Genomic DNA, 115,343 nt, shown 5'->3' on the forward strand with positions numbered 1-115,343 from the left:
CGCCGGCCGCCTGAGCGACATCACGCGTGGTCACGCCCGCAACACCCTTTTTCTCGGCAAGGCCGATCGCGGCCTCGATAAGGTGGGCCCGTCGTTCTTCGACGCTCAATCGGGAGGACACCCAAGGGAGTTAAGCGCCCACGGCTCGTGCAGTCAATTCAAGGGTGGAAAAAATCTGGACTGGACGAGTGACCAGTTGTGTGGTTCGCTGCATCGGGACAGAAGGAGACGGGTATGCCGGTGTCACGCCGAACTGTTCTGACTCGGACGGCGATCGGGTCCGCCACGCTCGCGGCCGCGACGGTACCCGGGATGAGCGACGCACTCGGCGTTCCGGCGGCCGCCGCACCGGATTCCGGCGGTTACGAGATCGGTGTCGGACTCTCCGACATCACCGGCCCGGCCGCCGAATGCGGGATGATGGGCTACTCCCAGCTCGAGCAGCAGACCGCGGGCATCCACCTGCGCCCGCGGGCGCGGGCGTTCATCATCGGCGGCGCGGGGCGGCGGATCGTCTTCGTGGTCGCCGAGAACGGAATGATCTTCCAGTCCGTGCACCGCGGCGTGCTGACCGAACTGGCCCGGCGTTTCGGCGACCTGTACACCGAGCAGAACGTCCTGCTGACATCGACCCATTCGCACGCGACCTGCGGCGGCTCCAGCAACGACTACGCCTACAACCTGTCCATCCTCGGTTTCCAGCAGCAGGTGTACGACGCCGAGGTCAACGGGATCGTCGAGGCGATCGCCGCCGCGCACGCCGATCTCGGCCCCGGCTCGCTGTCCCTCGGCCGCGCCGAGCTGCACAACGCGAGCGTGAATCGGTCACGCGTGGCTTGGGAACTCAATCCGCCTGCGGACAAAGAGCATTTCCCGGATGCCATAGACCCCGCCGTGACCACTCTCGTCTTGCGCAAGGGCGGGCGAACGGCGGGGACCATCACCTGGTTCGCCACGCACAACACGTCCATGACCAACACGAACCGATTGATCAGCTCGGACAACAAGGGCTACGCCGCGTTCTCCGCCGAGCACATCGAGCACGGCGTGCGTTACCTGGACGGCAAGCCCGCGTTCGTCGCTGCCTTCGCGCAGACCAACGCCGGTGACATGTCCCCGAACCTGAACCTGCGCCAAGGCTCCGGTCCCACCGAGGACGAGTTCGAGAACACCCGCATCCTAGGCGAGCGGCAGTACACGGCGTCGAAAGAGGCGGTGGCCCAGGCCCGGTCGATCTCCGGCCCGGTCGACGGGACGCTCTGCTACATCGACCTGGCGGACATCGCCGTGGACGGCCGCTTCACGCCGGACGGCATGCCGCGCCGCACCGCACCGGCCGCGGCGGGGGTGTCGCTGATCGCGGGCAGCGTCGAGGACGGTCCGGGACTGCCCGGCGGCCCGATCCCGGAGGGCGTGCGCAACCCGTTTATCGAGTCGCTCGGCGATCCGGCCCAGCCCGCGCCGGTTTGGCTGGCGGACGCGCAGGCGCCGAAAGCGATCGCCGTGCCGTTGGGCCTGCTGCCTCCGGTGCCATGGGTGCCGAATGTGGTGCCGATTCAGCTCGTTCGCATCGGCGAGCTCTATCTGGCCGCCGCGGGCGGCGAGTTCACCATCACGTCCGGCCTGCGCATTCGCAAGGCTGTCGCCGCGGCGCTGAGCGTCCCGCTGGAGCAGGTGCTCATGCAGGGATACGCGAACGCCTACCACGAATACGTCACCACGCCAGAGGAATACGACTCCCAGCAGTACGAGGGCGCTTCGACGCTGTTCGGCCGCTACACGCTGTGCGCCTATCAGCAGGAGTTCACCCGTCTGGCTACGGCATTCGCCGCCCGTGGACCGGTGCCGCGCGGCCCGGCCCCGCGCGATGTGTCCCAGCTGCAACCGAACTTCCAGCCGGGCGCGGGTCCGGACGCGGCCGCGCCGGGTCGCGACTTCGGTGACGTGCTCGTGCAACCGCATCCGTCCTACGGTCCAGGAGACCAAGTGCTGGCCGAATTCGTCTCGGCCCACCCGAAACACGACAATCGGCGTAACGGGACGTTCCTGGAAGTGCAGCGCAGGAATGCTTCCGGCGAATGGGTGCGGGTGGCCAACGAGGGCGAGTGGGCGGTGAAATACCACTGGAGCAAGCGCGGGCTCGCCGAGTCGGTGGCCCGGTTCACCTGGGACATCCCTCTCGACGCCGAGCCGGGACGCTATCGCTTCCAGCACTACGCCACCCGTCTGGATCCCGGCGGCGCGCTCTACCCGCTCACCGGCACGACCGACGAATTCGAGCTGGTCCGAAGGTAACCAGGCCGGCTACAAGCCCGTCTGCGCGCCCTTGTCCCCGCGCCGCGCGCCGCGGCGCTGAACCAGATAGATGACCAGTCCGATCAGCCCCACCACCAGGCCCATCAGGCAGACCGGACGGGCCGACGCCCACCGGTCGCCGCCCGCCCACACCACCACGGTGGCGATCAGCCACAGCGCGCTGCCGACCGCGAGCACGGGGCGCGGGTCGGTCAGGCGCGGCGGAAGCTGCGGGACTTTCTGTGTCACGGGTCAAGCCTAATCGGCCCGGCTCGGAGGAGTCCGCCGCCCGCGCGAAGACGAGGTGGCCGCACCATGGCGGGAAGCCGCGACCGGCCGCCCTCGGTCCCGTATCGTTTGCCACTGTGACAACGCCATCGGATGTCAGAGCCCTTGCTGGTGAGCTCTCGCTGGCGGTCGTTCGACTGACGCGACACCTGCGCGGCCGTCGTGCCGACTCGCAGATTTCGCTGACTCAACTCTCCGCGCTCGCCACGCTGGCGCGCGAGGGCGCGATGACCCCGGGGGCACTCGCCGCCAAGGAACGCGTCCAGCCCCCGTCGATGACCCGCGTCATCGCCTCGCTCACCGACCTCGATCTGGTCGAGCGCAATCCGCATCCGACCGATGGCCGTCAGATCATCGTCTCGCTGTCCCCGGCGGGGCGCGCGCTCATCGCCGACGAAGCCAGCGCCCGCGAGGCATGGATGACCGAGCGGCTGTCGACGCTCACCGAGGACCAACTCGTCGTGCTCACCCGTGCCGTGGCGATCATGAAGCAGATCGTCGCGGAATCCGAGTAAGCGCCACGGCCGCAACGGCGTTCGTCGGGCACGCCGCCGACGGAGTGGGTCAGCGCTTGGCTTTGATGATCCCGGCGCCCCACCACAGCAGGCCGCCCGCGATGGTCAGGCACAGGACGAAGGCCGGATAGACCAGAACTCCGTAGTCGTCGGCCCATCGGGGCAGGCGCGTGAGCTGGGTGGCCGCGCCGATCAGCAGCAGCACTCCCAGAGTCACCGCGATCGGCGCGAGTGGCGCGGTGTCCGAGTCGGCCCGGCGGGCGGTTCGGTCGGTCATGTTGGAGCCCTCCGTGCGGTCGGCTCGGCGCCCGCTCGGGACGCTGTGGGCACTGGAAATAAATCAGTTACCTTCTAGCTAACCTTCGCATGGAGGTGTGATTTCGTTAACACACTGTGATGCGGATCACAGTGTCGTCGCGAGATGGCGCAGCTCTTCTTCCACGGCGTCGAGCGATGGAAACCCTGGTGGACCTGGCGCTATTGCGCGCCGAACGGCCGATCGCTGTCCACGATCTCCCGCCCCAGGGGGAACAGCGAGATCGGGATGAACTTCAGGTTCGCCCAGCCGAACGGAATGCCGATGATCGACAGGAACAGCGGAATGCTGGTGAGCAGATGCCCGAGCGCGAGCCACCACCCCGCGACGATGAACCAGATGATGTTGCCGATCAGCGAGCCCGCGCCCGCGCCCGGCTTCTCCACGGTGGTCCGGCCGAACGGCCACAGCACGTAGGCGGCGATCCGGAACGACGCGATGCCGAAGGGAATCGTGATGATCAGGATGAAGCAGATGATCCCCGCCGCGATGTAGCCGAGCGCCAGCCAGAATCCAGCGAAGACGAGCCACAGGATGTTGAGGATCAGCTGAATCGGCTTCATGAGACCAGCATGCCAGCCCGCGGCCCGCCGCGCGTCGTCAGAAGAACCAACCGAGCATCGCGTCCCGCTCCGCGCGGAAGGCGCCGTCGAAGGTACGCAGCTGCGCGGCGTCTTTCGCCCGCAACCGGTTCGCCGCGGCGAACACTCGCGCGGGATACGCGCCGAGATACATGCTGCCGAGCACGTCGATGCCGAGCCCGATATCGGCCGCGCGATCGGTCGGCTCGCATTCGGCCTCTCCGTTCCGCACGCGCAGTGCGTACGTGCCGCCCGCGTCCCGGAAGGGATCGGTCACCTCTAGCGTCACGTCCAAGTCGCTCGCGTAAGCGCGGGCTGTCAGTGCCGCCGGGACGTCCATCAGGCGCAGCCACAGCCCGTCGTAGCGGGCGGTGGTGCGCACCAGGCGGGGATCGGTCAGCAGATAGGGCAGCGGGTCGTGGTCGGTCAGCACGGCATCCACCCGTCGCACCAGATCGAGTCCGAGCAAGGCCCGCCACAGGGCCGCGTGTGCCTCGGCCGTGACCGTCCGCATCTCGGCGACTTCCACCGTCCGTGCCCTGCCGTCCGCGTGGTACCGATACAGCGCGTAGCCGTCGGCGTGCAGCAGTCCGAACAAGGTGGTCCCGCCCTCCCGGTAGCGTTGCGGATCATCGAACACGATGTCCCAGGCCGCCGCAGGACGTACTTGCGCGCCGGGCACCAGCCTGCGCCATCGGTCGTAGATCGCCTCCGCCGCCGCGCGCAGCTCGCTCGGCGGGCGCAGCGTCACACCGCCGGGATCGGGTGCCGAGGGGAGGAATTCGGCGAAGCGCCGCTCGATGCCCACCGCGTTCTCCCGTGTCGCGGGACCGTAACCGAATCGGCCGTAGATGCCGCCCTCGCTCGCGGTGAACATGGTCAGAGGCAAGCCGTCGGCCTCGACGCGCCGATGCTGTTCGGTGTACATGGCGCGGAGGATGCCGCGCCGCCGGTGCGTCGGTGCGACGCCGACGCCCGCGATGCCGCACACCCGCACGGTCCGCTCGCCGGGCACGGTCACCGTCATGGTGGTGGACTGCGTGTGCCCGACGACCTCTCCACCCTCGACCGCGACGATCGAGTTCTCCGGCGGGAACAGCAGCGGATTCGGGTCCACCTCGGCCGGGTCGTAGCGGGTGCCGAACGAGGTCTCCACCAGCGTCGTGATCGCGGCCGCGTCGTCCGCGGTGGCCGACCGAATGGTGATTCCCGGCAGGGTCATGCCTCGACCATCCCACGCCCGCGTACCTGCCCGCACCGCATTTTCGCCGTCCGCGACCGCGCGGCGAACACCGATTCGGACCCGGCCGCGGCGGCCCGGCAGGATGGAGCGGTGGCCGAAGTGATCGACATCGATGACCCCGCCGACCCACGGGTCGACGACTTCCGCGATCTCAAGTCGGCCGATCGCAGGCCCGATCTACCCGGGCGCAAAGGGCTGGTGATCGCCGAGGGCGTCGTGGTGGTCCAGCGCATGCTCGATTCGCGTTTCGCGCCGACCGCCCTGCTCGGAGTGGAGCGCAGGCGCGCCGAACTCGCCGACGACTTGGTGACCGTCGACGTGCCGTACTACCGCGCCACGGCCGAGGTGATGGCCGAGGTGGTCGGATTCCACCTCAACCGCGGCGTGCTTGCCGTCGCCCGCCGCCCCACCGATCTCGGCCTGGACGAGGTGATCGAGAAGGCGCGCACGGTCGCGGTGCTCGAAGGCGTCAACGACCACGAGAATCTCGGCGCCATGTTCCGCAACGCCGCCGGGCTCGGCGCCGACGCGATCCTGTTCGGCGACCGCTGCGCCGACCCGCTGTACCGCCGCGCCGTCCGGGTGTCGATGGGACATGTGCTGCGCGTGCCGTTCGCATCCGTGCCGGATTGGCCGGATGGTCTGGATATACTGCGGCGCAAGGGATTCCAGATCATCGCCCTCACGCCCGACCCGGCGGCGGCGAATCTGGCCGCGGCGATGACGGGGGAGCGGGTGGCGTTGTTGCTCGGAGCCGAGGGACCGGGACTGACCGAGGAGGCCATGCGGGCCACCGACGTCCGCGCGCGCATCCCCATGACGCCGGGCACCGATTCGCTGAATGTGGCTACCGCGGCCGCGATGGCGTTCTACGAGCGGGTGAGGACGGCGTGACCGGACCGTACCGGCCGTATCCGTCCTACCAGGACCCGACACCGTGGGGCGCGGGCCTCACCGTGGCGTTCCTGGTGGCGCTGCTGTCGGCGGTCGCGGTGTACGCCTTCGGGGCCGCGCTGGCCGAAGTGCATCCGTTACTCGCGGTGGCGGTGAATCTGGTCGCGGCCGGCGGCGCCGCGCCCACCGCATGGCGTTGGCGTTTCGCTCCGGTGACACGGTGGGTGATCGGAGGCGGCGCGGCGGGCGTGCTGCTCGGGTGGGTCATATTGCTGCTGGGCGGACTATTCGGTTGACACTCCCGGGCCTCGGGGCGACGCGGCTAACCGACGGGGTCATGTCCGCGCAGCCAGCCGAACAGGCCGCGCTTGCGCGAGGTCGTGTGCGCCCCGCCGTCGGCTGAGCCGCGCAGCCCCGAGGTGGGCAGCTTGCCCTTCGGGTGCAGTGCGAACTTGCAGATAGGTATGTCCCCGGGGCCGAGCGCGCCGGATGCGGCGGCCCCGCGGTAGTGGAAGCCCAGCCATTCGTTGTTGGCCGCGTCGGCGAAGTCGGGCGGATCGAACGGCAGCGACTGAGGGTCGGGCAGTTCGCCCGCGCGCCAGCGCACCGGATGCTCGCCGGCCCAGTAGGACCGTTCCCATACCAGCGGAAGTCCCTCGTCCTCCAGGATGTACACCCGGGTCGAGCTGAACGACCTGCGGAACTCGCCGCGCTCCCAGTGCGCGAACGCGCCCCAGCCGTGCTCGACGTCGAACGACACCAGGTAGGTGTGCTCCGAGGCCAGCGGACGTACCAGCAACTCCGGGATCTCGGTCGGGTGGATGCGCGCGGCCTGGGCCGAGCACAGCACCGTCACGCCCGGAAAGCAGCCGATGCAGACCTCGTCGATCGCCGGGCCCGCGCAACCAGCCAGCGTGCCTGCCAGGATCGGCCGCACGTCGCGGTCCTGGTGCAGTTGCTTCGCCAGTGCCAGTGCGGCTTGGGGGTCCGGGTTGTGGTTCGCGCGCAGTACCGCCAGGGGGTCCGGTGCGTCGACGTACCAGAGCGACCAAGCCTTGGACAGCATTCCGGCACCTCCCGATAGTCGCACGAATCGAACTCAGCGAACTTCGAGCAACGCGCGAAGGCATAGGCCGCGGCATCGCTGCGGTCACCGTCGGCGCTCGTCGTCGACCACACCGAAATCTACTCGCACCGCACCGGCCTCGGTGCGGCTTCGCACCACGAACGCCGGTTCGTGACCACTGATTTCGCGCGCTTACGCGTCCGCGATGGACACCTGGAACCGCGCTGACGTGACTGATCGGGTACGACGAAGACCCGCGGTGGCGGGGCGGCGCTCAGTGACCCGAGCTGCGTACCCCGAGCAGTACGTCCTCCCAGGACGGCATCGGGGCCTTGCCGCGCTTGCTGCGCGTCGGCTTCGCCGGAGCCTTGGCCGCGGGCTTCGCGGGCTCCTCGGGCGCGGCGGGCGTCGGCGCGGGAGTGTCCACGGTGGCGGCCGGTGGCACGGCGGCACCGGCGGTAGGCGTCGCGTTGGCGGCGGCCGCGGGAGGCGCGGGAGGCGTAGCCGCGGCGGGCGCCGTGGCGTTGCCCGGCGGGATCGCGGCGGCGCTGCCACCGGCCGCGACGGCCCGCTGTTCGTAGTACTCGTCCAGCGTCGGCTGGCTCTGTCGGCTCGCGGTGCGCGCGGGCGGTGCGGCCGGGGCGGGACGCGATTCGGCCACCGGCTCCGGCTGCGGCGGCGCGGGCTCGGGCTCCGGAGGCACGATCGTGGCCAGTCCGCGCAGCGCGCGTCCGAAATCCGGATCGATCAGATCGGAGGCCGGGTCGTCGAGCGGAGAGACCGAACCCCCGTGCGCGTCGGGCTGGTAGCGCCAGTGCGCGGCGATCTCGGATCGTCCGTTCTGCCACTGCAACTGGGCGACCCAGTAACCCTTCTCGTCCTTCCAGGCGTCCCATTCGGCGCCCTCGATGTTGTGCCCGCGCGCGGTGAACGCGGCGGTGACCACATCGATGAGGATGTCGACGGCGGGACCGTCGGGACGGACCGGGTGGGCCTTCTGGGCGAGCTCGGCGGCGCGGGCTCGCTCCAACAGCACCGGATAGGCGAATCGCTCGACGCGACTGGCCGGCATTCCGGATTCTTCGGTGACCTGTTCCACTGAGGCCCCTGCTCGAATACGGGCCTGGATATCGCGGGGACGCATAGTTGCTTCCATTTCGATCTCGATCTGGCCGAATCGGGCAAGGTCTCCGCGCGCGGCGGCTCGCAGTTTGTCGTCGGCGGGCAGCCGGAACTTCTGACCGGACTCGGTGTCGATACACACGATGTGCGTGGAGTCGGGCGTCACCCCGATCACTCGAAGTTCACGCACCGTTACCTCCTTATCGCGTCGACTCGCGACACCGCCCACTTTCCGAAACAGTAGTGCACTTCTGAGATTCATGGGGCAGGACACGCGGCACGGAAATCTCCTCGGAGACGTCCGTGCCCCGCTAATCTGCTCTGTTCGTTCCGCTATGGCTAATTCTGCGGCGTGTCGATCCCGGGCGTGTTGCGCACTCCGGACCGAAATAGGCGGCGCTCAGCCGAGATTCTGCACGACCCAGTCGATGGCGCGGGTCAGCTGGCTGACGTCGTCCGGATCGATCGCCGGGAACATGCCGATACGCAGCTGGTTGCGGCCCAGCTTGCGGTAGGGCTCGGTGTCCACGATGCCGTTGGCGCGCAGGATCTTCGCGACCGCGGCCGCGTCGACCGAGTCTGCGAAGTCGATGGTGCCGACGACCTGCGAGCGGTGCGCCGGGTCCGTGACGTACGGGGTGGCGTATTCGCTCGACTCCGCCCAGGAGTACAGGCGCGAGGAGGAGTCGAGCGTGCGCTTGACCGCCCAGTCCAGGCCGCCGTTGTTGTTGAGCCACTCGATCTGGTCGGCGAACAGCAGCAGGGTGCCCAACGCGGGGGTGTTGTAGGTCTGATCCTTGGTGCTGTTGTCGATCGCGATCGGCAGCGACAGGAAATCGGGCGTCCAGCGGCCCGACGCCTTGATCTCCTCGACCCGCGCCAGCGCGGCGGGGCTCATCAGCGCGACCCACAGGCCACCGTCGGAGGCGAAGCACTTCTGCGGTGCGAAGTAGTAGACGTCGGCGTCGGTGATGGTCACCGGGAGGCCGCCCGCGCCGGAGGTGGCGTCGATGGCGATGAGCGCGTGGTCCGAGCCCGCGGGACGTCGCACCGGGATGGAGACGCCGGTGGAGGTCTCGTTGTGCGCCCAGCCGATCAGGTCCGCCGACGGGTCCGACACCGGCTCCGGCGCGCTGCCCGGCTCCGCCGAGACCACGATCGGGTCACCGATGAACGGGTTGCCCTTGGTGACAGCGGCGAACTTCGAGCTGAACTCACCGTTGGTCAGGTGCAGCGAACGCTCCCGGACCAGGCCGAACGCCGCCGCGTCCCAGAAAGCGGTGGTGCCGCCGTTGCCGAGTACCACCTCGTAGCCGTCCGGCAGGCCGAACAGCTCGCGCAAGCCGGAGCGCACGCGCGCCACCACGTCCTTGACCGGCTTCTGCCGATGCGAGGTTCCGAACACCGAGGCGCCGACGTTCACCAGCGACTGCAGCTGCTCCGGGCGCACCTTGGAGGGGCCGCAGCCGAACCGTCCGTCGGCGGGCTTGAGGTCGTCGGGAATGGTCGGAAACGCAGAGGTCATGGCCAACAGGGTAGTCGGTGGTGTCGCTGTGGCGACGCCCACACTCCGGCTAACGTAAGCGCCCATGAGCATGCCGTCAGCTAACTCGGGGTGGCGCCTGCGCCGGCGGGCGCGGAATCTCCGCCTGCGCGGCGCGACGGTCTCGGACGCGATGCGGCGGGAGTTGTTGATCCGCGGGGAAGCGGGAACCGCGACGATCCTCGGCGTGCGTCCGCGCCGCACCGAACCGGGACACGTGTTCTGGGTCCGCGTGCAGCTGGCCGGCGAGTTCCCCTACGAGAGCCGGGTGCGGCAGCGAGTGCCGGACGCGGACCTGGAATGGATGCGGCCTGGTGACGTGGTGTGCTGCCGGGTGGACCCGCGCGACCGCGATCGCCTGGTCCTGTACGTGCCCGACCTCGAAGAAGCGGGCCGGGCGAGCATCGCGAAGATCCTCGCCGACGGCCGCCGCGCCGACGCCACCGTGCTCGCCGCCGCGCCGGTCGCGGCCGACTACTCCGGTCGTGACGACCCGGTGCTGCGGCTGGACCTCGAACTGCGCGCCTGGGACGAACCCAAGCCGTGGCGGGTACGGCTGGTCCAGCCGGTGCCGCTGCACGCCCTCCGGCTGGTCGACCTGGGCAGGCATCTGGAGGTCGCCTTCTTCGAAGTGGACCGCGGCGACACGGTCGCCGTCGACTGGGTCGCCTCGCTCGAGGAGTAAACCTCTGGCGAATACGGTCGAGCGGCTACAGGTGCACGAAGGTGAAACCCATGGCGCGAATCTTCGGCAGCGCCGCGATCATCCCCGCTCCGGTTCCGGAGCGCGGCCGATGCATATGGGCCAGTGAAATAGCGCCGGGCGCGGCGGCATTCATCGCCGATTGCACTTGGGTGGCCGACGCGGTCGCGCCGAAATCGGCGTTGATACTGAAACCGACCGGGGTTTCGCCCAATTCGTTGACGATGGACACCGCGACGTCGTCGTAATGCGCGGTGCCCGCGCGGAAGAATCGCGGCGGCTTGCCGGTGATCGTGGTGAGCAACTCGTGGTTGGCCCACACTTCGTCGGCCGCCTCCCGCGCCGAAGCGGTTCCCGCGATGCCATAGGCTTCGCGGCCGTTCACCGACAGCGGTTTGTGCGCCACACCGTGGTTGGCCAGTTCGAAGAGCGGATTCGCCGCCAACTGCGCGGTACGCGCGCGGTTGGCATCGATCCAGCGTTTGTTGAGGAACAACGTCGCCGGAATTCGCTCGCTGATCAGGAAGTTCACCAGCGACTCGTCGATGTCGTTGTTGCCGGTCCCGCCGCAGGCGTCGAAAGTGAGCGCCATCTGTTTGCCCGCGGCGGTGAAAGCACTTGTGATTCCCGCCATCTCGACGCCCCACCGCTTCGGCGAGATCCCGGCGTGCCTGGCGGCGACGGCGACCGGTGTGCCCGCGTCCAGGGACGCGGAGACCGGAGCGGCCCGCATCCCGGTGGTGGCGCTGGGCGCGACCGACGCGCGCGCCTGCGTGAGAGCCGTGTTCTGTGTGGTGCCGCACCCGGTGGCGGCGAGTCCTGCGGCCAGAGCGGCGCCGACGCCGAGCATCCGCCGCCTCGATATTCCTTCGTCCAGCATCCCTCTAGTCCTCTAGCTTCCCCTCCCGGATGCTACGCGAGCCGGACGCGACGGCGGGACAACAGCTTCCGCCGTCACGTCCGGCTCGCGGTCGTGACGCTGTGGTCGCGCTACGTGTGCGCGATCGTGGCCCAGCCCTCGACGTCCTCGGGCCTGCGAGGGGAGGGGCCGGTGTAGATGGCCGCCGGGCGGACCAGCTTGCCCAGCTGCTTCTGCTCCAGGATGTGCGCGCACCAGCCCGCGGTGCGGCCGCAGGTGAACATGGCGGGCATCATGTGCGCGGGCACCTCGGCGAAGTCCAGGATCACCGCGGCCCAGAACTCCACGTTGGTCTCGATGGCGCGGTCCGGACGGCGTTCGCGCAGCTCCGCCAGTGCGGCCTGCTCCAGTGCGGCGGCGACTTCGTAGCGCGGCGCGGCCAGGCGCTTCGCGGTGGCGCGCAGCACGCGGGCGCGCGGGTCCTCGGCCCGGTAGACCCGGTGACCGAAGCCCATCAGCTTCTCCTTGCGGTCCAGGATGCCCTTGACCAACGCACGCGCGTCGCCGGTGCGCTCGACCTCTTCGATCATCGGCAGCACGCGCGCGGGCGCGCCGCCGTGCAGCGGGCCGGACATGGCGCCGATCGCGCCGGACAGCGCCGCCGCGACGTCGGCCCCGGTAGAAGCGATCACCCGGGCGGTGAAGGTGGAGGCGTTCATGCCGTGCTCGGCGGCGGAGACCCAATAGGCGTCGATGGCCTCGGTGTGGCGCGGGTCCGGGTCACCCTTCCAGCGGGTCATGAAGCGCTCGGTGACCGTGGTGCACTCGTCGATCTTCTTCTGCGGGACCGCGGGCTGGTAGATGCCGCGCGCCGACTGCGCGACGTACGACAGGGCCATCACCGAGGCGCGGGCCAGGTTCTCGCGAGCGGTCTCGTCGTCGATGTCCAGCAGCGGCTGGTAGCCCCAGATCGGCGCGAGCATGGCCAGCCCGGCCTGCACGTCCACGCGCACGTCACCGGTGTGTACCGGGAGCGGGAACGGCTCGGCGGGCGGTAGGCCGCGCCCGAACGATCCGTCGACAAGTAGCGCCCACACGTCACCGAAGGTCACCCGGCTCCCGACCAGGTTCTCGATGTCGACTCCGCGGTAGCGCAGCGCGCCGCCGTCCTTGTCCGGTTCGGCGATGTCGGTGGTGAAAGCCACCACGCCCTCGAGGCCACTGACGAAATCGCTGGGAACGGTGGCCTGCCCACCGGAAACCGCGGGGCTGGTAGTCATGTCGCGACTCTCCTTGCACTTGGGTCGCATGTTCTCGCCGATGGGAAGTTGTCGGATTTGACGAGCACATGCCGATCATCAAAACCTTAGCTCCCCGCTACCGAGGAGTAACGTCTGCCCCATGCGTGACCTGGACAATTCATCGGATCTCGCGGCCATGCGGGTCGACTACGGCGGCCTCCCGCACGGCGGCAACGACGACGTCGACTTGGACGAGACCTGGCTGGCAGGCGGCTGGGAGCCGCTGCTGCGACATTGGATCGAACAGGCCACTGCGGTCGGCATCGCCGAACCCAACGCGATGGTGCTGGCCACGGTGTCGCTGGCCGACGGCACGCCGCGGCCGGTCGCGCGGACGGTGCTGTGCAAAGGGCTCTCCCCGGAGGGTGTGATCTTCTACACGAACTACGACTCGGCCAAGGGCGCTCAGTTGACCGCCCTCCCGTATGCCGCGGTCACCTTCGTCTGGCCCGCGCTGGGCAGGCAGGTGCACTTGCGCGGCGCGGTCGAGCGGGTTTCCGCCGAGACGACGGTGGCCTACTGGCGTTCCAGGCCGCGGGACTCGCAGCTGGGCGCATGGGCCTCGCGCCAGTCCCAGCCGATCGGCTCCCGGGCCGAACTGGATCGCACGCTGGCCGAGACGACCGCGCGATTCGCCGATACCGACGAGATCCCGGTGCCGCCGCACTGGGGCGGTTTCCTGGTCCGTCCCGACGAGGTCGAGTTCTGGCAGGGACGGCGCGGCCGGTTGCACAACCGCATCCGGGTGCGGATCCAGGACGCGGGGACCACGGTCGAGCGCTTGCAGCCCTGACGTATTCCCAGCGCCGGCGTGAGAATTCTCGCGTCGATCCGGAGGGGAGGACTGATTACGCTGCGGCGGTGAAACTGCTCGCCGACACCACTCCGCTGCGCAATCCGGACTTCCGACGCCTCTGGAGCTCGGGCATCGTCACCATGATCGGCGCGCAGTTGTCCGTGGTCGCGGTTCCGCAGCAGATCTTCCAGATCACCGGCAGTTCCGGTTACGTCGGCTTGGCCGGTCTGTTCGGCTTGGTGCCACTGATCGTGTTCGGCCTGTGGGGCGGCGCGCTCGCCGACGTGCTGGATCGGCGCAGGCTCCTGCTGATCACCAACTCGGGCACCGGCCTCACCGCCCTGGCCTTCTGGTTGCAAGCGGTGGCAGGGGCGGACAACGTGTGGCTCGTGCTCGGCCTGTTCGCCGTGCAGCAGGCGTTCTTCGCGGTGAACCAGCCCACCCGCAGCGCCACCATCCCCCGCCTGTTGCCGGAAGGCCAACTGGCCGCCGCGAATTCGCTGAACATGACGGTGATGCAATTCGGCGCCATCGCGGGTCCGGTGCTGGCCGGGGTGCTCATTCCCGTCGTCGGGCTCGCCACGCTCTACCTGATCGATGCGGTCGCGCTGCTGGCCACGTTGTGGGCGGTCTGGCGGCTGCCCGAGTTGCCGCCGACCGGAACGGTGCGCCGCGCCGGATTCCGCACCGTGCTGGACGGTTTCGGTTACCTCGCCACGCAACGGGTGCTGCTGGCGTCGTTCGCGGTGGACGTGATCGCCATGGTGTTCGGCATGCCGCGCGCGCTGTTCCCGCAGATCGCGCACGAGACCTTCGGCGACCCGGCGACCGGTGGCGTCGCGCTCGGCCTGTTGTTCGCCTCGATGTCGGCGGGCGCGGTGCTCGGCGGCGTGTTCTCCGGGTGGATTCCGCGCATCCGCAGGCAGGGCTTCGCGGTCCTGGTCTGCATCGCGCTGTGGGGGCTGGCGATGGTCGGCTTCGGCCTCGCCGTCGGGCTCACCGGCTACGGTGTCGGTCTCGGCGCCGGGCTGTGGATTGCGTTGGTGTGCTCGGCCTTCGGTGGCGCGGTGGACATGGTCTCGGCCGCGCTGCGGGTCACGATGCTGCAGACGGTGGCCACCGACGAGCTGCGCGGGCGGCTGCAAGGGGTGTTCACCGTGGTGGTCGCGGGCGGCCCGCGCATCGGTGATGTTGCCCACGGTTTCGCGGCAGCGAGCCTGGGTACCGCTGTAGCCGCGGCGGGCGGCGGTGCGCTCGTGGTGGTGGGTGTGCTGATCGCGGCGGTCGCGTTTCCGGCCTTCACGCGTTACCGTGTCGGTCGCGCTCCTGCCGAAATCGCCGTGTGACGTGCAGTGCTAACGCTTGGCGACCGCGTTTCGCGGAAGCCACCGGACCTCACCGCGCCGGGACGTGTTTGTGAGCCGCCGCAGGACTACCCTCCGGTATTGTCCGCGTCGGCCAACGGCTAGCGTTGAGGCAAGCGCATCGTGCGCCACCGCGCCGGTGCCTGTGGTTCTAGCCTGAGAGGGATCCTTCCGTGCCCGCTGAGAACATCATCAACGTCGACGACGACGCCAAGCCGGTCCTTTCCTACCCCGGCGGCGAGTTCCCGATGACGGTCACCAGGGCCGCCGAGGGCAACGACGGGATCGAGCTGGGAAAGCTGCTGGCCAGCACCGGGTATGTGACGTACGACCCGGGCTTCATGAACACCGCCCCGACCAAGTCGGCGATCACCTACATCGACGGTGAGGCGGGCATCCTGCGCTACCGCGGCTACCCGATCGACCAGCTCGCGGCGGCCTCGACCTTCATCGAGGTCAGCTACCTGCTGATCTACGGCGAGCTGCCCACGCAGGCCCAGCTCGAGGACTTCACCGACCGCATCCGCAGGCACACCCTGCTGCACGAGGACCTGAAGCGGTTCTTCGACGGCTTCCCGCGCAACGCGCACCCCATGCCGGTGCTGTCCTCGGCGGTGAACGCCCTGTCGGCCTACTACCAGGACTCGCTGGACCCGCGCGACCCCGAACAGGTCGAGCTGTCCACCATCCGGCTGCTGGCCAAGCTGCCCACCATCGCGGCCTACTCGTACAAGAAGTCGGTCGGCCAGCCCTTCCTCTACCCGGACAACTCGCTGAGCCTGGTGGAGAACTTCCTGCGGATGACCTTCGGCTTCCCGGCCGAGCCCTACGAGGTGGACCCCGAGGTCGCCGCGGCGCTGGACATGCTGCTCATCCTGCACGCCGACCACGAGCAGAACTGCTCCACTTCGACCGTGCGCCTGGTCGGCTCGTCCGACGCCAACCTGTTCACCTCGGTGTCCGGCGGCATCAACGCGCTGTGGGGCCCGCTGCACGGCGGCGCGAACCAGGCCGTGCTGGAGATGCTCGACGGCATCAAGGCCAGCGGCAGCGACGTCAAGGAGTTCATCCGCAGGGTCAAGAACAAGGAAGACGGGGTGAAGCTCATGGGCTTCGGTCACCGCGTCTACCGCAACTACGACCCGCGCGCGTCGATCGCCAAGAAGCACGCCGACGCCATCCTGAGCAAGCTCGGCGGCCACGACGAGCTGTTCGACATCGCCCAGGCCCTGGAAGAGGCCGCGCTCACCGACGACTACTTCATCGAGCGCCGCCTGTACCCGAACGTCGACTTCTACACCGGCGTCATCTACAAGGCGATGGGCTTCCCGACCCGCATGTTCACCGTGCTGTTCGCGATGGGCCGGCTCCCCGGCTGGATCGCGCACTGGCGCGAAATGCACAGCGAGCCGCTGAAGATCGGCCGTCCCCGGCAGATCTACACCGGCTACGGCGCTCGCGATTACCGCGAGATCAACAATCGCTGACGAAATCCATCCACCATCTATCGAAGGGGATAGCCGAATGACCAAACCGGAGATCGAGTTCCAGGCAGGGCCCGCGCCCACCGAGCTGGTGATCAAGGACATCATCGAGGGCGAGGGCAAAGAAGCCGTGCCCGGCGGCACCGTGGAAGTGCACTACGTGGGCGTCGAATTCGAATCCGGCGAAGAGTTCGACTCGTCGTGGAACCGCGGCGAGTCCATCACCTTCCCGCTGCGCGGCCTGATCCAGGGCTGGCAGGACGGCATTCCCGGGATGAAGGTCGGCGGTCGTCGTCAGCTGACCATCCCGCCGGAGCTGGCCTACGGCGGGGCGGGCGGCGGTCACCCCCTGTCCGGCAAGACGCTGGTCTTCGTGATCGACCTGCTGAACGCTAACTAGTCTTGCGGCGCCGCGTGTTGCGGCCCTCTTGTGGCTCGCGTATGGCCCGTCTTCTGTAGAAGAAGACGGGCCATCGTCGTATCTACTTCCTGACGATCTCGACCGGGTCGGTCAGGGCCGCTGCCAGCGCTGCTTGCTGGGTGCTGCTACGTTGCGGCAGCGCGGCCACCGCCTTGTCGGTTTGCGTGCTCAGGTTGTGCACGATGTTCTGTAGCTGGCTCACGCCGCCGGTGAGCTGGCCGATGGCGCCGACCAGTTGAGCGCCGCCCTGTTCGGCGAGCTGCGGCAGGCCCTCGGCGAGTTTCGCGCCTTCGGACAGTTGCGCGCTCGCGCTGGTCAGGCGGTCGACGACGGTGCGGAGCAGGGTGCCGAGATCGGTGTCGGGGTCGACCGCGCCGCCGACGAGCGAGCCGAGGCCGGTCAGCTGGGATCCCGCCTGCGCGGACACGCCGCGCAGCGCTTCCAGCTTCCCGATGACGTCGGCGAGTGCCGGGTCGCTCGCGAACGGCAGTGCGCGCAGCAGCGGCAGGATCTGGTCGAGTCCGCCGCTCACCGTGTTCGCCGTTCGTTCCACCTGCGCGATCGTGATGCCGGTCGAATCGAGGGCCGCGGCGAGCCGGCCCGCTTGCGCGGCAGCGCCGTCGACGGTGGAGTTCAGCAACGCGATGGCCGAAGTGAGTTGCGCCGATCCGGATTTCGCGAACTCCAGGAAGCCGAGCAACTGATCGGCGCCGGAGCTGAACTGGTCGGCTCCCGCGGCGGCCGCCTCGACGCCCGCGTTGAGCAACTGGGCGCTGAACTGCACCTGCGACATCTGCGACCTGGCCTGCGCGACAGCGGTGAGCGCGGCGTCGACGCCTGCCGCGCCGATCCGGTGCGTCACCGCGGTCACCGCGCCGTGCACCAAGTCGGCGTCGGCGTGTTCGTTCGTGTCCACGGCGACCTTGGCCCGCTTCGGTTCGGGCCCGGCCAAAGTGCCCATAGACGCCGTGAGGTCGGCGGGCAGCGTGATCACCGCGGCGTAGTCGTCGGTGTTCGCCGCACCCGGCGCCGCGGCGGTCCATTCGTAGCCGCCCGCGTCCTGCAATGCCTTGACCACGCGCGCCCCTGTCGGCCCGGCATCGGCATTGACCAGCGCGATCCCCGTCGGCCCCCGATCCGTCCCGGTCCAAGCGGTGAGCCCGGCGCCGAGCGCTCCAGCTGCGACGAGGGCGACGACGAGAAGGCCCCAGCGGGCGCGTTTTCCGATCACGCCGCAGACCCTAAACGCGAGTTATGGCGCCCCCCTTGGCGTTTCTCTGAGAGTTGTCTAAGTTGCCGGCCGCTCTGGTAAGTCCAGGACCAAGCGGATGCCGCCGAGGGTACCCGCGTCGAAATAGGCCCGGCCCCCGTGGAGTTGGGCCTGCTGAGCGACCAGAGCGAGGCCGAGCCCGGAGCCACCCTTGCTCGCCTGGCTGCCGCGGAAGAAGCGGTCGAAGACGGCCTCGCGCTCCTGCGGCGGGATGCCGCGCCCGTTGTCATCGATCGAGATCACGATGTGGCCGTCGGGCACACGGTGCGCCGAGACCAGGGCCTCGGTCGCTCCGCCGTGTTTGACCGAGTTGGCCAGCGCGTTGTCCACCGCCAACCGCAGCCCGGCGGGCAGGCCGCGGGTGACCAGCTCGGCGTCGGAATCGATGCGCACGACCAGGCCGGGGAAGTGCCGCATGGCGTCGTGCGCGGCTTGGTCGCACAGGTCGCCGACGTCGGTGGCGACGTGGTCGCGCTCATTGGTCAGGTCGCCGGTGGCCAGCCGCTCCAGCGCCGCGAGCGTGCTCTCCACCCGGCCCTGGCTGCGTTGCAGGTCGCCCAGGATCTCCGACCGCTGCGACTCGTCCAGGTCGAGTGTGCGCAGTACCTCGAGATCGGTGCGCATCGCGGTCAGCGGGGTGCGCAGTTCGTGGGCGGACACGGCGGCGAAGTCGCGGGCGGTCTCCAGTGCGGCGGCGGTCTGCGCCTGCGCCTGGTCCACCCGCTGCAACATGGTGTTCACCGCGTCGGCCAATTGCTCCGCCTCGTGCACGCCCGCGCCCTCCACCGGCGCCTGCGGATTGCTCGGATCGGGAAACGCGCTGCGTGCGCCCACCTGCCGGGTGAGCCGGACGATCGGGCGCACCGCAGCGCCCGCGAGCAACCAGCCGAGCCCGGCGGCGGCGGCGATGGCCAGCAGCGCGCCGCCGAGCACCCATCGTTGCTGCTCGGCGGTGGCCTCGGCCGCGTCCGCGGCGGGTATGCCGATTGCGACCACGCGGCCCGCGGGCTGCTTCTCGGTGGTGGTCAGGATCCGGTAGGGGGTACCGCCCACCGGCACGGTGCGGGAGCCGGTGGGCAACTCGGGCAGTTCCGTGGGCGTGCTCGCGACCACCTCGCCGTTGTCCCGGACGGTCACCGCCATGTTGTTGTTCAAGCCGGTCAGGCTGATGAACCGGACGGCGATCTGCGGCTCGATCAGCACGATTCGCGCCGCGACGTCGAGTTGCTGGTCGGATTGCCGCACGTTGTTGCGCTCGATGGCGCGGATGCTGATCAGGCTGATCAGCGTCACGATGATGATCGCGCCTGCGGCTGCCGCGCCCGCGACGCGGGTGCGCAGCGAAAACGATCGGCGCCGACGGGTTTTCGGCGGTGCGGCGGCGGGCACCGTCATTTCGGCGCTCGCAGCACGAACCCGACGCCGCGGATCGTGTGCAGCAGCCGGGGAGTGCCGTCCACCTCGAGCTTGCGGCGCAGATAGCCGACGAAGACGTCCACCACGTTGGTGTCGGCGGCGAAGTCGTAGCCCCACACCAGTTCCAGCAGACGTTCCCGGCTCAGCACCACTCCGACGTTCCTGGCCAGCGTCGACAGCAGTTCGAATTCCCGTTTGGTGAGTTCGATCTCGCGGCCGTGCAGCAGCGCGCGGTAGCCGGCGACGTCCACCTCGAGCGGGCCGATGGCGACCGCTCCCGGGGTCGCGGGGGCTGGTACGTCCGACCGCCTGCGCAGCAGCGCCCTGATCCGGACCACCAGTTCCTTCAGCACGAATGGTTTGACCAGGTAGTCGTCGGCGCCGGACTCCAGCCCAGCGATGCGGTCGTCCACCGACGCGCGGGCGCTGAGCACACAGATCGGCACCTCGTTGCCCATCGCGCGCAAGGCGGTCACCACGCCCGCGCCGTCGAGCACCGGCATGTTCATGTCCAGCACGATGGCGTCGGGCGCGTTCTCGTTCACACTGCGCAACGCCTGTGCGCCGTCCCTGGCCACCAGGACTTGGAAGCCGGACAAACGCAGCCCGCGCTCGACCGAGGCGAGCACGTCCTCGTCGTCGTCGACGACGAGAACCGTCGGGTTCGAGGTCGAGGTCACGTCGTCCATTCTGCTCCCCGCCTCCGTGAATCTTCGGTCGTGCGAGTCGGCGCGCGGACTCGCGTTCGGAACCAGGGGATGACCCGCCGGAATACGGAAATGCCCGGCGAGTCACCCGTGTTTCCGCGGGATCAGTAGTTGTGGCAGGTCTCCGCCACGACGCGGATGGTGTCGCGCAACTGCGCGGTCCGCGGGTCGTTCTCCGCCTGGCGCGCCGCGTCCGGGTTCTCGTCGATGGCCCGCCGCAATTCGGCCCTGCGCTGCTCGACCGGCTGGTCGAACTTGCGTTGCAACTCGGCCTTCTGGTTCGGGTTCGCGTCGAGCATCGCGGCCAGCTGCGGCGCCTTGTCGTGCAGGGCCGCGTCGACCTGGGCGAACGAGCAGTCCGAGGTCAGCAGGGGCTCGGCGTATTCCATCGGGCCCGCGGCGGCGATAGCGGGGCTCAGTAGCAACGTGACCGTGGCGATTCCACCTGCTGCCGCGGCGGCGACGGCGGGGCGGCCTACGGAACGTTTCATGTCTCTGCCTCCAGATCATCGAGGGGTTTCGGGCGGTCTCGAGGCTATTTCGAACTGCTGGCACCGACATGAACATCCTCTGAGGAAACTCTGAGGACGTTAACGGCGGTGCGGAAACTCAGGACGGCGCAACCGGATCCACGTCCGGCGCCACTACGTCGTCGGTGTTCTCCGTGTTGTGCGCCGGGTCCCGCCATTCGGGACGCGCCGCGCGGATCTGCTGCTCCAGCGCCACCAGCACCGCCGGATCCTCGATGGTGGAAGGCACCTCGAAAGTCTCGCCGGAGGTGATCTGCCGGATGGTCTTGCGCAAGATCTTGCCTGACCTGGTCTTGGGCAGCGCGGTCACGACGATGGCGTCGTGCAGCGCGGCGATCGCGCCGACGTGGGTGCGCACTCGCTCGATCAGTTCGTCGCGCAGCCGGTCGGGATCGATGTCGACGCCGGACTTGAGCACCACGTACGCCAGCGGCCGGTGCCCCTTGAGTTCGTCGGGCAGCCCGATGACGGCGCATTCTGCGACGGCCTCGTGCCCCGCGATGGCCGCCTCGATACTGCCCGCCGAAAGCCGGTGCCCGGCCATGTTGATCACGTCGTCGCTGCGGCCGAGGACGTACAGGTAGCCGTCCTCGTCGAAGTAGCCGGAGTCGCCGGTGAGGTAGTGGCCGGGATACGCGGAGAGATAGGAGCGCTCGTACCGGGCCTCGTCCCGCCAGAGGCCGGTCAGCGTGCCGGGCGGCAGCGGCAGACCGATGACGATGTTGCCTTCGGTGTTCGGCGCCACCGCGTTGCCGGAGGAATCGAGCACGCGTAGTCGATAGCCGGGCACCGGTACCGAGGCCGAGCCCGGTTTGATCGGCAGCTGCTGCAGGCCGAGCGGGTTCGCGCAGACCGGCCAGCCGGTCTCGGTCTGCCACCAGTGATCCACGACGGGGCAGTCCGAGCGGCCCGCGAGCAGGGTTTCGTCGGCCCAGGCGTAGGTGGCCGGGTCCAGGCGTTCGCCCGCGCAGAACAGCGCGCGCAAGGAGGACAGGTCGTGGCGGTGGGCCAGCTCGGCCTCGGGGTCGGCCTTGCGGATGGCGCGTAGCGCGGTCGGGGCGGTGAACAGCACGTCGACCTTGTGCTTGTCCACCACCCGCCAGTACGCGCCCGCGTCCGGGGTGCCGACCGGCTTGCCTTCGTACAGCAGCGTGGTGGCTCCGACCAACAGCGGCGCGTAGACGATGTAGGAGTGTCCGACCACCCAGCCCACGTCGGAGGCGGCCCACATCACCTGGCCCGCGTCGACGTCGTAGATGTTGCGCATCGACCAGGCCAGGGCGACCGCGTGCCCGCCGTTGTCGCGGACCACGCCCTTCGGTTTCCCGGTGGTGCCGGAGGTGTAGAGGATGTAGAGCGGATCGGTCGCGGCGACCGACACCGGGTCGGCCCGCGGCGCGTCGCGGACGGCGTCGTCCCAGTCGAGCCACTGCGCGGCCACGGTCTCCGCCGAACTCGGCAGGTACTCGGTGGCGGGCTGCGGCGCGGGAAAGTGGATCGTGTCGAACTGCGGCCGCTGCTTGACGATCACCGTGCGCGGCGCGGTCGTCTCGGCGAGATCCAGCGCGTGCAGCACGATGGGCGGATATTCGATCTGCTTGCCCGGTTCCAGGCCGCCGGACGCTGTGATGATCAACACCGGCTCGGCGTCATCGATGCGCGCGGCCAGCTCCGGGGCCGCGAAGCCGCCGAACACCACCGAGTGCACCGCGCCGATGCGGGCGCAGGCCAGCATCGCGATCACCGCTTCGGGGATCATCGGCAGGTAGATCACCACGCGGTCGCCCGCGGCGACGCCCAGCCGCGCCATCGCCCCCGCGAACCGCGACACCTCGTCGAGCAGCTCGGCGTAGGTGTAGACAACGGTGGCGTCGGTCATAGCCGAGTCGTATATCAGTGCGGGCTGATCGGCGCGGCTCGGCGAGTCCGGGGTGGTGGGGTGGACGTGGCGGTCGAGCGCGTTGAAGGAGGTGTTGAGCCGGGCGCCGGAGAACCACCTGGCTACCGGGCGGGCGCCGCTGTCGACGATCTGCGTCGGCGGCACGTCCCAGTCGATCGCTTCGGCCGCGCCGGCCCAGAACTCGGCTGGATCCACCAAGCTGGTCTGGTAGGCCGGTCGGTACTCGTGCCGCACGTTCAACCCCGTGACTCCCTAGCCTCGCCTCGATGCCCGCCTCGATAGATCTGGTTGATTGTGGCAGACTTCACGCGACGCCCGGGTGGGTGCCGCTACCTTTGGTTTTGCCTGGAACCGGCAGGTCAATGATCGCGACATCACGCCCCGTCACCCAAGAAGTTATTGATCCGTTAGAATCTGATGTCACTTATTTGGGCCGTCGTAGACGCAATTTCTCGGCCAGCCGCAGCTCTCGGCCAGCTCCACCTGTCGAGCCAAGCACGCGATTGTGGAGGTTCGGTTGATGGCGCGTGGTAGAGGCCAGTTTGGAAAGTGAGTGGGAGATGCGTGACGCCGCTAGCTCCGGCAGTAGCCGCTGGGCGCTGGGCAACTGGGACCTGCGCTGGAAGGTGACGGCGGTCCTCGCCGTGCCTCTCGCGGTCGCGGTCGGCCTCGGCGTATCCAGGATCTCGTCGGAGTTCGCGGACTCGAACCGGCTCGCCGACGTCTCGGACAACGTCGCCGCCATCCCCTCGGTCACCGCGCTCAGCGCGCAGACCGCCACCACCGCGGGCTCGCAGATGATCTCGCTGGGATCCAACCAGTCCGTGGTGACCGACCAGAACCTGGCGGACCTGGACAAGGCGATCGCAAACGCCGAGAAGGCGGTCGGCAAACTCGACGGCGTACCGGGCGCGCGCGCGGCCATCGACAGCATGCTCACCCAGGCCAAGGGGGTGCGCGCCCAGGGCAAGTCGGTCTCCACCGGCCCGCCGTCGGACACCCTCGCGCTGATCGACCGCGTCCGCAGCGACAGCGTCCGGATCGTCGAGACGACGGTCGGCCAGGTCAGCGACACCGCGGTGGACGCGGCCAAACTGCGCCTGGTCGACTCGCTCAACACCCGTGCCACGCTGGTCAGCGAGCTGGCGGCCTTCCCTGAGGTGCTTCGCTCCCAGCAGTCCGGCGTCCAGAACTTCCTCATCGCCTCCAACACCGAGCGCGCGCTGCTCAACGTGCTCGCGCACCGCTTCGCCGACGGCGACACCTCGATCGCCGACCTGCGCGCGGGCATCGACACCAGGATCGCGCTGCTGACCAGCCCGCAATCGCAGGCGGGCCAGCTTCCGGTCGGTGACCTGAAGAAGTCGCTGACCGACAGCCTCGCGGTGTACGAGCACGTCGTCGGCAAGGCGACCAAGGACATCGACTCCGCTATGGACTCGCTGGTGACCACCGCCCAGCGGGACGCGTGGACCTATACCGCGGTCGTCATCGCGACCATCCTCGCCGCGCTGCTGCTCGCGGTCTTCGTGGCCCGCTCGATGATCGTCCCGCTGCACCGGCTGCGGTTGGCCGCGCTGCGCGTGGCCGAGAGCGACCTGCCGCACGAGGTCGCCCAGCTCCGCACCGGCGCCTCGCCGGAAGAGGTGCCGCTGGAGCCGATGCCGGTGCGTAGCACCGAGGAGATCGGTCAGCTCGCCCGCGCGGTCGACGACATCCACGGCCAGGCGCTGCGCCTGGCGAGTGACCAGGCGAAGATGCGTTCGCAGGTCAACGACATGTTCGAGACCTTGGCGCGGCGGTCGAAGTCGCTCGTCGACCATCAGCTCACGCTCATCGAGGCGATGGAGTACGACGAGAAGGACCCGCGCCTGCTGGAGAACTTGTTCCGGCTGGACCATCTCGCCGCCCGTATGCGCCGTAACGGCGACAACCTGCTGATTCTCGCGGGCACCAGGCAGCGCCGCGCCAAGTCCGCCCCGGTCGAGATCGCCGACGTGCTGCGCGCCGCGATCTCCGAGGTGGAGGACTACGAGCGCGTGAAGCTCGGCGCTACGCCGCGCGGTTCGCTGAAGGAACCCGCCGCCTCCGACCTCGCGCATCTGTTCGCCGAGTTGCTCGACAACGCGCTGCGCGCCTCGCCGCCGGAGACCGACGTCAAGTTCACGTTCGCGCAGGCGCACGATCAGGGACTGCTCATCGAGGTTGCCGACCGCGGCATCGGTATGCCGCCCGCCGAGATGGCCGATATCAACCGCCGTCTGGAGCAGACCGCCGAGCCGGGGCCGGACACGGCCCGGCACATGGGTCTGTTCGTGGTCGGCAGGCTCGCCGAGCGGCACGGTCTCACCGTGCGGCTGCGGCCGACCTTCGACACCGCGCGCGATCCGGGCGTGACGGTGACCGTGCACGTGCCCGTCGGACTCATCGTCGCGGGCAAACCGAGCGCGGGGCAGCCCGTCACCCCGCAGCCTTCGCCGCAGGCCGCCGCTCCACAGCGTCCGTCGGCGCCGTCGTCCATGCAGATGCGGGCCGTCCAGCGGACTCCTGGGGGCAATGTCATGGTCACCGTCGATCCCGGGGTGAGCGGCCCGATTCCGGCCGTGAGCGCCAAGCCCACCGCTTCGTCCAGCGGACCGATCCCCACCGGACCGGGTGGACTGCCGCAGCGGCAGCCGGGTTCGGCGATGACGTCGTCCGGTATGCGCTCGGAGAACCAGCAGTCGGCCACGAGTCTGCGGCCCGCGCCGGGGCAGCCCGCGCCGAGTGGTCCGCAGCGTGGCAAGCTCGCCGCGGCCAGCCTGCCCAAGCGCAACCTCAGCCCCGGCGGTCCGCCGCCGCGCCAGCCTGGTGGGCCCGCCGAGTCGTCCGGTACCGGCCTGCCGTCGCGTGAGCCGAACTCGGGCGAGCTACCGGTGCGTCAGCCGGGCGCCAACGGCGTGCCGCAGCCGAGCACCGGTCTGCCGCAGCGCCAGCCGGGCACCAACGGCGTGCCGCCGCGAGACGCTTCGAAGGGCATGCCGCAGCGGGAATCCGGCTTGGGCGGTCTACCCCAGCGTGAGTCCGCCTCCGGCGGTCTGCCGCAGCGGGAATCGGCCGCGGGTGGTTTGTCACAGCGCGACTCCGGTTTGGGTGGCTTGTCGCAGCGCGACTCCGCATCTGGCGGCCTGCCGCAGCGTGAGTCGGCGGCGGGTGGTCTGCCGACGCGTGAGCCGGGTGTGACGCGTCTGCCGTCGCGTGAGCCAGGCGCCACCGGCCTACCGCAGCGGCAGCCGGGTTCGAACGGTGTGCCGCAGCGTGAGTCGGCGGCGGGAGGTCTGCCGACGCGTGAGCCGGGTGTCACGGGTCTGCCGTCGCGTGAACCGTCCATCGGCCTGCCGTCGCGTGAACCGTCCATCGGCCTGCCGTCGCGTGAGCCGGGTGCTACGGGTCTGCCGTCGCGTGAGCCGGGTGCTACGGGTCTGCCGTCGCGTGAACCATCCATCGGTCTGCCGTCGCGTGAGCCAGGTGCTACCGGCCTGCCGCAGCGTGAATCGGGTGCGACGGGTCTGCCGTCGCGTGAGCCGGGCGCTACCGGCCTGCCGCAGCGTGAATCGGGTGCCACCGGCCTGCCGCAGCGTGAATCGGGTGCGACGGGTCTGCCATCGCGGCAGCCCACGCCCAGCCTGCCGCAGCGCGATGCGGCGCCCACCGGTCTGCCGCAGCGTGAACCCGGCAACGGTCTGCCGCAGCGGGATGCCGGTGCTCACCGTCTGCCGCAGCGTGAGTCCGCCAACGGCTTGCCGCAGCGGGAGCCGGGCTCCGGCGCGCTGCCTGCCGTCGGCAACGGTCTGCCGCAACGAGATGCGACGGCGAGCGGTCTGCCGCAGCGGGACGCGGGCGCGGCCACCGGTCTGCCGCAGCGTCCGCCCGCGCCGTCGAGCCTTCCGCAGCGCGAGAGCGGGTTGACCGGTCTGCCGCAGCGGCAGCCGGGCGCTCAGGCGCCGCAGCGCCAGCCCGTGCCGCCGGGTATCGCGCTGCCGCAGCGCGATCGCGGTGGCCAGCACGCCGCGAGCCCAGAGCAGCCTGCCGCCTCGCCGGGGCGCGATCCCGGCAAGCACAGCTTCCGGTCCAACCCGGCCAAGACGGCCTCGTTCTTCCAGACCAGGTTGCAGCCCGCGGACGAGTCGGGAGCGTCGATGGGCGGAACGCCGATCTTCGCCGAGATGATGTCGGCGTGGCTGTCGGATCCCAACACGGATAGGTCCCAGGTGGCTGCCTCCTTCGAATCGCCGGGTGACGAGGGTTGGCAAGCGGCTCGCCGGGCCAGCGAGGCGCAGCCGGAGACGAAAACGGCGGCGGGGTTGCCGCAACGCAATCCGGGCGGAAGGCTTGTCCCCGGCGGCGTCAGCGGTGCGGCGGATCGGGCGCCGCGCCGCGACCCAGAAACGATCAGGTCCAGCTTGAGTCGTCACCAGCAGGGCGTCCGGGATGGCCGCGCAATGAGAGCAATGAACCTAACCGGAGATAAAGGAGACCGATGAACCCCGATCTAGGTGGTACGAATCGTCAGCTGGATTGGCTGGTTTCGAACTTTGCCAACGAGGTTCCTGGCGTAGCCCATGCTGTCCTGGTCTCGGCTGACGGCCTACTCATGGCCGCGAGTGCCCAACTGCCCGTCGACCGCGCCGAACAGCTCTCGGCCGTCACGGCCGGTCTGGCCAGCCTGTCAGTCGGCGTCTCGAACCTGTTCGAGGGCGGTACCGTGCTGCAGTCCGTCGTCGAGATGGAGCACGGTTACCTGCTACTCATGGCTGTCGGCGACGGTTCCTATCTCGCTGTGCTGACCAACACTTCGTGTGACATCGGTCAGGTCGGCTACGAGATGGCTCTGTTGGTCGAGCGGGTTGGCCAGACTGTTCAGGCCACACCACGCGTCACGATGGGTTCCTGATGGTGGGATGGACATAGAAGATCACCGCGTGGGAAGCGTCGAGCCCAGCCTCGTACGGCCGTACTCGCTGACCGCAGGCCGCACCAGGCCCGCGGTCGAGTTGGCGTTGGAGGCTCTCGTCGCATCGCATCCGGTCGCCCTGGAGCGGCAGTTCGAACTGACCAACATCGAGACGTCAATCGTGGAGTTGTGCAGAGAATCGCCGTCCGTTGCCGAGGTAGCAGCCCGATTGGGTATCCCTATCGGGGTGGCCCGTGTGCTCGTGGCCGATTTGATCGAGGCCGGGCACGTGCGCGTTTCGGCGACTTTGAAAGACGATTCCAGCGACGATGAGCGTCGCGAGCTGATCGAAAGGGTTCTCAGTGGACTCCGGCGTATTTGATTCGACGGCGCAGGTCGACACTCGTACCAGTAAGCCAACATCGGCGAAGATCGTGGTCGCGGGTGGCTTCGGTGTCGGGAAGACCACGTTGGTCGGTGCTGTCTCGGAGATCGTTCCGCTGCGCACCGAGGCATTGGTGACCAATGCCAGCGCCGGGATCGACAATCTGACCGGCATCCCGATGAAATCGACCACCACCGTGGCGATGGACTTCGGCCGGATCAGTCTCGCCGACGATCTCGTGTTGTACCTGTTCGGCACGCCCGGCCAGTACCGATTCTGGTTCATGTGGGACGACCTGATCCGGGGCGCCATCGGCGCCGTCGTACTGGTCGACACCCGCAGGCTGGAGGACAGCTTCGCGGCCGTCGACTACTTCGAAGCGCGCGGCCTACCGTTCCTGGTGGCGCTCAACGAATTCGACGACGCGCCGCGTTACCCGATCGAGGACATCCGGCAGGCGCTCGCCGTGCCTGCCGATGTGCCGATCATGTCCATCGACGCCCGTCGCCGGGAGCCGGCCAAGCAGGCCCTGGTCGCGCTCACCGAGTACGCGCTGCGCAAGGTGATGCAGGGCTACTGAGTGCTCGCGCGGCTCGCCGGAGCATTGGGTAGTGCCGGATAGGCTCGCCCGGTGCGTACTTCGGCGCGAGAGTTACTCGAGCAACTGCTCGACAAGGACTCGTTCGTCAGCTGGGACCGGCCGCCGGTGACGGTGGCCGTTTCTCCGCGGTACCGCGATGCCTTGCGGAAGGCGGCCGTCGCGGCGGGCACCGACGAATCGGTGCTCACCGGCGAAGGGCTGCTGCGTGGTCGGCGCGTGGCCGTGATCGCCTGCGAGTTCGGATTTCTGGCCGGCTCGATCGGTGTCGCGGCGGCGGAGCGGATCGTCTCGGCGGTCGAGCGCGCCACCGAACTCGGGCTGCCGTTGGTCGCTTCGCCGACCTCCGGCGGGACCAGGATGCAGGAGGGCACCGTCGCCTTCGTGCAGATGGTGAAGATCGCCGGTGCGGTGGCGGCGCACAAGTCGGCGGGGTACCCCTACGTCGTCTACCTTCGCAACCCGACGATGGGCGGCGTTTTCGCGTCGTGGGGTTCGTTGGGGCACATCACTTTCGCCGAACCCGGGGCGCTCATCGGGTTTCTCGGCCCTCGGGTCTATCAGGCCCTGTACGGCAGACCTTTCCCGGAAGGCGTGCAGACCGCGGAGAACCTGTATCGGCGCGGCGTAATCGACGGCGTTCTGACGATTCCGGTCTTCCGCCGTATCGCCCATCGCGCGTTGAGTGTGTTCAGCGGCATCGAATTGCCGGATTCGGCTGCTGGACGGAGTTCCGAGCGGATCGCGGCATCGGAGCCGCACTGGCCGGTATCTGCTCCGCATTCGAACGACGTTGCGACAGAGTCGATTCAGTCCGATGCCGAATGTGATCGCGCCGCGGACGATCGGGTGTGGCGGTCGGTCCTCATCTCCCGCCGCCCGGAGCGTCCCGGCATTCGGGATCTCCTTCGTCATGTGACGCAACGAGTTCCGCTCAGCGGCACCGGTCAGGGCGAGTCCGATCGCACCGCCGTGCTCGCTCTCGGCCGTTTCCGCGGGCAGCCGTGTGTGGTGTTCGGGCACGATCGGCGAGGACAGCAGGGTGAGAACACCATGGGTCCGGCGGCGCTGCGCGAGGCGCGGCGCAGTATGGCGCTTGCTCAGGAGTTGCGGCTGCCTTTGGTTCTGGTCATCGACACCGTAGGCGCGGCGCTGTCGAAGGAGGCCGAGGAACGCGGCCTGGCGCCCGAGATCGCTCGCTGCATAGCCGATCTGGTGACGTTGGATACCCCGACCGTGTCGGTGCTGCTCGGCCAGGGCACCGGCGGCGGCGCGCTGGCGCTGCTGCCCGCCGACCGGGTGCTCGCCGCCACACATGCGTGGCTGGCCCCGCTGCCGCCGGAGGGAGCGAGCGCCATCGTCTTCCGTGACACCGATCATGCTGCGGAATTGGCTGCGGCGCAACGGATCAGCGCCCCTGACCTGCTGGCCGACGGCGTGGTCGACCGGATCGTGCCGGAATTGCCCGACGCAGCGGACGAGCCGGTGGACTTCGCCCGCCGGATGGTCGCCGCGGTCGCGCACGAACTGGCGGCCTTGCGCGCCCGTCCGGAATCGGAGTTGCCGACGGCTCGGCAGACGCGGTACCGGCGGCTCGGGTTGCCCGGCTCGACGAGCTGACCGCGGTGAACGCGGAAAGTCCGCGGTCCGCAAGCCCCCGGTCCCAGCAAATTACAAGCCAACACACCCGAGTGCGTGATTGACGGTTCGCCGCCACACTTCTACCGTCGGAATGTGACCTTCAAAAGCGAGACCAGCACCGTTCCCTCGATCGTGCTGAACGACGGGAACGTGATCCCGCAGCTCGGCTTCGGCGTGTTCCAAGTGCCCTCCGAGGACGTCTTCTCGGCCGTCACCACTGCGCTCGAGGTCGGCTATCGCAGTATCGATACGGCCGCGATCTACGGAAACGAAGAGGGCACCGGCCGTGCGATCAGGGAATCCGGCCTGCCCAGGGATGAGATCTACGTCACGACCAAGCTGTGGAATGCCGAGCAGGGCTACGACTCCACGCTGCGCGCGTTCGACGCGAGCCTGCAGCGGCTCGGCTTGGACTACCTCGACCTGTACCTCATCCACTGGCCGGTGGCCGAGGCCGACCGCTTCGTGGATACCTTCCGTGCCTTCCAGGCCCTGAAGTCGCATGGCCGGGTGCGGTCGATCGGCGTCTCGAACTTCACGGTCGCGAACATTCAACGGCTCATCGCCGAGACCGGTGAGATCCCGGTGGTGAACCAGGTCGAGCTGCACCCGAGGCTGGCACAACGCGAGCTGCGCGAGTACCACGCGGGCAACGCGATCGCCACCGAGGCGTGGAGCCCGCTCGGGCAGGGCACCTTGCTCGACGAGAGGACCATCGCGGCGGTGGCCGCCGAGGTCGGCCGCACCCCGGCGCAGGTGATCATCCGCTGGCACCTGCAATTGGGCAACATCGTCATTCCCAAGTCGGTCACACCATCGCGGATCGCCGAGAACTTCGACGTATTCGGTTTCGAGCTGACGCCGGAGCAGATGGACGCGATCAACGGCCTGGATGCCGGTGCGCGCATCGGTCCGGACCCGGACCGGTTCACCTACGGCCTGATCGACTGACCGCGGGAATCCCCGGGGCCGGTCAGCGCAGTCCGAGGTATTCGGTGAGTTCGAGGGTCGCCGCGCGCCCCGCTCGATTGGCCCCGATCGTGCTGGCCGACGGTCCGTACCCGATCAGGTGGATGCGTGGATCGGCGGCCACACGGGTGGCCAGCCGTCCCGACATGGTGATGCCGCCGCCGGGACCGCGCAGTCGCAGCGGCGCGAGGTGGTCCAGCGCGCTGCGGAAGCCGGTGGCCCAGAGGATCACATCCGCTCGCTGAAAGGTTCCGTCGGCCCACCGCACCCCGTCGGGCTCTATGCGTTCGAACATCGGCAGGCGGGCGAGCGCGCCGCGGGCCCGCGCCGCCCGTAGCCGGTCATCGAGCGGTAGCCCGGTGACCGAGACCACCGATCCCGGCGGCAGCCCACGCCGCACCCGGTCTTCGACCATCGCGACCGCGGCGCGGCCGGCCGCCTCGGTGAAGGTGTTCTCGCGGAAGCGCGGCGGTGTCCTCGTGACCCAGGTCGTCGTGGTGGCTCGGGAGATCTCGTCGAGCAGCTGGACCGCCGAGATACCGCCGCCCACCACCACGACGTGCTCGCCCGCGAACTCCTCGGCAGTGCGGTAGTCGTGGGTGTGCAGCTGGCGACCGGCGAAGGTCTGCGCCCCGGGGTAGTGCGGAACGAACGGACGCTCCCAGGTGCCGGTGCAGTTGATCAGGCCGCGTACCCGGATCGTGCCCGCCGTGTCGGTCTCCGCGTTGAGCACCGCACCCCGCTCGGCGGGGGCGCCTTCCTCGGTCCGGTCGCAGACCACGGTGACCGATACCTGCCGGTGCACGCGCAGGTCGAATCGCTTCTCGTACAGCTCGTAGTAGTGCGGCACGGCGGTCGCGGCGGACACGGACGACGAACCGGGCGGCAAGGTCTCGGCGAACGACATACCGGGCAGATCGTGCACACGGTTGACCGTGTCCAGGGTGAGGGAGGGCCAGCGGAACTGCCACGCGCCGCCGGGGCCGGGCGACCGATCGACGAGCAGAAAGTGCCGCTCGGGACGCAGTCCGAGGCGCTGGAGGTGGTATCCGGCCGAGAGCCCCGCCTGACCAGCGCCGATCACCAGGATGTCGAAGTCGGTCGGCACAGCCGGTGATCGTATCGCCCGGCGTGGAACGGGTGGTCCGCTGTGGCAGAGTGAAGAGAACAGACGGACCGTTCAGTCGGGGAGGTCGCATGCTCGGGGTCAGCCGCGATGGTGACGTGGTCACCATCGAACTTCAGCGGGAGGAGCGCCGCAACGCGCTCGATCACGAACTCGTGACACTGCTGCGCGAGGCAGTGCTCGCCGCGGTCGCCGACCAGGCCCGGGCCATCGTATTGACCGGGCGGGGCCCGGTGTTCAGCGCGGGCGCCGACTTGTCCGGGGTGTATTCGGGCGATTTCCTGTCCGGATTGCTGGAAATGTTGCACGCCATCGAATCGGCCCCGGTCCCGGTGATTTCGGCGATCAACGGCGCCGCGATCGGCGCCGGTGTGCAGTTGGCGCTCGCTTCCGACCTGCGGGTGATCGCGCCGGAGGCGTACATCGCGGTCCCCGCGGCGAAACTGGGCATCACCGTCGATCGGTGGACCGTGCGCAGGCTCGCCGCTTTGATCGGCGGCGGTCCGGCGCGGACGGTGTTGCTGGGGGCCGAGCAGATATCGGCCGACGACGCCTACGCGTTCGGGTTCGCCAACCGGATCGGCACCGTGGCCGACGCGCAGGCTTGGGCCAAGCACATCGCGGCGCTGGCCCCGCTGTCCCTGCGGCACATGAAGCTGGTGCTCAATGACGACGGAACGCGCGATCCGGAAACCGCGCAGCAGCGCGCGGCACTGGAGGCCGCGTGGACGAGCGAGGACGCCAAGGAGGGTCGTTTGGCCAGGCAGGAAAAGCGCCCCGCGAAGTTTGTGGGGCGATGATGGACATCAGACGGATCGCGGGCGCCGCGGCAGGCGCGCTCGGCCTCACCTGGGTGGTGCGGGCGGTGTGGGACATCCCATCGGCGATGGGCGCTTCGATCTCGGCGATCCAGCCGTACGCGGTGGGTGCGGCCACCTATCGCGATCGACAGTTCCACAACACCGAGCCCAGTAGCCAAGTGGTCGCCGGTTCGGCTCCCTCACTGCTGGTCTCGGCGCTGACCCAGCGCAACGTGGGCCGGCCGCGGGGCAGCATCCCATTGCGGACGCCGCAGCAACCGGACACGGCGGCCGCTCTCGCCGTCACCTGGTACGGCCACGCCACGACGTTGATCGAGGTCGACGGGTACCGGATCCTCACCGATCCGGTGTGGAGCGAGCGCGTTTCGCCGTCGCCGCTGGTCGGCCCGGCGCGCATGCATCCCGTGCCGCAGCCGCTGGCCGACCTGCCGCCGATCGACGCGGTACTCATCTCCCACGACCACTACGACCACCTGGACAAGGAGACCGTCCGGGAGTTGGTGGCCCGCCAGAGCGCACCGTTTCTGGTCCCGATCGGTATCGGCGCGCACTTGCGGCACTGGGGTGTCCCGGAGGATCGCATCGTCGAATTGGACTGGGGCGGTTCGGTGACGCTAGCCGAGCTCGGCCGGGACCGCGACGGCGTGGATCTGGCGATCACCTGCACGGAGGCACGGCATTTCTCCGGGCGCGGCCTGCTGCGCAACACGACGTTGTGGGCCTCGTGGTCGATCGCAGGTCCGACCCGGCGGGCCTACTTCGGCGGCGACACCGGCTTCACCAAGGCGTTCGCCGAGGCGGGTGCGGCGCTCGGCCCGTTCGATCTGACGCTGCTGCCGATCGGCGCCTACGACGAGCGCTGGCCGGACGTGCACATGAATCCCGAGGAGGCGGTCCGGGCACACGCCGACCTGTGCGGCGGGAATCCCGGCCACGGATTGCTGGTGCCCATTCACTGGGCCACCTTCAATCTCGCCTTCCACGGCTGGTCCGAGCCGGTCGCGCGCATGGTGGCGGCGGCGCGGGCGGCGGGCACCGACGTCGCGGTGCCGATGCCGGGACAGCGCGTGGACCCGTCGAGCGCCCCACCCGGGGATACGTGGTGGGAGAATATCGGCTGAACGACTCCGGAGAATCGGCGACAGGAAGGATCACGGCGATGAGTTTCGCGGATACGGTCAAGGGCCTGGTCGACAAGGGGAAGGACGCGGCGGCCAAGAACGCAGGCAAGATAAATCAAGCGGTCGACAAGGCCGGTGACTTCATCGATCAGAAGACGCACGGCAAGTACTCGGACCAGATCGCCAAGGGCAAAGAGGCCGCAAAGAAGGTGGTTCCGCCGGATCAGTCCGGACCGCACGCCTGAGCCCACGGCGGAGGCCGCACCGCGGCCTCCGCCGCTACACTTCGGATATGGCGGCCCGCCGCGAGTTCGGTGGTATCGAGGTTGACCTGAGCAACCTCGACAAGGTGCTGTACCCGGCCACCGGAACGACCAAAGGCGAAGTGATCGCCTATTATTCGGCGATCGCGCCCGCCATGCTGCCGCACATCGCCGGGCGGGCGGTCACCCGGAAACGCTGGCCCAACGGGGTGGACGAACCCTCCTTCTTCGAGAAGAATCTCCCGTCGCACGCGCCCCCCTGGATCGAGCGGCGCACCCTGCGCCATTCCGATCGCAAGGTCGTCTATCCGCTGATCGATTCCGAAGCGGGGCTGGCCTGGATCGCGCAACAGGCCGCGCTGGAAGTCCATGTGCCGCAGTGGCGTTTCGATGACGACAGCATGGGCCCGGCGACCAGGTTGGTGTTCGACCTGGACCCGGGCAAGGGCGTCGGGCTCGCCGAATGCGCCGAGGTGGCGCTCGCGGTGCGCGAGATGGTCGAGGGCATCGGGCTGCACGCGTTCCCGGTGACCAGCGGCAGTAAGGGAATTCACCTGTACGTGCCGTTGGATCGCGCGCTGAGTTCGGGCGGCGCGTCCACGGTGGCGAAACAGGTGGCCACGAATCTGCAACGGCTGCAACCAGACCTGGTCACGGCGACGATGGCGAAGGCGGCGCGCGGCGGCAAGGTATTCCTGGACTGGAGCCAGAACAACCCGGCCAAGACCACCATCGCGCCCTATTCGATGCGGGGACGGGCCGAGCCGAACGTCGCGGCGCCGCGCACGTGGAAGGAGATCGAGAACCGGAAGAAATTGCGGCACTTGCGGTTCGACGAGGTGCTGGCCAGGTATCGGTCCGACGGCGATCTGCTCGCCGAGCTGGATCCGGGGATCGCGCGGGACGCTGCGTCCTCGCCCGACGCGTTGACCAAGTATCGGTCGATGCGCGATCCGTCCCGCACACCCGAACCGGTACCCGCCGAGTCGCCCGCGCCGGGGACGAACAACCGCTACGTCGTGCAGGAACATCATGCGCGACGCCTGCACTGGGACGTGCGGCTGGAGCGCGACGGGGTCCTGGTGTCCTGGGCGGTGCCGAAAGGGCCGCCGATCTCCACCGACCAGAACCGTCTGGCCGTGCGCACCGAGGACCATCCGATGGAGTATCTCGACTTCCACGGCGCCATCCCGAAAGGCGAGTACGGCGCCGGGGAGATGACGATCTGGGACTCCGGCACCTACGAGACCGAGAAGTGGCGCGACGAAGAGGTCATCGTGCGATTCCACGGCAAGCGGCTCAACGGCCGGTACGCGCTGATTCAGACCAACGGCAACCAGTGGCTGATGCATCTGATGCGCGCGCGGAACGGCGCCGAACCGCGGGAGGAGCCGGACGAGCCGCCGGGCCGGATCATCCGTCCGTCGAACGGGCCCGCGACGCTTCCGCGCGGTCTGGCGCCGATGCTCGCGACGCACGGCGAGGTCGCCGAGCTCGGCGCCGACGAGTGGTGCTTCGAGACGAAGTGGGACGGCTTCCGGCTGATCGCCGAGATCGACAACGACGCGCTGACTTTGCGCAGCCGGGCGGGGAACGTGGTGACCGACCGCTATCCCGGTATCGCGGCGTTGCGGCGGGAACTGTCCGCACACCAGGTGGTGCTGGACGGCGAGGCCGTCGTCTTCGACGATCACGGCGTCGCGAATCTCGGTCTGCTGCAAGCCGACGCGGCGCGTGCGGTGTTCGTCGCGTTCGACGTGTTGTACCTGGACGGTACGTCGCTGCTGCGCAAACGATATGCCGATCGCCGCAGGGTCTTGGAGGCGCTCGCGGCGAACGCGCCGTCGCTGGTGGTGCCGCCGCGACTGGACGGCTCGGGCGCCGATGCCTTGCGCTACAGCCAGGAGCACGGGCTGGAGGGCGTGGTCGCGAAACGCAAGGACTCGGTGTACCTACCTGGCAAACGCGGGCACGCCTGGGTGAAGCAGCGCAATTGGCGCACTCAGCGGGTGTTGATCGGCGGGTGGCGGCGCAGCGCGGCACGGGAGTTCAAGTCGCTGCTGATCGGCATTCCCCACGACGGTCTGCTGTACTACGTCGGCCGGGTCGGGACCGGGTTCAGCGAGCCGGACATGCGGGAGCTGGCCGCGCGGCTGCGCACGCTGGAACGCAAGACCTCGCCGTTCGACAACGAACTCACCGCCGAAGAACGCAAGGAAGCGGTGTGGGTGACGCCGAAACTCGGTGGCACCGTGCGGTTCATGAACTGGACCGAGATGGGTCGTTTGTGGCACCCCGCATGGCTCGGGCCGGCGCCCGGCGCTGGGTAGGGTTGGGGCGCGGTTGTTCCCAGCTCGAAACGAGGAGTGCACGGTGGACTTCAAGAACCTGGCGGGTAAGGCGATGGACCTGGCCCAGAAGAACGCGGACAAGCTGGACGCGGTCATCGACAAGGCGGGCGACCTCGTCGACGAGAAGACGGGCAACAAGTACTCCGGCCAGGTGGACGCCGCCCAGGACGCGGCCAAGAAAGCCTTGCGGGAGCAGTGATCGTCGAACGGGACCCGGCACGGGCCGGGTCCCGTTCGCGGCTCAGCCTGCGCCCGTGAGCAGCGGGGTGATGGTCGCGATATCGGTGACGAGCGCGTGGCCCTGGAACTCGAAATCGTCGTAAGCCCGCGCCATGGCTTCCTTGTCCCGGCCGCCGACCGCGTCGCTGATCACCACGGGCACGAATCCGAGATCGGTGGAATGCGTGACCGTGGGCGCGATGCCGATCTCCAGCGCGACGCCCGCGATCGCGTAGGCGCCGATGCGCAGGTCGCGCAGCATCGAGGCCAGCGGAGTGCCTTCGAAGGCCGACATCGACGTCTTGTCGAACACCACCTCGTCGGCGCGCGGCCGCAGTTCGGGCACGAGCTCGAAGGCGGGGGTGTCGCGCTGCAGGATGAAGCGCACCTTGTCCACCGAATCCACCTGCTGCCAGCTCATGGCCATCCGCAGCGCGAAGGTTCCGCTGAGCCGCTCGGGCAGGAAGAAATGGCGTAGGAACACCACCGGGTAGCCGCCGGAACGCGCCGCGTCGACCACCCCCACCACCCGCTCGATGATCTCCGGGCCGTCCGGCAACTGGCTGAGCACACCGACCTGCATGTCGTAGACGATCACGGCCATCCGGTCCGGGGCGCACACATCGGCGAGTCCTTCGGGGATGTCCAGTCTGTTGCCATGCCGCATGCTCGGCTACTCCTCTTCGTTGCGCTCGCGCTGCGGGCGGGGTCGCGCCGGACAGCTATTCGCTTGCGCTGGGGATGTTTTGGCCAACACTGTAACCAGCCGCACGGACAGCGGCGGCGGTGGGTGTGACCTGCGATAGACCGTTGCCGGGTCGGTCGGCCCGGCAGTACCGTGGAAAGCCTGGAGGTCAGGTGAGCCGCCGCTGACCGCGCCGGGACATCTGCCGCCTCGCCGGAACTGGGGAGGCTCTGATGAAGGACGCCGATGCAGTGCCTGTCATCGCGCAGGCGCGCGACCGATCTGTGCGCACGACGATCCCGCGGGTTCTGCTGGCCGCCTTGCTCGTGCTGGCCGCCTGTCTGGCCGCCGCGCCTGCGGCACACGCCGAGCTACCGCCGCCGGATCGAGACCCGTTCTACGCCGCCCCCGCGGATCTCGCGCGCTACCACGACGGCGCCGTGCTGGATTCCCGGCCGATCGCGTTGTTCGGGTTGCCCCTGCCGATTTCGGCATGGCAGGTGAAATACCGCAGCACCGACTCGAGCGAAGATCCCGTCGCCGACCTGGCGACCGTCCTGGTCCCGATGCTGCCGTGGTTCGGGCCCGGCTCCCGGCCGCTGCTGTCGTACCAGGTGGCCGAGGACAGTCTCGGCACGCGCTGCGCGCCGTCGTTCGCGCTGCGCGGCGGCTGGGATTCCGGCGCGGTGAATACGCTGATCGACACGCCGTTCATGGCGGAGGCGCTACGCCGCGGGTGGGCGGTGGTGGTCAGCGACTACGAGGGGCCGCGGTCCCGCTTCCTGGATGGCGTGAACTCCGGACGCGGCGTGCTGGACGGCATCCGGGCGGCCCGTGATCTCCCGCAAGCCGGGCTCGGGCCCGCGACGCCCATCGGCACTTGGGGCTACTCCGGCGGAGCGTTCGCCACGCTGTGGGCCGCGCAGCTGCAGCCGTGGTACGCACCGGACGTCCGGTTCGCCGGCATCACTTCCGGCGGGATTCCCGCGGATTGGCCCGCCATAGCCGCCGACGCGGACGGCACCATCCAGACCGGGCTCGCTTTGCTCATCCTGTTCGCGCTCGCCCGCAACGATCCTGCCGGGGGCGTGCTGGACTTGCTCAACGAGCAGGGGCGCGCGGCGCTGGTGGAGAACGGCGCGGCCTGCGGGTCCGATCTGGTGCCGATATACGCGGGCGCGCAGGTCGCCGACTTCGCCGCTGTGCCCGATGTGTTCTCGCACCCGGCATTTCGCGCCGCCACCGAAGTTCAGGAACTCGGCGGCAGCGCGCCGGTGGCGCCGATGTACCTGTACCACAGCCGCACCGACGACGTGATCCCTGTAGCGGGTTTCACCGACTTGGTCGGCCGGTACTGCGCCCTGGGCGCGACCGTCACCTCGGTGCACTCGATGCTGCCCACCCACAACCCGACGGCGATCGGTGAGGCGCCGGGCGCGATGAACTTCCTCGCCGACCGGTTCGCCGGTCTGCCTGCGGCTCCTGGATGCCATGAGCGGTAGGTGGACGACCGCCTCGAAGGTCGACCGCGGTACTCCCGGCGATGGAGGCGGATTTGTGATCGAGAGTCGCGGCATCGCGTCCGGGCGGCACCGACTGGTGCGCGCAGACGAAAGCGCACCGAATCCCGGCCGATTCGGTGCGCGTCGTGCTCGCTGGCGTCGGTCAGTTCTGCGAACGCCCGGTGGTGTCCATCCACTTGGTGGTGCCGGGCTGGGCGGCCAGCGTGCTGATCAGATCGATGCCCGCGATGATCAAGGCCGGACCACCGACGACGATCGTGCCGATGATGCCGCCGATGCCCGCACCGGCGACCACGGTGCCGATTCCGATGGGACCGCCGATGAGGCCGGTCAATCCGACGAGCGCGCCGATGACCGTGCCGATGAACCCGCCGACCGCGGTGGCGATGCCGAATTGCGAAAGGAAGGCATCCATCGCGCGCTGGTTCTCGAACGGCGACGCGACCGGCGTTGCCGCCGGGTGAGCCTGCGCCGCGTCCTTGACGACGGTCAGTTCCAGTACGCGGCCCGCGTCCCGCACGAGGTGGGGCATGGGGTATTCGAGCCCGTCCTGGCGGAAGGCGAGCGGCAGCGTGACCGCGACATTGCCTGCGGCGTCTTTGATGTCCACGGCGTCGCCGCGCACGTCGAACGTGCCTGCGGTGAGTGTCGTGACGATCTTGTCGCCGACCAGTTGGGCTTGGTACCCGATATCCGGGACCGGTGCCGCAGCCGGTTCCGCGTGCGCGACGCCTGCCCCGACCGTGAGTGCGGCGACGAGTGGAGCGGCGGCGGCGGTGACTCTCCGGAGAATCATTCTCGGTTTCCAATCTTCATCAGGTTACAAGCATTAGAGAACGCGACACACGCCGAAATTCCTTCCCCCGCCGACGTGTCCATCCGTGATGTGATCCAAAAGACAGTTACTTCCGAGTGATAACTGTACTGTGGCCCTTGGGGTTTGGGACACGATTTCAGAGGGTATTCTTCCGACTTTTGCCACCTGATGAGTTATAGCTATCAGCTATTCATTAGTGCGGGTGCGGGGTGCTCTGATCGCACCGGTCGGTTCCGCGCGGGTGGATGAAGGTGTAATGCCCCGAATCGGGGCATCGATTCCGAGCCTTTCACATCGCGTCGCCGATAGGTGTAAGCCGCAGTATCGCAAGGGCTTTCGCTGGTGTCGCACTGGGGCGTGGCCGCACGTCCTGGTCGCGGGGGTGCGACTGCGAACCGGGTAACCCAGCCGGTGGTACTGATCGGTGCTCTGTGCGCCGTATCGGAACCGGCTGCTATGCGTTCGAGACGTATGCGTTGTGCGCGAGGCGCATCCGGGGTCCCCTGCGGGGTCTTTTCGAGAGGTACCAGTCGGTCTGCAAATGGTCAGCGAATTGTCCCGCCGGAATTCCACCGACGGCCATCAGGGGCCGCAACCGACCAGGATCCCGTTCGACCCCGCATTTACGCCCACCTTTCACCGCGCTCACAGCACCACGTGCAGCGCGATGGAACCGAGGCAGACGCCGACTACCAGCACGAGCGCGACAGCGTCGCGCAGGCCGGGTGCGCTGGGACGGGCGGTGAGCTGCCCGGTGCCGCCGCGTGCGGTGATCGCCTCACCCAATTCACCGGCGCGGCGGGTGGATACCGCCATGGCGGCGGTGAGGATGTCGATGAGCGGGTTGTCGGCCGCGCGGGCGATCATGCCGTCCTTGGGACGCAGCCTGCGAGCGGCACGTAGCACCCGGATCTCCTCCATGAGCAGCGGCAGACCGCGGAAGGTGAGCGCGACGACGACAGCCCATTCGTCCACCGGAATCCGGAGCCGGCGCAACGGCGCGCCCAGCTTGGCCAGGGCGGGCGCGATGTCGCCCATCGGCGTGGTCCACGCGATGAGGAAGGAGGCCGCCACCAGGATCAGGCCGAAGGCCAGAACCTGGGCATAGCGCAGCACCGCCGTGCCGCCGACCGGCACGTTGATCAGGGCTCCCGCGCCGAGCAGCGCCCAGAACCACCACGGCAGCCGTGGCAGAGTGCCCAGCGGCAGCCGGGCGACCGCGCCCACGAAGACGAGGAACGCCGCCATCACACCGAGCACCGGCCAGGACGGCAGGAACATCAGCAGCAGGCTGATCAGGAACACTCCGATCATCTTGGTGCCCGCCCACAACCGGTGGACCGGACTGTCGACCGGGACCTGACGCAGCAGAACGGTGCTCATCATCGACCTCCGTGCTCGAGCCGCCACGCGGTCTCTCCTGGCGCGCGCACCGGGTTCCGTCCGGAATCGGCTCGCGTGGCGGAGTCACTCGGCACCGGCGCGGTCTGCCGCGCCGATTCCGCGCCCAGAATGCGTCCCGACTGCAATCGCACCGTCCGGTCGCACACCGCCGCCATGTCGGCCACGTCGTGCGAGATGACGATCAGCGTCAATCCGGAATCCCGTAACCGCGCGAGCAGTTCCACGATGTCGGCCCGGCCCTCCGGGTCGAGACCGGCCAGCGGCTCGTCGAGCACGACCACTTGGGGATGGCTGGCCACGATCGCCGCGAGCACCACTCGCTTGGCCTGGCCGCCGCTGAGTTCCTCGACCGAGCGCGCGGCCAGCGAACGGTCCAGCCCGACCGCGTCCAGCGCGCGGCCGACCGCGCCGGAGCCGGTCGCGCGACCGCCCCAGTCCGCGATCTCCGCGCCGACGGTCTGCTTCTGCAGTTGCAGCCGGGAGTGCTGGAACGCCAGCCCGACCCGGCCGATCTGCTTGCCGATCGGCTTTCCGCGCAGCTCGCACCGACCCGAACTCGGTTCGATCAGGCCCGCCATGATCCAGGCCAGGGTCGATTTGCCCGAGCCGTTCCCGCCGACGATCAGCAGGGCCTCGCCCTGGCACACGGACAGGTCGACGCCGTGCAGGGCGGGCGCCTCCCATGGCGTCGCGCGGTTGTAGGTGTGCCGGACGTCGCGCAGTTCGAGGATCGGCGCGCCCATCGGCCTGCGTCGCGTGTCCTGCGCCGGACGCGGCCACGCGGGCAGATGCGCCACGGTGCGTCCCCCGGCCAGGTGCACCACCCGGTCGGCGACCGCGGCGTCGGCCTCGTGGTGGGTCACCAGCACCACGGCCATCGAGTGTCGTTTCGGCAGCGAGGCAAGCAGCTCCACCAGTTCCCGCCGCCCGTCCGGATCGATCATCGAGGTCGCCTCGTCGGCGATCAGCAGCGCGGGCCGCCGGGCCAGCGCGGCGGCGACCGCCAACCGCTGTTGCTGTCCGCCCGAGAGCGTGGCGGTCTCCTTCGCCCCCATTCCGGCGAGCCCGACCTCGCCTAGCAGCGCGTCGACATCCACCGCGGCGGCGAGATCGGCGGGCAATCCCCACACGACGTCATCGGCGACGAGCACGCCCAAGGTCTGGCTCTCCGGCCGCTGCAACACCAGCGCCGTCCCGCCGAGTTTGCCGAGTCCGGCCGACCCGGGCCGCTGCGCCGACCCCGAGGTGGGCGGCAGCCCGGCCAGCAAGCGGGTCAGCGTGGACTTGCCCGAACCGTTGTGTCCGACCACGGCGACGAATTCACCGACCCGCACGGTCAGATCGATGCCGCTCAGCGCATCGCGCGCCGCTCCGGGATAGCGGAAACCCGCGTCGCGCAGCGTGACCGGCAGCGGATCGACGGGCCGGTCGTCTTGCGGTGCGTCGAGCCGGTCCCGGCCGGGCAGCCAGGCCAGCCGGTCCAGCACCGAGCCGAGCACGTACCAGGAGAAGACGCCGGTGGCCGCCATGCCGAGCGCGACGCTGCCGCCGACCCACGCCCACCACCAGCGCAGCACCGAGTCGGTCAGGTCCGCGGCGAGCTGCCCGAGCGGGGCAAGCTGCTCTTGGCGCGCCGCGAGATCCTGGAAGCCGCGCGACGCGTTGCGGATGTTGTCGAACAGCAGTTCGCGGGTGGTCGACAGCAGGGCAAGCGATCCGACGGCGAACGCGGCCCAGGCCAGCCCGGCGAGCAAGGAGAGCCCGAACGCCGCGACGACACCACCGCCACGCCGCTTCACGGCGCCGATGATCCCGCCCACGGTGGCCGAGGCGACCAGCGCCGTCGCGGACGCCATGCCCGCGGCGACGAAGGTGACCAGCGTCGCCGCGATCGTCGCGGTGACCAGGGCACGCAGCCGGAAACGATGCGCGATCAGCCCGATCGGGACCGCGCCGACCAGCTGGAGCGCGGCGGCGAACGGGATGACCGATCCGATGGTCACCAGCCCGACGGCGGCTCCGCCCAGCACGGCGCCGGTGGCCAACTCGATCGGACGCAGCGGGCCGCGCACATCCGATCCGCCCGGACGGGCCAGTTCATTCACAGCACAAGTCTGCCAGCCCGGCGGGCGGCGGCGGGTCGAGGCGAATCCGGGCGGGCCCGCTCGCCGAGGCGCGCTCCGTCACGCGACGGGGGTGAGGGTGTAGGCGCTGGGGTCGAAGCGGCGGGTGCGGCGACGATAGCTCGTCTGCGATCCCGGCCAGTTGTTGGTGATGCGGCCCGCGGAGTTGCGGTACCAGCTCGAGCAGAAGTTCCACGGAGTGCGGGCCAGACGCTGCTGGAGCGCGGTGTTGTAATCCTCTTCCAGGTCGGCGCGGACTTCGGCGCAATGGCCGGGGTGGTCGGCGAGCCATTGCACGGCCTGGCGGATGTAGCGGGCCTGCGATTCGATCATGTAGATGATCGAGCCGACGCCGAGATTGGTGTTCGGCCCGTAGACGAGGAAAAGATTCGGAAAGTCCGGCACCGTCATGCCGTAATACGCGTGCGCGCCGTCGGCCCATGCGTCGGCCAGCCTGCGCCCGCCACGACCCCAGATCTCCATCGGCCAGAGGAACTCCGTGCCCTTGAAGCCGGTGCCGTAGATGATCACGTCGGCTTCGTGCGTCGTGCCGTCGGCGGTGCGTACGCCTTGCGGGGTGATCTCGGTGATGGCGGTGGTCTCCACCCGCACGTTGGGCTGGGTGAGCGCGGGGTAGTAGTCGTTGGAGAACAGCGCGCGCTTGCACCCGATCGGGTAGTCCGGGGTGAGTTTGGCTCGCAGCTGCGGGTCCTCGACCTGTTCGGCCAGGTGCCGGGAGGCGATGCGGGCCACGAACCGGGCGATGGCGGGAACCTCGACCAGCCCGAGCGAGATGAACTCCGCGATCGACCACCACCCGAACCGCTCCACCAGCAGCGCGCCCGGCACCCGCGCGAACAGGTTGTGCTGGACCGGCGAGTAGTCGGTGTCGAACTTCGGGACCACCCAGGCCGGTGTGCGCTGGAACAGTGTCAACCGGTCGACTTCGGGCTGGATCTCCGGGATGTACTGAACGGCGCTCGCCCCGGTGCCGACGCAGGCGACGCGTTTGCCGTGGAGGTCGACCTCGTGGTCCCACTCGGCCGAATGGAACGACGGGCCGGCGAAGGTGTCGATGCCGGGTATGGCGGGCAGGGACGGACGCGACAGCTGGCCCACCGCCGAGATCAGCACGTCGACGATCCAGCTCTTGCCGTCGGTGGTGCGCACGGTCCACCGGCCGGTGGCGTCGTCGAATTCGGCGTCGCTGACGCTGGTGCCGAAGCGGATCGCCGAGAGCACGTTGTGACGTTCGGCGACCGCGCGCAGGTAGGCGTGGATGGCGGTCCGTCCCGAGTACCGCTGCGGCCAGTCCGGCTTGGGTTCGAACGAATACGAGTACAGCGGTGAGGGGACGTCGCAGGCCGCGCCGGGGTAGGTGTTCTCCCGCCACACCCCGCCGATGTCGGCGGCCCGCTCCAGGATGGTGATGTCGTCGAAGCCGTTGCGGCGTAGCTCGATCGCCATGCCGATGCCGCCGAAGCCCGCGCCGATGATGAGTATCGATGGCCGATTGCGCGCTGTCATGTGAGACTCCTCACTACGACCGTAGATGACTCCACTGTAGGAGCCGCCGTGCCGTCGTATAGAGAATTTCGGCCATAATGTCCGCGTGGAGCGGATACAGGATCCGGATATCCGCGATTGGAACTTTCCGCGCGGCGTGGCGAGCGTGGCGCTGATGGTCGGATACGCGGCCGAACACGGCGTGTCCTCGGCGCGCATGCTGCACGGCACCGCGCTCGGCGAGCAGCAATTGCGCGATCCGGACGTCCAGATCGACGCGCACACCGAACTGGCGGTCATCCGCAATCTCGTCCGCGAACTCGCCGACCGGCCCGCGCTGGGTGTGGAGGTCGGTCGCCGCTACCGGATCACCACCTTCGGCATCTTCGGCTTCGCCTGCGTCAGCAGCCCGACGCTCGGGGAGGCGATCAGCTTCGCGCTGCGTTATCTGGACCTCAGCTTCACCTTCTGCATCCCGGTGGCCGAGTGGGGCGCCAGCGAGTTCGTCGCGGTGGTGCGCGACGAGGCGGTGCCGACGGACGTGCGGCAGTTCCTCGTCGAACGCGACGTCACCGCGATGCACCAGGTGATGAGCGATCTGCTCGGCACACGCCTGCCGCTGACCAGGGCGGAATTCCGGTTTCCCGATCCCGGCTACGCGGAGCGGATCGCCGAGGTGACTCTCGTGCCGCCGCGTTTCGGCATGCCGCACAACCTGTTCGCGATCGAACCGATGCTGCTGGAACAACCGTTGCCGCAGGCCAACGAGCAGACCTGGGCGATGTGCCTGGCGCAGTGCCGGGAACTGGTGCACCGCCGCAGGGCGCGCACCGGCATCGCGGCCGAGGTGCGCGAACGTCTTGTGCCGCGCGGCGGCGCGGACGGATTCGCCGCTCCGCCCGGCATCGACGCCGTGGCGAACGATCTCAACATGAGCACCCGTACGCTGCGGCGGCACCTGGACGCCGCGGGTACCAGCTATCGCGCGCTGCTGGACGAAGTGCGTCGTGCGCTGGCGGAGGAAATGCTCACCGCCACACCGCTATCGGTGAGCGACGTCGCCATCCGTCTCGGCTACGCCGAAGCGTCGACCTTCATCTTCGCCTTCAAACGCTGGACCGGTAACACCCCGGCGGCCTATCGCCGCGAACGCGCCGTCCGGCGTTAGCCCTCTTCGCCGCGGCCGCTCCTGCTGCCGATGTATGCCAACTCGCGAATCTTGCCGACAGCCTTGGGAAACAACTCCACCTCGGCCGGGTGATTGAGCATCGGATCGAAGTAATCCGTGCGGTACTCGGCGGAGTCGGCGGGACGCAGAGTGAGTTCCGCGACTCGCCAAGTCGGCCCGCCGAGGCGGCCCGCGGTGAGGGTGAAGCTGACCAGATCCTCGTCGAGGTGGGCTTGCATCGCCTCCAGCGACGCGGACGCGGGCTGCACGCTGTCCGGCTCGGCGAAGAACCAGGTGGGCGAGGAGTTGCTGATCCGATAGGGCATCAGGCAGCCGTACCGGGCGCTGGCCCAACCGCGCGCGGGGGTGATCACCAACCGGCCCAGCGGTCCCCGGCCGGTGGTGGCCAGCGCGAAATCCCAAGGCTGCTCGTCGCGATCGAGCACGCGGAACGCCAGGCCGAGCACATCGGGCAGGCCGTTCGGCAACCCGATGCCCTTGGACACCCGGGCGATGACCGCGCGATCGCCGCTGCCGAACAGCGGCTCGAACTCGGGCTCAGCGTGCAGACGGCCGGCCAGGTGCAAGCCCGAGGGGTGGAATACCCGCGCGTGCCGGATCCGGGCTCCGGCCGCGAACGCGTTCTTCACCACTGCGGCTGGTAGATCGACCATGGCGGATCCTCCCGGTAGGCGTCGTGTGCCTCCCGATTGCCCCGGCACGTGCCGGGTAAACCGCTGTCAGACCGGTTGCACGCCGATCCGGCCGCCCATCGGAACCGCCCGGAAATGGCTGGTGAGGCGGTGGTCGTCACCGATGACGTGCAGTGCCACCGCTGGGTCAGGCGCGTAGTCCATGACGTGGTCGGGCAGGTCGAGTTCCCACTCGCCGCTGAGCACCGATGCGGTGCTGGGGGCCACCAGCAGCGGGCGTCCCCCGAAGGTGGTCGTCGCGGCGGAGTGCGCGTGCCCGGTGAGTACGCCGACGATCCGGTCGTCACCGGCCACGAGGTCGGCGAACCTTTGCGGATCGGCCAGGGAGATCACGTCGACGATCGGACTGAACAGGTGCGCGGGCGGGTGGTGCAAGGCGAGCAGGATCGGCTTGCCCGCGGGCGCCGCGTCGAGGACGCCGCCGAGCCAGTCATAGGTCTCGTCCGCGAGCTGCCCGCCCGGCTGCCCCGGAACGCTCGAATCCAGCAGCGCGACGGTGAGATCGCCGATGCGATGCGCGTGGTTGATCGGGGCATCGGAGGCGGGCTCGCCGAGCAGGCTGGTGCGGAAGCCCGCGCGGTCGTCGTGATTGCCCGGGATCGCGTACACCGGGATCTCGCCGTCGAAAGCGGCCTTGGCCTCCGCGAACTGCTCCGGTTTGCCGGAATCGGTGACGTCGCCGGTCACCAGGATGGCGTCCGGCTTGCGGCGCAGCCCCGCGACGAAGTCCATCACCCGCCGCACACGCTGGGCGTTACGGGTGCCGAGATCGAAATGGGTGTCGCTGACCTGAGCAACCAGGATCATCGGCATTCGCTTTCGCTAGGGGTTCGCTGCATTGCGTCAGATTGCGCGCGCGTCGCGTCCGCGGCACCTCATAAGGCTAGTTGACCTGCGCATTACGCGTCGTCATGACGCTCGCCACCGTACGATCGGCGCCCATCGCATTGTGTGCTGGATCACATTGCGTGGACTCGTCGGAGTCAAGTGGCGGGGCGGTCGGACACCGTGTCGGAGAGGGTGCGCAAAGCGCGCAGGAACGCGCTGCGATCCGGCGCGGGCAGCCGCTCGAGCAGTCGGTCCTCCCCGGCCTGGATGTCGCGCTGGGTGCGGTCGCGAAGGGCGCGGCCCGCGTCGGTGAGCGACAGCAGGTTCACCCGGCGGTCCGCGGGGTCCGGTTCGCGGGTGATCAGGCCGCGGCGCTGGAGTTCGTCGAGGACGCCGATGATGCGGGTCTTGTCCGCGCCGATCGCCTTGGCCAGCGCCGCCTGGGTGTAGACGGGTTCGGCGCCGAGGCCGAGCAATACGGAGTAGCCCCACATGGACAGTTCGTGCCGCTCCAGGATGGGCAGTTCGAGAGCCATGAGCGCCCGCCCGAGCGGCACGATCATCGCGGCGAGATCGGGGCGGGCGTTGGACATGGATCGACGATACTGCTTGGCAAATCGTAAGCTCGCGCATACGATAAGCGCATGCTTACTGAATCTGCCGAAGGATTGCGCGACCGGCATGCCCGTTCTGTCCGACTGAGCGTGGACGTCGTCGACCGCGTCCGTCCCGATGCGCTGGACGCCGAGACACCCTGCGCGGGTTGGCGTCTTCGTGACCTGCTGGAACACATGATCACGCAGAACCACGGCTTCGCCGCCGCCGCGCGGGGGAGCGAGGATCTCGATATCTGGACCGTGCGCGCGTCGGCCGATCCGGTCGCCGACTATCGCGCCTCCGCCGACGACGTCCTCGCCGCGTTCGCCGCCGAGGACGTGCTCGAGCGCTCGCTGCTGCTGCCGGAGATCTTGCCCGACCAAGGGATTCCCGCCGTTCGCGTGATCGGCTTCCACCTCGTTGACAGCGTCGTGCACGCCTGGGATGTCGCGCGCTCGATCGGCGAGGCCATCACACCCGATCCCGACGTGGCCGAGGCGGCGCTGGCCATCGCCCTCGCCGTCCCCGATGGTCCGGAGCGCTCCGTCCCCGGCGCGGCTTTCGCACCGGCACTGTCCGTTCCGGAACACACGCCGACCCTCGACCGCATCCTTTTGCTCCTCGGCCGTGCGCCGAGCTGGCCGAACTGATCTGCTCGAGCGGCCCGATAGACCGTTTCGACCTGGTGCATCGGCTCTGTGCACACGGGGAGACCGCCTGGGGATGACTGTGGACGAACAGCGAGCCGGTGTCTGCCGCCGAGCGAGCGCGACGGAGCGGCGACGGTTTGCGTGGTTCGCGATGGCGCTAGTGGTGAGCAGCGACCTCGATGGCACTCGCGCGCCGTTTGCCGCTCTGTGCGAGCGTCCCATAGGCGCTGGCTGTGGGGCCGATTCCCCTACGGCCCTAGCCGAGATTCGGCGCGGTTATCGTGCCCGGGGCACAGTGTCGACGTTCTTCGCAGCGGTCGACGCCCAGGCAACGGGCTGTGCGAAGACCGCATCGGGCGGCCCGGCTAGTCGAGAGTCCGCAACAGGTCGGTTGCGCGTTCCAAGGCCGCCGGGTCGGCGGATTCGTGCAGCGGGGCCCAGAAGCCCGCGTCGGGCTCGGCGGCCAAGGCCAGTTCCGGCGGGGTGCGCCAGGAAGCGGTGAGGCCGAGACGCCAGGAATGCAGGTAGGTCCGCGAGGGGGCGCCGGAGCGGTCGAACAGGGGATCGCCGACTATCGGATGGCCGGTCCAGGCCAAATGGACGCGAATCTGGTGGCGACGGCCGGTCACCGGGCGCAGCGCGAGAACGGTATGCGCGGGACCCCGCAGCACCGTCGCGAACCGGGTGAGCGAGGGGTAGTTCTTGGCGGGCAGCAAGTCGGCGTCGTCCACGAACCAGCGGCCCGCCTCCTGGCGGATGCTTTCGCGCGGCGCCGCGATCCGCACCCGGTTCTTGCGCCCCACGCTGAGCGGCAGATCGAATACGCCGGTATCGGGCAGGCCGGTGGCCGCGACGACGGCCAGGTACGCCTTGTCGGCGGTCTGCTTGTTGAACTGCCTGGTCAGCTCGCCGTGGGCGGACAGCTCCTTCGCGAAGAGGATCAAGCCGGAGGTCACCTTGTCGATCCGGTGCACCGGATACAGCGTTTCTCCCTCGGCCGCCGCCAGCTCGACGAGATCGGTGTCGTGGCGCTCGCCCATCACGGAGATCCCGGCGGGTTTGTGCAGGGCGAGAATCGCCGCGTCCTCCTCGACGAGGCAACGCGCGCGCAGCTGTGACCAGTCCTTGTCCACCGGACGAGCCTAGGGCGGCCGTCGGGGTCGGGCGCAGATCGGGGCTATCCGCCGTTCTTGCCGTTGTGGCGCAGCAGGTGCGGACGCAGGCGATTGAAGCCGCGCACTCGGACGCTGCGCAACTGCTTGATCGCGAATGCCGGGTCGCCGTTCAACTCCGTGGCGGCGTGGTCATCGATCAGGACCGTGCCCGGCCGCGCGACGCCGGTGAGCCGGGAGGCGATGTTCACCACCGAGCCGTACAGATCCCCGAACCGTTGCAATACCGGGCCGTAAGCGAGGGCGACGCGCAACTCCGGCGTGCCCCCGACCATCATGGTGGACTCCTGGATGGCCAGCGCTATGCGCGCGGCTTCGGCGGCGCTTTCCGTGGCGAACATGACTTCGTCGCCCACGTTCTTGATCACCCATCCGCCGTTCTCGGTGATGGCGGCGGTGGTGGTGGACTCGAACGCCTCGAGCAGCATGGACAGCTCGTCGGGATGCAGATGCCTGGTCAGCCTGGTGTAGCCGACCATGTCGGCGAAACCGACGGCCAGTTCGCGCACCGACTCGCCCGCGCTCGTCCCCGGGTCGAGCGACCGCGACAGCGACGCGGCCAGGTGCCGCCGCCAGGCATAGGTGTTCAGCTGCTCCAACGTGGCTATGGCGCCCTCGGTGGCGGTGCGCACCGTCTCCTCGGGGTCGGCGCCGGGATCGGCTCGGGCGATGCGCTCCTCGATCTCCGCGAGCACCAGGTCGACCTGCCATTCCGCCAGGCGCGCCATCCCTTGGCCGAGCGTGCGCGCGGTCGCCGACTGCTGTCGGGTGTCGGCCGAGGACAACACGGTCAGCTGCTCGAAGTTGCGCACCGCCGCGATGTCGGCGTCGGTGTAGTCCACCGCCTCGTCACCGATGCTCGACGGAAAACCGAGCGCCATCCACAATCGCCGGGTGAGCGCCGTCGTCGTCCCCGACTGTTCGGCGACCTCGGTGCGGTTGTACCGGCGCGCACCGTCGAGCAGATAGGACTCGACGACCGATTGCACCGACTGGGACCTCTCGCTGGGCACCATGATCGGTACCTTACGGCCCGGATCCGACGAGGCGGCTTCCATTGGGCGAGTTCACATACCTCTCCTACGCCACGTCGATTCCGGTGCCGCACCGATAACATGCACGCCCTCCGCGATCCAGCCGGACTGCCGCCGCCGTAACGCGCGGGTTCGGTCCGTCCGGCCGCGTTCGCATCCCGGCGAAGGCCGTCCGCGCAGCGCGTGGCTGCTCACCCGGCAGTGGACGGGGTGCGGCCGCGGAAGGTGCGGCGCAGATCGTCGACCCACTGGGCCGGAATCTCCCACGGGATGAAGTGACCACCGTGGTCGTGGGCGGTGAGGTTGACGTGGTTGTACCAATCGCCGCGGTCGCTGTCGAGGAACGCTTGCACGCGCCGGTCGGTGTCGACGCCCGGCGGGTTCTCGTAGCCGACGAAGGTGATGCCGGTCGGAGCCTCGATGGGCGGCTGCCGGTCGTGCGACGGCGTCCAGGGATAGCGATTGTTGTTGGCGTAGGTGCGGATGGACGTGCCGATGGAATTGGTGACCCAGAAGATCATCGCGTGGGTGAGCAGGTCGTCCTTGCCGAAGACCGACTCGATGTCGCCGCCGTTGTCGCTCCAGCTAACCCAGCGCTGCAGAATCCAGGCCAGCAACCCGGCGGGTGAGTCGGACAGCCCGTAGGCGAGAGTGCTCGGCTCGAGCACATGTGCGGTCAGGTGGACGGCGAAACGCCGTTCCAGTTCGAGGATCCGGTCGTGCACGGCGGCGGGCAGGCCCTCCGGGATGGGATTGCCGCCGGTGATGTCCCAGGCGCGGTCGCCGCTGAACAGGGTCAGCTTCTGACCGGAGCCGATGTGGATGCCGTACAGCTCGTCGGCGTACTTGTGCCCGAGCTGCCCGGTGACCAGCGCGCCGACGTCACAGCCCGCCGCGGCGTACTTCGCGTGCCCGAGGGTCTCGGTCATCAGGACGTGCCAGAGGTCGGCGACCTTCCAGAAGTTCATGTCCGGGTTCTTCGGCAGCGGTGCGGAGAATCCGAATCCGGGGAACGACGGGACGATCACATCGAAGGCGTCGGCGGGGTCGCCGCCGAACGCCGCCGGGTCGGCCAGCGGGTCGATCACCTTGGCCCAATGCCAGAAGGTCCATGGCCAACCATGGGTGAGGATCAACGGCGTCGGGTCGGGTCCGACGCCCGGCTTCCGCAGGAAATGCACCGGCACCCCGTCGATCTCGACGAAGTAGTGGTCATAGGCGTTGAGTGCGGCCTCGGCCGCACGCCAGTCGTAATCGGTGCGCCAGTACTCGACCAGCTCCTGCAAATAGTCGCGGGACACGCCGTAGGACCAGTCGTCGTTTTCCGCGTCGACCGGCCAGCGGGTCAGTTCCAATCGCCGCCGCAGGTCGGCGAGCACGTCGTCGGATACATGAATAGGCGTGGGATCCAGCGGGAACGGCCGCGTCTCGGCTCCACGCGAAGAGGGCTCCTGACTCACCGGGCCAGTATGCTCCGTGCGCTGTTCCGCGAGGCTGTGCAGAACATCACGGTGGGATTTGACCACCGAGGTAATCGCGCCTCGCGGCAGGCTCCGCTAGCGTCGGGAAGACGGACGGAGATCTGAGCGGAGGGCGTTGTGGTCGGGACCGGGCGGGCTGCGCGGCCCGAGATCACCGAAGGCGTGCTCGAGCACGGCATGCCGTACTTCGCGATCGGTTCCGGTCGGCCGCTGGTCTTTCTCCGGTGGTTCAGTCCCGACCACGCGAATCCCCGCGGTCGGATGCTCGACTCCGAGGTGAGAGTTCTGCGGCCGCTGGCGCGGAGCTTCCGGGTCTACGCGGTGGGCCGCGCGCCCGGCATGGCTCAGGGCATCACGATGGCGGAGATCGCGGCCGAGCACGCCGACGCGCTGCGCGCCGAGTTCGGCGAGCCGGTCGACGTGCTCGGCATCTCCTCGGGCGGGTCGGTGGCGCTGCAACTCGCCGCCGACCATCCCGAGGTCGTGCGCCGCCTCGTCGTCGCGTCGTCCGGATGCCGTTTGGATCCGGTCGCCAAGGAAGGCCAGATGCGTTACGCCGAAGCGGTTCTGCACGGGCGCCGCGCGATGCACCACCTGGCGTCGAGCAGCGTCTCCTCGCCCGCCGCCGCTCGTCTCGCGGCGGCCGCCATGTGGTTGCTGGACCCGTTGAGCCGCCCGCGCGACCCTGCCGACACGTACGCCTTTCTCCGCGCGGAGGACGAATTCGACATCACCGAGCGCCTCGGTGAGATCCAGGCCCCGACGCTCGTCATCGGAGGCGAACGAGACGCCGCCTACAGCCTCGCCACTTTCCGCCGCACCGCCGACGGCATCCCCGATTCCCACCTCGCCATCTATCCGGGCGCGGGGCACGTGAGCGCGCTCAGGCGCACCCGCTTCGCCATCGACGTCGTCAACTTTCTCGACCAGCCCTGACTCGCCACCGCCGTGCGCCTGGATAGTCGTCGGCTGTTCCTCTCGGCTCGGTCGGGTGACGGCCCGCGGGACGCTGAAAGGGTTCGGCGCGTTCACGGTTCGGGGGTAGGAGTCCAGTAGCCGGCACGGTGGTGTACCGCGGCCGTGCGGATCGCCGCGCGGAGGCGATCGGTCAATTGGGCGGGAGCGGACAGATCGCCCCAGGTCCAGCGCACGACCACCCAACCGAGTGCGCGGAGCCGATCCGCGCGGACGTTCTCCGCCGTGACCACCCGAGCGGTGGGCGGCTCGGCTCGGCGGTGCTCGCTTCCGTCGAATTCGCCGATCACACCGAGATCGGGGAACAGGAAATCGACACGGCCGACACAGATCTCGTCATCGGAGAAGACCCGAGCCTGCACTTCGGGAGCCGGAAGGCCCGCCCGGTGCAGCAGGATCCGGCTCAGCGACACGCCGACGTTCGCGCTGCGCCCGTCCAGGAAGTCCAGGACGAGGGCGGCACGGCGGCATCCGGGCCTGCGCCGGGCCCGGCGCAGGTGTTCCCGCAGTTCCGCCGTGGTGGTCAAGCCCTGGCGTAGCGCGGAATCCCCGAGGGCGACGGACTGTTCGAATCCTTCCGAACGCGCGATGTCCAAGACCGTCCGCGCCGGGGTGGTCACCCGTATGTCGTCGACCAAGGTGATCTCGTCGGGCTCCATCCGAGCCGAATGGACCACCACCCGCCGGCTCAGCCTGCCGCCGTTGATCCGGTTCCTGGTCAGATGGACCCGGTCGAGCGGAATGCCCCAGGTCGTCATCCCGTGCAGCACCGCCGCCGAACAGTGGCTCGTGACGGCGGAGTCGGACGTGGACTCCGCGGTGGCCAGCGTCATCAGCAGATGCCTGCCGGTGGCGCCGAGACCGGAGCCCGGCGCGCTCAGATAGTGCCCGGCGCGCAGCCGCTGCCATTTCCCGGTTCTGCACAGCCGGTGCAATGTCTTGTCGGACAGACCGGATGCCAGCGCCTGCTGACGCGAGATCAGTTGCGGTGCTTCCATACCGACGATCGTGATCGACCGGCGATCCGGGAAACCCCCGCGCGGCGGCGCATGTGGACAACGCACGGGCTGTGGACAACTCCGGGGAGTCAGCCCATCTGGGTCATTCCGGCCGCGACCACCTGGGCTACGTTCAGCACTTCGTCGGCGGTGGGCAGCGGCACGCCGTCGAGCGCGTGCAGCCGGTCGGTGCTGGCGATCGCGAACATCGCCGAGACCCAGGCCGCGGCGCACGCGCGCAGGGTTCCGGGACGGACCGGGCCGGGGGCGCTCGCCTGGAGCACCTTCGCGGTCACCTCCAGCATTTGGTCGCGCAGGCGGCGTAGTTGCCGCCGCACGTCGGGATGGGTGTCGGCCTCCCGCCACAGGATCACCCGCAGTACCGACGAGTGGTGGTCGCGCAGGTTCAGCGCGGCGTCGAGGTTGACCAGGCTCGCCGCCGGATCTCCCGGCGTGACCACGGTGCCGATGTCGTCGATCGGCCGCGCGGGCACCCGCTCGGACATCAAGGCGGACAGGATCGAATCCTTGGTCGGGAAGTAGTAGAAGACGAGTCCTTTGGGGACGCCGGCCGCGGCGGCGATGGCCGCCGTCGCGGTGGCGTCGTATCCCTGTGCCGCGAAGAGGTCCTCTGCGGCGTCGAGGATCAACTGCCGAGCGTCGCCGTCGGCTTTCGCGCTGCGGCGGCGTCCGGCGCGCCGGGTTCCCGGTCGCTGCATCAGTGATGCGGAGCCATGTCGTGCAGACGCCCCGACACCGTCGGCAGCGCCGCGACCGCGACCACCGCCGTCACCACCCCGACTACCCATGCGGTCCAGGATGCGCTGCGGTACGCGGTGAAGTCCATGGCCCACGGCGAGATGAACAACAGCAGGCCGCACAGGCCCATCGCGTAGTCCGCCGCCGCCATGTCGGGGCGGGCCATCTGCGCCAGACCGGTGAGCGCGATGAGCACGCCGAGCACGATCAGCGCCCACATGGCGTTGTTGTTGTGGTCGACCCACAGGGGTGACAGTGCGGCGAAGGCTCCGAGCACGACGGCCAGGAGATCCTGCGCGCGGCTCTCGGTGAACATGTGTACCTCCTCAGGCTGTGCGTATGTCCTGACCTCGGTCTAGTCCTGATTGACCGCCCGATCAACATCGGAACGGACACGGTTGTGCGACGGTTGACCGGCCGCTCCGCGTGACGGCCCTCACAGAGGAATGAACCAAGCAGAGGTTAGGGTGAGCTTCGTCGCACCGCCGGTTCCGCGGAATCGGCGGCCGGATTCCACTGAAGGGATGGCCGCATGACCGCGCCGATCGTGATCGTCGGAGCCGGCCTCGCCGGCCTGCGCACCGCGGAGGAATTGCGCCGCGCGGGCTACGCGGGCGACCTCGTGCTCGTCGGTGACGAGTCGCGGTTGCCCTACGACCGGCCGCCGCTGTCCAAGCAGTTCGTACGCGGCGAAACCGATGACACCACACTGCGTCCGAGCGAGTTCTACGCCGAGAAGCAGATCGATCTGCGCCTGAGCACCGAAGCCGTCGGGGTCGACACCGGTGCGCGCCGCGTTCGCCTCGCCGACGGCGCCACGCTGGACTATGACCAGCTGATCATCGCCACGGGTCTGCGCCCGCGCCGTCTGCCCGGCCTGCCCGAGTTGCGCGGCGTGCACGTGCTGCGCGGCCACTCCGACGCCGTCGCCCTGCGCGCCGATCTGAGCGGTGCGAGCACCGCGCTGGTCGTCGGCGCCGGCTTCATCGGCTGCGAACTCGCCGCGAGTTTCCGGGCGGCGGGAGTGGATGTCGTGCTGGTCGAACCGCAGGCGACGCCGCTGGCCTCGGTGCTCGGCGAAGCGGTGGGCGAACTGGTCGCGCGGATGCATCGCGCGGAAGGGGTGGATCTGCGCTGCGGCATCGGCGTGGACACCCTGTTCGGCGACGAGTCGGGGCGGGTGCGCGGTGCGCGACTGTCCGACGGTACCGAGATCGCCGCCGACCTCGTCGTGATCGGCGTGGGTTCGCGGCCGGTGACCGAATGGCTGAGCGATTCCGGGATCGCGCTGGCCGAACCGTCGGCCGGTGGCGGCGTGCTCGCCGACGAGGTGGGACGGACCTCCGCCGACGGCGTCTGGGCGGTCGGCGACGTGGCGGCATGGCTGCACGAGACCGGACTCCGCAAGCGTGTCGAACACTGGACCAACGCCGGTGAACAGGCCAAATTGGTCGCCTGCGCGCTGCTGGGCGCCGAACCGCCCACGGCGGCGCGCGTCCCGTACTTCTGGAGCGACCAGTACGACGTCAAGATCCAGGCCCTCGGCACTCCCGGCGCGACCGACGAGGTGCACATCGCCTCCGACGACGGCCGCAAATTCCTCGCCTACTACGCCCACGGCGGCAACCTCACCGGCGTCGTCGGCGCGGGCATGACGGCCCAGGTGATGAAGGCCCGCGCCAAGATCGCGTCCGGTGCGCCGGTGACCGAGTTGCTCGCACCCAGCTGAGGGCGCGCCCGGCGGGAGCCGCGGAACGGCTGCGGCATCGAGCAGGTGCGGGTACCGGTCGCCGAATCCTCCGCCACTATGGCCGCCGTGACCCGCGAGCGCGCGCCGGTTGCGGAGCGTGCGCCGGGGCGCGCACGGCGTGTGGGGGTGTCATGGGGCTGTAATACGGTGGTGCGGTGATCGTCGCGCTCATCGACTCGGGTCTGGGGTTGCTGCCCACTGCCGCTTGGTTGCGCAAGTTGCGGCCCGACGTGGATCTGCTGCTGCAGCTGGATCCGGACGGGGCGCCGTGGGGGCCGAAGCCGGAGGACTGGGTGGTCGAGCGGGTGGTGAACGCCGCGCGGACCTCGCTTCGTTCGGGCGCGGAGGTGATCGTGCTGCCGTGCAACACCGCCAGCGTGACGGCGCTGGAGCACGTGCGCGCGGAGGTCGGGCCCGACGTGCCGGTGATCGGCACCGTGCCCGCGATCAAGCCCGCGGCGGCCGTGTGCCGGTCGGTGGCGGTCTGGGCCACCGCGGCGACCACGGCGAGCCGGTACCAGGCCGATCTGATCGCGAAATTCGGCGGCGACGCCGATGTGGTCGGGGTGGCGTGTCACGGGTTGGCGGACGCGATCGACCGTGGCGACCTGACCGCCGCCCACGAAGCGATCGGCAGCGCGGCGGAGCGGACGCCGCCCGGCGTGGAAGGCGTGGTGCTCGGCTGCACGCACTACCCGCTGGTGACCGACGCGATCGTGGCCGCGTTGCCAAACGGCGTCCGGCTCTTCGACAGCGCGCAAGCCGTTGCCGCGCAGACCATTCGGCGCATCGAGGCGCTGGGCCGCCCCACCACCGGTACCGGGGTGATCCGGGTGCTCAACAGCGGTCGGCCCGGTGCGCTGCCCACCAGCGCGGCCGCCTTCGAGTCCGGCCGCGTACTGGGCGCGCAAGGGTGAACCGCTGCCCGGCGCGGGCGCGTCCGCCACTTCTCGGAACAGGAGCATGGTTCGATGACCGACTCGGTGACCGAGGCCGACGTGCGGGCGGCGTTGCGGGAACTGGCGAATCCGGCTGATGCGACGCAGCTACAGCGGTTCTTCAAGACCGGTCCCGGCGAATACGGCGAGGGTGACGTGTTCCTCGGCGTCCGGGTCCCGGCGAGCCGCCGGGTCGCCGAGCGCTTCGCGACACTTCCGCTCGACGAGATCGACCGGCTGCTCGACAGCGACGTGCACGAAGACCGGTTCGCCGCGCTGGTGATCTTGAACGCGCGATTCGCCAAGGCGTCCCAGCCGCGCTCCTTCGACGACGCCGCCCGTGCCGCCATGGTGCGGTTGTATCTGGCGGCCGTGCGCCGCGGACGGGTGAACAACTGGGATCTGGTGGACGTGTCGGCGGAGAACATCGTCGGCCCGTGGCTGCTGGACAAACCGCGTGACCTGCTGTTCGAGCTGGCGGCCACCGAGTCGCTGTGGGAGCGGCGGGTGGCGTTGCTGTCCACGTTCGCGTTCATCAAGGCGGGTGACGCCTCGACCACCTTCGCGCTGTGTGAACTGCTGCTCGACGACCGGCGCGACCTGATCCAGAAGGCGCTGGGCTGGATGCTGCGCGAAGTCGGCAAGCGCGTCGACCGCGGCCTGCTGACCGGATTCCTCGACCGGCACGCCCCGGCCATGGGACGCACCGCGTTGAGCTACGCGACCGAGCATCTGCCGCCCGATGCTCGCGCGGAATACCGCGCGCGATAGGCGAAGCAAACGATCGGCGAATTATTTCAGGCGAGCGCGCTCAGAACTGGATCTTCAGGTGGTCGGTCACCGGGTGCGCCTGGCAGCCGAGGATGTAGCCGTTCTCGATATCCTCCGGGTCGAGAATTTCGGCGTTGTCCATTTCGACCTTGCCCTCCAGCACCGTGCACGCGCACGAGCCGCACTCGCCTTCCTGGCAGGAGTAGGGCACGTCCAAGCCCTTGGCCAGCATGATGTCCACCAGCGTCTGCTTGCGCGGCCACTTCAGTTCGTGCACTTCGCCGTCGAGTTCGACTTCCACGGTCGCCGCGTCGGCCGCCTCCTCGTCGGAGACCTCGACCGGCGCCTGATCGGCGAACGGATCGCCGGCCAGCGAGTTGAACACCTCGGCGTGCGTGCGCGTGCGCGGCACGCCCAGTTGCCCGAGCGCGTCGTGCACCCGGTCCATGAACGGCTTCGGCCCGCACATGTACGCGTCGTAGCCGCGATACGGGGCGACGAGGGTGGCCAGCGCGTCGGCCGTCGGCAGGCCCTGCAGGTATTCCAGCCAGTGGATCACGGTGAGCCGCTGCGGGTGCTTGTCCGCCAGATCGCGCAGCTCACCGGCGAAGATCACGGACTCGTGGTCGCGGTTGGCGTAGACCAGCACGATGCGGCCGTTTCCGCGGGCCAGAGCCGACTTGAGGATCGACATGACCGGCGTGATGCCGCTGCCCGCGCCGAACAGCAGCAGGTCGTCGTCGAGATCCTTCGGGGTGAAGACGCCGGAGGGCGGCAGCACCTCGATCTGGTCGCCCTCTTTCACGTTGTCGCACACCCAGTTCGACCCGTAGCCGCCCTCGGTCCGCTTGACGGTCACCTTCGGACGGTCGTCGGTGTAGGGCGAGCTGGCCAGGGAGTAGCACCGCGCCACCGAGCCGGTCCGGTCGCTGGGGATGCGCAGGGTGAGGAACTGTCCCGGCTGGTAACGGAACTTCTCGGCCAGCTCGTCGGGAACGTCGAAGACCAGCGAGCGGGTGTCGGCCGTCTCGGCGATGACCGCGGACACCCGCAGCACGACCGAGCGCGAGCCGTGGGGAACCTCGACAGTGGTCATGTCGTCCTCTCGAACCTGGCACGGGCAACCCGCGACGCAAAAACTAGAACGTGTTTCAGTTTCATCGTACGTCGGTCGTCGCCTGACGGACAAGCTGGGCTTCCAGACCGGCGATCAGCACCTCCATGCCGAAGTCGTAGGAGTAGCGTCCGCGCAGGTCACCGATGTACCGGGTGGCCCGATCGACAACCGGTGGCAGCGTGACATCGGCAGGCGCCGAGCGGTCGCGCGGGTTCACCCGGCTGCGGCCGAACAGGTAGGTGTGGATGGTGGCATAGGCGGCGAGGATGTTGCGATCGCCGAACCCCGCGTCGTCGAGGATGTCCATGATCGCGGCGATCAGGTCCAGCTGTTTGCCCAGCATCTGCTCGATCAGGATGTCGCCGAGGCCGGGATGCTTGCGCAGCTTCTCGTCGATCTGGTCGACGAGATCGCGCAGCCGATGCTGCCACGTGCCGGATTCGGCCGATGGCGTGCGCACTCCGGTGAGGGCCGCGCTGGCGACCAGATCCAGCAGCTCGCGCTTGTCGGCGACGTAGTAGTAGGGCGCCATCGGGGAGACGCCGAGTTCGCGGGAGAGTCGCCGCATCGACAGTTTCTCCACGCCGTCCTCGCGTACCACCCGCAGCGCGGCCTCGACGATCTCGGACTCCGACAGCGTGCTGCCGCCCCCGTTCGTCTGCATTCGTCCGACTCCCATGCCACCTCTACCACTGCGGGCGTGCTGCCCGTCACATTCTGTTCAGCTGCTTGCCACCCGCAGTCTAGAGCGCCGGGCATCGGTCCCGTCGCCGCCTGTTCCACTCCGCTCGCGGCGGAATCGGCTCCTCGCTCGGAGCGCGCGGCCGCGGGGACCTCCCGGATCGACAAATGAAACCTGTTCTTTTGTCAGTTTATGACGTTATTGTGTGAGCACGGACTGCACCGGGCAGTTCGCACACGGATCGTCCTCGCGGAGGTAGCCATGCCGGAATACGGGTCCACCGGACACGCAGACACCGACAACACCGGACGGATGGAGGCCGCCGCTGCGCGGTCGGCCGAAGAAGCGCCGCTGGTCGAGGAGAGCCTCATCGAAGAGGTGTCCATCGACGGCATGTGCGGCGTCTACTGACGGGCGGTCGATGACGATGCTCGATCTCGATACCCGCTGGCAGCTGCATCCGCGAGTGGCGCTGCGTCCGGAGCCGTTCGGCGCGCTGCTCTACCACTTCGGCACGCGCAAGCTCTCCTTCCTGAAGAACCCGCGGATCGTCGAGATCGTCCGGTCGCTGCCGGAGCACACGTCGGCGCGCACCGCCCTGCGCGCGGCGGGCGTGCCGGAGAAGAACGCCGCGGCTTACCTGAAAGCGCTGACACAGCTCGCCGAATCCGACATGATCATCGGTGCGCCGGCCGGCGCACCGACGGCGCCCTCCGTCGCGAGCGCGGCCACGGCGCCGCCGTCGACGGCGGGGGTGGTCCCGCCGTCGGACGCGGCGGTTCGCCTGGTGGACCGCTTCGAGTCCGGTCTCGCCGCGCCGATCTGCCTGACCTGGGAACTCACCTACGCCTGCAACCTGTCCTGCGTGCACTGCCTGTCGTCTTCGGGGCGCAGGGATCCGCGCGAGCTGAGCACCGAGCAGTGCAAGGCGCTGATCGACGAGTTCGAGCGTATGCAGGTGTTCTACGTGAACATCGGCGGTGGCGAGCCCACCGTGCGCCCGGACTTCTGGGAACTGGTCGACTACGCGACCGCGCACCATGTGGGCGTGAAGTTCTCCACCAACGGAGTGCGGATCACGCCCGAGGTCGCGGCCCGGCTGGCCGCAAGTGACTACGTCGACGTGCAGGTGTCGCTGGACGGCGCCGACGCCGAGGTCAACGACGCCGTGCGCGGGCCTGGCTCCTACGCCATGGCCATTCGCGCGCTGGAGAATCTCGCCGCGGCGGGTTTCCGGGACGCGAAGCTGTCGGTGGTGGCGACCAGGCACAACATCGCACAGCTCGACGAGTTCCGCGCCATCGCCGAAAAGTACGGCGCCACCTTGCGTTTGACCAGGTTGCGGCCGTCGGGCCGGGGTGCGGACGTGTGGGACGACTTGCATCCCACGCCCGATCAGCAGCGCGTCCTCTACGACTGGCTGCTGCGCAACGGGGAGGGCGTGCTCACCGGCGACTCGTTCTTCCACCTGTCGGCGTTCGGTGCGGCGCTGCCGGGGCTGAACATGTGCGGTGCGGGCCGGGTGGTCTGTCTGGTCGACCCGGTGGGTGACGTCTATGCCTGCCCGTTCGCCATTCACGATCGGTTCCACGCCGGAAACGTCGTGGCCGACGGCGGTTTCGAGGCGGTATGGCGATCCTCGGAACTGTTCGGGGAGCTGCGCGAGCCCAGTGGCGGCGGCGCGTGCGCGTCGTGCAGCCATTACGACGCCTGCCGCGGCGGCTGCATGGCGGCGAAGTTCTTCACCGGGCTGCCCGCCGACGGGCCTGATCCGGAGTGCGTCCAGGGGTACGGCGAAGCGGCGCTGGCCGACACGGCGCGGATGATCCCGCGTTCGTCGGTCGACCATTCCCGCCGGGTCGCCCCGCGCGCGGGCGGGCGCAAGAGCGGACCGGTTCCGCTGACGCTGAGCGCGACGCGCCCGGCCGGATTCACGCCGGAACGCCGCCCGGCGCGGGCCTGCGACGAGAGCCCGCTGGCATGAAGCCATGAAGTTTGCCAAAAGTATGCTGAGAGCGCGGGTGTGGCTATCGTCCGGTCGTCGACCGGGCGATAGCCGCCCCGTTGCCGGATGCTGGGAAACGGGTGCGAGCGAACACTCGGCATCGGGTACGGCGCGCGGCCGTTCCGGTGGCGGGCCGGTTTCGCCCGGAAATCTGCCGTTTTTTCCGGACTGTTGATGTCTACCCGCGAAACTCCGCCTAGCATGCCAGGAATGCGCCATGATCGCCTGCCCGATGGATTCGGGGTGCGGATCGATCCCCGGGTACGCGCATACTCCGGCGGGCGGGTTCTGATCGGCGGTTCGCCGGCCAGGTTGCTGCGACTTGCCCCGGAGGCCGCCGAGATGATCGGCGACGGGTACCTCGAGGTGACCGGCCCGAAGTCCGCCGTCGTTGCCAGACGGCTGCTCGACTCCGGAGTGGCCAACCCCCGCCCCCGGCTGCTGCCTTCGCCGGACGACGTCACCGTCATCGTGCCGCTGCACAACAACGCCGAGGGACTGGCGCGGCTGCTCGCCGCGTTGCGCGGGCACAACGTCATCGTGGTCGACGACGGGTCCGACCAGCCGGTGCGGATACCGCGCAACCGTGGCACCAGGTGCCGGGTGACCGTGCTGCGGCACGACCGCAAGCAGGGACCCGCGGCCGCGCGCAACGCCGGCTTGCGGGCGGCGACAACCGACTTCGTCGCATTCCTGGATTCCGACGTGGTGCCGCGCAGCGGGTGGCTGGAAGTGATGCTCGGCCATTTCAGCGACCCCGGGGTGGCGCTGGTCGCCCCCCGGATCGTCGCGCTGGACCCGGAGTCCAACGCGCTGGCGCGCTACGAGCACACCCGCTCCTCGCTCGACCTGGGCAGGCGCGAGGCTGCGGTGCATTCGCGCGGGCTGGTGTCCTACGTGCCGAGCGCGGCGCTGCTGGCGCGGCGCAGGGCGCTGCTGGAACAAGGCGGCTTCGACGAGTCGATGCACGTCGCCGAGGACGTCGACCTGTGCTGGCGGCTGGAGCGGGCGGGCTGGCGGCTGCGCTACGAGCCCGCGGCCCACGTGGCGCACGACCACCGGGTGTGCTTCCGCGCGTGGTTCGGCCGAAAGCTGTTCTACGGCACCGGCGCGGCGCCGCTGGGCGAGCGGCACGCGGGAACGGTGTCACCGCTGTCGGTGCCGTCCTGGACGCTGCTGGCCGCGTTCCTGTTCGCGACGCTCACCAAGTGGGGACTGTTCGGCGGCATCGTCACCCTGATCACCGCGCTGGCCCGGTTGCGCCGCGTCTTCGCCGGGCTGGACAACTCGACCCGGATCGCCGCGATCTATCTGGCGCGCGGCTTCTTCGCCGGACTGTGGCGTCTGGCCTCGGCGATGTGCAGGCATTACTGGCCGATCACGGTGCTGGCGATGTTCTTCTCCCGTCGGGTGCGGCGCATCGCGATCACCATGGCCGTCGCGGACGGATTGGCCGACTGGTTCACCCACCGCGACTCGGGCGGCCTCGATCCCGTCCGCTACACGGTCTACAAGCGCCTCGACGACATCGCCTACGGCACCGGCCTGTGGCTCGGCGCGTTCCGCGCGCGCAGCGTGGAAGCGCTGAAACCCACCACACCATCCCGTTGATCGACCCGAATCACCCGCGATGACCTGGATCTTGCCCGCACCCTCGCCGCGCCGCCGTCCGGCGACGCGGACCGCGCCGAGATACTGAACGGGAGTCCGAATGGCCGACACGCTCATCGTCGGGGGCGGTACCGCCGGGTGTGTCCTGGCGGAGCGGTTGAGCGCCGATCCGGCGCACACGGTGCGGCTGCTCGAAGCCGGTCGGATGTGGAGCAGTCGCGAGGCGATGCCCGCCGAGTTGCTGGACGCCGCGTCGCTGCCGATCGGTCCGGAGGCCCCGTGGCTGTGGCGTTACGAGGTGGTCCTCGCCGACGACCCGCCGGTGCCGGCAACCATCGTGCGCGGCAAGGTGATCGGCGGCTCGGGGGCGGTCAACGGCGGTTACTTCGTCCGTGCCACGGTGGCGGATTTCGACGCCTGGAGCCGGGTGCTCGGCGACTCGAACAGCTGGTCGTTCGATTCCGTGCTTCCGCTCTACTGCCGGATCGAGCGTGACCTCGACTTCGGCGAACAGCCCTGGCACGGCGACCGCGGCCCGATTCCCGTGGTGCGCAGCTCGGATCCCTCGCCGGTCAGCGCGGCGTTCACGGAGGCCTGCCTCGCGTCCGGGTTCGCCGAGGTGCCCGATCTCAATGCCCCCGGCAGCGGGGCGGGGGTGGGCGCGGTGCCGTGCAATTGCGACCGAGGCAGGCGCATCGGCCCGTCGATCGGCTATCTGCTGCCCGCGCTGGCCCGCCCGAACCTGACCGTCGCCGGGGAAACGTCGGTCACGCGAATCCGCTTCGACGGAACCCGTGCGGTCGGCGTGGAGTACGTACGCGATGGCGAGAGCGGCATCGAGTGGGCCGACCGGATCGTGCTCTGCGCGGGCGCGATCGAGTCGGCCACGCTGCTGTTGCGCTCCGGCGTCGGCGACCCGGAACGGCTGCGCCCCCTCGGCATCCCGGTCGTGCACGCCGCCCCGGTGGGCTCCTGGCTCAGCGACCATCCGGAAGTGGGCATCTCCTATCTGCTGCACCTGGCCGAACCGCCGAGCGTCCCGCTGGAGACGGTGCTCGAGGTGGACGATGTCGAAATCCGGCCGTACGCCGTGTCGTTCACACCCGGGGTGCGCAGGCTCGGCGTCACACTGATGCGGCCGCGATCCTCCGGCGTGCTCCGCTTGCGGTCGGCCGACCCCGGCGCCGCGCCGCTGATCGACTACCGCTACCTGACCGCCGACCAGGATCGCGCCCGATTACGCGACGCAGTGGCGACCGCGGGCGGGCTGCTGCGACGAATGAACGCGCGGCCGGTCGATCCGATTCCGCGGCCCGCGGATCTCGATGCCTGGTTACGCGCGAATCTCGCCACTTCGCAACATTTGTCCGGAACCTGTCGAATGGGCCGGGAAAACGATGCGGCCGCCGTGGTGGACGAGCGCTGCCGGGTGCACGGAGTTACCGGGTTGTCCGTGGTGGATCTGTCCGTGGTGCCGGTGCCGCTCGGTCGTGGACCGCAGGCCACGACCATGGTGATCGCGGAAAAGGCGGCCGCACACCTGTGCTCGTGAAGTGAAAGACGGTTCGGTCACAATTTGCCGGGATGTGCACCGGGTGTGACCTGGCGGACAAAGCCGAACATCGGTCGGTCCCGCCCTGAGTGCGCCGGTACAGTTTGGGGCGGAAAGAAAGGCAAATGGTCAGCAACATCGCAGGTGGGCGACCCCCACGGCCGGGCGTGGAGCCGGGCGCCCAACTCGGTGCGCTCGAAGTCTACGCCGCGCAGGCGCACGGATATCTCGGCGCGGGTGGCGATCAACTTGCCCGCCTCGCCGGTCTGCTGCGTCCCGCCGTGCTGGAGTCCTGGCTGCGCAGCTTGCGCGGCGGGGTCGATCCGATGGACGCGGTCGACGGCCGCGGTCTGCGCGGCGCCGATCTGCAGCGCTATCTCCAGGCACATCCGATCGCCGCGCTGATGCCGCTGATCGACAAATTGCTCGTACAGGACACGGCCAGAACAGGTTTGATCGTCGTGGTGGCCGATCAGTTCGGCCGGGTGCTCTCGGTGCACGGTGGTGACGAACAGGTCGCGGCCGCCGCGGAGATCGGCCTGCGCGCCGGTGACGACCTGAGCGAGCGCCGCATCGGGACGAACGCGGTCGGCCTGGTGGTGCGCACCGGGCGCGCCGCGTGGATCCACGGCCCGGAGCACTTCCTGCACCGGATGCACCAGATCACCGGAGCCGCGGCCCCGGTGCACGATCCGGACGGCAGGCTGGTGGGAGTGCTGATGATCGCGGGCGGCGTCCGGGTGGCCAAGCCGGAGATTCTCGCCCTGATCAAAGCCACCGCCACGGCCGCGGAGATGGACCTGCTGCTCACCGCGATACGGTCCGGCGAGCGTCGGAACGACGGTCGCGGCAGGCGTGACCCGGCGCAGCCGCACCCGGCGGGCAGGCTCGCGCTCGACGTGCTCGGCCTCGGTCAGCCGCAACTGAGCGTCGCGGATGATCGAGTGCCCCTGTCGCAGCGGCATGCCGAGATCCTGCTGCTGCTGGCCGAACATCCGGAGGGACTCGGCGCCGATCATCTCGCGCTGTTGCTCGATGACACCGATCTGGACAACGGCACCATCCGCGCGGCCGTGTCCCGCTTGCGTTCGGTGGTCGGTCCGACCGTGTTCGGTTCGCGGCCTTACCGTTTGCGCGTTCCGGTCGCAACCGATGTGGAGGCGTTGCGCGCGGCGCTCGACTCCGGTGATGTCGATTCCGCATTACGGCTCTATGCCGGGCCGGTGCTGCCGCGCTCGACCGCGCCGGGCATCATCGACATTCGCGACGAACTGCGGGTTCGATTGCGCACCGCGGTGCTGGCTTCGGGCGACCCGGCGGTGCTGCGCCGGTGGACCGCGTGTCCGGAGGGGCGCGACGACGCCGCGGCGTGGGCGGCCTACCGGGCCACGGTCGATCGTGACTCGCCGCTGTACGCGCAGATCGAGGCCAAGATCCGGGTACTGGATCGCCGCCTCGGCGCCGATGCAACGCGAATGCAACGTTTCGGCTCATAGTCTGCACAGCCATCGGCGTCGCCGCGGTCGAATGTGATCGCGCATTACGCTTTGCCCTGGACTTCCGGCCCTGGTAGCCGCGTTGGACAAGCGTCCAGAAGTTTTTAGTGCAAATTGTTCCCTTTTATTAACGAAGCGCCTAATGTTCGCAATGCACGGATCACGACCGTGTGACGTAGCTGACATAGCCGTGGCGCCCGCTCCACGGCGATGACGTTGGAGGATTGGCGGCTTTCCGCGCGAGCGTGCCCGAGCACCGCTCGCGCTCTCATCGAATCGCACGTGGTGGTCGACGCCATGCGCCCGGGCTGGGCAGCCGGGCGCAGCGGCTTGTTCGTGCTGCTCGAAAGCGTTCGGACAGCCGTTGTTCCGCCGAGTAGGAGGCTCTGGTGCACGATACGGAGTTGGGTGGGGCCAGCGCGTTGCCGCCGCGTTCCGTCGAGCCGGAGTCGTCCCGGATCGCACCCGAACCGTTCGCTCTGGCGCCCGCGCAGCTCGGCGTCTGGTACGCGCAGCTGCTCGACCCGGACGCGCCGATCAACGTCGCGCAGTACGTGGACGTGCACGGCGAGTTGGATGCCGTTCTGCTGCAAGAGGTCTCGATGGAGGCGGCGCGCGAGTACGAGTCGGTGCTGGTGCGGCTGGGGGAATCCGGCGGCGTCCCGCATCAGTACGTCGACTTCGGTCTCTCGGTCGACATTCCGCTGATCGACCTGCGCGACCAGGCCGACCCGGTGGCCGCGGCGCACGCCTGGATGCGCGCGGACGCGAGCGCGCCGGTCGACCTGCGCACCGACCGGCTGTTCGCGGGCGCCGTATTGCGCGTCGCCGAGCGGCGGTACTTCTGGTACCTGCGGGCTCATCACATCGTGCTGGACGGCTACGGCGCGCTCACCAACACCACGCGGGTGGCCGAGCGGTACACCGCGCGGATGCTCGGCACCGAACCCGAGGCCGTGCGGCCGGGGACGCTCGCCTCGTTGACGCAGGCCGAACTCGCCTACCGGAGCAGCCCCCGGTTCGAGTCCGATCGCGCGCACTGGGCTCGGCGGGTGGCCGGGCTGGACGGCGTGACCAGCCTCACCGGTCGCTCCGCACCCCGTGGCGCGACCAACCTGATCGCCGGGCGAGCGCTCACGCCGGAACTCGTCGAACGGATGAACGCGCTTGCCGCGAGCCAGGATTCGACGCTCGCCGTGGTGCTGCTCGCGGCGTTCGCCGCCTACCTGGCACGACTGACCGACCGGGACGAGGCGGTGCTGAGCCTGCCGGTGACCGCGCGCACCACCGCGGCGCTGCGGCGCTCGGCGGGCATGCTGTCGAACATCGTGCCGCTGCGGTTGCCGGTCGACGGCAGCTGGGGCGCGTTGCTGCGCGCCACCCGCGTCGAGGTCGCCGGGGCGCTGCGCCACCAGCGCTACCGTCACGAGGACATCCAGCGCGACACCGAGCGCGCCGCCGGTCCGGCGCGCCGCGGGCTGTTCGGCCCGCTGGCCAACATCATGCTGTTCCGCAGCGATCTCACCCTCGGCGCCACCGTGGGGCGGTACCACGTGTTGTCCACCGGTCCGGTCGAGGACCTGAGTCTCAACGTCTACTACGGCGACCGGGACCGGGTGCACGTCGACTTCGAGGCCAATCCGCACCTGTACACCGCCGACGACGTCGCCAGGCAGCACGCCCGGTTCCTCCGCTATCTGGAGCGCCTGGCAGCCACCGAGCCGGACACCGCGCTCGCCGCCGTGGAAGTCGCGACCGAGCTGGAACTCGAGGTCAGCACCCGGATCTGGAACGAGACGGGTTTCGACGTGGAAGCGCAGCTGCCGGGTCGCTCCGCGGCCTTCGCTCCCGTGGCGACGCTGGTGTCGATGTTCGAGGCGCAGGCGGCCCGCACGCCGAGCGCGGTGGCGCTGCGGGCCGCCGGTGCGCCGGACCTGACCTACCGGGACCTCGCCGCGCGCGCCAATCGACTCGCCCGCACACTGATCGCGCTCGGCGTCGGGCCCGAAACGCTGGTGGCGCTGCGCCTGCCGCGCTCGCCGGAGCTGGTCGTCGCGATGTACGCGGTGCTCGCCGCGGGCGGCGCCTATCTGCCGCTGGATCCGGATCACCCGCCCGAGCGCACCGCGCACATCCTGGCCACGGCCCGTCCGGCCTGCGTGCTCATCGCCGGGGACGAGCGGCCGCCGGAGCTGTCCGGTCTGCCGGTGGTGCGGGTGGACCGAGCCGACGAGACGGTCGGGGCGGGGCCGATATGGGACCGGGAACGAGTCGCGGCCTTGCGGCCGGAGCATCCGGCGTATGTGATCTTCACCTCCGGATCGACCGGTCTGCCCAAGGGCGTCGCCATCACCCACCGCGCGATCGTCAACCGGTTGGTGTGGATGCAGCAGACCTACCGACTATCGGCGCAAGACGTTGTGCTGCAGAAGACTCCGGCCACATTCGACGTGTCGGTGTGGGAATTCTTCTGGCCGCTGCAGATCGGCGCGACGCTGGTGCTCGCCCAGCCGGACGGGCACCGCGATCCCGCTTATCTGCGCTGGGTCATCGACGAATACGGAGTCACCACAGCACATTTCGTTCCTTCGATGCTCGCGGCGTTCCTCGCCGATCAGCATGGCGCGTTCCGCACGCCGCTGCGCACGGTGTTCGCCTCCGGGGAGGCGCTGCCCGCCGCGCTCGCCCAGCGGCTGCGCGCCATGACCGGCGTTCGCCTGCACAATCTGTATGGTCCGACGGAAGCGGCGGTCGACGTCACCTTTCACGAAGTCGCCGACACCGATACCCTCTCGGTGCCGATCGGCGCGCCGGTGTTCAACACCAGGCTTCATGTTCTCGACTCGCGGCTTCGGCCGGTGCCGGTCGGGGCGCCGGGTGAGCTGTATCTGTCGGGGGTACAGCTCGCCCGGGGCTATGTGGCTCGACCGGAACTGACCGCGGCGCGGTTCGTAGCCGATCCGTTCGGCGGGCCCGCACCGGCGGGGAACCGGATGTATCGCACCGGTGACCTGGTGCGATGGACCACGCAGGGCGAGCTGGAGTATCTCGGCCGCACGGACTTCCAGGTGAAGCTGCGCGGTCTGCGCATCGAACTCGGCGAGATCGAGGCCGTGCTCGCCAGGGTGGACGCGGTGGCCCGCGCGGTGGTCGTGGTGCGCGACGACACGGGGATCGGCGAGCAGTTGGTGGCCTACGTCGTGGCGGCGGTGCCCGGCGCGGTGCGGCCGGAGCGGCTGCGCGCCGTGGCGGCCGAGGCGCTGCCCGGGTACATGGTGCCCGCCGCCTACGTGGTGCTCGACACATTGCCGGTGAACGCGTCCGGAAAGTTGGATCGCGCCGCTCTACCTGTCCCGAGCAGGGCTTCGACGGGCTATACCGCGCCCGCCACCCCCGTGGAACGGGCGGTCGCGCGGGTGTTCGCCGAAGTGCTCGGTAACGAGCTGGTCGGTCGCGACGACGACTTCTTCGCACTCGGCGGAAACAGTTTGGTGGCCACGCAGGTCGCCGCGCGGCTGTCCGCCGACCTGAACTGCCCGCTCGGAGTCCGCGACGTGTTCGCCGCCTGCACGGTGGCCGAACTCGCCGGGCTCGTCGAGCGGGCCGGTGGATCCGGCGGCGCGTCCTTGGTCGCGCAGCTGCGGGCACGGCCACGGCCGCCGCTGGTTCCGCTTTCTCCGGCGCAGCAGCGCATCTGGTTTCTCAACCGGTTCGAGCGGGCCGGCGCGAGCTACAACATGCCCTTCGTGGTGCGGCTGCGCGGAGCGGTGGACGTCACCGCGCTGCGGCAGGCGCTCGATGACCTGGTTCTCCGCCACGAAGTGCTGCGCACGATCTTCCCCGCGCTCCTGCCCGGCGACGGCGCGGGGCTCGCGGCACGGCAGGTCGTGTTGTCGGTAGCGCCGATCGCCGCCGCGCCGGAGGCGATCGGCGCCGCCGACCTCGACGAGCGGCTGAGCGCGTTCGCCGCCCGCGGCTTCGATCTGGAACGTGAGATCCCGATCCGGGCGCGGATCTTCGCGGTGGACGACGGCAGTCACGCCCTCGCGCTGGTCCTGCACCACGTCGCCGCCGACGGGCTGTCGCTGCGCGTGCTGGCCCGCGACGTGATGACCGCGTACGAGGCGCGCCGCGGCGGCAGCGCGCCCGTATGGGCCCCGCTGCCGATTCAGTACGCCGACTACAGCCTCTGGCAGCACGAGTTGCTGGGCTCCTCGGACGATTCGTTCGCGGCCGATCGGCTGTCGTTCTGGACCGACGCGCTGGCGGGCGCGCCCGACCAGCTCGACCTGCCCGCCGACCGGCCCCGCCCTGCGGTCGCCTCCGGCCGTGGCGCGGTGTTCGGTTTCGAGTTCCCCGGCGAACTGGTCGCCCGGATGAACGAATTCGCCCGCGCGCACGGCGTTTCGACCTTCATGCTGACGCACGCCGCACTGGCCGCGCTGCTGGCGCGGCTGTCCGGCGCCGACGACATCGTGATCGGCACCCCGGTCGGAGGTCGGGGCGACCGCGCGCTCGACGACCTGATCGGCATGTTCGTCAACACCTTGGCACTGCGGACCCGGGTGGACGCCGCCGAGCCCTTCACCGCCTTGCTGGCGCGGGTACGCGAGGACGACCTCGCCGCCTTCGGCCATGCCGAACTGCCGTTCGAGCGGGTGGTCGCGGCGCTGGATCCGCCGCGTTCGCAGGCGCGCCATCCGTTGTTCCAAGTGCTGCTCGCCTTCGACAACGCCGAGGCAATCGCTTTCGAACTGCCCGAACTGTCGGTCGCCACCAGTACCCTGGACACCGGAGTGACCAAGCTGGATCTCCAGCTCACGGTCACCGAGAACGCCGCCGGTGCCGGACTCGGGGAAGGTTCGGCACCGGCGGGGGTTCCCGCGGAATTCACCTACGCCACCGATCTCTTCGACGAAGCCACCATCGCGGGTTACGCGGGCAGGCTGATCGGCTTCTTGTGGGCGATCACCGCCGATCCCGCGATCGCGGTGCGCGATCTGCCTCTCCTGGACCGCGACGAGCGAGCGCGCGCACTCGCGGCGGCGCAGGCCGTCGCGGGCGCACAGGACCCGGCGGAGACGTTGCTCACCGCCTTCGAGGCACAGGCGCGGCGCACCCCCGATGCGGTCGCGGTGCTCGATGCCGAGCGGCGGCTGACCTACGCGGAGTTCGCGGGTGCGGTCAACCGGCTGGCGCGTCGGCTGATCGCCGCGGGGGTGGGGCCCGAGCGGTTGGTCGTGCTCGGCGTGCCGCGTTCGGTCGATCTCGTGGTGGCCGCGTACGCGGTGCTGACGGCGGGCAGTGGGTACGTGCCGGTGGACCCGGACCAGCCGGGGGCCCGGATCGCGCAGGTGATCGCCGCGGCCCGCCCGGTGTGCGTATTGACCCGATCCCGGGAGGAGGCGGGGGAATTCGCCGATCGATGCGCGCTCGCGGAGCTACCCGCGACACCGGTGCTCACGGCCGACGCCCCTGAGGTCGCCGAATACTCCGCCGCGCCGGTCGGCGACGCGCATCGTCTCGCCCCCTTGCGCGCTTCCGGTACCGCGTACGTCATCTTCACCTCCGGTTCGACCGGCCGTCCCAAAGGCGTGGCGGTGCAGCATGACGCGGCGGTCAATCAGGTCAGGTGGATCGCGGACGAATACCGGATCGACGCGAACGACGTCGTGCTGTTCAAGACCCCCGCCACCTTCGACGTGTCGGTGTGGGAGCTGTTCGCGCCGCTCACCCGGGGCGCGCGGATCGTGGTCGCCGACCACGACGGGCACCGCGATCCCCGGTATCTCGCCGCGACCATCGCCGCGCACCGGGTGACGATGACCTCCTTCGTTCCGTCCATGCTCACGGTGTTCGCCGACGCCGCCGCGCCGGGAGCGATCGCGTCCCTGCGCACCGTGCTGGTCGCAGGGGAGGCGATGACCGGTGAGGCCGCCGCCGCGTTCGCCGCGGTGAGCCCCGCGCGGCTGCACAACCTGTACGGGCCCACCGAATTCACCGTGCACGCCACGTACGCCCCGGTCGACCCGGCCGCGAGCGGTCCGGCGCCGATCGGGCGTCCGGTGCCGGGCAGCCGTGCCATGGTCCTGGACGAACGGTTGCGACCGGTTCCGGACGCCGTGGTCGGCGAGTTGTACTTGTCCGGCGTGCAACTGGCGCGCGGCTACCTCGGCCGGGCCGACCTGAGCGCGGAGCGTTTCGTCGCCGACCCGTACGGGCCGGCGGGCAGCCGGATGTACCGGACCGGGGATCTGGTGCGCCGCCGCCGCGACGGCGCGCTGGAGTACCTGGGCCGCGGCGACTTCCAGGTGAAGCTGCGTGGGCAGCGGATCGAGCTCGGCGAGATCGAGGCCGCCTTGCTCGCCATGGACGACGTGCGGGCGGCGGCGGTGCGGATCGTCGCGCAGCCCTCCGGCGAGACGCTGGCCGCCTACGTGGTCGGCGCGATCGCCCCCGATCGGCTCGCCGCGGAGCTGGAGCAGCGGCTGCGCCCGGTGCTGCCCTCGTACATGGTGCCCACCGCGTACGTCCCGCTGACCGCGATGCCGCTGACTCCGTCGGGCAAGCTGGACCGCAAGGCGCTGCCCGACCCGGTGCCGGTCACGAAGACTTTCCGCGCGCCCTGCACGCCGGTGGAGCGGACCGTCGCCGACGTGTTCGGGCAGGTGCTGGGGATTGATCCGGTCGGCTCGGACGACGATTTCTTCGCGCTGGGCGGGAATTCGCTGGTCGCCACGCAGATCGCGGCCCGCCTGGCGGACGCGCTGGACACCGAGGTGCCGGTGCGGGCGCTGTTCGAGTTCCCGACCGTGTCGGCGCTGGCCGCGCACCTGTCCGGCGGCCGGGCGCGTAGACGGGCGCCGCTGGTCGCCGGGGCGCGCCCCACACTGATCCCGCTGTCCTACGCGCAGCAGCGCATGTGGTTCCTGAACCAGTTCGACGCGGCCTCGGTGGCGGACAATCTGGTCGCCGCCATCCGGTTGCGCGGCGCGCTCGATCAGACGGCGCTGGCGGACGCGGTGGTCGACGTGCTCGCCAGGCACGAGTCATTGCGCACGGTCTACCCGGCGGCGGAGGGTATTCCGTATCAACTGGTGCTCCCGGTCGAGGAGGCGCGGGTCGAGCTGGTCGCGGAATCGGTCGACGAGCGGCGGCTGACGGAACGGATTCGCGAACTGGTGGCCACGCCCTTCCGGGTCGATCGCGAGCCGCCGGTGCGCCTCGCCCTGCTGCGCCTCGGTGCGGAGCAGCACGTGCTCGTCGTCGCTTTGCATCACATCAGCGCCGATGGTTGGTCGCTGGCACCGCTCACCCGTGATCTCATGCGCGCCTACGAGGCTCGCCGTGCGGGCGGCGCACCCGACTGGACGCCACTGGCCGTCCACTACGCCGACTACGCGTTGTGGCAGCGGGAGGTCCTCGGCTCCGAGGACGACCCGGACGCGATGCTGGCCGAGCAGATCCGGTTCTGGCGGGGCGAATTGGCCGGTCTGCCGGACGTGACGACGCTGCCCGCCGATAGGCCGCGCCCGGCCGTCGCGTCGGGTCGCGGCGCGCGCCACGTCTTCACCATCGATGCCGCTACGCGGCGCCGGTTGCGCGAGATCGCGGACAGCGCGAACGCCTCGCTGTTCATGGTGCTGCACGCGGCGTTCGCCACGCTGCTGGCCGGATTGACCGGGCAGCAGGACATCGTGATCGGCACCCCGGTGGCCGGTCGCGGCGAGCGTGCGCTCGATGAGCTCGTCGGCATGTTCGTCAACACCGTCGTGCTGCGCGCCGACGTGCGGGCCGAGTTGGCGTTCACCGGCCTGGTCGCGGCGGTGCGCGAGCGCGACCTGGCCGCCTTCGCCCACGCCGACGCGCCGTTCGAGCGTTTGGTCGAGGTGCTCGCGCCGGAGCGGTCGGCGGCCAGGCATCCGCTGTTCCAGGTGATGCTGGACTTGCAGAACACCGCCCGCACCGAACTCGAGTTGCCCGGCCTGACCGTTTCCGGGCTCGATATCGACACGGCGACGGCGAAATTCGATCTGCACCTGTCGGTGACGGAGGCGGCGGACGGTTCCGGCCTCGCCGCGATCTTCGAATACGCGGCCGATCTGTTCGATTCGGCTACCGTCGCGTCGTTCGCCCTGCGTTTGCGCCGGGTGCTCGACGCGGTGGCCGCCGACCCGAGGGTGCCCGTCGGCGCGATCGACCTGCTCAGCCCAGGGGAACGTGCCCGCATCCTGGGCACCTGGAATGCCACCGGGCACCCGGTGGATCCGGCCGCGACGCTCGTGTCGCTGTTCGAGGCGCAGGCGGCGCGGACGCCCGAGGCGCTCGCGGTGACCTTCGACGGTGCATCGCTCAGCTACGCCGAGTTCGCGAGCCGGGTGCACCGGCTGGCCAGGCTGCTGGTGTCCGTCGGCGTGCGGCCGGAGCAGCCGGTGGCGGTGGGCATGCGGCGGTCGGTCGATCTCGTGGTGGCCCTGTACGCGGTGCTCGCGGCCGGGGGAGTCTACGTTCCGATCGATCCGGAGCATCCGGCCGGGCGGATCGCCGACATGCTGCGAACGGTGCGGCCGGCGTGCGTGCTGAGCCGCTCCGCGGACGGGCTCGACCTGTCCGGCCGGGCCGCCGGGATGTGGGCGGTGCTGGACGTCGACCTGTTCGATACCTGGGACTATTCCGGCGAACCGCTGACCGACGAGGATCGTCTCGGGACGCTCGCGCCGTCGAATGCGGCGTATGTGATCTTCACGTCCGGTTCGACGGGTCGTCCGAAGGGTGTGGCGGTTTCGCATGCCGCGATCGTCAACCGCCTGGTGTGGATGCAGACCGCGTACCAGTTGACCTCGGCTGATGTGGTGTTGCAGAAGACTCCTGCGACGTTCGATGTGTCGGTGTGGGAGTTCTTCTGGCCGTTGCAGGTGGGTGCGCGTCTGGTGGTGGCGAAGCCGGACGGGCATCGCGACCCGGCCTACCTCGCCGAGATCATCAGCGCCGAGAAGGTGACGGTCACGCATTTCGTGCCGTCGATGCTGGCGGTGTTCGTCGCGGACGCTGCTGCGGCGCAGTGTGATTCGCTGCGTTTGGTGTTCGCTTCGGGTGAGGCGTTGCCGCCTAAGCCCGCGCATCGGTTGCGGGAGTTGACCGGCGCTGCGTTGCACAACCTGTACGGCCCGACGGAGGCGGCGGTCGACGTCACTTTTCACGAGGTCGTGGATGCCGATATCGAGTCGGTGCCGATTGGTGCGCCGGTGTTCAACACGCAGGTGTTCGTGTTGGATGCGCGGTTGCGTCCGGTGCCGGTGGGTGTGGCGGGTGAGTTGTATCTGGCGGGTGTCCAGCTGGCGCGTGGCTATGTGGCGCGTCCGGATCTGACCTCCGATCGGTTCGTGGCGAATCCGTATGGGGAGCCGGGTGCGCGGATGTATCGCACGGGTGACTTGGTGGCGTGGACCGAACACGGTGAACTCGAATACTTGGGCCGTACGGACTTCCAGGTGAAGTTGCGTGGTCTGCGTATCGAGCTGGGTGAGATCGAGTCGGCGCTAACGGGTCTGGAGGAAGTCGCTCAGGCGGTCGTGGTTGTGCGCGACGACGCCGGGACCGGCGAGCGGCTCGTCGCCTACCTGGTCTCCGCGTCCGGCGCGGACCTCGACCCCGGTGCGCTCGAAGCGACGCTCACCCGGCGTCTCCCGGCGTACATGATCCCGTCGGCATACGTCGTGCTGCCCGAATTCCCGGTCAACGCTTCCGGCAAGCTGGACCGCCGAGCGCTACCGACGCCCGCGATCGAGCCCGCGCGGTTCCGCGCGCCCGCGACGCCCGTGCAGAAACTCGTCGCCGCGGCGTTCGCCGAGCTGCTCGGCGTCGACCGGGTGGGCCTGGACGACGAATTCTTCGCCCTCGGCGGCAACTCGCTCACCGCTGCCAGGGTCGTGGCCCGGCTCGGCGCCGCGCTCGACACCCGGATTCCGGTGCGGGCGCTGTTCGACGCGCCGACGGTCGCCGCGTTGGCGGCTCGCGCCGAAACGCAGCGGGGCGACGGCGGTCGCGTCCCGCTGCGCCCCCGCCCGCGGCCGGAGCGCGTCCCGCTGTCCGCGGCCCAGCAGCGCGTCTGGTTCGTCAACCGCTTCCACGCCGACGAGCAGGCCGGGCCCGCCGTCGCGATCGACAACATCCCGGTCGCGCTGCGCCTCGCCGGTGAGCTCGACGTCGCGGCGATGACCACGGCGTTGGCCGACGTGGCGGCCCGGCACGAGATCCTGCGGACCGTCTACCCGGACGGCTCGGACGGGCCGGAACAACTGGTCCTGCCGCAGTCCGCGCCCGACCTCCCGGTCACGCGTGTGGCCGAAACCGCACTGGGGGAACAGCTTCGGGAGCTGGCGGCCGCGCCTTTCGATCTGACCACGGAAACACCGTTGCGGGCAGCGCTGTTCGCGATCGACGGCGCGCCACAAGCGGAATACGCGCTCGCCCTGGTGCTGCACCACATCGCCGCGGACGGTTTCTCGCTCGGTCCGCTGGCCGAGGATCTGATGACCGCCTACTCGGCCCGCCGGGCCGGGGCAGCGCCCGCGTGGGATCCGCTGCCGGTGCAGTACGCCGACTACACGCTCTGGCAGGCCGATCTCGCCGACGCCGAGCGGCAACTCGACTACTGGCGCGGCGCCCTGGACGGCCTGCCGGAGCAACTCGAACTGCCCACCGACCGTCCCCGTCCGGCGATCTCCTCCCATCGCGGTGCGACGCACCGCCTGCGGATCGATTCCGACCTGCACAGCGAGCTGGGCGAGCTGGCGCGCAAACGCGAGACCACGCTGTTCAGCACGGTGCACGCGGCCTTGGCGGTACTGCTGGCCCGGCTGTCGGGCGGCGCGGACATCGCGATCGGCACCCCGGTCGCCGGACGCGGTGACGCGGCGCTGGACCGGCTCGTCGGCATGTTCGTGAACACGCTGGTGCTGCGCACCGCCGTCGACTCCAGAGCCAGGTTCGAGACCGTGCTGGACGCGGTGCGCGACCAGGACCTCGACGCGCTCTCGCACGCCGACGCGCCGTTCGAGCGGCTCGTCGAGATGCTCGCTCCGACCCGCGCGCGCAACCGTCATCCGCTGTTCCAAGTGGCGCTGACCTTCCAGAACTTCGCCTTGCCCGAGCTCGAGCTGCCCGATCTACGGGTGCGCGCGCAGGAGTTCGACGCGCCGGTGGCCGAGTTCGACCTCCAGTTCACCGTGCTCGAATCGAACGACCCGGACGGGCGCGCCGACGGCATGCAGGTCGAGATCCGCTATGCCACCGACCTTTTCGACGCGCCGTCGGTCGCCGTTCTCGGCAGGCGGTTCACCCAGGTGCTCGCCGCCATCGCCGCCGATCCCACGGTGGTCGTGGGCGACATCCAGTTGCTCAGCGCCGAGGAGCAGCATCGCGCTTTGTACGAGTGGCCGGTCGGCGGCCCCGACGTCGCGGACGCCACCGGCAGTGTGGCCGAGCGTTTCGCGCGGGCCGCCGCGCTGGACCCGGCCGCCGTCGCGGTGCGCGACGGGGCACGGTCGCTGGCCTATGCCGAACTCGACGACTGGTCCAACCGGTTGGCGCGGCGGCTGATCGCCGCGGGCGTCGGGCCGGAAACACTGGTGGCCGTCGCGCTGCCCCGCTCGGCGGAACTGGTGGTCGCCCTGCTCGCGGTGCTCAAAGCGGGCGGCGGATACCTGCCGATCGATCCGGCCTACCCGGACGACCGGATCGAATACGTCCTGGACGATGCCCGGCCGATCTGCGCGATCGCCGGGGCCGCCACCGAGTTGCCGCGCGGCTGGTTCGGCGGACCGGTGATCGACGTCGCCGCACCGAACCTCGTCGAGTTCGGCGGCGAGCCGGTCACCGATGTGGATCGGCGCGCCCCGCTGCACTCCGGTCACGTTGCCTACGTCATCTATACCTCCGGTTCCACCGGCAGGCCCAAAGGCGTCGTGGTGCCGCATCGCAACGTGCTGCGGCTGCTGGACAACACGCGGCGGCGCTTCGGCTTCGGCCCGGCGGACGTGTGGACCCTGTTCCACTCCTACGCCTTCGACTTCTCGGTCTGGGAAATGTGGGGACCGCTGCTGTCCGGCGCGACGGTGGTGGTGGTCGACTACTACACCTCGCGCTCGCCGCGGCAGTTCCGTGAGCTGCTGATCGCCGAGCGGGTCACCGTGCTCAACCAGACCCCGTCGGCGTTCTATCAGCTCGTCGCCGCCGATCTGGCCGAGCCGGAACCCGCCGCGTTCGCGTTGCGCGTCGTCGTCTTCGGCGGCGAGGCGCTGGAGCCGCAGCGCCTCGGTGGTTGGTTCGCCCGCTACCCGGACGCGCCGCGCCTGGTGAACATGTACGGCATCACCGAGACCACGGTGCACGTGTCCTATCGGGAGATCGACGGGCACACCGGCTCGGCCGGCGTGATCGGCGCCGGGTTGCCCGGACTGACCGTCCGCCTGCTCGACGACCGGTTGCGGCCGGTCCCGGTCGGCGTGCCCGGCGAGATCTACGTCTCCGGCGGCCAATTGGCGCGCGGCTACTTGCACCGTCCCGCCCTGACCGCGGGCCGCTTCGTCGCGGACCCGTACGCGGGCGACGGAGCGCTCACCTACCGCTCCGGCGATCTGGCCCGCTGGAGCGCCGACGGCGAGCTGGAGTATCTCGGGCGCGCGGACCAGCAGGTGAACCTGCGCGGCTTCCGCGTCGAGCTCGGTGAGATCGAGGTCGCGCTGCTCGAGGCGTCCGAAGCGGTCCGGGAAGTGGCCGTGGTGGTGCGCACCGATCTGGTGGACGAACCGCGCATCGTCGCGTACGCGGTCGTCGCGGACGACTCCGTCGACACCGCCGCGCTGCGGCAAGCCCTGGTGTATCGCCTGCCCGAGCACATGGTGCCCGCCGCGATCGTCCCGCTGCCGCGCATCCCGTTGACGGTCAACGGCAAGCTGGACCGCGCCGCGCTGCCCGCGCCACGGTTCGAATCGACCACCTACCGGGCGCCGTCCACGCCGAGCGAACGGGTCGTGGCGGAGGTATTCGCCGAAGTGCTGGGCGCGGAGCGCGCCGTCGGCGCCGACGACGACTTCTTCGCGCTCGGCGGCAGCTCCCTGCTGGCCGCGAAAGCGGTCAGCAGGATCGGCGCGGCGCTGGGCCGGACGGTCGGTGTGCGCGCGCTGTTCGAAGCTCCCAGGGTCGCGGATCTCGCGGCGGCGGCGAGCGCGGTGGCCATGGGAGGCACCCTGCCCGCGCTGGTGGCGGCGTCCCGCCCGGAGCGGGTCCCGCTCTCGCCCGCGCAGCAGCGCATGTGGTTCCTCAATCGGTTCGACCAATCCTCCACCGCCTACAACATCCCGGTGGCCCTGCGGCTGTCCGGTCGGCTGGACGTGCCCGCGTTGCGCGCCGCGCTCGGTGACGTGGTCGCCCGGCACGAGGCGCTGCGCACTCGCTATCCGGAGATCGACGGCGAACCGGCGCAACTCGTCGAACCCGCCACCGCTCCGGCGCTGCGGCCGATCGATGTCCCGGAAGGCGAACTACCACAGCGGGTACGGGAACTGGCGGAGACGACCTTCGACGTCACCGCCGAGATTCCGGTGCGGATGCGATTGTTCCGCGTGCGCACGGGCGCGCGGCCGGAGTTCGTGCTCGCCGCGGTGCTGCACCACATCGCCGCCGACGGCTCGTCCGTCGCGCCGTTCGTGCGGGACCTGATGGTCGCCTACACCGCGCGCCGTGGTGGCGCCGCGCCGGACTGGGCACCGCTGACCGTGCAGTACGCCGATTACGCACTGTGGCAACGCGATTTGCTCGGCGCCGAGGACGACGCCGAATCGGTGGCGGCCCGCGAGATCCGTTTCTGGACCCGGACACTCGCCGGACTGCCGGATCAGCTGGCGCTGCCGACCGACCGCCCCCGCCCCGCGAGGCAGACCCTGCGCGGGGACAAGGTTCCGCTGACGATCGGCGCGCGGCTGCACGCGGATCTGGCCGCCCTCGGCCGACGGCATGGCGCGACGCTGTTCATGGTGGTGCACACCGCTTTCGCCGTGCTGCTCGCGCGGTGGTCGGGCGCAGGAGACATCGCGATCGGCACGCCGGTGGCCGGACGCGGCGCCGCCGAACTGGACGACGTCATCGGGATGTTCGTCAACACTCTCGTCCTGCGCGTCGGTGTCGACGGCGGCGAATCGTTCGCCGGACTGCTGGCCCGGGCGCGGGCCGCCGACCTGGCGGCGCTGGAACACGCGACGGTGCCGTTCGAACGTCTGGTGGAAGTGCTCAACCCGGTGCGCTCCACCGCACGCCACCCGCTGTTCCAGGTCGGCTACTCGTTCCAGAACCATGAGCGCGGACAGCTGCGGCTGCCCGAACTCGAGATTCGCGAGTTCGAGTTCGACAATGGCGTAGCGCAATTCGACCTGCACCTGTTCGCGGTGGACGCCTACGACGCCGACGGCGCGCCCGACGGCATCGAGCTGTCCCTCGGCTACGCCACCGACCTGTTCGAACGCGCGACCGCGTTCCGGTTCGCCGCCCAACTGCGCCGGGTGCTGGAAACGATCGCGGCGCGGCCGGAACTGCCGGTGGGCGACATCGACCTGCTCGGGACCGACCGATCGCAGGTGCTCGCCGAGTGGAACCGGACCCGGCGGCCGGTCCCGCGGGCCACGCTGGCGGATCTGATCGACGCGCAGACCGCGCGCAGCCCAGGTGCGGTCGCGCTGGTGGACGCGACGACCGGCGAAGAGCTGCGCTACGCCGAGTTCGACGGGCGGGTGAACCGGTTGGCGCGCAGGCTCATCGCGTCCGGTGTCGGACCGGAGTCGACGGTCGTGCTGGCGATGCGCCGCTCGCTCGAACTGGTCGTCGCGATGTACGCCGTGGTGCGGGCGGGCGGCGCCTATGTGCCCATCGATCCGGACCATCCGGCCGAGCGGATCGCCCACATCGTGGCCACCGCGGCGCCGGTCGTGGTCCTGACCACCTCGCGCGACGGGTTCCCGTTCGAAAGCGACTGCGTTGTCATGGAAATCGATCGGCTCGACGTCGCCGGGCTCGCCGCGACGCCGATCACCGACGCGGACCGGATCGGTCCGCTGCGTCCCGAGCATCCGGCGTACGTCGTCTTCACCTCCGGCTCCACGGGCGTGCCCAAGGGCGTGACGGTTCCGCACGCCGCGATCGTCAACCAACTCGCCTGGCTGGCGGACAGATACGGCCTCGGCGCGAACGATCGGGTGCTGCTGAAGACGCCCGCGACCTTCGATCTGTCGGTGTGGGAGTTCTGGTCCGCGCTGGTCACCGGCGGGTCGCTGATCGTCACCGCGCCCGGCGCCGAACGTGACCCGGACCTACTGCGCGCGCTGCTGCGCCGCCACGGCGTCACCGTGCTGCACGCGGTGCCCGCCCTGATCGGCATGCTGCTGGCGGCCGAGCCGGGTGGCGCGCTGCCGGAAACGCTGCGCCACGTGCTGGCCATCGGCGAGGCGCTGCCGTCGGCCACGGCCGTGGACTTCCTGTGCCGCCATAGCGGCACGACCACGTTGGACAACCTGTACGGCCCCACGGAGACGGCGGTGTCGATCACCGCGTTCGCGGTCGACACTCAGCCGGAGCACACCGTCCCGATCGGGTCGCCCGCCTGGAACAGCCGGGTCTACGTGCTGGACGGGCGGTTGCGGCCCGCGCCGATCGGAGTGCCCGGCGAGCTGTACCTCGCGGGAGCGCAGCTGGCGCGCGGCTATCAGCGCCGTCCGGCGCTGACCGCCGACCGCTTCGTGGCCGATCCGTTCGCGGTGGAACTCGGTGCGGCGGCCGGCGAGCGGATGTACCGCACCGGCGACATCGTGCGCTGGCGTCCCGACGGCACCCTGGAATACCTCGAGCGCGCGGACTTCCAGGTGCAGATCGGCGGCTTCCGCATCGAGCTCGGCGAGGTGGAGGCCGCGCTGCTGCGGCAACCCGGGGTGGCCGCGGCCGTCGCGGTGGCGAAGGCCGACGACCGCGCGGGAACACGGCTCATCGCGTATGCCGCAGTGCCGGAGGCGGATCCGGTCGCGTACGCCGACCTGGCCGTGTCGCTGCGCGCCGTTGTGGCCGCGCGACTGCCCGGATACATGACGCCTGCCGCCGTCGTCGTGCTGGCGGCGCTGCCGCTCACGGCCAACGGCAAGATCGATCGTTCGGCGCTGCCCGAGCCGCTGTTCGCCGAGGCGGCCTTCCGCGCGCCGTCCGGTGCGTTGGAGCGCCTGGTCGCGGACGCGTTCGCAGAGGTCGTCGGCGTGGACGCGGTGAGCGTCGACGACGACTTCTTCGCCAGGGGCGGCAACTCCCTGATGGCCACCCGGCTCGCGGCCCGGCTCGGCGCGGCACTCGGCGGCCATGTCGCGGTGGCCGCGGTGTTCGAAGCCCCGACGCCCGCCGCACTCGCAGAACGCATCGCGGCCACCGAGCGCGGCGTGGCCCGGCCCGCTTTGGTCCGTCGCGCCGATACCGGGCCGGTGCCGCTCGCGCCCGCGCAGCAGCGCATCTGGGTGCTCGACCGGCTCGCACCGGACTCGTCGGCCTATCACATTCCCACGGCGCTGCGGCTGCGCGGCCGGCTGGATGTGGCGGCGCTGGCGGCGGCGCTCGGCGATGTGCTCGACCGGCACGAGACGCTGCGCACCAGGTACCCGGACACCGAGGACGGACCGGTCCAGGAGGTCGTGCTCGCGTCACCGGTCGACCTGACACCGATTCCGGTGGGCCGAGCGGAAATGGACAGGCGGATCGCGGAATTCGTGTCCCCCGCCTTCGATCTCGCTTCCGCGCCGCCGGTGCGCGCCGCCCTGTTCACCCCCGCCGCCGACGAACACGTCTTGGTGGTCGTGCTGCACCACATCGGTGCGGATGGATACTCGATCGCGCCGTTGACCGCCGATCTGGTGCGCGCCTACCTGGCCAGATCCACCGGACACGCGCCGGACTCGGCCCCGCCCGCGATCCGTTACCGCGACTACAGCGCCTGGCAGCACGAGCTGCTCGGCGACGGCGCGGACCCCGACAGCCTGCTGGCGCGCCAACTCGCCTTCTGGCGCTCCGAATTGGCCGGTGCGCCGGAACTGCTCGCCCTGCCCACCGATCGACCGCGACCGGCCAGGCGAAGCATGCAGGGGGCAAGCGTTACCCGGGAGATCGACGCCGAGCGCACCGTCCGCCTGGAGCGACTGGCCCGCGAACACGGCGGCACACTGTTCACCCTGGTGCACAGCGCGCTCGCGGTGCTGCTGGCGAAACTGTCCGGCGCGGGGGACGTCACGGTCGGCGTGCCGGTCGCCGGACGCGGTGTCCGCGAGCTGGACGAGCTGGTCGGCATGTTCGTCAACACCGTGGCGTTGCGCACCGAGGTCGATCCCCGTGCGAGTTTCGGCGAGCTGCTGCGCCAGGTCACCCGGCGGGATCTGGCGGCGTTCTCGCACGCCGACGTCCCGTTCGATCAGGTGGTCGAGGCGCTGGGCGTCACCCGTTCCGGCTCCTACGCGCCGCTGTGCCAAGTACTGCTCACCTTCCAGAACCTGCCGCGGGCGGAGACGGAGCTGCCCGGCCTCGCGGTCGAGGCGATCGACCTGACGTCGGCGGAGGCGAAGTTCGACCTCCAGGTGACCGTGCTGGAGCGGTTCGCCGCCGACGGTGCGCGCGCCGGTATGGAGCTGCGCGTCGGCTACGCGACCGACCTCTTCGACGAACCGACGGCGCACGCGTTCGGTGACCGCTTGCTGCGGGTGCTGGAGGCGGTGGCCGCGGATCCGGCGGTAGCCCTTCGCGCGATCGACATCCGTTCCGCGGCCGAACGGCTGCCCCGGCCCACCGCGTCGGTGGCGGACCTGCCCGCGCTGATCGCCCGGGCGGCACGGGCCGTCCCCGCCGCCACCGCGTTCGAGCACGGCGATCGGCTGGTCACCTTCGGCGAGCTCGACGTGAAGCTCGCGTCCGTCGCGAAGGCGATGGGCCCTGCGGCCAAACCCGAAGCCCTGATCCATGTCTCGCTCGCCGGGTTGGTGCCCGGCCTGCTCGCCGCACTCGGCGGCAGCGGTCTGGCGGCCTTGCTGCGGACCCTGCCCGCCACCGCCGAGGCGCTGCTCGCCGACTCGGCGGCGGCCCTCGATTCGGAAGGAAACCGCTGATGACCCACGCAGACGCCGTGCGCCGCGGCTACGGCATCGACGACCTGCCCGGTCTCATCGCGACTGTTGCCGGGCTGGACCCGCAGCGCGTGGCGTTGCGGCACGGGCAACTCACGGTCACCTACGCAGCGCTGGCCGACGAACTCACGGCCCTGTCCGAAGCCATGGGCGCGGGGGTGGGCGCGGAGGCGCTGGTTCCGGTGGTGGTCTCCGGTCGACTGCCCGCGCTGCTGGAATCCGGTGACGGCGCGCTCGGCGCGGTGCTGGACGCGCTGCTCGACGACGCGCTCGCGGCCGCGCCCGACCTTCCGGCGACCACCACCGCGCCGGTCGAGACATTGGTGAGCCTGTTCGAGGAGCAGGTGTGGCGGACTCCGGACGCGATCGCCGTCGAATACGCGGGAATCACCCTCACCTACGCCGAATTCGACGGCCGGGTCAACGCGCTGGCCCACCATTTGGTCGAACTCGGCGTGCGGCGGAACTCGCTGGTGGGCTTGGCCGTGCGGCGCTCGATCGACCTGCTGGTCGGCATATACGCGATCCTGCGGGCGGGCGGCGCGTACCTGCCGATCGACCCGGACCATCCGGCCGACCGCATCGGCTACGTGCTCGAGGTCGCCGAGCCGGTGCTCGTGCTGACGACCACGCGTGACGAGCCCGACTTCGGCGGTGCGGTCGCGACGCTGCGGATCGACGAATTCGCTGGCTCGCCCACGCCGGAAGCGCCCGCGGTCGCCCGGTCGGCCGACGACCTCGCCTACGTGATCTTCACGTCCGGCTCGACCGGCAGGCCGAAGGGCGTCGCCGTGTCGCACCGCGCGATCGTGGCGAATCTGCGGTGGCGGCAACGGATGTACCGGCTGCGCGCCGACGACGTGGTGTTGCAGAAGACGCCGTTCACCTTCGACGTGTCGGTGTGGGAGTTCTTCTGGCCGTTGCAGGTCGGCGCCCGGCTGGTCGTCGCGGAGCCGGACGGTCATCGGGACCCGGCGTACTTGGCGCGTGTGATCACCGAAAACGGCGTCACGGTGGCGCATTTCGTGCCGTCCATGCTCGCGGTCTTCGTCGCCGAGTCGGTCGCGGTGGACTCGCTGCGGCTGGTCTTCGCCTCGGGTGAGGCGCTTGCGGCCGCCACCGCCGCGGCCTTCCGCGACGTCTGCGGGGCGACGCTGCACAACCTGTACGGGCCCACCGAGGCGGCGGTCGACGTGACCGCGCACGAGGTGACCGGCGCGGACGTGGCGGGCGTGCCGATCGGCGTCGCCGCCGACGACACCGAGTTGCTGGTGCTCGACGACAGCCTGCGTCCGGTGGCGCGCGGCGTCGTCGGCGAGCTGTACCTGGCAGGCGTGCAATTGGCCCGCGGTTATGTCGCCCGGCCAGGGCTGACCGCCGAGCGATTCGTGGCGAACCCCGAGGGACCGGCCGGGGAGCGGATGTACCGCACCGGCGACCTGGTGCGCTGGGCGCCCGGGGTGGAGGGCGGGCCGGAGGAGCTGGAGTATCTGGGCCGCACGGACTTCCAGGTGAAGTTGCGGGGCCTGCGGATCGAACTCGGCGAAATCGAGGCGGCGCTGCTGCGCCACCCGCGCGTCACCCAGGCCGCGGTGGTGCTGCACCGGCACGCGAGCGGCGATCATCTGGTCGGCTACGTGGTCGGCGACGCTGTCGAGACCGCCGAGGTACTGGACTCCGTCCGCCGCGAGCTGCCCGAGTACATGGTGCCGACGCTGCTCGTCGCGCTGGCGGCGATGCCGTTGAACGCCAACGGCAAGCTGGACCGCAGAGCGCTTCCTGAGCCGAAATTCGATTCCGGGACAACGGCTTATCGGGCGCCGGAGACCGAGGCGGAGACGGCGGTCGCCGCGATTTTCGCCGAACTGCTGGACGTGCCGCGCGTGGGCGCGGACGACGACTTCTTCGCGCTGGGCGGCAATTCGCTGCTCGCCACCCGAGCCATCGCCCGGATCGGCGCGGCCATCGGCGCGACCGTGGACGTGCGCGATTTCTTCGATCGTCCCACCGTGGCCGCGGTGGTCGCGTCGGCGCATCCGGCCGCGGCGCGTCCGCCGCTGGTGGCCGGTCCGCGCCCGGAGCATGTTCCGCTCTCGCCCGCGCAGCGGCGCATGTGGTTCCTCAACCGGTTCGGCGCCGACGCCGATCAGGCCCGCGAGCTGGGCGCCGCCGCCGTGGACAACATCCCGGTGGCGCTGCGCCTGCGCGGCCCACTGGACGTCGCCGCGCTGTCGGCGGCGATCACCGATCTGGTGGCCAGGCACGAAGTGCTGCGCACCGTGTATCCGCAGACCGCCGACGGGCCTGCGCAATCGGTGCGACGCGTACACGCGGTGTTCGACCTCACGCCCGCCGAAGTGCCGCGGGAGCGGTTGGCCGCGGCGATCCGCCGGGCGGCGAGCCAGGGCTTCGACGTGGCGGAGGAGATCCCGGTGCGGGTGCGCCTGCTGCGCTGCGAACCCGAGGACCACACGCTCGTGCTCGTCGTCCACCACATCGCGGCCGACGGCGTCTCGCTCGTGCCCCTGATGCGCGACCTGGCCACGGCCTATGCCGCGCGGCGCGACGGCCGCGGGCCGGAGTGGACTCCGCTGGCCGTGCAGTACGCGGACTACGCGCTGTGGCAGCAACGGGTCCTCGGTGCGGAGACCGACGCGGATTCCGTGGCGGCGCGCCAGCTCGCCTTCTGGCGCGCCGAGTTGGCCGAGCTGCCCGCGCAATTGGATCTGCCCGCCGATCGGCCGCGTCCGGCCGCGCCCTCGTACCAGGGCGCCACCTACGAGTTCGCCGTCGACGCCGCGCTGCGCTCCGCCGTCGAGGCGATCGCCGCGCGCGTTCGCGCGACGCCGTTCATGGTGCTGCACGCGGCGCTGGCCGCCCTGCTGGCCCGGTTGTCCGGCACCCAGGACATCGCTATCGGCACACCGGTCGCGGGCCGGGGCGAGGCCGCGCTCGACGACCTGGTCGGCATGTTCGTCAACACCCTCGTGCTGCGCACCGAAGTGGACGCCGCGCGCGGTTTCGCCGACTTGGTGGCGCACGCCGCCGACCGCGACCTGCGCGCCTTCGCGCACGCCGACCTCCCGTTCGAGCAGTTGGTGGAGGCGCTGAACCCGCCGCGTTCGGCCGCCCGGCATCCGCTGTTCCAGGTCGCGCTGTTCATGCAGAACATCGGGCCGATCGCGCTGACCATGCCCGGTCTCGACACCGAGCAGGTCGACTTCGACTCCGGTTTCGCGAAGTTCGACCTCCAGCTCACGGTATCCGAAGCCGCCGACAGCTACCGCGCCGAATTCACCTACGCCACCGACCTGTTCGACGCCGCGACGGTGGGGGAGTTCGCCGCCAAGTTCGTCCGGCTGTTGCGTGCGGCGGTGGACGACCCGGACGCACCGGTCGGGGATCTCCCGCTGCTCGACGCGGGCGAGCTGGACTATGTCACCGCGAGCTGGAACGCCAGCGGGCACCGAGTGCCCGATCGGTTCCTGCACGAGGGTTTCGACGCGCAGGTGCGCCGTACCCCGGATGCCGTCGCGGTGGTCACCGACGGCGAGCGGCTGACCTACGCCGAGCTGTCCGACCGCGCCGACCGGCTGGCCAGGATGCTGATCGGGCTCGGCGTCGGCCCGGAAGCGCTGGTCGTGCTGGCCCTGCCGCGCTCGGTGGAACTGGTCGTCGCCATGTACGCGGTGGCGCGGGCGGGCGGCGCGTACGTCCCGGTGGAGCCAGGACATCCCGCCGAACGCATCGGCCACATCCTCGACACCGCGCGACCACATGCCGTCCTGACCACGAGCGATAGCGGTTTCGACGCCGCCGCGCAGGTTTCCGTTCCGGTGTATCACCTGGATGAACTCGATCTCTCCGCCTACCCCTCCGGCAAGATCGGCGACCGCGAACGCCACGGCGCGCTGCACCCGCAGCATCCCGCCTACGTGATCTTCACTTCCGGGTCCACCGGAAAGCCGAAGGGCGTGGCGGTCAGTCATCAGGCCATCGCCAACCAGCTGGCCTGGATGCACGCGGAGTACCGTCCGCGCACCGGCGATGTCTACCTGCAGAAGACCGCGAGCACCTTCGACGTCTCGCTATGGGGCTACTTCCTACCGCTACGAGCGGGCGCGACCATGCTGCTGGCCGCACCGGACGGACATCGCGATCCGCGCTATCTCGCCGAGACCGTCGCACGCCACGGCGTCACGCTCACCGACTTCGTGCCATCGATGCTCGCGGTGTTCGCCGCGCACGCCGCGCCGGGCGAACTCGACTCGCTACGCGACGTATTCGTCATCGGCGAGGCGCTGCCGCCGGAGACCGTCGCCGCCTTCCGGCAGGTGTGCGACGCGGGCCTGCACAACCTCTACGGCCCCACCGAGGCGGCGGTGTCCATCACCAACCGCGAGGTCACCGAGGTGGACTCGCCGCAAGTGCCGATCGGCGAGCCGGAGTGGAACTCGCAGGTCTACGTGTTGGACGGACGCTTGCGGCCCGCGCCGATCGGCGTGCAGGGCGAGCTGTACCTGGCGGGAGCGCAGCTGGCGCGCGGCTACCACGGCCGCGTCGACCTCACCGCCGATCGTTTCGTCGCCAATCCCTTCGGCGCGCCGGGCGCCCGCATGTACCGCACCGGCGACCTGGTGCGCTGGAGCCGCGACGGCGAGCTGATCTATCTGGGCCGCAGCGACTTCCAGGTGAAGTTCCGCGGCCGGCGCGTCGAACTCGCCGAAATCGAGACAGCGCTGCTGGCGGCGGCCGGGGTCGGCCAGGCCGCGGCGCGGCTGGTCACCGGACCGGCGGGGGAGTTCCTGGCGGGCTACGTGATCGCAGCGCCCGGCGCGACGCTCGATCTCGACGCGGTGAAATCGTCTGTCGCTCAGCGTCTTCCCAGCTATCTGGTGCCGACCGCAGTGGTCGAACTGAACGAATTCCCCCGCAACACCAGCGGCAAGCTCGATCGCGCCGCCCTGCCGATCCCGGTGCTCGCGGCCGAGCGCTTCCGTCCGCCGGTGAGCGCCGCGCAACGTCTGGTCGCCGCGGTGTTCGCGGAAGTGCTGCGGGTCGAGCGGGCCGGGCTGGACGACGACTTCTTCGCTCTCGGCGGCAGCTCGCTGGACGCCACCCAGGTCAGCGCCCGCACGGGTGAGGCGATGGGAGTTCGCGTTCCGGTGCGCGCGCTGTTCGACGCGCCCACGGTGGAGGGTTTCGCCGCCGCCGTCGAGCGGCTCGGCGCCGCCGGGGCGCCGCGACTCCCGCTGGCCCGCCGTCCACGGCCCGAGCGGGTGCCGCTCTCGCCCGCGCAGCAGCGCCTGTGGTTCCTCAACCGCGTCGAGAGCCAGGACGGCGCCGACAGCGTCTATAACTTGCCGATCGTGCTGTGGCTGACCGGCCGCCTCGACGTGGCGGCGCTGGAGCGTGCCGTACTCGACGTGCTCGCCCGGCACGAGACGCTGCGCACCACCTTCCCCGAAACCGACGACGGCCCCTGCCAATCCGTTCGCGACGCCGCCGACATCGGCCTGAGCCTGCATCCGGTGCCGATCGACCGCTCCGCACTGGAGGATGCCGTGGCAGGCATCGTCGGCGCCGGGTTCGACGTGACCGCCGAGTTGCCGTGCCGGGTCGCGCTGCTCGCGGTGGAGCGGGTCGACGAGGCGCGCGGCGTCACCGGCGACGAATACGTGCTGGTGTTCGTCGTGCACCACATCGCCGCCGACGCCTTGTCGATGGTCCCGCTGGTCACCGACCTGGTCGGGGCCTACCTCGCGCGCCTGACCGGGCGGCGGCCGGACTGGGAGCCGCTGGCGGTGCAGTACGCCGACTACAGCCTCTGGCATCGGGACCTGCTCGGCGCCGAGGACGTCCCCGGTGATCTCGCCTACCAGCAGCTGCGCTTCTGGCGCGACGTGCTGACCGGCGCGCCGGCGCAATTGCCCCTCCCGGTCGATCATCCACGGCCCGCGATCCCCTCGCACGAGGGAGCCGGCGTCGATTTCGTGATCGAGCCCGAGGTCGTCGCGGGCTTGCGCGCGCTGGCCCGGCGCGGCGGCGCGACGTTGTTCATGACGCTGCACGCGGCCTTCGCCGCCACCCTGGCCCGGTTGAGCGGCAGCGCCGACATCGTGATCGGCTCGCCCGTCGGCGGACGCGGGGAGCGGGCGCTGGACGCACTCGTCGGCATGTTCGTCAACACCCTGGCGTTGCGCACCCGAGTAGCCGCCGACGCCTCGTTCGCCGCGCTGCTGAGCGAGGTGCGCGAGGCCGATCTGGCCGCGTTCGCCAACGCCGACCTGCCATTCGAGCGCCTGGTGGACGTCATGGCGGTGGATCGCTCCGCGGGCGCGCATCCGCTGTTCCAGGTGATGTTCAGCTTCGAGACCGCGACGCCCGCTTTCGGCGGGAAAGCCATGGAGGTGCCGTGGCTGTCGGTGCACCCGGTCGAGATCCCCGACAACGGAGCGAAATTCGACCTGCACTTGGTGGTGGCGGAGCGCGCGGATTCGGCGGGACTGTCGGGCACCCTGCGCTACGCGACCGATCTGTTCGACGTCGCGACCGTCGAATCGTTCGCCGACCGCTTCCAGCGGATGCTCGCCGCCGTCGCGGTCGACGCCGGTGCGCGAATCGGTGACATCGAACTGCTTTCGGACGCCGAACGCACACGGGTGTTGCGGGTGTGGAATGCCACCGACCGCCCGTTCCCCGAATCCGACACGCTCGCCTCGCTGTTCGCCGCGCAAGTCGAACGCACACCGGACGCGCCCGCGGTCACCTTCGAGGAGACGACGCGGGCCCACCCGTCGCCGGACCACAGCTCCTCAGCGGCTGGCTCCGCGGCGCTGGCCCACCCGTCACCCGGCCACCACCCCCCAACGAGTCGCTCCGCGACGCTGACGTATTCGGAATTCGCCGGGCGGGTCAACCGGCTGGCGCGGTGGCTCGTCACCCAGGGCGTCGGCCCGGAAACGCTGGTTGCGCTCGGTATGCGCCGATCCGTCGACCTGGTGGTGGGCATGTACGCGGTCACCGTCGCGGGCGGCGGATACGTGCCACTCGATCCCGACCACCCCGCCGAACGCACCGCCCACATCCTGGCCACCGCCGCGCCGGTGTGCGTACTGACCGCCGGCGCGGACCTGAGCTGCGGCGTGCCCGAGACGCGGATCGACCGGCTGGACCTGTCCGGTTACCCGGACACCCCGCTCACCGACGCCGACCGGCGCGCTCCGCTGCGCCCGGCGAACACCGCCTACGTGCTGTTCACCTCGGGCTCCACGGGCGAGCCGAAGGGTGTCGCGATGAGCCACCGCGGCATCGTGAACCGATTGTGCTGGATGCAGTCCGCGTATGCCGCGCTCGGGCCGGGTGATGTGCTGTTGCAGAAGACGCCCGCCACCTTCGACGTCTCGGTGCCGGAGTTCTTCTGGCCGTTGCAGGTCGGCGCGCGGATGGTGCTGGCGCGGCCGGACGGGCATCGCGATCCGGCGTATCTGGCCCGCCTCATCCGCGCCGAGGGCGTCACCGCGGCGCACTTCGTGCCGTCCATGCTGGCCGTCTTCGTCGCGGGCGAGTTCGACGTGCCGTCGCTGCGTGAGGTGTTCTGCTCCGGCGAGGCGCTACCTGTCGGCGTGGCCCAGCGGATGCGCGAACTCACCGGCGCGCGGGTGCACAACGGCTACGGCCCCACGGAGGCCGCGGTGGAGGTGACCTTCCACGAGGTGCGCGACACCGATTTCGAGACCGTGCCGATGGGCGAACCGATCTGGAACACCAGAACGTATGTGCTCGACGCGCGACTGCGCCCGGTGCCTGTGGGTGTGCCGGGGGAGTTGTATCTCGCGGGCGTGCAGCTGGCGCGCGGCTATCTGGACCGCCCCGGCCGCACGTGCGACCGGTTCGTCGCCGACCCGTTCGGCCCGCCCGGTGAACGGATGTACCGCACCGGCGACTTGGTGCGGTGGAACGCTTCAGGAGAGCTGGAGTTCCTCGGCCGCACCGACTTCCAGGTCAAGATCCGCGGCTTGCGCGTCGAACTCGGTGAGATCGAGTCGGTGCTGCTCGCGACGCCCGCCGTGACCCAGGCCGCCGCGCTGGTCCGGGACGATCGCGGCGTGGGCGAGCGCCTGGTCGCCTATTTGGTTACGGATGGACCGGTCGAGATCGCGGCTGTGCGTGACGCGGTGGCCCAACGGCTTCCGGGCTACATGGTGCCGCAGGCGTTCGTGGTGCTGGACCGGTTCCCGGTGAACGCGTCCGGGAAGCTGGACCGATCGGCGCTGCCCGCGCCCGTGATCGCCGGCGTGGTGTTCGAGGCGCCGAGCGGTGCGGCGGAAGAACTCGTCGCCGAGACATTCTCGGCTCTGCTCGGGGTGGACGAGGTCGGCGCCGAGGACGATTTCTTCGCCCTCGGCGGCAATTCGCTCAGCGCCACCCAGCTCGCCGCGCGGCTTGGCAAAGCCACCGGCGGGGAAGTGGCGGTGCGCACGGTCTTCGACGCGCCCACGGTGCGGGCGCTGGCGCGGCGGATCACGGTCGACGCTCCGGCAGAGATCGGGCCCGTCGCGCTGCCGCCGCTCACGCCGCAGGAGCGCGGCCGGTCGATCCCGCTGTCGATCGCCCAGCAGCGCATGTGGTTCCTGAACCGGTTCGACACCGCCAGCGGCGCGTACAACATCCCGTTCGCGCTGCGCCTCACCGGAGCGCTGAACGTGCCCGCCCTGGAGGTGGCGATCGCCGACGTGATCGCCCGGCACGAAACCCTGCGCACGATCTATCCCGAGCAGGACGGCGGTGCGACGCAGCTGGTACTGCCCGCGGGGACGAGGCTGGTCGAGCTGGTCGCACGGCCGGTTCCCGCGCCGCAGGTGCCCGAACTCGTCGCCGCCGCCGCGCGAGCCGGGTTCGACGTGACCGCCGAGGTCCCGCTGCGCGTGCGCCTGCTGCGCGTGGAGGACGACGCCGCAGCAGGCAGCCACCAGGTGCACGTCCTGCTGTTCGTCGTGCACCACATCGCCGCCGACGGTTGGTCGTTCGCGCCGCTCACCCGCGATTTGGCCAACGCTTACGTCGCGCGGTGCGCGGACACGGCTCCCGCGCCGGGAGCGTTGCCGGTGCAGTACGCCGACTTCGCGATCTGGCAGCGCACCGCGCTGGGTTCCGCCGCCGACCCGGCCTCGGTGCTGGCACGCCAATTGACCTACTGGACCGACCGGCTGGCCGGGCTGCCGGAGGTGCTGACACTCCCGTCCGACCGGCCCCGCCCCGCGGTCGCCACCAACCGGGGCGGCGCGCTGACCGGACGGCTGGACGCCGCCCTGCACGAGCGGATCCAGGAACTGGCCGCCGCGCACCGGGCGACCCCGTTCATGGTGCTGCACACCGCGCTGGCCGTGCTGTTGAGCCGTTACGGCGCGGGCCGGGACGTCGTGATCGGCGCGCCGGTCGCCGGGCGCGGCGAGGAAGCGCTGGACGAGCTGGTCGGCATGTTCGTCAACACGCTGGTGCTGCGCACCGAGGTTCGCCCGGACGCGACTCTGGCCGAGGTGCTGGCGTCCGTGCGCGCGGCCGACCTGGCGGCCTTCGATCACGCCGCGGTGCCGTTCGAGCAGTTGGTCGAAGTGGTGAACCCGGTCCGCTCGCAGGCGCACGCCCCGCTGTACCAGGTCGCGCTGACCTTGCAGAACCAGACCGCGCCGGAGTTCCGGTTGCACCGGCTGGCCATCGCGGCGCTGGAGATCGGCGCGGCGCCGATCCAGCTCGACCTGGACTGGACGCTGACCGACCGCTACACCGCCGACGGCGCGCCCGACGGCATCGACGTGCACCTGCACTACGCGCTGGACCTGTTCGACGAACCGACCGCCGCAGGGTTCCTCGCCGCCTTCGACCGCGTGCTGCGCGCCATGGTGCGCGACGCCCACACCAGGGTCGGCACGGTCGAGCTGATGTCGGTGGCCGAACGCGGCTTGCTGCTGTCGGATCGCAACGCCACCGCGCACCCGTTGCCCGCCGAGACGCTGGACGACCTGCTCACCGCCCGCGTCGCGGCCACGCCCGACCGTGTCGGCGTGCGTTATGAGAACGAAGCGGTGACCTACGCGGAGTTCGCCTCTCGCGTCAACCGTCTGGCCCGCAAGCTGATCCGCACAGGTGTGGGCCCGGAGGACATCGTCGGCCTGGCCGTGGCGCGCTCGATCGACATGCTCGTGGCGATGTACGCGATCGTGCGCGCGGGCGCGGCGTATCTGCCGATCGATCCGGCGCATCCGGCCGAACGCCTGGCGCAGGTCGTCGCGAGCGCGGAGCCCCGGTTGGTGCTGACCGCCGGTGACGTGACGCTGCACCCGCTCGACGGCGTCCCCGTGCTCGAGCTCGACGCTCTCGACCTCGATGACTTCGCCGACGGACCGGTGGCCGACGCCGAGCGCATCACCGCGCTGCGCCCGGACAACACGGCCTACGTGCTGTTCACCTCCGGCTCCACGGGGCGGCCGAAGGGCGTCGCGGTGACCCACCGCGCGATCATGAACCAGCTGCGCTGGCTGGAATTCCGTTACCAGGTCACGGCGTCCGACCGCATCCTGCAACGGGCCCCGCTGACCTTCGACGTGTCGGTGTGGGAATGCTTCCTGCCGATCGCCGTCGGCGCGCCGCTGGTGATCGCCCGGCCCGGCGGGCACCTGGACCTGGCCTACTTCGCGGATCTGCTGCGCGAACACCGGATCACCATCGCGGAGTACGTGCCCTCGGTGCTGGCCGCGCTGATCGGCGAGGGCATGGGCGACGCGCTGCGGTCGTTCCGGCATCTGCACTGCGGAGGCGAGGCGCTCACCCCGGACCTGCTCGCCGCGCTGCGCGGCAGCTTCGACGGCGCGGTGCACAACGCCTACGGCCCGACCGAGGCGGCGATTTCGGCGATCTACCACGAATTCACCGACAGCGACGCCGAATCCGGGCGGGACGTCGCCATCGGCCGTCCGTGCTGGAACACCAGGGTCTATGTGCTGGACGACCGGTTGCGCCCGGTGCCGATCGGCGTCACAGGCGAGCTGTATCTCGCGGGCGACCAGCTGGGGCGCGGCTATCACGCCCGCCCCGGACTGACCGCCGAGCGGTTCGTCGCCGATCCGTTCGGCGTGCCCGGCCGCATGATGTACCGGACCGGCGACCTGGTGCGCTGGAACCGCGACGGCGATCTGGTGTATCTGGGCCGCAACGATTTGCAGGTCAAGCTGCGCGGCCAGCGGATCGAGCTGGGCGAGATCGAGTCCGTCCTCGCCGCCGCGACCGGCGTGACCAACGCGGCGGTGCTCGTGGCTCGCGACAACTCTGGACAGGAATGCCTGGTCGGTTACGTCACCGGAGCCGCCCCGACGCCCGATGCTGTGCTCGAAGACGCGCGGGCACAACTACCCGCGTACATGGTGCCCGCCCACATCGTCGTGCTGGACCAGATGCCACTGACCACTGTGGGCAAGCTCGATCGGTCGGCGCTGCCCGCCGTCGAGCTCACCGGCGCCACGGGAGACTTCCGCGCACCGCGGGAGGGGACCGAGGCGGTGCTCGCCACCCTGGTCGCCGACCTGACCGGCGCGGAGCGGATCGGCGCGGACGACGACTTCTTCGCCCGCGGCGGCAACTCGCTGCTGGCCATGCGGCTGGTCGCCCGGGTCAACGCGGCCTTCGGGTGCGCGCTGACGGTGCGCGAGGTGTTCGAAGCGCCGACCGTGGCCGGACTCGCCCTGCGAGTGGCGGGATCGGAACGGCCGGACGTCACCCGGCCCGCGCTCGTTCCCCGCGAACGGCCGGAGCGGATCCCGTTGTCCCTGGCGCAGACCCGGATGTGGCTGCTGCACCGGCTCGATCCGGATTCGGCGGTCTATCACATCCCGATCACCATCCGGCTCACCGGCGCGTTGGACCTCGCGGCATTGCGCGCGGCCGTGCGCGACGTGATCGATCGGCACGAATCGCTGCGCACCGTCTTCCCCGCCGACGCCGACGGCCCCGCCCAAGTCGTCCGCACCGACGCGGATGTGCCCGAACTGCCACTGCATCCGATCGAGGTGACCGAGCCGAACCTGCGGGACGCGGTGCTCGCGTCGATCGGCGAGAGCTTCGACCTGCGCAGTCGTATCCCGGTGCGGGCGAGCTTGTTCCGCGTCGCGCCCGAAGAACATGTGCTGGCCGTGGTGGTCCATCACATCGCCGCCGACGGCGTCTCCACCGCGCCGCTGGCCCGCGACCTCATGACGGCCTATACCGCGCGCGTCGCGGGGGAGCGGCCGTCGTGGCCGCCGCTGCCCGTGCAGTACGCGGACTTCACCCTCTGGCAGCGCGAGGCCCTCGGCTCCGCGGATGATCCGGACTCGCCGCTGTCGAACCAGATCGCCTACTGGCGCTCGGAACTCGACGGACTCGCCCCGGTGCTGGAACTGCCCGCCGACCGTCCTCGCCCGGCGGTGGCCTCGGGGCGCGGCGCCACCGTCGAGTTCGCGATTCCCGCCGACCTCACCGGCTCGATCGCGGAACTCGCCCGGCGGCACGGCGTCTCGATGTTCATGGTGTTGCACGCCGCCTACGCCGCGCTGCTCGCCCGGCTCGCCGGAGTCGGCGACGTCGCCATCGGCACCCCCGTCGCGGGACGCGGCGAACAAGCGCTGGACGACTTGGTCGGCATGTTCGTCAACACCCTCGTACTGCGCACGCCGATCACGCCGGACGCGTCGTTCGCCGCATTTCTCGGCGGCGTCCGGGAGATCGACGTGCGGGCCTTCGCCCACGCCGACCTGCCGTTCGAGCGCTTGGTCGAGGAGCTGAACCCGATTCGCTCGCAGTCTCATTCGCCGCTGGTGCAGACACTGCTCACCTTCGAACAGCACGACGACACCGTGCTGCGCCTGCCCGGCCTGACGGTGACGGCCTATCCGCTGGACAACCGCGTCGCGCAGTTCGACCTGGCGGTGGAACTGACCGAACACCGCGTCGCGACCGGTTACGCGCTGCGCGGCGTGCTGCGGTATGCCACGGACCTGTTCGACCAAGCCACCGTCGAGACGTTCGGGGCGCGCTTCACGCGCGTGCTGCGGGCCGCGGTGGCCGACCCCTCGGTGCGGGTCGGCGACCTCGAAATCCTGGACGACGCGGAACGGGCACTGGTGCTCGACCGCTGGAACGACACCGCCGTACCCGTCGACCCGGCCGCCACGCTGATCTCGTTGTTCGAGGCGCAGGTCGCGAGGACCCCGGACGCGCCTGCGGTCACGGTCGATGGGCGCACCCTGTCCTACGCCGAGTTCGCCGCGCGGGCGCGGCGGCTGGCGCGCTGGCTGGTCGGTCAGGGCGTCGGCCCGGACGCGCCGGTCGCGCTCGGCATGCGACGGTCGCTGGATCTGGTGGTCGGCATCTACGCGGTCACCCTCGCGGGCGGCGCGTACGTCCCGCTCGACCCCGACCATCCGGCCGAGCGGCTGGAGTACGTGCTGTCGACCGCCCGGCCGGTGTGCGTGCTCACCTCGGGCCTCGACCTGGACGCGGGCGCGGCGCGGCAGGTCCGCGTCGACCGGCTCGACCTGACCCGATACTCCGCCGATCCGCTCACCGCCGTAGACCGGCTCGGTGCGCCCGCCCCTGGCCACACCGCGTATGTGATCTTCACCTCAGGATCGACCGGTCGCCCGAAGGGCGTGGCCGTCACCCACGCGGCGATCGTGAATCGCCTCACCTGGATGCAGTCGGCCTATCCGCTGGTCGCGGACGATGTGGTGCTGCAGAAGACCCCCGCCACCTTCGACGTCTCGGTCTGGGAATTTTTCTGGCCCTTGGCTTTCGGCGCTCGCTTGGTGGTCGCACGTCCAGATGGGCATCGCGACCCCGGCTATCTGGCCCGCCTGATCGTCGAGCAACGCGTCACGACGGTGCACTTCGTACCCGCCATGCTGGCGGTTTTCCTGGCGGATCCGCGCACGGAAAAGTGCATTACGCTGCGCAACGTCTTCGCATCGGGCGAGGCATTGCCCGCGGTTGCCGCGCAGCGGGCGCGAGAGGTGATCGGAGCGCGGGTGCACAACCTGTACGGCCCTACCGAGGCCGCCGTCGACGTCACCCATCACGAGGTGACCGATCAGGACCTGGTGTCCGTGCCGATCGGCAGACCGGTGGCCAACACCCGCCTGCTGGTGCTGGACGCCCGGATGCGGCCGGTCCCGGTCGGCGTTCCGGGGGAGCTGTACCTCGCCGGGGCACAGCTGGCCCAGGGTTACGTGGCGCGCCCGGAGTTGACCGCCGACCGGTTCGTGGCCAACCCGTACGGACCCGCCGGGGCGCGGATGTACCGCACCGGCGACCTCGTCTCCTGGACCGGCAAGGGTGAGCTGGAGTATCTCGGTCGCACGGACTTCCAGGTGAAGCTGCGCGGTCTGCGCATCGAGCCGGGCGAGATCGAGTCGGCGCTGTCGGCGCTGGACGCGGTCGCCCAAGCCGTGGTGCTGGTCCGTTCGGACGAGCGGTTGGGCGATCAGCTGGTCGCCTACCTGGTTGCCTCGGGCCGCCACCCGATCGACATCGAGGACGTGCGGGCCGCACTGAGCGCCGAACTGCCCGGGTATATGGTGCCCACCTCGTTCGTCCTGCTCGAGCGGTTCCCGGTCAACGCCTCCGGCAAGCTGGACCGCGCCGCGCTGCCCGCGCCGCGGTTCGCGACCGTGGCGTACCGGGCTCCGGCCACTCGGACCGAGGCGACCGTCGCGGGTATCGTCGCGGCTCTGCTCGGCGTCGACCGCGTGGGGGCGGACGACGATTTCTTCGCCCTCGGCGGAAACTCGCTGCTCGCGACCCAGGTCGCCGCCCGGCTGGGCGCCGAACTGGACGCCGAGATCCCGGTGCGCCTGCTGTTCGAGGCGCCGACCGTGACCGCGCTGGCCGCGCGGGCCGAACGGCTCGCGGGGACGGGCGCCAAACCGGCGCTCGCGCCCCGGCCGCGCCCGGAGCGCATCCCGCTCTCGCCCGCGCAGCAGCGTATGTGGTTCCTCAACCGCTTCGATCCCGCCGAAACCGTGCACAACATCGCGGTGGTGGTCCGCCTCACCGGCTACCTGGACCCGGACACCCTCGCCGCCGCCGTCGGTGACGTGGTCGGCAGGCACGAAACGCTGCGCACCGTGTACCCCGACCACGAGGGCGTCGGGTACCAGCGCATCCTCGACGTCGATCAGGCGCCCGCGATCCGAATGCTGGAAGCGACGGGCGCGCTGCGGGAGTTCGTCGCCGCCCCGTTCGACCTGACCGCCGAAGTGCCGCTGCGCGTCGGCCTGGTGACCCGATCCGATCACGACCACCTGCTGGCGCTGGTGGTGCACCACATCGCGGCCGACGGCTTCTCGATGGGCCCGCTGGCCCGCGATCTCGCCGCCGCCTACGCGGCTCGCGCGACGCGCACCGCCCCGGTCTGGACCGAACTCGACCTGCAATACGCCGACTACGCGCTCTGGCAGCGCGAGGTGCTCGGCGCCGAGGACGACCCGGACTCGGTGGCCGCACGCCAGCTCGCGTACTGGCGCGAGACGCTGCGGGCTCTGCCCGCCCAGCTCGACCTGCCCGCCGACCGGCCGCGCCCCGCCGTCGCCTCGCACATGGCGGCGAGCACGACCGTCGCTCTCCCGCAGGAGATCGGCGCGGGCATCGCCGACGTGGCCGCGCGCTACGAGGCCACACCGTTCATGGTCGTGCACGCCGCGCTGGCCACCCTGCTGGCCAGGCTGTCCGGCACGGAGGACATCGCGATCGGCGCGCCCGTCGCGGGCCGCGGTGACGCGGCGCTGGACGAGCTGGTCGGCATGTTCGTCAACACCCTGGTGCTGCGCGCGCAGGTTCCCGGCTCGGACACCTTCGCCGCCGTGCTGCGCCGGGTGCGCGAGCGCGACCTGGACGCCTTCGCCCATGCCGACGTGCCGTTCGAGCGCCTGGTCGAGCTGCTCGACCCGCCGCGCTCGCAGGCCAGGCACCCGCTGTTCCAGATCGCGCTGTTCTTCCAGAACCTCGCGCCGGTCACCCTGGACATGGCAGGCGTCGCCGTGGCGGAGCACGACTTCGATTACGAGACAACGCCGTTCGACCTCCAGCTCACCGTCACCGATGACGCGCTGCGCTTCACCTACGCCACCGACCTGTTCGACGCCGACACCGTGGCGACGTTCGGCGCGCGCTTCACCCGTCTGCTCGCCGCGGTGACCGCCGACCCGGAACAGGTGGTCGGCGACATCGACCTGTTCGGCGCGGGCGAACTGCGCCGCGTGGTCACCGAGTGGAACGACTCCACGCACACCGCCCTGGCCGACGAACTGCTGCTCGACGAATTCGAGGCGCAGGCCGCCGCGACGCCCGACGACCCCGCGCTGGTGTTCGTGCCCGATAGCGCGCTGCCTCCCGTCACCGTGACCTACGGCGAGCTGGACCGGCGCGCCAACCGGCTGGCCCGCCACCTGATCGCGGCGGGCGTCGGCCCGGAAGCGCTGGTGGCGCTGGCGATCCGGCGCTCACCGGAGCTGGTGGTCGCGATGTACGCGGTGCTCAAGGCGGGCGGGGCGTATGTGCCGATCGACCCGGACCACCCCGCGCGGCGCATCGCCCACATCCTCGACACCTCCGCGCCCGTGGCCGTGCTCACCACGGCGGCCGACCGGATCGACGTCGGCGATTCCGTCGCCACCGTCCTGGTCGACGCCGTCGCGCTGGACGGTTACGCCGACGACCCGATCTCGGCCGACGAACGTCGCGCGCCGATCCACCCGGGCAGCCCGGCGTACGTGATCTTCACCAGCGGCTCCACCGGGAAACCCAAGGGCGTCAGCGTGTCGCACGCCGCGATCGTCAACCAGATGACCTGGATGCAGTCGCGGTACGGTCTCACCGCCGAGGACGTCTACCTGCAGAAGACGGCGACCACGTTCGACGTGTCCCTGTGGGGCTACTTCCTGCCGCTGCGGGTCGGCGCCACCCTCGTGCTGGCGGCTCCGGACGGCCATCGCGACCCGGCCTATCTCGCCGGCGTGATCGCCGAAAGACAAGTCACCGTCACCGATTTCGTGCCGTCGATGCTGAGCGTCTTCGCGGGGCACGTCGCCGCAGCGGGGCGCGGCGCCGCACTCGCGTCGCTGCACACGGTGTTCGTGATCGGCGAGGCGCTGCCCGCCGAGACCGTGCGGGCATTCGGCGCGGTGAGCGCCGCGCGGGTGCACAACTTGTACGGCCCCACCGAAGCGGCGGTGAGCATCACCCACCGCGACGTGACGGGCGAGAGCGACCGCACCGCGCTGCCGATCGGCAATCCGGAATGGAACAGCCGCGTCTACGTGCTGGATTCGCGGCTGCGCCCGACGCTGCCCGGCGTCGCGGGCGAGCTGTATCTCGCGGGCGTCCAGCTCGCGCGCGGCTACCACGGCAGGCCCGACCTCACCGCGGACCGGTTCGTGGCCGATCCGTTCGGCGCGCCGGGGCTGCGGATGTACCGCACCGGCGACCTGGTGCGCTGGGAGACCCGAGGGGACACCGCCGAATTGGTGTACCTGGGCCGCACCGACTTCCAGGTGAAGTTCCGTGGCCAGCGCGTCGAGCTCGGCGAGATCGAGGCCGCGCTCGCGGCCGCCCCCGGGGTGGCGCAGGCGGCGGCCCGGGTGGTCACCACCGTCACCGGCGACGATCACCTGGTCGGTTACGTCACCACCGAGCCGGGCACGGTGCCTGCGGATGCCGAGGTGCTGCGCGCCGCCGCGCGCACGCTGCCCTCGTACATGCTCCCCTCGGCTCTGGTCACGCTCGACGCCTTCCCGCTCAACGCCTCCGGCAAGCTGGACCGGAAAGCGTTGCCGGATCCGGTTTTCGACCGCGCCGCCTATCTCGCCCCCGTCACCCTGGCCGAGCGCGTAGTGGTCGAGGCCTTCGAAACGGTGCTTGGCGATGGGCCGATCGGCGTCGACGACCACTTCTTCGCCCTCGGCGGCAACTCGCTCAGCGCCACCCGGGTCGCGGCCCGGCTGGCCGACCGGCTCGGGCGTCGCGTCCCGGTGCGGCTGCTGTTCGAAGCGCCGACGGTAGGCGCGCTGGCCGCGCTGCTCACCGCGGAGGCCGCCGCGACCGAACAGGTGGTGCCCTTGGTCGCCGGACCGCGACCGGAACGGATTCCGCTCGCGCCGGTCCAGCGTGGCATGTGGTTCCTCAACCGGCTCGATCCGGCGTCCGCCGCGCACAACATCCCGGTCGCGCTGCGCATCGAGGGCGAGCTGAACACCGACGCCATGATCGCCGCGTTCGCCGACGTCGTGGCCAGGCACGAGACCTTGCGCACGGTGTATCCGGCCGACGCGACCGGCGCGGGTCATCAGGTGATCCTGCCCGCGGACGGCGCTTCGGTGCGCTTGACGGTCGAGGCGCTGGACGGTCGCGCCGCCGACGACCGGATCGCCGAGGTCCTCGCCGCCGGTTTCGACGTCACCGCCGCCGTTCCGGTGCGCGCGGCGCTGCTGCGGGAGCACGCCACCAGCCACGTGCTGGTCGCGGTGGTGCACCACATCGCGGCCGACGGTTACTCGATGAGCCCGTTGCTGCGCGATCTGCTGACGGCCTATCTCTCCCGCGTACTCGGCGCCGAACCGGTCTGGCCCGCGCTCGCCGCCCAGTACGCCGACTACGCCCTGTGGCAGGACGCCCAGCTGGAAAACACTGCCGCGCAACAGCTCTCATATTGGGCTGAGACGCTGCGCGATCTGCCGGGCGAGCTGGAGCTGCCCGCCGACCGTTCGCGTCCCGCCGTCGCGAGCAAGCGCGGCGCCAGCGTGCGGGCCAGGATCGGCGACGGGATCGCGGCGCGGGTCCGCGAACTGGCGCTGCGCCACGACGCGACGCCGTTCATGGTGGTGCACGCTGCTCTCGCCGTCCTGCTGTCCCGGTTGTCGGGCTCCGGCGACGTCCCGATCGGCACCCCGGTGGCCGGACGCGGCGCGGCGGCCCTGGACGACCTGGTCGGCATGTTCGTCAACACCGTGGTGCTGCGCGCCGAAGTGCACGCCGACGAGTCCTTCACCGACCTGCTCGCCCGGATCAGGGCCGTCGATCTCACGGCGTTCGAGCACGCGAGCGTGCCGTTCGATCGGGTGGTCGACGAACTCGGCGTCGAGCGTTCCCAGGATCGGCATCCGCTGTTCACCGTGGCGCTGAGCTACCTGAACACCGCCGCCGACGCCTTCACCGTGCCCGGTCTCGAACTCACCGCCGTCGCATTCGACGAACAGGTGGCGCGTTTCGACCTGCAATTCACCGTCGCCGCCGAGCCCGACGCCGACGGCCACCTCGCGGTCGAACTGGACTACGCCACAGACCTCTTCGACGCCGCCACCGCGCGCGCTCTGCTGCGCCGCTTCGGCAGGCTGCTCGGCACGCTCATCGCGCGACCGGACGCGGCGATCGCCGCCGCCGATCTACTCGCCCCCGCCGAACGCGCCGACCTGCTCGGCCGCCGGGGCGACGCGCCGGTGCCGCCGCGCACGCTGGCCGAACTGATGGCCGCCGCCGTCGCGTTCGACCCCGGCGCGGTCGCACTGGTCGGCGGCGAACGGCAGCTGACCTACCGGATGCTGGACGAGCAGTCGTCGCGGCTGGCGCGCATGCTCATCGGCCGCGGTCTCGGCGCGGAGGACGTGGTGGCCGTCGCGGCGCCGCGCTCGATCACCTCCGTGCTCGCGGTGTGGGCGGTGGCCAAGACCGGCGCCGCGTTCGTTCCGGTCGACCCGACCTATCCGGCCGAGCGGATCGCGCACATGCTGACCGATTCCGGTGCGGCGCTGGGCCTGACGATCGCCACCTGCCGCGCGGCGCTGCCCGGTGCCGTCGACTGGCTGGTGCTGGACGCCCCGTCCACGGCCGCGCGGATGCGCCGCAACAGCACGGCGCCGATCGACCCCGCCGAACTCGTCCGTCCCGTGCGGTGCGCGAACCCGGCCTGGATGATCTACACCTCCGGCTCGACCGGGACGCCCAAGGGCGTGGTCGCCACGCACGGTGGCCTCGCCGGAGTGGCCCTCGCCCAGCGGGACCGGTACCTGGTCACCGCGCACGCGCGCGTGCTGCACGTGGCCTCGCCCAGCTTCGACGCGTCCATGCTGGAACTGCTGCTGGCTCTGTCCGCAGGCGCGGCGTTGGTGATCGCGCCCCCTGGCGTATACGGCGGCGCGGAACTCACCGCGCTCATCCGTGACCAGCGGGTGACGCACGCGTTCCTCACCCCGGCCGTCCTGCCCACGCTCGACCCGGCCGAGCTGGACTGTTTACGGCACCTCACCGTCGGCGGCGAGTCCTACGGCCCGGACACGGTGCGCCGCTGGGCCCCCGGCCGGTCGTTCCACAACACCTACGGCCCGACCGAGACCACCGTCATCGCGACGATCAGCGCCGCGCTGCGGCCCGGCGACCCGCTCGACCTGGGCACGCCGATCCACGGCATGTCGGCGGTGGTGCTGGACGGCAGGCTGCGGCCCGTGCCGGTCGGCGTCACCGGCGAGCTGTACCTGCGCGGTCCAGGCCTGGCCCGGGGATATCATGCCCGACCAGGGCTTTCGGCCGCACGGTTCGTCGCCGACCCTTACGGTCCCGCGGGCGGACGGCTGTACCGGACCGGTGATCTGGTGCGCTGGACCGGATCCGGTGCACTGCGCTATGTCGGACGTTCCGACCACCAGGTGAAGGTGCGCGGCCTGCGCATCGAAATCGGTGAGATCGACGCCGTGCTCGCGGCGCACGAGACGGTGCGCACGGCCGTCACCGTCGGCCACACCGATGCCTCGGGTGCGGTGTCGCTGGTCGCCTACGTGGTCGCGGCTGCGGGCCACACGATCGACGCCGCCGACCTGCTGGCTCATGCCGCGCGCTCGCTCGCCGCGTACATGGTGCCGAGCTGCGTGCTGGCGCTCGACGAGCTGCCCCTGACCCCGGTCGGCAAGCTGGACCGTAAAGCATTGCCGCAGCTCGAGTTTCACGCTGCTCCGTTCCGTGCACCGCGTACCGAGACCGAGCGGGCGGTGGCGCACACGGTCGCGGAGGTGCTCGCACTCGACGGCGGCGTAGGCCTGGAAGACGATTTCTTCGCCCGAGGCGGCAATTCGCTGACCGCGACCCAGCTGGCCGCGCGGCTCGGCGACCGGCTCTCGGTCGCCGTCGGCGTCCGCGCGGTGTTCGAGCACTCGACCGTCGCCGCGCTGGCCCGCGCGCTGGACGACGCCTCAGGTGGGTCCGCGCGTCCCGTGCTCACCCGGCGCGCGGTGACCGGTCCCGTGCCGCTCTCGCTCGCGCAGCAGCGCATGTGGTTCCTCAACCGCCTCGATCGCCAGTCCACCGCCTACAACATCCCGCTGGCGGTGCGCCTGACCGGCGAGCTGGACGTGGCGGCGTTGAACGCCGCGATCGGAGACGTGGTGGCTCGCCACGACGTGCTGCGCACCGTCTACCCGCTGCACGCGTCCGGACCGGTGCAGGTCGTGTTGCCCGTCGCGGACACCACCCCGGTGCTCGCGCCCATCGCCGTCCCGGCCGACGACCTGGCCGCGGCGGTGGCCGATTTCGTCGGCGGCGGCTTCGACGTCGCCGAGACCGTCCCGGTCCGCGCCCGGTTGTTCGCGCCGGTCGACGGCGACGCGGCGGGGACCGAACACGTGCTCGTGGTGGTGGTGCACCACATCGCCGCGGACGGCTCGTCGCTGGCGCCGCTGGCGCGCGACGTCATGTCCGCCTACGCGGCACGCAAACGCGGCGTCGCACCGGACCGGCCACCGCTTCCCGTGCAGTACACCGATTTCAGCGTGTGGCAGCGTGAACTGCTCGGCGCGGAGGACGATCCCGCCTCGCTGCTGGCGCGGCAGATCCGATTCTGGACCGAGACGCTGGCCGAGCTGCCCGCGCAGCTGAGCCTGCCCACCGATCGCCCGCGTCCCGCCGTCGTCTCCACGCGCGGCAGGCACGTCGATTTCGCGATCACCCCGGATGTGCACACGCGGCTGGCCGATCTCGGCCGGTCCTGCGGCGCCACGCTGTTCATGGTGTTGCACACGGCGTTCACGGTGCTGCTCGCCCGCCTGTCGGGCACCTCGGACATCGCGGTGGGCACCCCGGTGGCCGGGCGCGGCGCCGCCGAACTCGACGACGTCGTCGGCATGTTCGTCAACACGCTGGTGCTGCGCGCCAGGGTGGACGCGGGCGAGGGCTTCACCGACCTGCTCGCGCGCGTGCGCGCCGCCGACGTCGCGGCCTTCGCGCACGCCGACGTGCCGTTCGAGCGTCTGGTCGAGGTGCTCAACCCGGAGCGCTCCACCGCCCGCCACCCGCTGTTCCAGGTCGGCTTCTCCTTCCACAACCAGGCGGAGGCCGATTTCTCGCTGGACGGATTGACCGTCACCGCCGCCGATTTCGAATCCGAAGTCGCCCAGTTCGACCTGCACCTGATCGTCACCGATCGCTACGGCCCCGACGGAACCCCGGCTGGCATGGCGGCTTCGATCACCTACGCCACCGCCCTGTTCGACGAGTCGACGGTGGCCGGTTTCGCCACTCGCCTGCAACGGCTGCTGGGCGCGGTGTGCGCGGACCCGCGACTGCCGGTCGGGGATCTCGAGCTGCTGGACCCGGCGGAGACCGAGCGCGTGCTGGTCACCTGGAACCAGACCGGGCGCGCCTTCACGCCTGCCACGCTGGCCGCCGCGTTCGAAGCGAGGGTGGCCAGGACGCCGCAGGCCATCGCGATCGTCGACGACGCCACGACGGTCACGTACGAGGAGTTCGGCGCGCGGGTCAATCGCCTGGCCCGGGTGCTCATCGCGCGCGGCATCGGCCCGGAAGAGCTGGTGGCGCTGGCTATTCCGCGCAGCGTCGACCTGCTCGTCGCGATGTACGCGGTGGTGACGGCCGGTGGCGCCTACGTGCCGCTCGACCCGGCGCATCCACTGGAACGCACCGCGAGCGTACTGGCCGCCGCAGGGCCGCGGCTGGTGCTCACTTCGGCGCGGAAGCCGATGCTGCCCGCGACGGCGTCGGAACACAGCGTGGTGCTGGATATCTCGACCGTCGCCGACACGGTGGCCGACGGTCCGGTGCGCGACGACGAACGGATCGCCGCGTTGTCGCCCACGAACACCGCGTATGTCATCTTCACCTCCGGTTCCACCGGCGCGCCGAAGGGTGTGGCGATGCCGCACGCGGCTGTCGCGCACCAGCTGGATTGGATGCAGTCGGAATACGCGCTCGGCCAGGACGACGCGGTGCTGGTGCTGACCTCGGCCGCGTTCGACCTGTCGGTGTGGGAGTACTGGTGGGCGCCGCGGACCGGGGCGCGGCTCGTGCTCGCACCCCGGGACGCGCAGCGCGACCCGGCGGGGCTGCTCGACCTGGTGCGCCGTGCCTCGGTGACGACGCTGACGCTGGTGCCGTCGCTGCTGGCGATGCTGGCCGAAGCGTCCGGCGAGCGCCGCCTGCCGCGTTCGCTGCGCCGACTGCTGGTCATCGGCGAGGCGTTGCCCGCCGCGACGGTGCGGCGGGTCGAGGCGCTCACCGCGGCCAGGATCGACAACCTCTACGGACCCACCGAAGCCGCGGTGTCGGTGACCCGCTTCCGCACCGCCGCGGGCGACCGGCAAGCGCTGGTGCCCATCGGCACACCCGAATCCGGCAACCGGGTCTACGTGCTCGACGACCGTCTGCACCCGGTGCCCGCCGGGGTGACCGGCGAGCTGTATCTCGGTGGCGCGCAGCTGGCCCGCGGCTATCACGGCAGCGCCGAGCTCACCGCGGAGCGGTTCGTGGCCGACCCGTTCGGACCCGGGGGCACTCGCCTGTACCGCACCGGCGACATGGTGCGCTGGTCCGCGGGGGGCCACCTCGAGTACGTCGAGCGGCGCGACTTCCAGGTGAAGATCCGCGGCTACCGCATCGAACTCGCCGAGATCGAGCATGCGCTGCGCTCGCGGCCGGAGATCGGCGAGGCGATCGTCGTCGCCTACGACACCGACGGCGCGAACGCCGTGCTGGCGGGCTATTTCACCGCCGCAGAGCGGCTCGATCCGGCCGCGTTGCGCGCCGCGCTGGCCGAGATCCTGCCGAGCTACATGGTGCCCGCCGTGCTGCGGCAGTTGGCGACGTTGCCGCTCACCGCGAACGGCAAGGTCGACCGCTCCGCCTTGCCCCGGCCCGAGACACAGGCCCGGGAATTCCGCGCCCCCGGCACCGACTTGGAGCATGCCGTGTGCGCCGATTTCGCCGAGATACTCGCCGTCGAGCGGGTCGGCCTGGACGACAATTTCTTCGAGCGCGGCGGCAACTCGCTGCTGGCCACCCGCCTGGCCGTCCGGCTGAGCGCGGCGCTCGGCGAACAGATTCCCGTGTTGTGGCTGTTCGCCGCGCCGACACCGGCCCGCCTGATCGCCCAGCTGGAGCAGCACCGGTCCGGTCGCGGCCGGGTGGACGCGACCGCCGCGTTCGACGTCGTGCTTCCGCTGCGCACCGGCGGCGCGCGGGAGCCGCTGTTCTGCCTCCACCCGGCCGGCGGCGTCGCGTGGTCGTTCGCGGGCCTCGCGGCGCACTTGGACCCGGAGCGCGACGTGTACGGCATCCAGTCGCCGGTGCTCAACTCGGAGGCCATGCCGGAGTCCATCGACGACTGGGCGAGCCGCTACGTGCGCGAGATCCGCGCCGTGCAGCCCGATGGCCCGTATCACCTGCTCGGCTGGTCGCTCGGCGGCGTACTCGCGCACGCGGTCGCGGTGCGGCTCCAGGAGCAGGGCCAGCGGGTCGCGGTACTGGCCATGATGGACAGCTCGCTGCGGGTCGCCGCGCACGCGGCCATCGCGCTGCCGGTCGCCGATCTGCTCGGCGGGTTGCTCGGCGAAGCGGCCGACGACGAGGACGCCGAACTCGACCCGCCCAGGCTCGCGCGCCTGCTCGCTGACCTGCCCGAGCCGTTCGCCTCGTTCGGCGCCGACCGCCTCGATCGTGTGCTCGGCGCGGGCGCCGGGTCACTGGAGTTGATCCGGCGCTACCGCCCCCGCCCCTACAAGGGCAACCTCGTGTACTTCACCGCCGCGCTGGACGATCCGACCGGTGCCGCGGGCGCCGCGAGCTGGGCGGACGCCGTGGACGGCACCGTGCACAACCACGCGGTGCACGCCTCGCACTGGCGGATGACCTCCGAATCCGCGCTGGCACGGATCGGCCACGTCCTCACCGCGGCGCTGGCCGACACCGACCGCCCTTAGACCCCCCAACCTGATCCGACCAGGAAGAAGGAAATCCGAAATGACCAACCCGTTCGACGACGACAACGCCAAGTTCTACGTCCTGATCAACCAAGAAGGCGAACATTCCCTATGGCCGGTCTTCGCCGCTGTTCCCGGCGGCTGGTCCATCGCCTACGGCGCCGCCAACCGCAAGTCCTGCCTCGAGTACGTCGAGACCCACTGGGTGGACATGCGTCCCAAGTCGCTCATCGAAGCCATGTCCACCGAGGCGAACTGACCACCTGAATACGCGGGGCGCGCCGGTCCACATCCCCCTGCCGACCGGTGCGCCCCGCCTCGTCTCCGGGCTCAGACCTCGGCGTGTGCTGCGTCGATCACCGCGTGCGCGTGCTGCCGCCATTCCGCGACGGCTCTGGTGCGCAGGCCGCCGAGCGCCGAGTCGAACTGTTTCGCGCGCTTGGTGACCGTGAGCCCCACGTAGGTGTGCGCGTTCGTGATGGCGCTGGTCGCCACCGCGCAGGCCTCCTCGACCTCGCCCGAGGCCAGCAGCGCCGTGGCGTGCTCGAAGCGGACCAAGGCGGGCTCCATGGTCTCCGACGGGTCGTACAACGCCATCGCGCGGGCGGCCGCCACGGCGGTCTCCTCGGCGCGGCCGAGCCGGGAATATCCGATCGCCTGATAAAAAGCGAGTTTCTCCGGGCGGAAAGAAAAAATACCGACCGAAAGGTCTTCGGACCCGACGTCTTCCAAAGCCGATGCCGATCGTGCGATACACCGCGCGAATTCATCGGCGTGCCCGAGACTGGCGTGCGCACGCGCCGCCATTCCCCACAACCATGCGGCGGCCGGGCCGTAGGACGGATTTTCTTGCAAGCGGCCGTCGAGTAACTGCAAAACTTCCTTCGGTTTATCGCTATAGGTCGGCAAATACGCGAGTCCGGCCAGGGCGATGTCCTCCGAATAACGGTCGCCGATGTCCTGCGCGGCGTGGATCGCGGTGGCATACCACATGCGCGCCTGACCGAAATGCCCTTCGTTGAAGAGGATCTCGCCCACCACGTTCGCCAGCCGTCCGGCCGTGCGCACCAATCGGACCTGCTGATGGGTGGGCTGCCGTTCGCCGAGACAGCCACGTACCAGCCGGAATTGCTCGAGCCCCGTCTGCAACAGCTCGTGGGGCGGAACCTGCACCACCCGCGTGCCCAGGACCTCGGCCGACTGCTCCAGGAACGCCAGTCGCCGTTCGCTGATCGACCCCGCGTCGAGGGTTGCCAGCATCCGCTCCGGTTCGCTCGCCACCAGGTCCGCCGCCTGGCCTGCCATGCCCGCGCCGATGCAGGCCAGCAGTTCTCGCCTTCTCACGTCGTCTTCCTCGACTTCCTTGTCGAGCCCGATTTCCCTACCGAGCTTGGTGTGCCTTTCGGGCGCCGAATCGGCGCGTTCGTGGTCGGGGGCCGGCTCCTGGCGCGTGGTGATCGCGCGCTCGAATCGTTCGGCGACGACGGAATCGACGCCCGACAAGACCCTGTCCAGGAGACGCTGGCTAGCGGCGTGCATCCGGGTTGTCCGGCCGTTCTCCCACAGGACCACGGTGCGCGGTGTGACGCCCACCAGACGCGCGAATTCGTAACGGCTTCGCTTCATCGCCGTGCGAAGCGCATGTACAGCTTCGCCCGTCCAGTCGACCTCCACCATAGGTCTCTCTTCCTCGCTCCAGGCCGCTACAAACGGAAAGTACTCGCAATTACCGCATTCGGGTCTGTTATCTACCGAATCGCAACGCGCACTGTTGAATCGCACCCGGCATCGGGGGTCCGCCCAAACCCTGTCGAGGGCGCCCGTTGTCCGGAACCCGGCGCACGGTCCCGACACGGCCCGATCCATCCGTGTCGAGCGCGGCTCCGGCGGCGCCTTCTCGGTGCCGGGTGCACTGCGCTTATGGAGGTGAACGATGGACGTGTTGCACTCGGATGTCCGAGAGCTGTGGTTGATTCAGAGCCGCGACTGCTCGCAGGAACCGCTCGGCCTGACCTATGACCGCGCGCGGTTCCTGTGCGCTGTCCACGCCGGGCACGGCGCGCACTGCAGGCAATACCTAACCGCGTCGGCGTTCTGTTCCCGGCAGGCCGCCGACCAGTGAGCGGCCGTGAACCCGCTGCTGAGCATGCTCGGCGCGTGCACCTTGCTGGTGGCCGCGATCGTCGGCGTCGGCTCCTGCCTGCCGCACGGCGGCGCGGAGGACGCGCACCGACCGCCCGATGAGCCGTTCACCGTCGAGCAGGCGCACCGCGTGATGCAGGGCCACCGCCCCTGCCGCGCCGACGCCTGCCCCCGCAAACAAGCGGCCTTCCGCACCTTGGTCGCATCCGGCCGCGTCGTCCCCGACAACAGGGCCGACGGATACTCGCGCTGACCGACTGGCAGCGCAGCGAACTCGTTGCCGGCAGCGTGATCCGCCCGCCAACGACGTTCATCCCCTGCACGGGACTACGGCGAGGGAGCCCCGGCAGCGCCGAAGTCCTCGTACCCCGTACGACGGGGTACGAGGACTTCCCGGCGTCCGCTCACGCGTCGCGTTCGATCGGTCCCGCCGTGGGGCGCTCAGCCGACAGCAGCAACGGTCAGTTTCCGCTCGACGCGGTGGCGGCCGACAGCGCCTCGAATTCCTTGTCCGTCAGCTCGATTCGCGCGGCGGCGATGTTCTCCTCGACGTGCGCGACGCTGGAGGTGCCCGGGATCGGCAGCATGACGGGGGAGCGGCGCAGCAGCCAGGCCAGGGCGAGCTGGGCGGGGGTCGCGCCGTGCTCGGCGGAGATGGCGGCCAGCGGACCGCCGGGGGCGGCGAGTTCGCCCGTGGCGATGGGGAACCACGGGATGAAGCCGATGTTCTCCTGCTCGGCGTAGTTCAGCACGTCCTCGTCGGCGCGGTTGGCGAGGTTGTACAGGTTCTGCACCGAGACGATGGTGGCGAGTTCGCGCACCTCGCGCAGCTGTTCGACGGTCACCTGCGAGAGGCCGATGTGCCGGATCTTGCCCTCCCGCTGGAGCGCGACCAGCTCACCGATCTGGTCGGCCAGCGGCACCTGCGAGTCGATGCGATGCAGCTGGTACAGATCGATCCGGTCGACGCCGAGATGGCGCAGGCTCAGTTCCGCTTGCTGGCGCAGGTATTCGGGCCGCGCGACCGGGCGCCACTCGTTCGGACCCTGCCGCGTGAGACCGGCCTTGGTGGCGATGACCAGGCCCTCCGGATACGGGTGCAGGGCCTTGCGGATCAGTTTCTCGCTGACGAACGGACCGTAGGAGTCGGCGGTATCGATGAAGTTCACGCCGAGCTCCACCGCCCGGCGCAGCACCCGTACCGCCTCGTCCGGGTCCTTGGGGTCACCCCAGACGCCGGGGCCGGTCAACTGCATCGCGCCGTATCCCAGCCGATGCACCGGAAGATCGCCGCCGATGGCGAAGGTTCCGGATGCCGCGGCGGGCTGCGCGTCGAGATCTGTGCTCATGAGAATCTTCTTTCCGAAGTCGGAGACTGCGCCGATGCCCTGTGAATGTCGCGCCGGGACCGGACGCGGGCCTTTCTACCGCAACAGCATTGCCCCGAGGCCGATTCCGCCCCGGCGTTCGCCGGTGGCGAAAACCGGCCGTGCCCTCGAACTGGCCCAGGGCCCGCGTCCGATGTTCGGCCTATCGGCAACGCCCACGTAGTCGGCACGGATCCCACCGTACTCGGACTCGGGAATCGAGCACCCCGAGCGACCAGCCCCCAGACGAAAGCTTCCGCCACGATTCCGCCGGTACCACGCGCGCCGACTCCCGCGCTTGGCCGACTCGGCGATACTCGTGCCATCGAGTGGCGCCTCGCTGCGGTGGCCACACACGATTCGCCGCGGCCGTGTGCCCTCTCGCGAACGAAGGCGTCGAGCGGGTTCGCCGGTCGGCCGGCCGCCGTTACCGGACCGACGGTGCGCTGTCGCCCACGTCCGTGGGCCATCCCGCGCTACGGCGTCAGGTGGCCGAAGAGGATCGCCTGCATCAGGCGCACCACGCGCCGGGGGGAGCAGGCCGGGTCGGTGGAGCCGAAGCGTTCGCCCAGGTCGACGACCAGGGCGAAGGCGGCGTGCACCAGCAGCCGCGCCTCGGCGGCGGACAACTCGGGTCGCACGCCGCCCAGCAGTTTGGCCCATTCCTCCACGTTGAGTCGCTGGATGTTGCGCAGCACCGTGCGCTCCTCCGGCGGCACGTTGCTGATTTCGGCGTAGTAGACGAAGGTCAGCTCGCGCTCGGCGAACGAGCCGGCCACATACAACTCGATCAGGGTGTCGAGCGCTTGCTGGGGCGTCTCGGCCGCGGAGACGGCAGGCCCGATGGCGGCCGACACCCGATCCGCCGCCCGGCGGAACGCCGCCGTGAGGATGTCGCCCTTGCCGCGGTAGAACCGGTACACCGCCGAGGATGCGGGCAGTCCGGCGGCGTTGGCGATGTCCT

The 115,343-nt window shown here is 70.2% G+C and carries 72 protein-coding genes and 1 pseudogene (2 of these 73 running past the window's edge); 38 read left to right on the forward strand and 35 right to left on the reverse strand.

Translation table 11 applies throughout. The features are described 5' to 3' along the window. Positions 1-109, reverse strand: the 5' portion of a protein-coding gene (locus tag ACFV2O_RS05955; RefSeq protein ID WP_379250499.1) for a TetR/AcrR family transcriptional regulator. 509 nt of this gene lie to the left of the window's left edge; only the first 109 of its 618 coding nucleotides appear in the window; its start codon is at positions 107-109; the stop codon falls past the left edge of the window. Between the two features lie 125 nt (positions 110-234). Here ACFV2O_RS05955 and ACFV2O_RS05960 point away from each other — a divergent pair, with 125 nt between their 5' ends. Beyond that, a complete protein-coding gene (locus ACFV2O_RS05960; RefSeq protein WP_379250501.1) occupies positions 235-2,295 on the forward strand; it encodes a neutral/alkaline ceramidase in 2,061 nt (686 codons plus the stop codon). A gap of 9 nt (positions 2,296-2,304) precedes the next feature. Here the strand turns inward: ACFV2O_RS05960 and ACFV2O_RS05965 are convergent, their stop codons facing one another. After that, positions 2,305-2,544 carry a DUF2530 domain-containing protein gene (locus tag ACFV2O_RS05965; RefSeq protein WP_379250503.1) on the reverse strand — a complete coding sequence of 80 codons (240 nt, stop codon included), beginning with the start codon at positions 2,542-2,544 and terminating at the stop codon, positions 2,305-2,307. Positions 2,545-2,660: 116 nt separating this feature from the next. Here ACFV2O_RS05965 and ACFV2O_RS05970 point away from each other — a divergent pair, with 116 nt between their 5' ends. Continuing rightward, the gene (locus ACFV2O_RS05970) at positions 2,661-3,098 is read left to right on the forward strand and encodes a MarR family winged helix-turn-helix transcriptional regulator (RefSeq protein ID WP_379250505.1); all 438 of its coding nucleotides are present in this window, start codon (positions 2,661-2,663) and stop codon (positions 3,096-3,098) included. 49 nt (positions 3,099-3,147) lie between these two features. Here the strand turns inward: ACFV2O_RS05970 and ACFV2O_RS05975 are convergent, their stop codons facing one another. The 3 genes from ACFV2O_RS05975 to ACFV2O_RS05985 all read right to left on the reverse strand — a co-directional run bounded on the left by ACFV2O_RS05975 (position 3,148) and on the right by ACFV2O_RS05985 (position 5,217). Further along, positions 3,148-3,375, reverse strand: coding sequence for a hypothetical protein (locus ACFV2O_RS05975; protein ID WP_379250507.1), 228 nt, complete (start codon positions 3,373-3,375; stop codon positions 3,148-3,150). Between the two features lie 200 nt (positions 3,376-3,575). Beyond that, positions 3,576-3,977 (reverse strand): YccF domain-containing protein, encoded by a 402-nt coding sequence (locus tag ACFV2O_RS05980; protein ID WP_355074951.1) that lies wholly within the window; start codon positions 3,975-3,977, stop codon positions 3,576-3,578. Between the two features lie 37 nt (positions 3,978-4,014). Further along, entirely contained in the window at positions 4,015-5,217 is a 1,203-nt protein-coding gene (locus tag ACFV2O_RS05985) for a GNAT family N-acetyltransferase (protein ID WP_379250509.1), read from the reverse strand. Positions 5,218-5,328: 111 nt separating this feature from the next. On the opposite strand from ACFV2O_RS05985, the gene ACFV2O_RS05990 reads away from it, so the two are divergent. Together ACFV2O_RS05990 and ACFV2O_RS05995 are read left to right on the forward strand one after the other, a co-directional pair. After that, positions 5,329-6,132: a TrmH family RNA methyltransferase gene (locus tag ACFV2O_RS05990; RefSeq protein ID WP_379250511.1), complete on the forward strand. Its 804-nt coding sequence runs from the start codon at positions 5,329-5,331 to the stop codon at positions 6,130-6,132. Beyond that, a complete protein-coding gene (locus tag ACFV2O_RS05995; protein ID WP_355074945.1) occupies positions 6,129-6,428 on the forward strand; it encodes a DUF2537 domain-containing protein in 300 nt (99 codons plus the stop codon). The genes ACFV2O_RS05990 and ACFV2O_RS05995 overlap by 4 nt, the downstream gene beginning before the upstream one ends. Before the next feature lie 26 nt (positions 6,429-6,454). Here ACFV2O_RS05995 and ACFV2O_RS06000 read toward each other — a convergent pair whose 3' ends face one another. The 3 genes from ACFV2O_RS06000 to serC form a co-directional block, all read right to left on the reverse strand. Continuing rightward, entirely contained in the window at positions 6,455-7,198 is a 744-nt protein-coding gene (locus tag ACFV2O_RS06000) for a DUF6928 family protein (protein WP_379250513.1), read from the reverse strand. A gap of 274 nt (positions 7,199-7,472) precedes the next feature. Continuing rightward, complete coding sequence (gene sepH, locus ACFV2O_RS06005) at positions 7,473-8,510, reverse strand: septation protein SepH (protein WP_379250515.1); 1,038 nt, start codon at positions 8,508-8,510, stop codon at positions 7,473-7,475. 210 nt (positions 8,511-8,720) lie between these two features. Continuing rightward, positions 8,721-9,845 (reverse strand): phosphoserine transaminase, encoded by a 1,125-nt coding sequence (gene serC, locus ACFV2O_RS06010; RefSeq protein WP_355074939.1) that lies wholly within the window; start codon positions 9,843-9,845, stop codon positions 8,721-8,723. 64 nt (positions 9,846-9,909) lie between these two features. On the opposite strand from serC, the gene ACFV2O_RS06015 reads away from it, so the two are divergent. Beyond that, positions 9,910-10,548, forward strand: coding sequence for a hypothetical protein (locus ACFV2O_RS06015; protein WP_355074937.1), 639 nt, complete (start codon positions 9,910-9,912; stop codon positions 10,546-10,548). A 25-nt stretch (positions 10,549-10,573) separates the two neighbouring features. Here ACFV2O_RS06015 and ACFV2O_RS06020 read toward each other — a convergent pair whose 3' ends face one another. Further along, positions 10,574-11,446: a polysaccharide deacetylase family protein gene (locus tag ACFV2O_RS06020; RefSeq protein ID WP_379250518.1), complete on the reverse strand. Its 873-nt coding sequence runs from the start codon at positions 11,444-11,446 to the stop codon at positions 10,574-10,576. Between the two features lie 110 nt (positions 11,447-11,556). Continuing rightward, entirely contained in the window at positions 11,557-12,705 is a 1,149-nt protein-coding gene (locus ACFV2O_RS06025; RefSeq protein WP_364424977.1) for a citrate synthase 2, read from the reverse strand. Positions 12,706-12,826: 121 nt separating this feature from the next. Between ACFV2O_RS06025 and pdxH the strand changes: the two genes are divergently transcribed. The 4 genes from pdxH (at position 12,827) to ACFV2O_RS06045 (ending at position 16,770) form a co-directional block, all read left to right on the forward strand. After that, positions 12,827-13,519, forward strand: coding sequence for a pyridoxamine 5'-phosphate oxidase (pdxH, locus tag ACFV2O_RS06030; RefSeq protein ID WP_364424975.1), 693 nt, complete (start codon positions 12,827-12,829; stop codon positions 13,517-13,519). A 68-nt stretch (positions 13,520-13,587) separates the two neighbouring features. Then, a complete protein-coding gene (locus ACFV2O_RS06035; RefSeq protein WP_379250520.1) occupies positions 13,588-14,868 on the forward strand; it encodes an MFS transporter in 1,281 nt (426 codons plus the stop codon). A gap of 191 nt (positions 14,869-15,059) precedes the next feature. Continuing rightward, entirely contained in the window at positions 15,060-16,373 is a 1,314-nt protein-coding gene (locus ACFV2O_RS06040) for a citrate synthase (protein WP_379250522.1), read from the forward strand. Positions 16,374-16,410: 37 nt separating this feature from the next. Beyond that, a complete protein-coding gene (locus ACFV2O_RS06045) occupies positions 16,411-16,770 on the forward strand; it encodes an FKBP-type peptidyl-prolyl cis-trans isomerase (RefSeq protein ID WP_355074928.1) in 360 nt (119 codons plus the stop codon). Positions 16,771-16,852: 82 nt separating this feature from the next. Here ACFV2O_RS06045 and ACFV2O_RS06050 read toward each other — a convergent pair whose 3' ends face one another. The 5 genes from ACFV2O_RS06050 to ACFV2O_RS06070 all read right to left on the reverse strand — a co-directional run bounded on the left by ACFV2O_RS06050 (position 16,853) and on the right by ACFV2O_RS06070 (position 22,854). Beyond that, positions 16,853-18,022 carry a hypothetical protein gene (locus ACFV2O_RS06050; RefSeq protein ID WP_379250524.1) on the reverse strand — a complete coding sequence of 390 codons (1,170 nt, stop codon included), beginning with the start codon at positions 18,020-18,022 and terminating at the stop codon, positions 16,853-16,855. A gap of 57 nt (positions 18,023-18,079) precedes the next feature. After that, entirely contained in the window at positions 18,080-19,456 is a 1,377-nt protein-coding gene (locus ACFV2O_RS06055; RefSeq protein ID WP_379250526.1) for a sensor histidine kinase, read from the reverse strand. Next, positions 19,453-20,166: a response regulator transcription factor gene (locus tag ACFV2O_RS06060; protein ID WP_355074922.1), complete on the reverse strand. Its 714-nt coding sequence runs from the start codon at positions 20,164-20,166 to the stop codon at positions 19,453-19,455. Before ACFV2O_RS06060 ends, ACFV2O_RS06055 begins: the two co-directional genes overlap by 4 nt. A 122-nt stretch (positions 20,167-20,288) precedes the next feature. Further along, positions 20,289-20,675: a hemophore-related protein gene (locus tag ACFV2O_RS06065; RefSeq protein WP_355074921.1), complete on the reverse strand. Its 387-nt coding sequence runs from the start codon at positions 20,673-20,675 to the stop codon at positions 20,289-20,291. Positions 20,676-20,793: 118 nt separating this feature from the next. After that, positions 20,794-22,854, reverse strand: coding sequence for an AMP-binding protein (locus tag ACFV2O_RS06070; protein WP_379250528.1), 2,061 nt, complete (start codon positions 22,852-22,854; stop codon positions 20,794-20,796). Positions 22,855-23,174: 320 nt separating this feature from the next. Between ACFV2O_RS06070 and ACFV2O_RS06075 the strand changes: the two genes are divergently transcribed. The 6 genes from ACFV2O_RS06075 to ACFV2O_RS06100 all read left to right on the forward strand — a co-directional run bounded on the left by ACFV2O_RS06075 (position 23,175) and on the right by ACFV2O_RS06100 (position 31,122). Beyond that, positions 23,175-27,137: an ATP-binding protein gene (locus ACFV2O_RS06075; RefSeq protein WP_379250530.1), complete on the forward strand. Its 3,963-nt coding sequence runs from the start codon at positions 23,175-23,177 to the stop codon at positions 27,135-27,137. Next, positions 27,134-27,547 (forward strand): roadblock/LC7 domain-containing protein, encoded by a 414-nt coding sequence (locus tag ACFV2O_RS06080; protein ID WP_011207200.1) that lies wholly within the window; start codon positions 27,134-27,136, stop codon positions 27,545-27,547. Before ACFV2O_RS06075 ends, ACFV2O_RS06080 begins: the two co-directional genes overlap by 4 nt. A 7-nt stretch (positions 27,548-27,554) precedes the next feature. Further along, a complete protein-coding gene (locus ACFV2O_RS06085; protein ID WP_039795171.1) occupies positions 27,555-27,929 on the forward strand; it encodes a DUF742 domain-containing protein in 375 nt (124 codons plus the stop codon). After that, complete coding sequence (locus ACFV2O_RS06090) at positions 27,910-28,512, forward strand: ATP/GTP-binding protein (RefSeq protein WP_355074914.1); 603 nt, start codon at positions 27,910-27,912, stop codon at positions 28,510-28,512. Before ACFV2O_RS06085 ends, ACFV2O_RS06090 begins: the two co-directional genes overlap by 20 nt. A 51-nt stretch (positions 28,513-28,563) precedes the next feature. Next, the gene (locus ACFV2O_RS06095; protein ID WP_379250533.1) at positions 28,564-30,150 is read left to right on the forward strand and encodes a carboxyl transferase domain-containing protein; all 1,587 of its coding nucleotides are present in this window, start codon (positions 28,564-28,566) and stop codon (positions 30,148-30,150) included. A 114-nt stretch (positions 30,151-30,264) separates the two neighbouring features. Then, positions 30,265-31,122: an aldo/keto reductase gene (locus ACFV2O_RS06100; protein WP_379250535.1), complete on the forward strand. Its 858-nt coding sequence runs from the start codon at positions 30,265-30,267 to the stop codon at positions 31,120-31,122. 22 nt (positions 31,123-31,144) lie between these two features. Here ACFV2O_RS06100 and ACFV2O_RS06105 read toward each other — a convergent pair whose 3' ends face one another. Continuing rightward, positions 31,145-32,248 carry an NAD(P)-binding domain-containing protein gene (locus tag ACFV2O_RS06105; RefSeq protein WP_379250537.1) on the reverse strand — a complete coding sequence of 368 codons (1,104 nt, stop codon included), beginning with the start codon at positions 32,246-32,248 and terminating at the stop codon, positions 31,145-31,147. Positions 32,249-32,337: 89 nt separating this feature from the next. Here ACFV2O_RS06105 and ACFV2O_RS06110 point away from each other — a divergent pair, with 89 nt between their 5' ends. Genes ACFV2O_RS06110 through ACFV2O_RS06130 form a run of 5 tightly spaced genes read left to right on the forward strand, consistent with a single transcriptional unit; the run spans position 32,338 to position 37,021 of the window. Then, positions 32,338-33,066 carry an enoyl-CoA hydratase gene (locus ACFV2O_RS06110; protein WP_379250539.1) on the forward strand — a complete coding sequence of 243 codons (729 nt, stop codon included), beginning with the start codon at positions 32,338-32,340 and terminating at the stop codon, positions 33,064-33,066. Then, positions 33,066-34,208: an MBL fold metallo-hydrolase gene (locus ACFV2O_RS06115; RefSeq protein ID WP_379250847.1), complete on the forward strand. Its 1,143-nt coding sequence runs from the start codon at positions 33,066-33,068 to the stop codon at positions 34,206-34,208. Before ACFV2O_RS06110 ends, ACFV2O_RS06115 begins: the two co-directional genes overlap by 1 nt. A 38-nt stretch (positions 34,209-34,246) precedes the next feature. Next, entirely contained in the window at positions 34,247-34,453 is a 207-nt protein-coding gene (locus ACFV2O_RS06120) for an antitoxin (protein ID WP_355074902.1), read from the forward strand. A 47-nt stretch (positions 34,454-34,500) separates the two neighbouring features. Further along, positions 34,501-36,801 (forward strand): ATP-dependent DNA ligase, encoded by a 2,301-nt coding sequence (locus tag ACFV2O_RS06125; protein WP_379250541.1) that lies wholly within the window; start codon positions 34,501-34,503, stop codon positions 36,799-36,801. Between the two features lie 43 nt (positions 36,802-36,844). Next, positions 36,845-37,021, forward strand: coding sequence for an antitoxin (locus ACFV2O_RS06130; protein WP_355074898.1), 177 nt, complete (start codon positions 36,845-36,847; stop codon positions 37,019-37,021). A 42-nt stretch (positions 37,022-37,063) separates the two neighbouring features. Here ACFV2O_RS06130 and ACFV2O_RS06135 read toward each other — a convergent pair whose 3' ends face one another. Further along, a complete protein-coding gene (locus tag ACFV2O_RS06135) occupies positions 37,064-37,708 on the reverse strand; it encodes a cysteine hydrolase family protein (RefSeq protein WP_379250543.1) in 645 nt (214 codons plus the stop codon). A gap of 251 nt (positions 37,709-37,959) precedes the next feature. Between ACFV2O_RS06135 and ACFV2O_RS06140 the strand changes: the two genes are divergently transcribed. Further along, positions 37,960-39,228 (forward strand): lipase family protein, encoded by a 1,269-nt coding sequence (locus ACFV2O_RS06140; RefSeq protein ID WP_379250545.1) that lies wholly within the window; start codon positions 37,960-37,962, stop codon positions 39,226-39,228. A 163-nt stretch (positions 39,229-39,391) separates the two neighbouring features. On the opposite strand, the gene ACFV2O_RS06145 is transcribed toward ACFV2O_RS06140, so the two are convergent. The 4 genes from ACFV2O_RS06145 to ACFV2O_RS06160 form a co-directional block, all read right to left on the reverse strand. Continuing rightward, entirely contained in the window at positions 39,392-40,045 is a 654-nt protein-coding gene (locus tag ACFV2O_RS06145) for an ammonium transporter (RefSeq protein WP_364424952.1), read from the reverse strand. Between the two features lie 666 nt (positions 40,046-40,711). Continuing rightward, the gene (locus ACFV2O_RS06150) at positions 40,712-41,449 is read right to left on the reverse strand and encodes an energy-coupling factor transporter transmembrane protein EcfT (protein WP_355074890.1); all 738 of its coding nucleotides are present in this window, start codon (positions 41,447-41,449) and stop codon (positions 40,712-40,714) included. Continuing rightward, entirely contained in the window at positions 41,449-43,575 is a 2,127-nt protein-coding gene (locus tag ACFV2O_RS06155; RefSeq protein ID WP_379250548.1) for an ATP-binding cassette domain-containing protein, read from the reverse strand. Before ACFV2O_RS06155 ends, ACFV2O_RS06150 begins: the two co-directional genes overlap by 1 nt. A 78-nt stretch (positions 43,576-43,653) precedes the next feature. Continuing rightward, positions 43,654-45,120, reverse strand: a complete 1,467-nt coding sequence (locus tag ACFV2O_RS06160) for a flavin-containing monooxygenase (protein WP_379250550.1) — start codon at positions 45,118-45,120, stop codon at positions 43,654-43,656. An 85-nt stretch (positions 45,121-45,205) separates the two neighbouring features. Here ACFV2O_RS06160 and ACFV2O_RS06165 point away from each other — a divergent pair, with 85 nt between their 5' ends. Further along, positions 45,206-46,267: an AraC family transcriptional regulator gene (locus ACFV2O_RS06165; protein ID WP_379250552.1), complete on the forward strand. Its 1,062-nt coding sequence runs from the start codon at positions 45,206-45,208 to the stop codon at positions 46,265-46,267. Here the strand turns inward: ACFV2O_RS06165 and ACFV2O_RS06170 are convergent. From ACFV2O_RS06170 to ACFV2O_RS06180, 3 genes are all read right to left on the reverse strand, one after another. Next, the gene (locus tag ACFV2O_RS06170; RefSeq protein WP_355074882.1) at positions 46,264-46,941 is read right to left on the reverse strand and encodes a phosphodiesterase; all 678 of its coding nucleotides are present in this window, start codon (positions 46,939-46,941) and stop codon (positions 46,264-46,266) included. The genes ACFV2O_RS06165 and ACFV2O_RS06170 overlap by 4 nt on opposite strands. 66 nt (positions 46,942-47,007) lie before the next feature. Further along, on the reverse strand, positions 47,008-47,793 hold the full coding sequence (locus ACFV2O_RS06175; RefSeq protein WP_355074880.1) for a metallophosphoesterase: 786 nt from the start codon (positions 47,791-47,793) through the stop codon (positions 47,008-47,010). 170 nt (positions 47,794-47,963) lie between these two features. After that, a complete protein-coding gene (locus ACFV2O_RS06180; protein WP_379250555.1) occupies positions 47,964-48,401 on the reverse strand; it encodes a MarR family winged helix-turn-helix transcriptional regulator in 438 nt (145 codons plus the stop codon). A gap of 51 nt (positions 48,402-48,452) precedes the next feature. On the opposite strand from ACFV2O_RS06180, the gene ACFV2O_RS06185 reads away from it, so the two are divergent. After that, a complete protein-coding gene (locus ACFV2O_RS06185) occupies positions 48,453-49,055 on the forward strand; it encodes a TIGR03086 family metal-binding protein (RefSeq protein WP_379250557.1) in 603 nt (200 codons plus the stop codon). A 365-nt stretch (positions 49,056-49,420) separates the two neighbouring features. Here the strand turns inward: ACFV2O_RS06185 and ACFV2O_RS06190 are convergent, their stop codons facing one another. The 3 genes from ACFV2O_RS06190 to ACFV2O_RS06200 all read right to left on the reverse strand — a co-directional run bounded on the left by ACFV2O_RS06190 (position 49,421) and on the right by ACFV2O_RS06200 (position 52,721). After that, positions 49,421-50,188 carry an RluA family pseudouridine synthase gene (locus ACFV2O_RS06190; protein WP_379250559.1) on the reverse strand — a complete coding sequence of 256 codons (768 nt, stop codon included), beginning with the start codon at positions 50,186-50,188 and terminating at the stop codon, positions 49,421-49,423. 44 nt (positions 50,189-50,232) lie between these two features. After that, positions 50,233-51,243, reverse strand: coding sequence for an adenylate/guanylate cyclase domain-containing protein (locus tag ACFV2O_RS06195; RefSeq protein ID WP_379250561.1), 1,011 nt, complete (start codon positions 51,241-51,243; stop codon positions 50,233-50,235). Positions 51,244-51,452: 209 nt separating this feature from the next. Further along, on the reverse strand, positions 51,453-52,721 hold the full coding sequence (locus ACFV2O_RS06200; RefSeq protein WP_355074870.1) for an epoxide hydrolase family protein: 1,269 nt from the start codon (positions 52,719-52,721) through the stop codon (positions 51,453-51,455). Between the two features lie 138 nt (positions 52,722-52,859). Between ACFV2O_RS06200 and ACFV2O_RS06205 the strand changes: the two genes are divergently transcribed. Further along, positions 52,860-53,678, forward strand: a complete 819-nt coding sequence (locus ACFV2O_RS06205; protein WP_379250563.1) for an alpha/beta fold hydrolase — start codon at positions 52,860-52,862, stop codon at positions 53,676-53,678. A 92-nt stretch (positions 53,679-53,770) separates the two neighbouring features. On the opposite strand, the gene ACFV2O_RS06210 is transcribed toward ACFV2O_RS06205, so the two are convergent. The 3 genes from ACFV2O_RS06210 to ACFV2O_RS06220 all read right to left on the reverse strand — a co-directional run bounded on the left by ACFV2O_RS06210 (position 53,771) and on the right by ACFV2O_RS06220 (position 55,790). Further along, positions 53,771-54,715 (reverse strand): hypothetical protein, encoded by a 945-nt coding sequence (locus ACFV2O_RS06210; RefSeq protein ID WP_379250565.1) that lies wholly within the window; start codon positions 54,713-54,715, stop codon positions 53,771-53,773. A gap of 89 nt (positions 54,716-54,804) precedes the next feature. Beyond that, positions 54,805-55,434, reverse strand: coding sequence for a TetR/AcrR family transcriptional regulator (locus ACFV2O_RS06215; RefSeq protein ID WP_379250567.1), 630 nt, complete (start codon positions 55,432-55,434; stop codon positions 54,805-54,807). Beyond that, positions 55,434-55,790: an SPW repeat protein gene (locus tag ACFV2O_RS06220; protein ID WP_379250569.1), complete on the reverse strand. Its 357-nt coding sequence runs from the start codon at positions 55,788-55,790 to the stop codon at positions 55,434-55,436. Before ACFV2O_RS06220 ends, ACFV2O_RS06215 begins: the two co-directional genes overlap by 1 nt. A gap of 216 nt (positions 55,791-56,006) precedes the next feature. Between ACFV2O_RS06220 and ACFV2O_RS06225 the strand changes: the two genes are divergently transcribed. The 3 genes from ACFV2O_RS06225 (at position 56,007) to ACFV2O_RS06235 (ending at position 58,933) form a co-directional block, all read left to right on the forward strand. Continuing rightward, positions 56,007-57,203, forward strand: a complete 1,197-nt coding sequence (locus ACFV2O_RS06225) for an FAD/NAD(P)-binding oxidoreductase (RefSeq protein ID WP_355074860.1) — start codon at positions 56,007-56,009, stop codon at positions 57,201-57,203. A gap of 176 nt (positions 57,204-57,379) precedes the next feature. Then, on the forward strand, positions 57,380-58,141 hold the full coding sequence (locus ACFV2O_RS06230) for an aspartate/glutamate racemase family protein (protein WP_355074858.1): 762 nt from the start codon (positions 57,380-57,382) through the stop codon (positions 58,139-58,141). A 54-nt stretch (positions 58,142-58,195) separates the two neighbouring features. Then, positions 58,196-58,933, forward strand: a complete 738-nt coding sequence (locus tag ACFV2O_RS06235) for a DNA alkylation repair protein (protein WP_379250571.1) — start codon at positions 58,196-58,198, stop codon at positions 58,931-58,933. A gap of 40 nt (positions 58,934-58,973) precedes the next feature. Here ACFV2O_RS06235 and ACFV2O_RS06240 read toward each other — a convergent pair whose 3' ends face one another. Then, on the reverse strand, positions 58,974-60,029 hold the full coding sequence (locus ACFV2O_RS06240) for a ferredoxin--NADP reductase (RefSeq protein WP_356963736.1): 1,056 nt from the start codon (positions 60,027-60,029) through the stop codon (positions 58,974-58,976). A gap of 61 nt (positions 60,030-60,090) precedes the next feature. Next, entirely contained in the window at positions 60,091-60,714 is a 624-nt protein-coding gene (gene mftR2 / locus ACFV2O_RS06245) for a mycofactocin system transcriptional regulator MftR2 (RefSeq protein ID WP_379250573.1), read from the reverse strand. Between the two features lie 330 nt (positions 60,715-61,044). On the opposite strand from mftR2, the gene mftA reads away from it, so the two are divergent. The 9 genes and pseudogenes from mftA to ACFV2O_RS06290 all read left to right on the forward strand — a co-directional run bounded on the left by mftA (position 61,045) and on the right by ACFV2O_RS06290 (position 111,129). Beyond that, positions 61,045-61,143 (forward strand): mycofactocin precursor MftA, encoded by a 99-nt coding sequence (gene mftA / locus ACFV2O_RS06250; RefSeq protein ID WP_157170973.1) that lies wholly within the window; start codon positions 61,045-61,047, stop codon positions 61,141-61,143. 16 nt (positions 61,144-61,159) lie between these two features. Beyond that, a pseudogene (gene mftB / locus ACFV2O_RS06255) lies at positions 61,160-61,354 on the forward strand (mycofactocin biosynthesis chaperone MftB); the annotation flags it as partial. Positions 61,355-61,405: 51 nt separating this feature from the next. Beyond that, positions 61,406-62,716 (forward strand): mycofactocin radical SAM maturase, encoded by a 1,311-nt coding sequence (mftC, locus tag ACFV2O_RS06260; protein WP_356963898.1) that lies wholly within the window; start codon positions 61,406-61,408, stop codon positions 62,714-62,716. 231 nt (positions 62,717-62,947) lie between these two features. Beyond that, positions 62,948-64,348, forward strand: a complete 1,401-nt coding sequence (gene mftF, locus ACFV2O_RS06265; protein ID WP_355074850.1) for a mycofactocin biosynthesis glycosyltransferase MftF — start codon at positions 62,948-62,950, stop codon at positions 64,346-64,348. A 100-nt stretch (positions 64,349-64,448) separates the two neighbouring features. Continuing rightward, positions 64,449-65,900 (forward strand): mycofactocin system GMC family oxidoreductase MftG, encoded by a 1,452-nt coding sequence (gene mftG, locus ACFV2O_RS06270; protein ID WP_379250575.1) that lies wholly within the window; start codon positions 64,449-64,451, stop codon positions 65,898-65,900. Between the two features lie 125 nt (positions 65,901-66,025). Further along, positions 66,026-67,396 carry a GAF domain-containing protein gene (locus tag ACFV2O_RS06275; protein ID WP_356963738.1) on the forward strand — a complete coding sequence of 457 codons (1,371 nt, stop codon included), beginning with the start codon at positions 66,026-66,028 and terminating at the stop codon, positions 67,394-67,396. A gap of 389 nt (positions 67,397-67,785) precedes the next feature. Beyond that, positions 67,786-85,572, forward strand: coding sequence for a non-ribosomal peptide synthase/polyketide synthase (locus ACFV2O_RS06280; protein WP_379250577.1), 17,787 nt, complete (start codon positions 67,786-67,788; stop codon positions 85,570-85,572). After that, complete coding sequence (locus tag ACFV2O_RS06285; RefSeq protein ID WP_379250579.1) at positions 85,572-110,870, forward strand: non-ribosomal peptide synthase/polyketide synthase; 25,299 nt, start codon at positions 85,572-85,574, stop codon at positions 110,868-110,870. Before ACFV2O_RS06280 ends, ACFV2O_RS06285 begins: the two co-directional genes overlap by 1 nt. A 40-nt stretch (positions 110,871-110,910) precedes the next feature. Beyond that, complete coding sequence (locus ACFV2O_RS06290; RefSeq protein WP_355074840.1) at positions 110,911-111,129, forward strand: MbtH family protein; 219 nt, start codon at positions 110,911-110,913, stop codon at positions 111,127-111,129. A 71-nt stretch (positions 111,130-111,200) separates the two neighbouring features. Here the strand turns inward: ACFV2O_RS06290 and ACFV2O_RS06295 are convergent, their stop codons facing one another. Then, positions 111,201-112,496, reverse strand: a complete 1,296-nt coding sequence (locus ACFV2O_RS06295; protein ID WP_379250581.1) for a helix-turn-helix domain-containing protein — start codon at positions 112,494-112,496, stop codon at positions 111,201-111,203. A 307-nt stretch (positions 112,497-112,803) separates the two neighbouring features. Here ACFV2O_RS06295 and ACFV2O_RS06300 point away from each other — a divergent pair, with 307 nt between their 5' ends. Beyond that, positions 112,804-112,992 (forward strand): hypothetical protein, encoded by a 189-nt coding sequence (locus tag ACFV2O_RS06300; RefSeq protein WP_355074836.1) that lies wholly within the window; start codon positions 112,804-112,806, stop codon positions 112,990-112,992. 6 nt (positions 112,993-112,998) lie between these two features. Then, positions 112,999-113,265: a hypothetical protein gene (locus ACFV2O_RS06305; RefSeq protein WP_379250583.1), complete on the forward strand. Its 267-nt coding sequence runs from the start codon at positions 112,999-113,001 to the stop codon at positions 113,263-113,265. Positions 113,266-113,473: 208 nt separating this feature from the next. Here ACFV2O_RS06305 and ACFV2O_RS06310 read toward each other — a convergent pair whose 3' ends face one another. Beyond that, complete coding sequence (locus ACFV2O_RS06310) at positions 113,474-114,361, reverse strand: aldo/keto reductase (protein ID WP_379250585.1); 888 nt, start codon at positions 114,359-114,361, stop codon at positions 113,474-113,476. A 494-nt stretch (positions 114,362-114,855) separates the two neighbouring features. Beyond that, positions 114,856-115,343 carry the end of a helix-turn-helix domain-containing protein gene (locus tag ACFV2O_RS06315; protein ID WP_355074828.1) on the reverse strand. 757 nt of this gene lie beyond the right edge of the window, so 488 of the gene's 1,245 nt are visible here — the last part of the coding sequence; its start codon lies beyond the right edge, outside the window; its stop codon occupies positions 114,856-114,858.

Source organism: Nocardia sp. NPDC059691 (assembly GCF_042733915.1).
In the GTDB taxonomy this organism is placed as follows: Bacteria; Actinomycetota; Actinomycetes; order Mycobacteriales; family Mycobacteriaceae; genus Nocardia; species Nocardia sichangensis.

What these genes read in the sequence shown, in the direction of transcription:
- ACFV2O_RS05985 (WP_379250509.1), bottom strand. Translation starts at nt 5,217, where the DNA reads ATGACCCTGCCGGGAATCACCATTCGGTCGGCCACCGCGGACGACGCG.
- mftF (WP_355074850.1), top strand. Translation starts at nt 62,948, where the DNA reads ATGCGCCATGATCGCCTGCCCGATGGATTCGGGGTGCGGATCGATCCC.
- ACFV2O_RS06020 (WP_379250518.1), bottom strand. Translation starts at nt 11,446, where the DNA reads ATGCTGGACGAAGGAATATCGAGGCGGCGGATGCTCGGCGTCGGCGCC.
- ACFV2O_RS06295 (WP_379250581.1), bottom strand. Translation starts at nt 112,496, where the DNA reads ATGAAGCGAAGCCGTTACGAATTCGCGCGTCTGGTGGGCGTCACACCG.
- ACFV2O_RS06140 (WP_379250545.1), top strand. Translation starts at nt 37,960, where the DNA reads ATGAAGGACGCCGATGCAGTGCCTGTCATCGCGCAGGCGCGCGACCGA.
- ACFV2O_RS06055 (WP_379250526.1), bottom strand. Translation starts at nt 19,456, where the DNA reads ATGACGGTGCCCGCCGCCGCACCGCCGAAAACCCGTCGGCGCCGATCG.
- ACFV2O_RS06235 (WP_379250571.1), top strand. Translation starts at nt 58,196, where the DNA reads ATGACCGACTCGGTGACCGAGGCCGACGTGCGGGCGGCGTTGCGGGAA.
- mftG (WP_379250575.1), top strand. Translation starts at nt 64,449, where the DNA reads ATGGCCGACACGCTCATCGTCGGGGGCGGTACCGCCGGGTGTGTCCTG.
- ACFV2O_RS06195 (WP_379250561.1), bottom strand. Translation starts at nt 51,243, where the DNA reads ATGGTGCCCAGCGAGAGGTCCCAGTCGGTGCAATCGGTCGTCGAGTCC.
- ACFV2O_RS06115 (WP_379250847.1), top strand. Translation starts at nt 33,066, where the DNA reads ATGGACATCAGACGGATCGCGGGCGCCGCGGCAGGCGCGCTCGGCCTC.
- ACFV2O_RS06300 (WP_355074836.1), top strand. Translation starts at nt 112,804, where the DNA reads ATGGACGTGTTGCACTCGGATGTCCGAGAGCTGTGGTTGATTCAGAGC.
- ACFV2O_RS06210 (WP_379250565.1), bottom strand. Translation starts at nt 54,715, where the DNA reads ATGGAAGCACCGCAACTGATCTCGCGTCAGCAGGCGCTGGCATCCGGT.
- ACFV2O_RS06015 (WP_355074937.1), top strand. Translation starts at nt 9,910, where the DNA reads ATGAGCATGCCGTCAGCTAACTCGGGGTGGCGCCTGCGCCGGCGGGCG.
- ACFV2O_RS06060 (WP_355074922.1), bottom strand. Translation starts at nt 20,166, where the DNA reads ATGGACGACGTGACCTCGACCTCGAACCCGACGGTTCTCGTCGTCGAC.
- ACFV2O_RS06080 (WP_011207200.1), top strand. Translation starts at nt 27,134, where the DNA reads ATGAACCCCGATCTAGGTGGTACGAATCGTCAGCTGGATTGGCTGGTT.
- ACFV2O_RS06220 (WP_379250569.1), bottom strand. Translation starts at nt 55,790, where the DNA reads ATGTTCACCGAGAGCCGCGCGCAGGATCTCCTGGCCGTCGTGCTCGGA.
- ACFV2O_RS06290 (WP_355074840.1), top strand. Translation starts at nt 110,911, where the DNA reads ATGACCAACCCGTTCGACGACGACAACGCCAAGTTCTACGTCCTGATC.
- mftC (WP_356963898.1), top strand. Translation starts at nt 61,406, where the DNA reads ATGATCATCGGTGCGCCGGCCGGCGCACCGACGGCGCCCTCCGTCGCG.
- ACFV2O_RS06275 (WP_356963738.1), top strand. Translation starts at nt 66,026, where the DNA reads ATGGTCAGCAACATCGCAGGTGGGCGACCCCCACGGCCGGGCGTGGAG.
- pdxH (WP_364424975.1), top strand. Translation starts at nt 12,827, where the DNA reads ATGCGTGACCTGGACAATTCATCGGATCTCGCGGCCATGCGGGTCGAC.
- ACFV2O_RS06215 (WP_379250567.1), bottom strand. Translation starts at nt 55,434, where the DNA reads ATGCAGCGACCGGGAACCCGGCGCGCCGGACGCCGCCGCAGCGCGAAA.
- mftA (WP_157170973.1), top strand. Translation starts at nt 61,045, where the DNA reads ATGGAGGCCGCCGCTGCGCGGTCGGCCGAAGAAGCGCCGCTGGTCGAG.
- ACFV2O_RS06000 (WP_379250513.1), bottom strand. Translation starts at nt 7,198, where the DNA reads ATGCTGTCCAAGGCTTGGTCGCTCTGGTACGTCGACGCACCGGACCCC.
- ACFV2O_RS05975 (WP_379250507.1), bottom strand. Translation starts at nt 3,375, where the DNA reads ATGACCGACCGAACCGCCCGCCGGGCCGACTCGGACACCGCGCCACTC.
- ACFV2O_RS06180 (WP_379250555.1), bottom strand. Translation starts at nt 48,401, where the DNA reads ATGTCCAACGCCCGCCCCGATCTCGCCGCGATGATCGTGCCGCTCGGG.
- ACFV2O_RS06085 (WP_039795171.1), top strand. Translation starts at nt 27,555, where the DNA reads ATGGACATAGAAGATCACCGCGTGGGAAGCGTCGAGCCCAGCCTCGTA.
- mftR2 (WP_379250573.1), bottom strand. Translation starts at nt 60,714, where the DNA reads ATGCAGACGAACGGGGGCGGCAGCACGCTGTCGGAGTCCGAGATCGTC.
- ACFV2O_RS06185 (WP_379250557.1), top strand. Translation starts at nt 48,453, where the DNA reads ATGCTTACTGAATCTGCCGAAGGATTGCGCGACCGGCATGCCCGTTCT.
- ACFV2O_RS06175 (WP_355074880.1), bottom strand. Translation starts at nt 47,793, where the DNA reads ATGCCGATGATCCTGGTTGCTCAGGTCAGCGACACCCATTTCGATCTC.
- ACFV2O_RS06075 (WP_379250530.1), top strand. Translation starts at nt 23,175, where the DNA reads ATGCGTGACGCCGCTAGCTCCGGCAGTAGCCGCTGGGCGCTGGGCAAC.
- ACFV2O_RS06125 (WP_379250541.1), top strand. Translation starts at nt 34,501, where the DNA reads ATGGCGGCCCGCCGCGAGTTCGGTGGTATCGAGGTTGACCTGAGCAAC.
- ACFV2O_RS06160 (WP_379250550.1), bottom strand. Translation starts at nt 45,120, where the DNA reads ATGACAGCGCGCAATCGGCCATCGATACTCATCATCGGCGCGGGCTTC.
- ACFV2O_RS06285 (WP_379250579.1), top strand. Translation starts at nt 85,572, where the DNA reads ATGACCCACGCAGACGCCGTGCGCCGCGGCTACGGCATCGACGACCTG.
- serC (WP_355074939.1), bottom strand. Translation starts at nt 9,845, where the DNA reads ATGACCTCTGCGTTTCCGACCATTCCCGACGACCTCAAGCCCGCCGAC.
- ACFV2O_RS06150 (WP_355074890.1), bottom strand. Translation starts at nt 41,449, where the DNA reads ATGAGCACCGTTCTGCTGCGTCAGGTCCCGGTCGACAGTCCGGTCCAC.
- ACFV2O_RS05980 (WP_355074951.1), bottom strand. Translation starts at nt 3,977, where the DNA reads ATGAAGCCGATTCAGCTGATCCTCAACATCCTGTGGCTCGTCTTCGCT.
- ACFV2O_RS05960 (WP_379250501.1), top strand. Translation starts at nt 235, where the DNA reads ATGCCGGTGTCACGCCGAACTGTTCTGACTCGGACGGCGATCGGGTCC.
- ACFV2O_RS06145 (WP_364424952.1), bottom strand. Translation starts at nt 40,045, where the DNA reads ATGATTCTCCGGAGAGTCACCGCCGCCGCCGCTCCACTCGTCGCCGCA.
- ACFV2O_RS06240 (WP_356963736.1), bottom strand. Translation starts at nt 60,029, where the DNA reads ATGACCACTGTCGAGGTTCCCCACGGCTCGCGCTCGGTCGTGCTGCGG.
- ACFV2O_RS06065 (WP_355074921.1), bottom strand. Translation starts at nt 20,675, where the DNA reads ATGAAACGTTCCGTAGGCCGCCCCGCCGTCGCCGCCGCGGCAGCAGGT.
- ACFV2O_RS06120 (WP_355074902.1), top strand. Translation starts at nt 34,247, where the DNA reads ATGAGTTTCGCGGATACGGTCAAGGGCCTGGTCGACAAGGGGAAGGAC.
- ACFV2O_RS06045 (WP_355074928.1), top strand. Translation starts at nt 16,411, where the DNA reads ATGACCAAACCGGAGATCGAGTTCCAGGCAGGGCCCGCGCCCACCGAG.
- ACFV2O_RS06110 (WP_379250539.1), top strand. Translation starts at nt 32,338, where the DNA reads ATGCTCGGGGTCAGCCGCGATGGTGACGTGGTCACCATCGAACTTCAG.
- ACFV2O_RS06225 (WP_355074860.1), top strand. Translation starts at nt 56,007, where the DNA reads ATGACCGCGCCGATCGTGATCGTCGGAGCCGGCCTCGCCGGCCTGCGC.
- ACFV2O_RS06170 (WP_355074882.1), bottom strand. Translation starts at nt 46,941, where the DNA reads ATGGTCGATCTACCAGCCGCAGTGGTGAAGAACGCGTTCGCGGCCGGA.
- ACFV2O_RS06310 (WP_379250585.1), bottom strand. Translation starts at nt 114,361, where the DNA reads ATGAGCACAGATCTCGACGCGCAGCCCGCCGCGGCATCCGGAACCTTC.
- ACFV2O_RS06135 (WP_379250543.1), bottom strand. Translation starts at nt 37,708, where the DNA reads ATGCGGCATGGCAACAGACTGGACATCCCCGAAGGACTCGCCGATGTG.
- ACFV2O_RS06025 (WP_364424977.1), bottom strand. Translation starts at nt 12,705, where the DNA reads ATGACTACCAGCCCCGCGGTTTCCGGTGGGCAGGCCACCGTTCCCAGC.